87 protein-coding genes and 5 pseudogenes (1 of these 92 running past the window's edge) are annotated in these 115,343 nt (G+C 44.8%); 74 read left to right on the forward strand and 18 right to left on the reverse strand.

Annotated elements, in window-relative coordinates; translation table 11 throughout:
* From KI350_RS12230 to KI350_RS12270, 9 genes are all read left to right on the forward strand, one after another.
* Positions 1-3,866, forward strand: a 3,866-nt coding sequence (locus KI350_RS12230; protein ID WP_212930488.1) for a non-ribosomal peptide synthetase, incomplete at its 5' end; no start/stop codon positions are given.
* A 22-nt stretch (positions 3,867-3,888) separates the two neighbouring features.
* Positions 3,889-14,679, forward strand: a complete 10,791-nt coding sequence (locus KI350_RS12235; protein ID WP_145685768.1) for a non-ribosomal peptide synthetase — start codon at positions 3,889-3,891, stop codon at positions 14,677-14,679.
* Positions 14,680-14,696: 17 nt separating this feature from the next.
* The gene (locus tag KI350_RS12240; protein ID WP_212930489.1) at positions 14,697-18,500 is read left to right on the forward strand and encodes a non-ribosomal peptide synthetase; all 3,804 of its coding nucleotides are present in this window, start codon (positions 14,697-14,699) and stop codon (positions 18,498-18,500) included.
* Between the two features lie 237 nt (positions 18,501-18,737).
* Positions 18,738-20,078, forward strand: coding sequence for an acetyl-CoA carboxylase biotin carboxylase subunit (locus tag KI350_RS12245; protein ID WP_059231150.1), 1,341 nt, complete (start codon positions 18,738-18,740; stop codon positions 20,076-20,078).
* A gap of 17 nt (positions 20,079-20,095) precedes the next feature.
* On the forward strand, positions 20,096-20,308 hold the full coding sequence (locus tag KI350_RS12250) for an acetyl-CoA carboxylase biotin carboxyl carrier protein subunit (RefSeq protein ID WP_003182452.1): 213 nt from the start codon (positions 20,096-20,098) through the stop codon (positions 20,306-20,308).
* Between the two features lie 17 nt (positions 20,309-20,325).
* Complete coding sequence (locus tag KI350_RS12255) at positions 20,326-21,237, forward strand: hydroxymethylglutaryl-CoA lyase (RefSeq protein WP_059231148.1); 912 nt, start codon at positions 20,326-20,328, stop codon at positions 21,235-21,237.
* Positions 21,238-21,258: 21 nt separating this feature from the next.
* On the forward strand, positions 21,259-22,041 hold the full coding sequence (locus tag KI350_RS12260) for an enoyl-CoA hydratase (RefSeq protein WP_059231146.1): 783 nt from the start codon (positions 21,259-21,261) through the stop codon (positions 22,039-22,041).
* A 20-nt stretch (positions 22,042-22,061) separates the two neighbouring features.
* Positions 22,062-23,591: an acyl-CoA carboxylase subunit beta gene (locus KI350_RS12265; RefSeq protein WP_059231144.1), complete on the forward strand. Its 1,530-nt coding sequence runs from the start codon at positions 22,062-22,064 to the stop codon at positions 23,589-23,591.
* A 30-nt stretch (positions 23,592-23,621) separates the two neighbouring features.
* Positions 23,622-25,574: an AMP-binding protein gene (locus KI350_RS12270; RefSeq protein ID WP_212930490.1), complete on the forward strand. Its 1,953-nt coding sequence runs from the start codon at positions 23,622-23,624 to the stop codon at positions 25,572-25,574.
* Between the two features lie 70 nt (positions 25,575-25,644).
* On the opposite strand, the gene KI350_RS12275 is transcribed toward KI350_RS12270, so the two are convergent.
* Positions 25,645-25,869 carry a hypothetical protein gene (locus KI350_RS12275; protein ID WP_020451692.1) on the reverse strand — a complete coding sequence of 75 codons (225 nt, stop codon included), beginning with the start codon at positions 25,867-25,869 and terminating at the stop codon, positions 25,645-25,647.
* Between the two features lie 93 nt (positions 25,870-25,962).
* Between KI350_RS12275 and KI350_RS12280 the strand changes: the two genes are divergently transcribed.
* From KI350_RS12280 to KI350_RS12340, 13 genes are all read left to right on the forward strand, one after another.
* On the forward strand, positions 25,963-26,193 hold the full coding sequence (locus KI350_RS12280) for an excisionase family DNA-binding protein (protein WP_025810773.1): 231 nt from the start codon (positions 25,963-25,965) through the stop codon (positions 26,191-26,193).
* A gap of 398 nt (positions 26,194-26,591) precedes the next feature.
* Positions 26,592-27,026, forward strand: coding sequence for a helical membrane plugin domain-containing protein (locus tag KI350_RS12285; protein ID WP_003182438.1), 435 nt, complete (start codon positions 26,592-26,594; stop codon positions 27,024-27,026).
* A 36-nt stretch (positions 27,027-27,062) separates the two neighbouring features.
* Positions 27,063-28,241, forward strand: a complete 1,179-nt coding sequence (locus KI350_RS12290) for an NAD(P)/FAD-dependent oxidoreductase (protein WP_059231133.1) — start codon at positions 27,063-27,065, stop codon at positions 28,239-28,241.
* Positions 28,242-28,427: 186 nt separating this feature from the next.
* Positions 28,428-29,033, forward strand: coding sequence for a TetR/AcrR family transcriptional regulator (locus KI350_RS12295; RefSeq protein ID WP_212930491.1), 606 nt, complete (start codon positions 28,428-28,430; stop codon positions 29,031-29,033).
* Positions 29,026-29,880: an ABC transporter ATP-binding protein gene (locus KI350_RS12300; RefSeq protein WP_059231128.1), complete on the forward strand. Its 855-nt coding sequence runs from the start codon at positions 29,026-29,028 to the stop codon at positions 29,878-29,880. Before KI350_RS12295 ends, KI350_RS12300 begins: the two co-directional genes overlap by 8 nt.
* The gene (locus KI350_RS12305) at positions 29,877-30,587 is read left to right on the forward strand and encodes a fluoroquinolone export ABC transporter permease subunit (protein ID WP_059231126.1); all 711 of its coding nucleotides are present in this window, start codon (positions 29,877-29,879) and stop codon (positions 30,585-30,587) included. Before KI350_RS12300 ends, KI350_RS12305 begins: the two co-directional genes overlap by 4 nt.
* Positions 30,584-31,300 carry an ABC transporter permease gene (locus tag KI350_RS12310; protein ID WP_059231124.1) on the forward strand — a complete coding sequence of 239 codons (717 nt, stop codon included), beginning with the start codon at positions 30,584-30,586 and terminating at the stop codon, positions 31,298-31,300. Before KI350_RS12305 ends, KI350_RS12310 begins: the two co-directional genes overlap by 4 nt.
* Positions 31,301-31,362: 62 nt before the next feature.
* The gene (gene dacB, locus KI350_RS12315) at positions 31,363-32,835 is read left to right on the forward strand and encodes a D-alanyl-D-alanine carboxypeptidase/D-alanyl-D-alanine endopeptidase (protein ID WP_059231122.1); all 1,473 of its coding nucleotides are present in this window, start codon (positions 31,363-31,365) and stop codon (positions 32,833-32,835) included.
* A gap of 320 nt (positions 32,836-33,155) precedes the next feature.
* Positions 33,156-35,381 carry a formate C-acetyltransferase gene (pflB, locus tag KI350_RS12320; RefSeq protein WP_020451683.1) on the forward strand — a complete coding sequence of 742 codons (2,226 nt, stop codon included), beginning with the start codon at positions 33,156-33,158 and terminating at the stop codon, positions 35,379-35,381.
* Between the two features lie 60 nt (positions 35,382-35,441).
* On the forward strand, positions 35,442-36,200 hold the full coding sequence (gene pflA / locus KI350_RS12325) for a pyruvate formate-lyase-activating protein (RefSeq protein WP_212930492.1): 759 nt from the start codon (positions 35,442-35,444) through the stop codon (positions 36,198-36,200).
* Between the two features lie 155 nt (positions 36,201-36,355).
* The gene (locus KI350_RS12330; RefSeq protein ID WP_059231156.1) at positions 36,356-37,558 is read left to right on the forward strand and encodes a DHH family phosphoesterase; all 1,203 of its coding nucleotides are present in this window, start codon (positions 36,356-36,358) and stop codon (positions 37,556-37,558) included.
* A gap of 91 nt (positions 37,559-37,649) precedes the next feature.
* Positions 37,650-38,843, forward strand: a complete 1,194-nt coding sequence (locus KI350_RS12335; RefSeq protein ID WP_374706241.1) for a glycoside hydrolase family 10-like protein — start codon at positions 37,650-37,652, stop codon at positions 38,841-38,843.
* A gap of 140 nt (positions 38,844-38,983) precedes the next feature.
* Entirely contained in the window at positions 38,984-39,841 is an 858-nt protein-coding gene (locus tag KI350_RS12340; RefSeq protein ID WP_020451679.1) for a RhaT/GlcU family sugar-proton symporter, read from the forward strand.
* Positions 39,842-39,864: 23 nt separating this feature from the next.
* Here KI350_RS12340 and KI350_RS12345 read toward each other — a convergent pair whose 3' ends face one another.
* The gene (locus KI350_RS12345; RefSeq protein ID WP_023857522.1) at positions 39,865-40,590 is read right to left on the reverse strand and encodes an endonuclease/exonuclease/phosphatase family protein; all 726 of its coding nucleotides are present in this window, start codon (positions 40,588-40,590) and stop codon (positions 39,865-39,867) included.
* Between the two features lie 123 nt (positions 40,591-40,713).
* On the opposite strand from KI350_RS12345, the gene KI350_RS12350 reads away from it, so the two are divergent.
* From KI350_RS12350 to arsC, 4 genes are all read left to right on the forward strand, one after another.
* A complete protein-coding gene (locus KI350_RS12350; protein WP_020451677.1) occupies positions 40,714-41,307 on the forward strand; it encodes a YdeI/OmpD-associated family protein in 594 nt (197 codons plus the stop codon).
* A gap of 207 nt (positions 41,308-41,514) precedes the next feature.
* Positions 41,515-41,862, forward strand: coding sequence for an ArsR/SmtB family transcription factor (locus tag KI350_RS12355; protein ID WP_059231118.1), 348 nt, complete (start codon positions 41,515-41,517; stop codon positions 41,860-41,862).
* 122 nt (positions 41,863-41,984) lie between these two features.
* Positions 41,985-43,280, forward strand: coding sequence for an arsenical efflux pump membrane protein ArsB (locus tag KI350_RS12360; RefSeq protein WP_059231117.1), 1,296 nt, complete (start codon positions 41,985-41,987; stop codon positions 43,278-43,280).
* Positions 43,281-43,302: 22 nt separating this feature from the next.
* Positions 43,303-43,722: an arsenate reductase (thioredoxin) gene (arsC, locus tag KI350_RS12365; RefSeq protein ID WP_023857526.1), complete on the forward strand. Its 420-nt coding sequence runs from the start codon at positions 43,303-43,305 to the stop codon at positions 43,720-43,722.
* A gap of 186 nt (positions 43,723-43,908) precedes the next feature.
* Here arsC and KI350_RS12370 read toward each other — a convergent pair whose 3' ends face one another.
* On the reverse strand, positions 43,909-44,919 hold the full coding sequence (locus tag KI350_RS12370; protein WP_020451673.1) for a LacI family DNA-binding transcriptional regulator: 1,011 nt from the start codon (positions 44,917-44,919) through the stop codon (positions 43,909-43,911).
* A 455-nt stretch (positions 44,920-45,374) separates the two neighbouring features.
* Here KI350_RS12370 and KI350_RS12375 point away from each other — a divergent pair, with 455 nt between their 5' ends.
* The 11 genes and pseudogenes from KI350_RS12375 to KI350_RS12425 all read left to right on the forward strand — a co-directional run bounded on the left by KI350_RS12375 (position 45,375) and on the right by KI350_RS12425 (position 56,871).
* Positions 45,375-46,385 (forward strand): TRAP transporter substrate-binding protein, encoded by a 1,011-nt coding sequence (locus tag KI350_RS12375; RefSeq protein ID WP_020451672.1) that lies wholly within the window; start codon positions 45,375-45,377, stop codon positions 46,383-46,385.
* A 46-nt stretch (positions 46,386-46,431) separates the two neighbouring features.
* Positions 46,432-46,947, forward strand: coding sequence for a TRAP transporter small permease (locus KI350_RS12380; RefSeq protein WP_020451671.1), 516 nt, complete (start codon positions 46,432-46,434; stop codon positions 46,945-46,947).
* A gap of 39 nt (positions 46,948-46,986) precedes the next feature.
* Positions 46,987-47,241, forward strand: a pseudogene (locus KI350_RS12385) (TRAP transporter large permease subunit); the annotation flags it as partial.
* A pseudogene (locus KI350_RS12390) lies at positions 47,229-49,337 on the forward strand (glycoside hydrolase family 31 protein); the annotation flags it as partial. The pseudogenes KI350_RS12385 and KI350_RS12390, both read left to right, overlap by 13 nt.
* A gap of 223 nt (positions 49,338-49,560) precedes the next feature.
* The gene (gene uxuA / locus KI350_RS12395; protein WP_020451668.1) at positions 49,561-50,631 is read left to right on the forward strand and encodes a mannonate dehydratase; all 1,071 of its coding nucleotides are present in this window, start codon (positions 49,561-49,563) and stop codon (positions 50,629-50,631) included.
* A 37-nt stretch (positions 50,632-50,668) separates the two neighbouring features.
* On the forward strand, positions 50,669-51,520 hold the full coding sequence (locus KI350_RS12400; protein ID WP_020451667.1) for an SDR family oxidoreductase: 852 nt from the start codon (positions 50,669-50,671) through the stop codon (positions 51,518-51,520).
* Positions 51,521-51,815: 295 nt separating this feature from the next.
* The gene (locus KI350_RS12405; RefSeq protein WP_020451666.1) at positions 51,816-52,190 is read left to right on the forward strand and encodes a GntR family transcriptional regulator; all 375 of its coding nucleotides are present in this window, start codon (positions 51,816-51,818) and stop codon (positions 52,188-52,190) included.
* An 11-nt stretch (positions 52,191-52,201) separates the two neighbouring features.
* Positions 52,202-53,071: an ABC transporter ATP-binding protein gene (locus KI350_RS12410; RefSeq protein ID WP_197197202.1), complete on the forward strand. Its 870-nt coding sequence runs from the start codon at positions 52,202-52,204 to the stop codon at positions 53,069-53,071.
* Positions 53,055-53,711: an ABC-2 transporter permease gene (locus KI350_RS12415; protein ID WP_020451664.1), complete on the forward strand. Its 657-nt coding sequence runs from the start codon at positions 53,055-53,057 to the stop codon at positions 53,709-53,711. Before KI350_RS12410 ends, KI350_RS12415 begins: the two co-directional genes overlap by 17 nt.
* Positions 53,712-53,982: 271 nt before the next feature.
* Positions 53,983-55,926 (forward strand): mannose transport/utilization transcriptional regulator ManR, encoded by a 1,944-nt coding sequence (manR, locus tag KI350_RS12420; protein WP_212930493.1) that lies wholly within the window; start codon positions 53,983-53,985, stop codon positions 55,924-55,926.
* A 768-nt stretch (positions 55,927-56,694) separates the two neighbouring features.
* Positions 56,695-56,871 (forward strand): hypothetical protein, encoded by a 177-nt coding sequence (locus tag KI350_RS12425; protein ID WP_039072748.1) that lies wholly within the window; start codon positions 56,695-56,697, stop codon positions 56,869-56,871.
* A gap of 189 nt (positions 56,872-57,060) precedes the next feature.
* On the opposite strand, the gene KI350_RS12430 is transcribed toward KI350_RS12425, so the two are convergent.
* Positions 57,061-57,375: a YfzA family protein gene (locus KI350_RS12430; RefSeq protein ID WP_039072747.1), complete on the reverse strand. Its 315-nt coding sequence runs from the start codon at positions 57,373-57,375 to the stop codon at positions 57,061-57,063.
* 538 nt (positions 57,376-57,913) lie between these two features.
* Here KI350_RS12430 and KI350_RS12435 point away from each other — a divergent pair.
* The 7 genes from KI350_RS12435 (at position 57,914) to KI350_RS12465 (ending at position 67,315) form a co-directional block, all read left to right on the forward strand.
* Complete coding sequence (locus KI350_RS12435) at positions 57,914-59,857, forward strand: PTS fructose transporter subunit IIABC (protein ID WP_020451660.1); 1,944 nt, start codon at positions 57,914-57,916, stop codon at positions 59,855-59,857.
* Positions 59,858-59,872: 15 nt separating this feature from the next.
* Entirely contained in the window at positions 59,873-60,832 is a 960-nt protein-coding gene (gene manA / locus KI350_RS12440) for a mannose-6-phosphate isomerase, class I (RefSeq protein WP_025810011.1), read from the forward strand.
* Between the two features lie 448 nt (positions 60,833-61,280).
* Positions 61,281-62,996 carry an acyl-CoA dehydrogenase family protein gene (locus KI350_RS12445; RefSeq protein WP_020451658.1) on the forward strand — a complete coding sequence of 572 codons (1,716 nt, stop codon included), beginning with the start codon at positions 61,281-61,283 and terminating at the stop codon, positions 62,994-62,996.
* Positions 62,997-63,011: 15 nt separating this feature from the next.
* Positions 63,012-63,899 carry an NAD(P)-dependent oxidoreductase gene (locus KI350_RS12450; RefSeq protein WP_020451657.1) on the forward strand — a complete coding sequence of 296 codons (888 nt, stop codon included), beginning with the start codon at positions 63,012-63,014 and terminating at the stop codon, positions 63,897-63,899.
* A gap of 18 nt (positions 63,900-63,917) precedes the next feature.
* A complete protein-coding gene (locus KI350_RS12455; protein ID WP_020451656.1) occupies positions 63,918-65,372 on the forward strand; it encodes a CoA-acylating methylmalonate-semialdehyde dehydrogenase in 1,455 nt (484 codons plus the stop codon).
* An 80-nt stretch (positions 65,373-65,452) separates the two neighbouring features.
* Positions 65,453-66,238 (forward strand): enoyl-CoA hydratase-related protein, encoded by a 786-nt coding sequence (locus tag KI350_RS12460; RefSeq protein ID WP_020451655.1) that lies wholly within the window; start codon positions 65,453-65,455, stop codon positions 66,236-66,238.
* 15 nt (positions 66,239-66,253) lie between these two features.
* Entirely contained in the window at positions 66,254-67,315 is a 1,062-nt protein-coding gene (locus tag KI350_RS12465) for an enoyl-CoA hydratase/isomerase family protein (RefSeq protein WP_020451654.1), read from the forward strand.
* 101 nt (positions 67,316-67,416) lie between these two features.
* Here KI350_RS12465 and KI350_RS23390 read toward each other — a convergent pair.
* Positions 67,417-67,632, reverse strand: a pseudogene (locus KI350_RS23390) (Tn3 family transposase); the annotation flags it as partial.
* A gap of 351 nt (positions 67,633-67,983) precedes the next feature.
* On the opposite strand from KI350_RS23390, the pseudogene KI350_RS12470 reads away from it, so the two are divergent.
* From KI350_RS12470 to KI350_RS12535, 14 genes and pseudogenes are all read left to right on the forward strand, one after another.
* Positions 67,984-69,227 (forward strand): annotated as a pseudogene (locus tag KI350_RS12470) (MFS transporter).
* A 14-nt stretch (positions 69,228-69,241) separates the two neighbouring features.
* Entirely contained in the window at positions 69,242-70,507 is a 1,266-nt protein-coding gene (locus KI350_RS12475; RefSeq protein WP_025810008.1) for an ATP-grasp domain-containing protein, read from the forward strand.
* Positions 70,508-70,717: 210 nt separating this feature from the next.
* Positions 70,718-71,818: an MBL fold metallo-hydrolase gene (locus KI350_RS12480; protein ID WP_025810006.1), complete on the forward strand. Its 1,101-nt coding sequence runs from the start codon at positions 70,718-70,720 to the stop codon at positions 71,816-71,818.
* A gap of 182 nt (positions 71,819-72,000) precedes the next feature.
* Positions 72,001-72,900: pseudogene (locus KI350_RS12485) on the forward strand (NAD(P)-dependent alcohol dehydrogenase); the annotation flags it as partial.
* Positions 72,901-73,428: 528 nt separating this feature from the next.
* Complete coding sequence (gene brnQ, locus KI350_RS12490; RefSeq protein ID WP_116758569.1) at positions 73,429-74,745, forward strand: branched-chain amino acid transport system II carrier protein; 1,317 nt, start codon at positions 73,429-73,431, stop codon at positions 74,743-74,745.
* Positions 74,746-74,882: 137 nt separating this feature from the next.
* Positions 74,883-76,289 carry a right-handed parallel beta-helix repeat-containing protein gene (locus KI350_RS12495; RefSeq protein ID WP_020451649.1) on the forward strand — a complete coding sequence of 469 codons (1,407 nt, stop codon included), beginning with the start codon at positions 74,883-74,885 and terminating at the stop codon, positions 76,287-76,289.
* A 253-nt stretch (positions 76,290-76,542) separates the two neighbouring features.
* Positions 76,543-76,944, forward strand: coding sequence for an Rrf2 family transcriptional regulator (locus KI350_RS12500; RefSeq protein WP_025810002.1), 402 nt, complete (start codon positions 76,543-76,545; stop codon positions 76,942-76,944).
* Positions 76,945-77,048: 104 nt separating this feature from the next.
* On the forward strand, positions 77,049-77,939 hold the full coding sequence (locus tag KI350_RS12505) for a class I SAM-dependent methyltransferase (RefSeq protein WP_025810000.1): 891 nt from the start codon (positions 77,049-77,051) through the stop codon (positions 77,937-77,939).
* 48 nt (positions 77,940-77,987) lie between these two features.
* Positions 77,988-78,905, forward strand: a complete 918-nt coding sequence (locus KI350_RS12510; protein WP_025809998.1) for an NAD(P)/FAD-dependent oxidoreductase — start codon at positions 77,988-77,990, stop codon at positions 78,903-78,905.
* A gap of 932 nt (positions 78,906-79,837) precedes the next feature.
* Positions 79,838-80,908: an SAVED domain-containing protein gene (locus KI350_RS12515; protein WP_025809996.1), complete on the forward strand. Its 1,071-nt coding sequence runs from the start codon at positions 79,838-79,840 to the stop codon at positions 80,906-80,908.
* A gap of 16 nt (positions 80,909-80,924) precedes the next feature.
* Complete coding sequence (locus tag KI350_RS12520; RefSeq protein WP_025809994.1) at positions 80,925-82,193, forward strand: nucleotidyltransferase; 1,269 nt, start codon at positions 80,925-80,927, stop codon at positions 82,191-82,193.
* Between the two features lie 21 nt (positions 82,194-82,214).
* Entirely contained in the window at positions 82,215-82,454 is a 240-nt protein-coding gene (locus tag KI350_RS12525; protein ID WP_033155030.1) for a hypothetical protein, read from the forward strand.
* 524 nt (positions 82,455-82,978) lie between these two features.
* Complete coding sequence (locus KI350_RS12530; protein ID WP_025809990.1) at positions 82,979-83,428, forward strand: hypothetical protein; 450 nt, start codon at positions 82,979-82,981, stop codon at positions 83,426-83,428.
* 24 nt (positions 83,429-83,452) lie between these two features.
* Positions 83,453-83,845, forward strand: a complete 393-nt coding sequence (locus KI350_RS12535) for a hypothetical protein (RefSeq protein WP_025809988.1) — start codon at positions 83,453-83,455, stop codon at positions 83,843-83,845.
* Positions 83,846-83,945: 100 nt separating this feature from the next.
* Here KI350_RS12535 and KI350_RS12540 read toward each other — a convergent pair whose 3' ends face one another.
* From KI350_RS12540 to KI350_RS12555, 4 genes are all read right to left on the reverse strand, one after another.
* Complete coding sequence (locus KI350_RS12540; protein WP_095290647.1) at positions 83,946-84,452, reverse strand: GNAT family N-acetyltransferase; 507 nt, start codon at positions 84,450-84,452, stop codon at positions 83,946-83,948.
* Between the two features lie 26 nt (positions 84,453-84,478).
* A complete protein-coding gene (locus KI350_RS12545) occupies positions 84,479-84,736 on the reverse strand; it encodes a YnfE family protein (protein WP_023857562.1) in 258 nt (85 codons plus the stop codon).
* 98 nt (positions 84,737-84,834) lie between these two features.
* Positions 84,835-86,382, reverse strand: coding sequence for a cellulase family glycosylhydrolase (locus KI350_RS12550; protein WP_095290761.1), 1,548 nt, complete (start codon positions 86,380-86,382; stop codon positions 84,835-84,837).
* Between the two features lie 425 nt (positions 86,383-86,807).
* On the reverse strand, positions 86,808-87,179 hold the full coding sequence (locus tag KI350_RS12555; RefSeq protein WP_020451642.1) for a DUF1360 domain-containing protein: 372 nt from the start codon (positions 87,177-87,179) through the stop codon (positions 86,808-86,810).
* A gap of 165 nt (positions 87,180-87,344) precedes the next feature.
* Here KI350_RS12555 and ric point away from each other — a divergent pair, with 165 nt between their 5' ends.
* Positions 87,345-88,058, forward strand: a complete 714-nt coding sequence (gene ric, locus KI350_RS12560) for an iron-sulfur cluster repair di-iron protein (protein ID WP_075213281.1) — start codon at positions 87,345-87,347, stop codon at positions 88,056-88,058.
* A gap of 44 nt (positions 88,059-88,102) precedes the next feature.
* On the opposite strand, the gene KI350_RS12565 is transcribed toward ric, so the two are convergent.
* The 3 genes from KI350_RS12565 to KI350_RS12575 all read right to left on the reverse strand — a co-directional run bounded on the left by KI350_RS12565 (position 88,103) and on the right by KI350_RS12575 (position 91,564).
* On the reverse strand, positions 88,103-90,457 hold the full coding sequence (locus tag KI350_RS12565; RefSeq protein WP_020451640.1) for a nitric-oxide reductase large subunit: 2,355 nt from the start codon (positions 90,455-90,457) through the stop codon (positions 88,103-88,105).
* 155 nt (positions 90,458-90,612) lie between these two features.
* On the reverse strand, positions 90,613-91,281 hold the full coding sequence (locus KI350_RS12570; RefSeq protein ID WP_023857565.1) for a Crp/Fnr family transcriptional regulator: 669 nt from the start codon (positions 91,279-91,281) through the stop codon (positions 90,613-90,615).
* Positions 91,282-91,324: 43 nt separating this feature from the next.
* Positions 91,325-91,564 (reverse strand): DUF2164 domain-containing protein, encoded by a 240-nt coding sequence (locus KI350_RS12575; protein WP_020451638.1) that lies wholly within the window; start codon positions 91,562-91,564, stop codon positions 91,325-91,327.
* Between the two features lie 220 nt (positions 91,565-91,784).
* On the opposite strand from KI350_RS12575, the gene KI350_RS12580 reads away from it, so the two are divergent.
* The gene (locus KI350_RS12580) at positions 91,785-92,969 is read left to right on the forward strand and encodes a nitrate/nitrite transporter (RefSeq protein WP_020451637.1); all 1,185 of its coding nucleotides are present in this window, start codon (positions 91,785-91,787) and stop codon (positions 92,967-92,969) included.
* A gap of 147 nt (positions 92,970-93,116) precedes the next feature.
* Positions 93,117-93,830: a fumarate/nitrate reduction transcriptional regulator Fnr gene (locus KI350_RS12585; RefSeq protein ID WP_212930494.1), complete on the forward strand. Its 714-nt coding sequence runs from the start codon at positions 93,117-93,119 to the stop codon at positions 93,828-93,830.
* 45 nt (positions 93,831-93,875) lie between these two features.
* Here the strand turns inward: KI350_RS12585 and KI350_RS12590 are convergent, their stop codons facing one another.
* Complete coding sequence (locus KI350_RS12590; RefSeq protein WP_023857566.1) at positions 93,876-94,598, reverse strand: YwiC-like family protein; 723 nt, start codon at positions 94,596-94,598, stop codon at positions 93,876-93,878.
* A gap of 149 nt (positions 94,599-94,747) precedes the next feature.
* Here KI350_RS12590 and KI350_RS12595 point away from each other — a divergent pair, with 149 nt between their 5' ends.
* The 9 genes from KI350_RS12595 (at position 94,748) to KI350_RS12635 (ending at position 105,019) form a co-directional block, all read left to right on the forward strand.
* Entirely contained in the window at positions 94,748-95,215 is a 468-nt protein-coding gene (locus tag KI350_RS12595) for a cyclic nucleotide-binding domain-containing protein (protein WP_020451634.1), read from the forward strand.
* Positions 95,216-95,327: 112 nt separating this feature from the next.
* Positions 95,328-96,431 carry a TIGR04053 family radical SAM/SPASM domain-containing protein gene (locus KI350_RS12600; RefSeq protein WP_106070752.1) on the forward strand — a complete coding sequence of 368 codons (1,104 nt, stop codon included), beginning with the start codon at positions 95,328-95,330 and terminating at the stop codon, positions 96,429-96,431.
* 106 nt (positions 96,432-96,537) lie between these two features.
* Complete coding sequence (locus KI350_RS12605; RefSeq protein ID WP_229030011.1) at positions 96,538-96,762, forward strand: DUF1858 domain-containing protein; 225 nt, start codon at positions 96,538-96,540, stop codon at positions 96,760-96,762.
* On the forward strand, positions 96,759-98,000 hold the full coding sequence (locus KI350_RS12610; protein ID WP_020451631.1) for a DUF438 domain-containing protein: 1,242 nt from the start codon (positions 96,759-96,761) through the stop codon (positions 97,998-98,000). The genes KI350_RS12605 and KI350_RS12610 overlap by 4 nt, the downstream gene beginning before the upstream one ends.
* Positions 98,001-98,173: 173 nt before the next feature.
* Complete coding sequence (locus KI350_RS12615; RefSeq protein ID WP_023857571.1) at positions 98,174-101,860, forward strand: nitrate reductase subunit alpha; 3,687 nt, start codon at positions 98,174-98,176, stop codon at positions 101,858-101,860.
* Positions 101,850-103,319 (forward strand): nitrate reductase subunit beta, encoded by a 1,470-nt coding sequence (gene narH / locus KI350_RS12620; protein ID WP_020451629.1) that lies wholly within the window; start codon positions 101,850-101,852, stop codon positions 103,317-103,319. The genes KI350_RS12615 and narH overlap by 11 nt, the downstream gene beginning before the upstream one ends.
* A 17-nt stretch (positions 103,320-103,336) precedes the next feature.
* Positions 103,337-103,879 carry a nitrate reductase molybdenum cofactor assembly chaperone gene (narJ, locus tag KI350_RS12625; RefSeq protein ID WP_020451628.1) on the forward strand — a complete coding sequence of 181 codons (543 nt, stop codon included), beginning with the start codon at positions 103,337-103,339 and terminating at the stop codon, positions 103,877-103,879.
* Positions 103,876-104,562 carry a respiratory nitrate reductase subunit gamma gene (narI, locus tag KI350_RS12630; RefSeq protein WP_020451627.1) on the forward strand — a complete coding sequence of 229 codons (687 nt, stop codon included), beginning with the start codon at positions 103,876-103,878 and terminating at the stop codon, positions 104,560-104,562. Before narJ ends, narI begins: the two co-directional genes overlap by 4 nt.
* A 112-nt stretch (positions 104,563-104,674) precedes the next feature.
* Complete coding sequence (locus KI350_RS12635) at positions 104,675-105,019, forward strand: hypothetical protein (protein ID WP_020451626.1); 345 nt, start codon at positions 104,675-104,677, stop codon at positions 105,017-105,019.
* A 45-nt stretch (positions 105,020-105,064) separates the two neighbouring features.
* On the opposite strand, the gene KI350_RS12640 is transcribed toward KI350_RS12635, so the two are convergent.
* A complete protein-coding gene (locus KI350_RS12640) occupies positions 105,065-106,477 on the reverse strand; it encodes an alanine/glycine:cation symporter family protein (protein ID WP_023857575.1) in 1,413 nt (470 codons plus the stop codon).
* 327 nt (positions 106,478-106,804) lie between these two features.
* On the opposite strand from KI350_RS12640, the gene KI350_RS12645 reads away from it, so the two are divergent.
* From KI350_RS12645 to KI350_RS12650, 3 genes are all read left to right on the forward strand, one after another.
* Entirely contained in the window at positions 106,805-107,149 is a 345-nt protein-coding gene (locus tag KI350_RS12645) for a hypothetical protein (protein WP_020451623.1), read from the forward strand.
* Positions 107,150-107,177: 28 nt separating this feature from the next.
* The gene (locus tag KI350_RS23215; RefSeq protein WP_020451622.1) at positions 107,178-107,303 is read left to right on the forward strand and encodes a hypothetical protein; all 126 of its coding nucleotides are present in this window, start codon (positions 107,178-107,180) and stop codon (positions 107,301-107,303) included.
* Between the two features lie 309 nt (positions 107,304-107,612).
* A complete protein-coding gene (locus KI350_RS12650) occupies positions 107,613-108,395 on the forward strand; it encodes a (S)-acetoin forming diacetyl reductase (RefSeq protein ID WP_020451621.1) in 783 nt (260 codons plus the stop codon).
* A 224-nt stretch (positions 108,396-108,619) separates the two neighbouring features.
* Here the strand turns inward: KI350_RS12650 and KI350_RS12655 are convergent, their stop codons facing one another.
* The 4 genes from KI350_RS12655 to KI350_RS12670 form a co-directional block, all read right to left on the reverse strand.
* Complete coding sequence (locus KI350_RS12655; protein ID WP_095290635.1) at positions 108,620-110,026, reverse strand: sugar porter family MFS transporter; 1,407 nt, start codon at positions 110,024-110,026, stop codon at positions 108,620-108,622.
* Positions 110,027-110,307: 281 nt separating this feature from the next.
* Positions 110,308-111,732, reverse strand: coding sequence for an L-arabinose isomerase (gene araA, locus KI350_RS12660; protein WP_039072738.1), 1,425 nt, complete (start codon positions 111,730-111,732; stop codon positions 110,308-110,310).
* Positions 111,733-111,775: 43 nt separating this feature from the next.
* Positions 111,776-112,471: an L-ribulose-5-phosphate 4-epimerase gene (locus KI350_RS12665; protein ID WP_039072737.1), complete on the reverse strand. Its 696-nt coding sequence runs from the start codon at positions 112,469-112,471 to the stop codon at positions 111,776-111,778.
* A 24-nt stretch (positions 112,472-112,495) separates the two neighbouring features.
* Positions 112,496-114,103 carry a xylulokinase gene (locus KI350_RS12670; RefSeq protein ID WP_075213280.1) on the reverse strand — a complete coding sequence of 536 codons (1,608 nt, stop codon included), beginning with the start codon at positions 114,101-114,103 and terminating at the stop codon, positions 112,496-112,498.
* A gap of 351 nt (positions 114,104-114,454) precedes the next feature.
* Between KI350_RS12670 and KI350_RS12675 the strand changes: the two genes are divergently transcribed.
* Positions 114,455-115,343 carry the 5' portion of a GntR family transcriptional regulator gene (locus KI350_RS12675; protein ID WP_079289404.1) on the forward strand. The gene runs 203 nt beyond the window's last position, so only the first 889 of its 1,092 coding nucleotides appear in the window; it begins with the start codon at positions 114,455-114,457; its stop codon lies beyond the right edge, outside the window.

Raw genomic sequence — 115,343 nt, forward strand, 5'->3', positions numbered from 1 at the left:
TTGCGGGTGATACAGTGTCCCGCACGCTTGATGCGAAAACAACAGCCGGCCTTTACAAGATCGCCCGCGACAACGGCTGCACCCTGTATATGGTTCTTCTCGCCGCGTACAGCACGCTTCTTGCCCGTCTCAGCGGACAGGAGGATATCATCATCGGTTCGCCGATCGCCGGAAGGCCGCACAAAGACTTAGAACCTGTCATCGGCATGTTTGTCAACACATTGGCGATCAGAACGCATCCGGCAGAAAACAAATGTTTCAGCGATTTTTTAAGGGAGGTCCGCGAAACGGCGCTTGAAGCGTTCGAACATCAGGATTATCCGTTTGAGGAGCTTGTCGACCGGCTCGATGTCGTCCGTGATATGAGCCGCAATCCGCTGTTTGACGTTATGTTCGCTCTGCAAAATATGGAGCGGGAATCACTGACTCTGCATGACTTGCATTTGACGACTATAGCTCATGACGCCCATAAAGTCTCTAAGTTTGATATGACTCTTTATGCAGCTGAAGAAGATCAAGAGACAATCCGTTTTGTTGTTGAATTCAATACAGACATCTATCAAAAACAAACGATCAAGAAATGGCTTTCCTACTATATTCATATTCTCCATCATGTGATCGAACATCAGAACATTCATCTCGGAGATATCCATGTATTAGATGAACATGAGACAAGCTCATTCATTCACACATTTAATCAGACAAAACAAGACTACCCGAAACACGAAACGATCAGCCGTTTATTTGAATATCAAGCAGCCAAAACACCTCACGCCCCGGCCGTTATATATGACAGGCAAACCTTGACTTACCGTGAACTAAACGAACGCGCCAACAGAATAGCCGCTGCGCTTCGAGCAAATGGCGTCGGTTCAGAAAGTGTTGTCGCACTATTAACAAGTCGCACCCCTGAACTTGCGGTCGGAATTCTAGGTATTTTAAAAGCCGGCGGAGCCTATCTTCCCGTCACTGAAGACATGCCGACAGAACGGCTGGAATGGATGTTGTCTGACAGCAATGCTGTGATGCTCCTCCAATCAGATCGATTAGAATCTCATATGGCAGGAAAACGGTTATTCATAGAAGACATCCAGCTTGAGGCCGGCATTTCAGCAAACAATCCCGAACAGCAGGGCGGTCCTGATTCTCTCGCTTATATCATGTATACATCCGGATCAACCGGCACGCCAAAAGGCGTAATGGTTGAACAGCGCGGCGTCGTCCGTCTCGTAAAAAACAGCGATATGGCATTTTCACCTGAAGACAGGATTTTATTGACAGCGTCATTGGGATTTGACGCGATGACATATGAAGTATTTGGACCGCTATTAAACGGCGCTTGTTTATACATCAGTGACAAGGAAACTTATTTAGATTCCGATCGGCTCAAGACATTCATACAGCAGAACGGCATCACGACTTTATGGCTGACATCATCCTTATTTAATCAATTATCAGAACAAAATGAACGAACATTTTCCGACCTGTCCAGATTGATTCTCGGCGGAGAAGCCCTGTCGCCAAACCATGTCAATCGCGTTCGCAACGCGGCGCCGAATCTCGCGCTATGGAATGGCTACGGCCCAACGGAAAACACAACATTCTCAACGTGCTTCCGGATTGAACACGAGTATAAGCATTCTATTCCGATCGGCCGCCCAATCGCTAATTCAACCGCTTATATTGTCAACAGCCGCGGGAGATTGCAGCCCATGGGTGTCATCGGAGAATTATGCGTTGGCGGAGACGGGCTAGCCAGAGGCTACTTCGGGAGACCTGAACTGACGAAAGAAAAATTTGTGCCAAATCCCTTCACACCTGGTGAACGAATGTACCGGACCGGTGATTTGGCCCGCTGGCTGAAGGATGGGTCGATTGAATATATCGGCCGGATGGATGATCAAGTAAAAATTCGCGGCTACAGGATTGAGCTGGGAGAAATTGAAGCAGCATTGCGGCAGATTGACGGTGTCAAAGAAGCCGCCGTCATCGTGCGAACCGGTCCCTCAGGACATAAAGAACTCCTTGCCTATATGAGTCTGCAAGCGGAAATGAATATCGAGAAAGTCAGATCCCTTCTTTCTCAGCAATTGCCCGGGTTTATGATCCCGGCGCATTTGGTTGAGCTTGCCGCCTTGCCTCTGACACAAAACGGAAAGCTCGACAGAAGAGCGCTGCCTGAGCCGGAGACCACAGCAATCAACACAGCATACGCCCCTCCGCGCAACCAGCTGGAGGAACGGCTTGCCGTGATCTGGCAAGAGGTGCTCGGCGTTGAAAAAGTCGGGATTGAGGATTCGTTTTTTGAACTGGGAGGCGATTCGATTAAAGCCCTCCAAGTATCTGCGCGCCTTGGACGGTTTGACTTGAAAATCACGGCAGGCGACTTATTCCGCCATCCAACTATTAAAGAAGCCGCGCCTCTCATCCGCAAGACTGAGAGAAATATAGATCAGCGGCCGATTGAAGGAGAAGTACCTTGGACGCCCGTTCAGCGCTGGTTCCTCGCACAGCATATCGAAAAGAGGCAGCATTTCAACCAATCTGTCATGCTTCATAGCTCAGAAGGATTTCAGGAACAGCCGCTTCGAACAGCTTTACAGCATCTTGTCATCCATCATGATGCCCTCCGCATGACAATCATCGATGACGGCGGCCAGCTGCAGCAATTTAACAGGGGAATTCATGGAGAACTTTACAGCCTGAACATAAGAGACCTTTCTAAAACGGCACAATGGGAGAAGCTGATTGAAGACGAAGTCGCTGATTTGCAGCGCAGTATCCATTTGCAAACAGGCCCACTGCTAAAAGCAGGCTTGTTCAACACAATGTCGGGAACTTATTTATTTCTCACCATTCATCATTTGGTCGTCGACGGGGTCTCATGGCGGATTTTGCTTGAGGATTTATCGGCAGCATACAGTCAGGCGGCCACAGGACAACCGGTTCAGCTTCCGCGGAAAACGGACTCATACCAATATTTCGCAAACCGGCTTGCCGAATACGCAGAGAGCAGCAAGGTCATTCGCGAACAATCGTATTGGCGCACTGTTGAAAAAGAAAAAGCCGCTTTACTTTCTTGTGAAAAACCGCATAGCGCTGCGGACAACATTCGGAAAACGGAAAGCTTTACCCTTTCCGAAGAAGACACACACGTTTTAATCCACAAGGTTAACAACGCCTACAACACAGACACCCAGGATATTCTGCTGACGGCAGCATCATTAGCCCTGTGTGATTGGATGGGAGAGAGGAAACTGCGGATCGCGATGGAAGGACATGGGAGAGATCACACCCTTCCTGAATTGGATATCAGCCGGACAGTCGGCTGGTTTACCACAATATATCCTGTGTTGATTGATTTACATGCAGTCGAAGGCGAGTTGGGGCTGGCAGTGAAAACAGTCAAAGATACACTCGGCAGAATACCGGACAAAGGAATGGGATACGGAATTTTGAAATATTTAACATCCTCTGAAAACAAAACAATCCAGTTCAGCAAAGCGCCTGAAATCGGTTTTAATTATTTAGGGCAATTCAATGATACAGAACGCCAACAAAAGTTCAGCTTTTCGGGGCTTGCAAGCGGGAAAGACATTACACCTACATGGCAGCGTGAGCAAACGCTGGAAATGAGCGCCATGGTAAGGCAAAATCAGCTGCATTTCAATTTGAGCTATCCGCCAAGCCGGTTCCATAAAACAACAATGAAACAGCTGCTGCACATGGTGAAACATAATTTGCACCAAATCATCAAACATTGCGCACATAAACAAGAAACAGAGAAAACGGTCAGCGATTTTAGCAGCCAATCGTTAACAGCGGAAGATTTGGACAATATTGCGAGCTTTGTCGAGGAACTGTAGGAACAGGAGGCAGGGAAAAAATATGACAAAAAAACATGAGATTCAGGATATTTATCCGCTTTCTTATATGCAGGAAGGCATGCTATTTCACACCCTTCTTAACAAGGACACACAGGCATACGTCGAACAAGCCTCATTTTCAATGACAGGAAAGGTTGACACAGACATTTTTCAGAAAAGCATCACTGCTCTGTGCGCCCGGCACGATATTTTCAGAACGATTTTTATCAGTCAAAATGTATCCGTTCCGCAGCAGGTCGTCTTAAAAGAACGGACGATCACCGTTGAAGAAAAAGATCTGACTCATTTGGATCGATCCGGCCAGCTTAGATTGATCGATGACGTCAAAAAAACAGACAGAGCCAAAGGATTTCATTTGCAAAAAGATGGATTGATGCGCGTCATTCTTTTTAAAACAGGGGAACGCGAATTTACATGCATATGGAGCTTCCATCACATCATTATGGACGGCTGGTGCCTCGGGATTGTCCTGAAGGAGTTTTTCCATATATACGCTTCCCATTTGCACCAAACACCATTAAAGCTTGAGCCTGCTGTGCCTTACAGAACTTATATTCAATGGCTGATGGAGCAGGACAAAGAAGCCGCCGCCCGGTACTGGGAGGGTTATCTTGAAGGATATGACCAACAGAGCCGGCTGCCGCAGCAAAAAAAAGCGGGCGCCAAAAGCAGACAAGAAGAAGTCACCTTTTCCCTTTCTAAAACAGTTACGGATAAGCTGAAAGAGCTGGCCGCAAAGGAAGAAGTCACATTGAGCACCATTTTTCACACGCTTTGGGGAATGTTGCTGCAAGCTTATAACCAGACGGATGATGCGGTTTTCGGTTCGGTTATTTCCGGCAGGCCGGCTGAAATTGCAGGGATAGAGCGGATGATCGGCCTTTTCATTAACACGGTACCGGTGCGTGTTACCGGTACAAAAGTGCCTTTTGTGAAACTGATTAAACAAGTGCAAAAAGATGCGCTCAATGGGCAGCCGTACAGCTACCACCCGCTCTATGAGATACAGGCGGAATCCACCGTCAAACAAGGCTTAATCGACCATATTCTTGTTTTTGAAAATTATCCTGTTGAAAAAGAAATCGCACTGCTGAACAGTGGACAAGATGCAGAGGATCTGTTTCGCATTCATGATTTCAACATGGAAGACGAGACCAACTACAGCTTTTATCTCATGGTGGCACCAGGTGAAAACATTCATCTCAAAATGAGATTTGATTCCGGCATTCATGAACGTTCTTTCATCGAAAGCGTTAAAGGCCATTTGCAGCATATCATCGCACAAGTGCTGGAAAATCCGAATTTGACCCCGGAGGAATTGACGATCACAACACATCAGGAACAAAAAGACCTGCTCAGCACGTTGAAAATAGAGACTAAACAGCGTGAATATGAAACGATCCAGTCGATGTTCGAACGTCAGGCGGCACAATTCCCTGATGAAAAAGCAATTCACTATGAAGGGCAGTCGATCACTTATAAAGAGCTGAATGAAATGGCCAACAAACTTGCACGCCTTCTCCGAAAACGGGATGTCAAACGCCAGGAGCCGGTCGCGATCATGGTCGAACGTTCTCCCGCATTAGCGGCGGGAGTACTCGGCATTTTAAAAGCGGGCGCGGCATTTGTTCCGATTGACCTGAGCCATCCTGCCGAACGCATTCGCTATTGCATAGAAAACAGCGGCTGTCAGCACATAGTATCACAGCATCATGTGGCGGCTTTAGCAAAGTCAGCCGCAACAAAACGATCTGTGACATTCATAGAAGAAGCAGATGCGGAAAGCGACGGAAGCAATGTCGAGACGGTAAACACTGCGGAAGATTTGCTTTACATCATGTATACATCTGGAACAACGGGGAAGCCGAAGGGAGTTTTATTTGAACATCGAAATATGGCCAATTTGCTTCATGACCAATTTGAAAACTCACGTATTGATTTCAAAACAAATGTGCTCCAGTATGCATCTTGTGCGTTTGACGTCTGCTATCAAGAATTGTTTACAACTTTGCTTAGCGGCGGCACGCTTTGCATCGCGCCTGAATCAATCAAGCGCGACCCAGCTCAGTTGTTTTTGTTGATCAATACACAGCGAACAGAAGTCGTCTTTTTCCCGACGGCTTTTGTGAAGATGCTTTTTAATGAGGAACACTATGCGAACCACTATCCAAACTGTGTGAAGCATGTCATCACTGCGGGGGAGCAATTGACGGTCTCGCATATTTTTAAGGCATTGCTCAAGCGGCACGGCATACACTTGCATAATCATTACGGCCCGGCGGAAACCCATGTCGTCTCGACATGCACCATTCATCCTGAGGACGACATCCCGGGTTCTCCGCCGATCGGAAAACCGATCAGCCATAACGCCATGTATATCCTTGACAAATACAAACGACTTCAGCCCTGCGGTGTAGCAGGAGAGCTTTATATATCAGGCGCGAGCGTCGGGAGAGGATATGTCAATAATCCAATCTTGACAAAACAGAAATTTTTGCCCGATCCATTCAGAGCGGGAGCCGTCATGTATCGAACAGGAGATATAGCAAGGCTTCGTGCAGACGGACAAATGGACTATATCGGCCGGACGGATGATCAAGTGAAAATCAGGGGCTACCGGGTCGAACCTAAGGAAATAGAGGTGACATTGGCAAATCATCCTGCTGTTAAGGAAGCGGTTGTCCTGGTTCAAAAAGACAGTGAAGGGGAACATGAATTGTGCGCATACTACAGCACACGGAAACCGATCGACCCTTCTGCATTGCGTCATGATTTGGCCGACGCCATCCCTGACTACATGATGCCAGTAAAATGGACTGCTGTGCCAGCGATTCCGCTTACAGCAAATGGAAAAGTCGATAAAAGCGCCCTCCCAGAACCGACATCATCCGCATCGCATCAGTCATACGCCGCACCTCGCAATTTGAACGAGCTCAGGCTTTCACAGCTTTGGGAAGGTCTACTGAAAAGGGGGCCGGTCGGCATCCGCGACAACTTTTTTGAACTGGGCGGCCATTCTTTAAAAGCAACATCGCTCATCTCTCGCATCGCCAAAGAATGGAACGTTCAGATTCCGTTAAGTGATGTCTTTGCCCATCCGACCGTAGAAGGGTTGGCAGCAGTCATCAGTGAAGCGGAAGAAAACCCGTTTGCTTCGATTCAGCAAATAGAGAAGAAGGAGACATATCTGGTTTCTTCCGCACAAAAACGGATGTATGTTCTGCACCAGCTTGATGGCGGAGGAGTCAGCTACAACATTCCGGCCGTTTTGGAGCTGACAGGCGAGCTCGATCAACAGAGAGTGGAAGCTGTATTTCGCGAACTGATCCGCCGGCATGAACCCCTTAGGACATCATTCGAAGCAGGAGACGACGGCGAGCCGGTGCAGCGGATTCATGAAAAGGTGCCGTTTGCTTTTTCAAACGAATCTTCATCTGAATCATTTATCCGGCCGTTTGATCTTGGAAAGGCTCCGCTTTTCAGGGCGGGCTTAGCGACCATTGAAAAAGGACGATATCTGCTTTTAGTGGACATGCACCATATTATTTCAGACGGTGTCTCCATCCAATTGCTCATGCAGGAATTCAGCGAGCTGTATAAAGGACTTGAACTGGCTCCGTTGCGCATTCAATACAAAGACTATGCAGCATGGCAAGAAACATTCAAAACAAGCGACATATACAAACGGCAAGAATCGTATTGGCTCAAACAACTGGCCGGTGAGCTGCCAGTGCTCGAATTGCCGACGGACAAACCGCGGCCCCCGGCAAAAAGCTTTGCAGGTGACAGGGTTACGTTCGAGATCAGTCAGGAGCTTACATCACGTTTACAACAGCTCGCAGGAGAAAACAGATGCACACTGTATATGACGCTTCTTGGCATATACACCGTTTTATTATCACGGCTAAGCGGGCAGGAAGAGATCATTGTCGGTTCGCCGATCGCGGGCAGACCGCATGCTGACCTGGAATCCGTGCTCGGAATGTTTGTGAACACATTGGCTTTTCGAACACGTCCGGTGAGCGGAATATCTTTCAAACAATATTTACAGGACATTCGAGAAACAGCGCTAGAAGCCTATGAACACCAGGACTATCCGTTAGAGGAGCTGGTTGACCGCCTCGGCGTTCAGCGGGAGATGAGCCGAAATCCGCTCTTTGATACAACGTTTGCACTGCAAAATATGGAGCGGCAACAATTGTCGATGGAGGGGCTTGAGCTTCGGCAGAAAGATATCAGCCACCCGATTTCTAAATTCGACCTGTCACTGTACATGGCCGAAAGCGGCGGACAAATATATTGTCAGTTTGAATACAGTACAGATTTGTTTGAACGGAAAACGATTCAAAAATGGGCCGATTTTTTTAAAACGTTGGCTAAAAACGCTGCACAGCATCCGGAGCTGGAACTGGACCATTTGTCAATCCTTTCGAAAAAGGAAGAAAGCGCACTTCTGCAAAACCTCAGCCCGATGCAAAAAATGGATTTCCCACTGGATCAGCCGCTTCATCATCAGCTCGAGCAGCAGGCAGAAAAGACGCCTGATCGTCCGGCCGTTTTGGCGGATGGCGTCTCTATCTCCTACAGAGAACTGAATGAACGGGCCAATCAAATTGCATGGAAGCTAATTGGCCTCGGTATTCAACAGGAAGATGTGATTGCCGTGATGGGGAGACGTTCACCAGATATGCTGATTGGAATTTATGGCATTTTAAAAGCGGGAGCTGCTTACGTGCCGATCGACCCTGACTATCCTGAAGAACGAATCCGTTTTTTAATGAAGGACAGCGGCGCAAAGACCTTGCTTGCAGAATCTAATCCATCGATGTTTGAAGGAACCATTTTGCCGCTAGATGGCGGGCGCGGGAATCACGGAGAAGCGGCAGTCAATCCGAATCTCCCGGTACCGCCCGATGCCTTGGCCTATATCATCTATACATCCGGCTCAACGGGACGCCCAAAAGGCGTCATGGTGGAACACAGGTCCGTGGTCAATTTTTTATACTCACTGCAAACCCGCTACTCACTTAACGACTCGGACATCATTCTGCATAAAACGTCTTACTCGTTTGATGCTTCAATATGGGAGCTGTTCTGGTGGCCATTCGCCGGGGCTTCTGTTTATCTGCTTCCTCAAGGAGGGGAAAAAGATCCTGAAATCATCTTAAAAGCGCTGGAGGAAAAGGAAGTTACAGCCGCCCATTTTGTCCCTTCTATGCTTCACTCATTCTTGGAATATATGAATCATAGAAAAAAACCGGCCGACATCAGACATTTAAAAAGAGTCTTTGCAGGCGGCGAGCAGCTGGGGGCGCACCTCGTCTCCCGTTTTCATGAGCTTCTGCCGAGGGTGGAATTGACAAATTCCTACGGACCGACGGAAGCGACGGTAGAAGCGGCATACTTTGATGTCCCTAAAAGGAAAACACTTGACCATGTCCCGATCGGCCGATCAGGACACAATATGAGACTCTATATTTTAAATAAAAAACGGCAGCTTCTGCCGTTCGGCTGTCGAGGGGAACTGTATATCGCAGGCGCGGGCGTCGCAAGGGGCTACTTGAACCGTCCGGAGCTGACAGAAGAACGGTTTCTCGATGACCCCTTTTATTCAGGGGAACGCATGTATCAAACGGGCGATCTGGCGAGATGGCTCCCGGACGGCACCGTTGAATGGCTGGGCCGCATGGACGGTCAAGTGAAAATCCGCGGCTACCGGATCGAACCGGGGGAAGTCGAAGCGGCGCTTCGCCAGATCGACGGCGTGCGGGAAGCGGCGGTTATCGCCCGGACAGAAGGGGAGGAAACCGAGCTTTGCGCCTATATTGAAGGTCAGGATCAACAAACTGTAAGGACAGAGCTGGGCAAACGCCTGCCGGCCTACATGATGCCTTCATCCTTCATCGAGATGAAAGAGTGGCCTGTCACTCCGAGCGGAAAGCTTGACCGCAAGGCGCTGCCCGCTCCCGACAGAGCGCCTGAACGACGCGCTTACACCGCGCCGCAAACCATCACGGAAATGAAGCTCGCCAAGCTTTGGGAAGAGGTGCTGAAATACGGCCCTGCCGGCATTCGCGACCACTTTTTCGAACAAGGCGGCCACTCGCTGAAAGCGACAGCGCTCGTCTCCCGCATCGCCAAAGCGTTTGGCGTGCAGGTGCCGCTGAAGGAGATTTTCGCCAAGCCGACACTGGAAGAGCTCGCAGTCGTGATTCAGGAATTGGATGAAAGCCCGCATGCGGCGATTGAACCGGCGGACAAACAGGACACCTATCCGGTGTCCTCGGCGCAAAAGCGGATGTATGTGCTTCAGCAGCTGGAAGACGGCGGTGTCGGCTACAATATGCCGGCGGCGCTTAAGCTGACAGGACCGCTCGACCGCGCCCGGCTTGATGAAGTATTCAGGCAGCTGATCCGCCGCCACGAATCGCTCAGGACGTCGTTTGAAACCGGGGCAGACGGCGAGCCTGTTCAACGCATTCATGATGATGTCCCGTTTCAGCTGATGGAATTGGCCGCGGCTGAAGACTTTGTCCGTCCGTTCCGGCTTCAAGAAGCGCCGCTTTTCCGCGCCACTCTAGTGAAGGAGGCGGAGGAGAGCCACCTGTTGTTGGTGGACATGCATCACATCATTTCCGACGGGGTGTCTGTCGGCACCTTAATCCGCGAATTCAGCGAACTGTACGCCAACCGGACGCTTCACCCGCTGCGGATTCAATATAAAGACTACGCTGTCTGGCAACAGGCATTCAAACAAGGAGAGGCGTACAACAGACAGGAAGCTTATTGGCTGAAGCAGCTCGACGGAGAGCTGCCGGTGCTGGAGCTTCCAGCCGACAACGCCCGCCCGGCGGTGCGAAGCTTTGCCGGAGATCATGTGTCCTTTTCACTTGATGCGGACACTTCATTCGGCCTTTACAAGATCGCCCGCGACAACGGATGCACCCTGTATATGGTTCTTCTCGCCGCGTACAGCACGCTTCTTGCCCGGCTCAGCGGACAGGAGGATATCATCATCGGTTCGCCGATCGCCGGAAGGCCGCACAAAGACTTAGAACCTGTCATCGGCATGTTTGTCAACACATTGGCGATCAGAACACAGCCGGCCGAAAACAAATGTTTCAGCAATTTCTTAAGAGAGGTCCGCGAAACGGCACTTGAGGCATTTGAACATCAGAATTATCCGTTTGAGGAGCTTGTCGACCGGCTTGATGTCGTCCGTGATATGAGCCGCAATCCGTTGTTTGACGCTATGCTTGTCGTACAAAATATGGATCGCCAAGAGCTTTTCCTGGATGGACTGCATATTCAGCCTGCCGATATGCCTCAAACTGGGGCGAAGTTTGATCTGACGCTGCAAGTTTCAGAAGGGGATGAACGCATACACTTTCGGTTTGAATATGCATCATCTTTATTTAAACAAGATACGATCGAACGCTGGGCATCACATTTCACGACAATGCTTCAGCACATTGTCCACGCACCGCAGACAGCGTTGCCTGCCATCAGCATGCTGACAGCTAAAGAACAACAGCTGCTGATGACAAACTTTAACAGGATGCCGGAACAACACGGCCCTAACATAACCGTTCACGAATTATTCGCCCGTCAGGCGGCAAAATCGCCGAGTGCAACTGCACTCATCACTCGGGAAGGGGTGCTCACTTATCAAGAATTAGACGAATGGTCCAACAAAATAGCGAGAACATTGCAAAATCAAGGGATTGGTCCGGATCTCACTGTAGGTATTATGATTCCTAAATCACCAGGCTTGATCGCAGCCGTTCTCGGAACCTGGAAAGCAGGGGGCGCCTATGTCCCAATTGATCTTGGATATCCGGACGAGCGCAAACAATATGTATTAGCCGACAGCGGAGCTAAGCTGCTGATCACCGATAAAAAAGCAATTCATCAAGTACCTGATGGTTTTAAAGGCGAAGTGCTTCTGATTGAAGATGTACAGGAACAGGACACCTCACCTATTCTAACTGCTTCCGGGCCTGATCATTTGGCTTATATCATTTATACATCAGGTACGACGGGCAATCCAAAAGGCGTCATGGTGGAACACAGAGGAGTCGCTTATACAGTTCAGTGGCGCAGTGCTTTTTATGAATTTCATGATCATGATATCGCGCTTCAGCTTTCCTCATTTTCTTTTGACGCATTTGTCACAAGTATGTTTGCGCCGCTTATATCAGGAGTGCAGACCGTTATCCCGGCTGAGGAAGAAGCGAAAGACATTCTCGCTATTAAACAATATCTAGCCGATTACGGCATTACGCATATGAATCTCGTTCCGATTCTATACCGGACACTGCTTGACGTATTGCAGCCGGAAGATGTACAAACACTGCGACTTGTCACATTAGGAGGCGAAGCGATTGAACCGAATTTGCTGGAGCGCAGTTTCTCGCTCAGCCCTGACATAGAGATTTCCAATGAATACGGGCCGACAGAGAGCAGCATCACGGCCACTGCGGCCAGAAGATTGAAACGAGAAGAAAACATCACGATCGGCCGGCCGATCGGCTATACAAATGTTTATATTTTAAAAGGAGATCACTTGCAGCCTATCGGTGTCACCGGAGAACTTTGCATTACAGGACCGGGGCTTGCAAGAGGATATATCAATCTCCCTGAGCAAACGGCAAAAGCTTTCGTTCAAGATCCGTTCCATCCAGATCAGCGCATGTATCGGACGGGGGATTTGGCGAAATGGCTGCCGGACGGCACACTGCAGTATGTCGGCAGGATTGATGAACAAGTCAAAATCAGAGGCTACCGAATCGAGATAAAAGAAGTGGAAGCGGCACTCTCCGGCCTTGCCGTAGTAAAAGAAGCGGCAGTGGTGGATTCTGTTACCGCAGCAGGTCATAAGGAACTGTGCGCTTATATCGTTGTTGAAGACGGCGCAGATTGCGGCATGGTGCGCAAAGCTTTGGCCAAAAAAGTGCCGTCTTACATGGTACCGGCGTTTTTCCAAACGCTTGATGCATTGCCTACCATGCCAAACGGGAAGCTGAATAAGCCCGCACTGGCAAAGATCCCGCACAAGGGAGAGACTAGGCAAACATTTACGGCTCCGGCCACTGATATTGAAAAAGAATTGGCTGCCATCTGGCGCGGGGTGCTCGGTGTGGACAAGATCGGAATTGTTGAATCATTTTTTGAGCTTGGCGGAGATTCCATTAAGGCATTGCAAGTCTCCGCGAGATTGCATCAATCAGGAAAGCAATTGGCCGTAAAAGATATCTTCAGCCATCCGACAATCCAAGAATTGGCGCCATATGTCCGTTTATCACAACAACCGATCAGCCAAGCATCTGTAGAAGGCGAGATGACATGGTCACCGGTGCAAAAATGGTTCCTGTCTCAAGATATAAAAGAAGCCCACCATTTTAATCAGTCGGTTATGCTGCATCGGTCAAATCCGTTAGATGAAGATGCATTGAGGAAAACGCTAAAAGCGATAACCGTCCATCACGATGCACTCAGGCTCATATGCGCCAAAGATGAACAAGGGAACTTGCGCCTGTACAATCGTCCAGCGAACATCGGAGAGGACCAGCTTTACAACTTGCGAATCTTCAATCTGGCCGGCGAACCAAAAGATCATGAACACATTATCAAACACCAAGTTCGTGAGCTGCAAAAAGCAATGGACTTGGAAAACGGGCCGCTGGTGCAAGTCGGGCTTTTCCGCTCAAGCGAAGGAGATGACTTGTTTCTTGCTATCCATCACTTGGCCGTCGACGGCATATCATGGCGGATTATCCTGGAAGACTTGGCATCCGTCTATGAGCAGGCGATTCGCGGAGATGACATAGCACTCCCGCCAAAAACCGCATCATTCCAGACATATACCGAGCAATTAGCCAAGTATGCAGAAAGCCGGCGGTTATTACAGCAAGCAGACTATTGGCGCGCCATCGAACAACATGAAACAGTTGCACTGCCAAAAGATCAGACACATATCGACAAAACCGCTTTGAAAAAACGTAACACCGTATCATTTACTTTAGCTCAACAAGAAACAGACGCGATTCTAAAAGATGTGCACAATGCTTACAATACGGATACCCAAGACCTGCTATTGGCGTCAGCGGTACTCGCTATATGGCAATGGGTGCCGCAAAAGGCGCTAAAAATCGCGCTTGAAGGGCATGGCCGTCAATCTGAGGCGGCACATCACGATATCAGCCGAACTGTAGGGTGGTTTACTTCCATATATCCAGTATTGCTTCAACTTGAACCCAATACATGGGATGACCATCATGAAGAATATATGATCCGCGCATTAAAAATAACAAAAGACACGTTAAGGCGGATACCTGATAAAGGATTTGGATACGGTGTTCTCAAATATATGACACCGCCTGAAAAAGCAAAGATCAAATTCGGCAAAGCACCTGATATCACCTTTAACTATTTAGGACAATTTGAAATCGGAAACCGTGCGCAAACCGAAACAGAACAGCTTGATGCATTTACATTTTCTCCTTTGGGGGGCGGCGAAGATATCACCGGCACTTGGAAGCGTGAACAGTCGCTGGATATCAGCGCACTCGTAGCCGAAGGCAAACTGACCGTTAACATGACATATGAAACAGGGCGTTTTCAAAAAAAAACCATTGAGCGGCTTTCCCAAGATTGTCAGTACTATCTCAGAAAGCTGATGAACCATTGCCTCGGCAAAACTGAAACAGAAAAGACCGTCAGCGACTTTGATGATCGCGAGCTGACCGAGGAAGCTTTTAAAAATATAACCGACTTACTCGGATTTCATTAAACGAGCGGAGGGAAACAATGGATCATACACAAAAAATCCAAAACATTTATCCTTTAAGCCACATGCAGGAAGGAATGCTTTTTCATTCTTTCCTGCAAGACGAAGGAACCGCATATATTGAACAGTCCGTCTTCACAATAAGGGGTCAGATCCATTTAGACTGGTTTCAACAAAGTGTCCAATCGATCATTGACCGCCACGATATTTTCAGAACGGTTTTTTTGCCTCATGTTGCCGGGCTGAAAGAACCGCGCCAGGTCGTTTTACGCGATCGATCCTTTCAATTGCATGCTGAAGACTTGACCGAAATGCCGGAGACCGATCAAACCGCATATATCAGCCAGTTTAAAGAGCGGGATCGGCAGAAAGGCTTCAATCTGCAAAAAGATATGCTGATGCGTATTTCTCTGTTCAAAACGGCGCCGGAACAACACGTATGTGTATGGAGCCATCACCACATCTTAATGGACGGCTGGTGTCTCGGGATCGTACTCCAAGAATTTATGCAGTTGTACGAAGCCATCTATACGGGTGAATCTGTGCCTTTAGATCCTGTTCAGCCATACAGCGCATATATTTCCTGGTTGTATGATCAGGACAAAGACAAAGCCAAGGAATATTGGAAGAACTACTTGACAGACTTCAATGCGCCAACAGGTCTTCCAAAAGTGTCTGCAAAACCTGCTGAAAAGGGATATCGGCAGAAAGAGCTGATGTTTTCATTAGACCGAAAGTTGACAGCCAGACTCAAAACAATCGCCAAACAGCATGGAGCCACACTCGCCACTCTCATACAAACCGTGTGGGGCTTAATGCTTCAGCGCTATAACCGGACAGATGATGTCGTGTTCGGCTCTGTCGTTTCCGGCCGTCCTTCCGTGATTCCGGGTGTTGAGAAGATCATCGGTTTATTTATCAATACTGTGCCGGTTCGAATCAAGACCGAGAGCGAAAATGAAACCTTTTCAGAGCTGCTTCGCCGCTCCCAAAAAGAAAGGCTCGCTCAAGACATGTTCAACTTTTATCCATTGGCTGACATTCAGTCGCAAATCACTTTCAAACAGCATGCGATTGACCATATTTTCGTTTTTGAAAACTACCCTTTGCAGCAAATGCAAGACTCGGCAAACCGCGCCGAATCACCGCTTCAGATCGAAAATGTAAAAGTGTCGGAGCAATCAGGCTACAACTTCAACCTCATGATTGCCCCGGATGATGAACTTGTCATCAAGTTCATCTACAATGCAAACGTTTATGATGAATCATGGATTGACTGTGTGAGGGGCCACCTGCTGGAAGCTTTGCGAAGAGCGGCGGAGGACACCGATATCCCCGCCTCCAGGCTGCCGATGATCGCGCCTGACGAAAAAGCCCGGATCATCGGGGCATTCAACGATACAAAAACAGATTACGATACGAACAAAACAATCACTGACTTGTTTTCCAATCAAGTAGAGAAAACGCCGGAGCATATCGCACTACATGCCGGCGGCTTGACGATGACATACCGAGAGCTGGATCAAACATCCACTGCATGGGCCCGCATCTTCCAAGAACAAGGCTTAAAGAAAAACGGAATTGCCGGCATTTTAGCAGAGCATTCACCTGAATTCATCATCGGAGTTCTTGCCGTTTTGAAAGCAGGCGGCGCCTATCTCCCGCTCGATGCCGAACTGCCGCCTGAACGGATCAGCTGCATGCTGAAAGAAAGCGGGGCGGACGTATTGGCCGTTCAGAAAGGACTCAAGACGAACATTGATTTTCCGAAAAAAGTGTTGATATCCAAGGAAGCGAAATTGGCACCTGTCAGCGATATAAACATAAATACGTGTCCGGATGATCTGGCTTATATCATGTATACATCAGGTTCGACAGGCAAACCAAAGGGCGTAATGATTTCGCACCGCAATGTCGTATCACTGATCTCAAACAGCAATTACACATCAGCCGATACAAATGACCGATTGATCTTAACCGGTTCACTCGGCTTTGACGCCATCACATTTGAAATATTCGGAGCGCTCCTGAAAGGAGCATGTCTTCATGTGATTGACCGCTCGACGATGTTGACTCCTGCCCGTTTTGGCAGCTATTTGCTTCACCATGATATCACAGTGCTGTTTTTAACAACGGCTCTCTTTAACCAGCTGGCACAAGCCCAGCCGGACATGTTTTCAGGGCTCTCCACTTTATATGTCGGCGGGGAAGCTTTGACGCCTGCACTGATGAATACGGTCAGACATCGGTGCCCAAACCTGAAGCTTTATAACATATATGGTCCGACGGAAAATACAACATTCTCTACATTTTATGAAGTCAAGCAAGATTTTTCACAAGCGATTCCCATCGGAAAACCGATCAGCAATTCAAATGCCTTTATTGTTGACGAGAGCGGTCAGCTCGCGCCGATCGGCGTGCCTGGCGAACTTTGCGTCGGCGGTGATGGGGTTGCAAAAGGATATTTGCACAGACCTGATTTGACGAGTGAAGCATTTGTAGAGCATCCGTTTCAACCAGGTGAAAAAATGTACAAAACCGGCGATCTGGCGCGCTGGCTGCCAGACGGCAACTTAGAATATATCAGCCGGATGGACCGGCAAATCAAAATTCGCGGCAAACGAACAGAACCGGCTGAAATAGAAGCGCGGCTCATCGAGATTGAAGGCGTTCAAGAAGCGGCTGTCATCATTGAAGAAAAAAACGAAGAAGCGTTCCTTATCGCATACTATGTAAGCGATGATCAAACAGAGGAAAAAACGATCCGTTCATTACTATCAAGGCAGCTTCCCGACTATATGATTCCTGATGATTGGGTTAAACTGGACCGCATGCCTCTTTCGGCAAACGGCAAAATCGACCGCCGCGCGCTGCCTGCACCTGAGCAAAAAACGGCTTTGAAACAGATCGTGCCGCCAAGAAACTGGGTCGAAAAAGAACTGATTGACATATGGAAACCTATCCTTGGCGTGAAGGAGCTCGGTATAGAAGATGACTTTTTTGAACTTGGCGGTCATTCGCTAAAGGCTCTTCAAGTCATTCACCAGCTGAAAAACAGCCAGGGGATCGATATTCCGATTGAATTATTATTCGAGAATCCGACAATTGAACAATTGGCCGAACAGCTGTTTTCACATGAGCTGCGCGCCTCGGCCGTACAGCATGTCAGCAGACTGAATCCGCCGACCGGAGTGAACCTTTTCTGCTTTCCTCCCATTTCGGGCTTCGGGATATTTTATAAAGATCTCGCTGCCAAGCTAAACGGCATAGCGACCGTGTACGGATTTAACTTTATTGAAGAAGACAGCCGTATGGAACAATACGTGAACAACATCATCCAAAAACAGCCTCGGGGCCCTTATATCCTGCTGGGATATTCAGCGGGAGGCAACACGGCTTTTGAGATTGTCAAAGAAATGGAAAATCGCGGTTTGGAGGTCAGCGATCTCATTATTGTCGATGCGTATCAAAAGAAACAAGCATTGCCGCCACAGCCAAGCAGCACCTCGGCAGAACATGTTCCCGCTCACCTCAGGGAAGCAGTCATCAAAAAGACGGCAAACTATCAAAAATATTGGGCACAATTAATCAATGGCGGCCAAATCAACGCAAACATCCACTTTATTGAAGCCGGCATTCAGACGGATCAAATTGACAGATTCATATTGCAAAAATGGGCCGACGCCACAACAAGAAACTATCAAGAGTATAAAGGAGCCGGGCCGCATCAGGATATGTTCGAAACCGACTTTCTGTCAAAAAACGCCGAGATCATTCAACATATCCTCACAAACAGCGGCAAACATGCAGAGCATTCCCGGTAAAAGCCGTCCAAACACAACAGGCCTGAGCCAAAACATTGAGAGTTCTAAAGCGATTTCTTCAGCTTTAGGACTTTTTTCTTTCAAATCATCATAAGCTGTAAAGAACAGACAAGACCCGGCTGAACCTATGGCAGGAAACAGGATAAGCTACTTCACTTTCGAATTCGCACAATGAATAAATGAAGACGCTTTCAAATTTCATTTCAGACACTTTTGAATATGAAAGGGGGCATTTTTTTGTTTCAAAAATTGCTTATCGCCAATCGCGGCGAAATCGCACTTCGGATCATTCGAACTTGTAAACGGCTCGGGATTCAGACAGCTGCCGTCTACTCTGAAGCGGATGCTGAGTCCCTGCATGTTAAAGCTGCAGATGAAGCCTGGCTGATCGGCAAACCGCGGGTCAGTGAAAGCTATTTAAATATCGAAAAAATCATCGAAACCGCTAAAAAAGCGGGGGTCTGTGCCATCCACCCGGGATACGGCCTGCTTTCCGAGAACAGCCGTTTTGCCGAAAGATGCCTGCAGGAAAATATCACGTTTATCGGTCCGCCGCCTGATGTGATTGCCAAAATGGGAAGCAAAATTGAAGCGAGACAAGCGATGGAACAAGCCGGGATTCCCGTCGTTCCCGGCGTGACAAAAAGCTTGGCCGGTCTGAATGAAGCCAAGGCTCTTGCCGAATCCATCGGCTATCCCGTGATGCTCAAGGCTTCTCTTGGAGGCGGAGGCATCGGAATGCAGCTGATCCGTAATGAAAGCGAATTAGCAAAAGCATATGAAGGCAGCCAAAAACGAGCCGCCGATTTTTTCGGAGACGGGGCTATGTACATCGAGAAATATATCGAAGATGCAAGACATATCGAGATTCAGATTTTAACAGACGAATACGGAAATGCCGTCTATCTTTGGGAACGGGACTGTTCGATTCAGAGACGCCAGCAAAAAATCATCGAAGAAGCACCTGCTCCGTTATTCGATGAAAACATGCGCGCGAAGCTCGGTGAAGCGGCCGTGAAAGCCGCGCTGTCGATCGGCTATGCCAACGCCGGGACAATCGAGTTTTTAGTAGACAGCAAGAATCATTTTTATTTTCTCGAAATGAATACCCGCCTGCAGGTCGAACACCCGGTGACAGAAGAAATTACAGGGCTCGACATTGTCGAAGAACAGCTCAATATCGCAGCAGGCAAAGCGCTTCCGTATAAGCAAAAAGACATTCGGCGGGACGGACATGCGATCGAAGTCAGAATCTGTGCCGAAGATCCGAAAACATTTTTCCCTTCGCCGGGACGGATCACGGACCTTAAGCTGCCTGAGCACCCGAATGTCCGTCATGAATGCGCAGCAGCCCCAGGTATGAACATTACTCCGTATTACGATCCGATGATCGCCAAGATGATCGTCAAAGGAAATAGCAGAGATGAAGCTATCCGCACATTGGCCGAAGCGCTCTCACAATATCAAGTGAAAGGCATTAAAACAAACATTCCGCTGCTTGAAGACATCGTACGTTCTGACGAATTCCGAAAAGGCGGGGTCCAAACCGATTTTATCAGTCGCTATCAGTCAAAATGAAATCAAGGAGGCGTGCCATGAATACTGTTGTCACCAATATGGCGGGAAACGTGTGGAAAATATTAGTGAAGGCAGGAGACAAAATCGAAAAGGGGCAGGAAGTCGCCATTTTAGAATCGATGAAAATGGAGATTCCGATTGTCGCCGAAACGGCCGGCACCGTCAAAACCGTCAGAAAAAACGAAGGTGATTTTGCCGATGAAGGGGACGTCTTATTGGAGCTTCAATAAGGTCTGGAGGATGGCAAATGAACGTACCGAAGAAAATTTTCATTAAAGAAGTCGGGCCGCGCGACGGTCTGCAAAATGAAGAAACCGCACTCTCGACTGCCGATAAAATCACCTGGATCGACATGCTTTCCCAAACAGGGCTTTCATATATCGAAATCACTTCATTCGTCCATCCTAAGTGGATTCCTGCACTGTCTGATGCCCTTGACGTCGCCAAAGGCATTAACCGGAAGCCGGGCGTCACCTACGCAGCCCTTATTCCGAACCGAAAAGGGCTGGAACGGTCTCTCGAAGGAGGGATCGATGAAGCTTCTGTTTTTATGTCGGCAAGCGAGACACACAACCGGAAAAATATTAACAAATCGATCGGAGAAACGCTTCCCGTCTTACAGGAAGTCACCGGGGCAGCGAAACAAGCAGGTCTCACCGCCAGAGCCTACCTGTCCACCGTATTTGGCTGTCCTTATGAGCATTACGTTCCATTGGAGCAAATCATACGCATCTCTGAAGCGCTTTTCGACATGGGGATCGACGAGCTTTCTCTCGGAGATACGATCGGCGCAGCAAATCCCGTACAAGTTCAAAAGGTGCTTGACGTACTTTTAAAACGCTTTCCGAAAGAGAATATCGCCCTTCATTTTCATGATACGAGAGGAATGGCGCTCGCCAACATGATCGCAGCGATGGATATGGGAATCACCGTATTTGACGCATCATGCGGCGGGCTGGGCGGCTGTCCTTATGCACCGGGAGCCACGGGAAATGCGGCAACTGATGATTTGATTTACATGTGCGCCCAGATGGGCGTCGAAACCGGAGTTGATCTCAGTAAGCTGCTTTCAGCTGCCAAATGGATCGAAGACAAAACCGGAAGAGAGCTGCCAAGCCGAAATTTGCAGGCGGCGAAATCAAAGAATTGCTTTTCATAGATTGAGGAGGAGGAAGACCGAATGGAGTCCAATGTTCTTTATTCCATCAACGAGCAGGCGGTCGCCGTGTTGACGTTGAACAGACCGCAGGCTGCAAATGCCCTCTCGCTCGGACTTCTCGACGACCTTCAGCATATCCTTCGCGATATCCGTTCAAACCGGGCCGTCCGCTGTGTCATTATCACGGGAAAAGGGGACAGGACGTTTTGTGCAGGTGCTGATTTAAAGGAAAGAGCCCGCATGAGCCGCACAGAAGTGAAGCAGGCCGTTTCCATGATTCAACAAGTGGTCAGCGAGACGGAAAAACTGCCGCAGCCCGTCATCGCTTCATTAAACGGAAGCGCTTTGGGAGGGGGGCTGGAGCTTGCATTGGCGTGCGACATCAGGATCGCGGCCGAACATATTGAACTCGGCCTCCCCGAAACAACGCTTGCGATCATTCCCGGGGCAGGGGGAACACAGCGGCTGCCCCGCTTAATCGGCAGGGGAAAGGCGAAAGAAATGATCTATACCGGCTGCCGCATCAGCGCCGAAGAAGCGCAAAAGATCAGCTTAGTTGAACATGTCGTTCCGCTTCAAAAGTTAAAGGAAACGGCCGAAAGTATCGCAGCGAACATCGCGGCGAATGGACCGATTGCCGTCAGACAGGCGAAGTTCGCCATCAATCAAGGGCTTGAGACAGATATCGAAACTGGACTCGCGATTGAACAAAAAGCTTATGAACTGACGATTCCGACGAAAGACAGAACAGAAGGGCTGAAAGCTTTTACAGAAAAGCGGAAGCCGTATTATACGGGAGAATAAAACGAACGGGGGGACAGCCGATGCCGGCCGAAAAGGAATTGTATGAACGCGTCCGCCGGATTCAGGAAGGCGGAGCGCAAAAATACCATGAAGCCAATGAGAAAAAAGGGAAATTATTTGTCAGAGACCGATTAAAGCTGCTGCTTGATGGAGGCCTCGACCTTGAGGACGCGTTTTTTGCCAATTGCATGGCTGACGGGCTTCCGGCAGACGGAGTCGTTACGGGAATCGGAAAAATCGGCGGCCGAACCGTTTGCGTCATGGCTAATGATTCAACGGTTAAAGCAGGATCATGGGGAGCGAGAACCGTCGAAAAAATCATCCGCATTCAAGAAACAGCCGAAAAGCTGAATTGTCCGCTTCTTTATTTGGTCGATTCGGCAGGCGCAAGGATTACGGATCAAGTTGACATGTTTCCGGGGCGAAGAGGAGCAGGGCGGATTTTTTATCAGCAAGTCAAATTATCCGGGCGCATCCCGCAAATCTGTCTTTTGTTCGGGCCTTCAGCGGCAGGCGGCGCCTACATACCGGCTTTTTGCGATATCGTCATCATGGTCGAAGGCAATGCCTCGATGTATTTAGGCTCACCGCGCATGGCAGAAATGGTGATCGGCGAAAAAGTGTCGCTTGAAGAAATGGGCGGAGCGCGAATGCACTGTTCTGTTTCAGGCTGCGGAGACATTCTTGCCGAAACGGAAGAAGATGCGATCAAGTCGGCGCGCCAATATCTTTCCTACTTTCCGCCGAACTACACCGAGAAAGCGCCTGTCATTGAAGCGAAACCCGCCCGTCCGTTTGACCGGCCGTTGGAGGAGATCATTCCGAAAAACCAAAACGCACCGTTTCAAATGATGGATTTAATCGATCGGATCATTGATGAAGCGTCTTTTTATGAGATCAAAAAATTGTTCGCACCAGAGCTGATCACCGGCTTGGCAAGGATTCACGGGCAGCCTGTCGGCATCATCGCCAACCAGCCTCGGGTCAAAGGCGGTGTATTGTTTCACGATTCGGCAGACAAAGCTGCAAAGTTTATCAATTTGTGTGATGCCTATCATATCCCGCTGCTGTTTCTGGCTGATATCCCCGGCTTTATGATCGGAACGAAAGTCGAGAGGGCGGGTATTATCAGACACGGTGCGAAAATGATTTCAGCGATGGCCGAAGCAACCGTGCCGAAAATATCCGTCATCGTCAGGAAAGCTTATGGCGCAGGCTTGTATGCGATGGCTGGGCCGGCCTTTGAGCCTGACTGCTGTCTGGCGCTGCCTACGGCTCAGATTGCCGTGATGGGTCCTGAAGCAGCGGTAAATGCAGTTTATGCCAAAAAAATCGCGGAATTGCCTGAAGAGGAGCGGTCCGCCTTCATTGCCGAAAAACGGGAAGAATACCAAAAAGACATCGACATTTACCGGCTTGCTTCAGAAATGATTGTCGACGGGATCATTCCGGCCGATTCGCTGCGTACGGAACTCATCAAACGGCTGAATGCATATATGACCAAATCCATGATATTTACGGAACGGAAGCATCCTGTTTATCCCGTCTAAAGGCCAATGAAACGAAAAGGGGGAAACGGTATGGCCGAAAAAGCGGTTTGGCAGCCTGATCCGGAATTTGTAAAAACGACCAGGCTGTTTCAATGGATGACAGCTCTCGGTTTTTCCGACTATGATGATTTTTTGAAAGCAAGTACAGACGATATCGCCTGGTTCTGGGAAGAGGCCGAAAAAGCGCTCGGCATCAGCTGGTACAAGCGGTACAGCCAAACATTGAATCTCGATAAAGGCATAAAATGGCCGAAATGGTTTTCCGGCGGACGCTTAAATGCCGTTTGCAGCGCCGTGGAAAAATGGTCCCGACAGCCTGATACGGCCGGCAGGACGGCCCTCATCTGGGAAAGCGAAGACGGAAAAACAGAACGGATCACCTATTCTTCTTTACATCAAAAAGTCGCCCGTGCGGCGGCAGGCTTTAAAAAACAAGGCATATCAAAAGGGGATGTCATTGCGATATACATGCCGATGATCCCGCAAACGGTCATCGCCATGCTCGCCGCCGCTAAAATCGGCGCGGTTTTCTCACCGGTTTTTTCAGGGTACGGCGCCCATGCGGCAGCCGCGAGACTCAGCGCTGCCGGAGCAAAAATTCTTGTCACAGCAGATGCCTTTTTGCGAAGGGGAAAGAAGGTCTGTATGAAGAAAGAAGCTGACAAAGCAGCAGACCTTGCCCCCACTGTCCAAAAAGTTGTCGTCTGCCGGCTTCACGATGGCGAACAAGATTGGAATCATAAGAGAGATATAGACTGGAATGAATTGATGAAAAGCGATCCTCTCCAGATGACAGAAGAAATGGACAGTTCAGATCCGCTCATGCTGCTTTACACATCTGGCACGACAGGACAGCCGAAGGGAGCGGTTCATACCCACGCCGGTTTTCCGCTGAAAGCTGCATTTGATGCGGGCTTCGGGATGGATGTCAAACAAGGGGACACGTTTTTCTGGTTTACAGACATGGGCTGGATGATGGGACCGTTTTTAATATTCGGGGGCCTCATCAACGGAGCGGCTGTTTTGCTGTATGACGGAGCACCGGACTTCCCGGCCCCGGATCGGCTGTGGGAGCTTGTCAGCAGACACCAGGTGTCGCATCTCGGCGTCTCTCCGACGCTCATTCGCTCACTGATGCAGCACGGCGAAAATTTTCTTCTTCAATGCGACCTGAGCAGTCTGAAGGCAATCGGCTCAACGGGAGAACCTTGGAATTATGAACCGTGGATATGGCTGTTCCGCCATGCTGGAAAAGAGCGGATTCCTATTTTTAATTATTCAGGAGGAACGGAAATTTCAGGCGGCATTTTGGGCAATGTGCTCCTGCGGCCGATCACGCCGATGACGTTTAATTCGCCTCTGCCTGGCATGGCGGCCAATGTCTTCAACGAAAAAGGGGAGGAAGTCGTCAATGAAGTCGGGGAGCTTGTCCTGACAAAGCCGTGGGTCGGCATGACGAATGGTTTTTGGAAGGAGCCGTCCAGATATGAAAAAGCATATTGGAGCCGCTGGACTGACGTCTGGGTGCACGGCGATTGGGCAAAACGTGATGAAAACGGCTACTGGACGATCAGCGGACGTTCTGATGATGTGATCAATACTGCTGGGAAAAGGATCGGGCCCGCCGAAATAGAGTCCGTACTGGTCGGCCATCCAGCGGTGGCGGAAGCAGGCGTTATCGGCGTTCCGGATCAGCTCAAAGGTCAGGCTGCCGTCTGCTTTGTCGTCCTCACACAGTCGGAAAAGCCGTCGGAAAAACTAAAAGATGATTTGCTGAACCTCGCCTCTGACGCGATCGGTAAAGCGATCAAGCCAAAAGCGGTTTACTTTGTCAGCGGTCTGCCGAAGACGAGAAATGCAAAAGTGATGAGACGGCTGATCAGAGCTGCCTATTTGAACGAGCCGGCAGGCGATTTGTCAACATTGGAAAATCGTCAAACATACGATGAAATTGCCGGCCTTTCAGCGCAAAAAAATCTGTAGTATACTGGATAAGGCTTGGAGACAAAGAAGAAGGACACGTCCTTCCTCTTTTTATTTTAAGACCAAAAACTCACATTCTGACGATAACCGAACCTCCGCCGGCCGCGCAGACGCGGTTTTGCTGCTCTTCAATTGAACGCAGCAGCTGATTGTTGCATTCCATGAGTTTGATCAGCAATTCCATTTGATCTTCGAGATTTTTCAGCCTTTGATTCATCTGCTGAGAAGATTGGCCGGTGTGCATGTGCGGGGCTGAAGGCGGATAAGACGTTTCAGAATTCCATTTTGAATACATAGAAATAGGCCTCCATCATCTAAACTGATATATCTTATCGTATGATCCTAAAATCGCAACGTTCGCCTAAATCAAAACGAGAGGAACTAAAACATGTACTTGACGATAAAGGAAACCGCAGAATATTTAACGCTTTCAGAAGCACATGTTGAACAGCTTGTGAGAGAAAAGAAAATTCGCACCGTCTTCGACGGACAGCAGCATTTAATCAACAAAGATCAATTCAATACCCATATGGAACAGATGGAAAAGTATAAAGAGTGGGCGGAATCCGTTCTGAACGAACCCATCCCCGAAGATCCGGATGTTAAAGATGAAGATTAACCGAGATAACGATAATTTCATTATGTAAACTAGATGCGTTTCTGGGAAATATTCGCACGACTCTATCATGACGTGTGAATGGGACGTTTCGTAAAAAAAGACACAATATAGGAAATGAAAGGGATGAAAGAAGCCCTATATATAAAGTTTTCTATGATTTTATTTCATTTCCGAAACAATCACGTTCATTTTTTGTTCAAAAAGTGTTATCATTTAGTAGTAAAAAATACAGCGTGTTTTGAGATTGCGGGTTTTCGGGAATTCCAGACTGAAAACAGCAAAACAAACACAAAAGGGGAGAACCTTTTTGCGGACTTGTTTGTGCACAAATTCACAAACTGTGAAAAAGGGGTTCCTTCAAAAAACAGCACATCGCTTATTGAAAAGGAGAATTGGTTATGCCGGAAACAATCGATCAAACAGCTGATCAAACAAACGAATCTGTAAGCCAAAGCCAACGCGATCTTATCGATCAACTGCTAAAACCTGAAGTACAGGAGTCTTTGACTGTTTTAGTCGACCAGCTTCCAAAGCTGACAGAACTGGTCAACATTTTGACAAAGTCTTACGATTTCGCACAATCCGTTGCAACTGATGAAGTATTAAAAAATGATACGGTCGGTGCCATTACAGAAATTCTTGAGCCTGTCAAAGATACGGCAAAAGAAATCGCGGCTACCGCCATTGAAGCAAAAGACCGCGCTGACGAAAGCAATGAAGTCATCGGACTTTTCGGTTTGCTGAAAATGCTTAAAGATCCGCAGGCCCAAAAGCTGTTCCGCTTTGTTCAAAGCTACCTGCAAATCATGTCAGAACGCGAAAAACAAAAATAATCACTATACATTCAGAATAAGGACGGAGGATTCACGATGTCAAAACATATCGTCATTTTAGGCGCTGGTTACGGCGGATTACTGTCTGCTTTAACAGTTCGCAAACACTACACAAAAGAAGAAGCAAAAGTCACAGTGGTTAACCAATACCCGACACATCAAATCATCACAGAACTGCACCGTCTTGCTGCGGGCAACGTGTCAGAACAGGCCATTGCGATGCCGCTTGCAAAGCTTTTCAAAGGAAAAGACATCGATCTTAAAATTGCCAAAGTCAACTCTTTCTCAGTTGACAAAAAAGAAGTCGCTCTTTCTGACGGCTCTACCCTGACGTATGACGCGCTTGTCGTCGGTCTTGGTTCTGTCACTGCTTACTTCGGCATTCCGGGACTTGCAGAAAACAGCATGGTGCTCAAATCTGCAAACGATGCAAACAAAATCTTCAAGCATGTTGAAGAGCGCGTGCGCGAATACGCGAAAACGAAAAACGAAGCGGATGCTACGATCTTAATCGGCGGCGGCGGACTAACAGGCGTCGAGCTTGTCGGTGAACTCGCCGATATCATGCCGAACCTTGCGAGAAGCTACGGTGTCGATCCGAAAGAAATCAAGCTGAAGCTTGTTGAAGCCGGTCCGAAAATCCTGCCGGTTCTTCCGGATGAGCTGATCGAACGTGCGACAAAGAGCCTTGAAAAACGCGGCGTTGAATTCTTGACAGGACTGCCTGTCACAAATGTAGAAGGAAACGTTGTTGATTTGAAAGACGGGCAAAAAATCGTCACAAATACATTTGTCTGGACCGGCGGTGTTCAAGGCAATCCGCTGATCGGCGAGTCAGGTCTTGAAGTGAACCGCGGACGCGCAACTGTAAACGATTTCCTTCAATCCACATCACATGAAGACGTATTTGTTGCAGGAGACAGCGCCGTTGTCTTCGGTCCGGATGGCCGTCCGTACCCTCCGACAGCTCAAATCGCTTGGCAAATGGGCGAGCTGATCGGCTACAACCTGTATGCATACTTAGAAAACAAATCAATGGAAACGTTCAGCCCTGTCAACTCAGGCACGCTTGCAAGCCTTGGCCGCAAAGATGCAGTTGCCGTTATCGGCGCGAACAGTACATCTCTTAAAGGCCTGCCTGCTTCATTGATGAAAGAAGCGAGCAACGTCCGTTATCTGACTCATATTAAAGGTCTGTTCAGCCTTGCTTATTAATGGAAATGAAGCGCTACTTATAGTTTAAACTATAAGTGGTGCTTTTTTTTGCTTTAAATTTGACGGGCAAATGAAAATATTGTGGTAAATTTGAACCAAAATGCATTGACAAAAAGACGGTCTCATCGCATTATATGAATATAAAATAAAAATATTCACATGTTTATAAATCAAGGAGAGACTGACATGCCGAAATTTACCGAAAAAGAAAAGGAAGCGATACGCTCAGCTTTAGTGCAAAGCGGAAGAGAGCTTTTTGCGCAGCTTGGATTGAAAAAAACGAGCGTTGGTGAGCTAACAGCCTCGGCCGGAATTGCCCAAGGCTCATTTTATACATTTTTCGACTCGAAAGAGGAGCTTTATTTTGAGATTTTGCAGCAGGAAGAAAGTAAGATCCGCGCCCAGCTTGAGGCATCATTTTCTGAAAGCGGGGAAACATTTGCACAGTTTTTGCGTGAAGCATTGGCGGTGGTGGAAGATAACCCGTACATTCGCCAAGTTTACGATGACAACTTACTCGAGACACTCTTCCGCAAACTCCCCGAAGAAAAGCTGCAGGCGCATTTCGACAGCGACGAAGATTTTTTCAAGCCTTTAATTGAAATGGGCCAGGAAAAAGGTTGGCTTGTCAGAAAAAAACCGGAGACGATCGTCAGCGTGATTCGCGCCATTGTTCTTTTATCCTTTCAAAAAACAAACATTGGGGAAGACCGCTACGACGAAACGATGGATTTGCTTATCGAATTGATCGGACAGGGGCTTTCGGCCAAGGAGGATGCAGCTCATGATTGAAGTCAGCGGGCTTCGCTTCACATACCCCGGACAAAAAACGCCCGTATTGAAAGGAATCGACTTTTCGATTCAAAAGGGTGAAATTTTTGGATTTCTCGGCCCTTCCGGCGCCGGAAAAAGCACGATTCAAAAAATCTTAATCGGTATTTTAAAGCAATATGAAGGCCGGGTTTCTGTTATGGGAAAAGAATTGAGTCAAGCCGACAGCTCCTTTTATGAGAAAATCGGCGTCGCCTTTGAATTTCCGAATTTTTATCAACGATTAACTGCGCTGGAAAACTTAAATTTGTTCCGTTCATTGTATGCATCTGAAACCGAGGAGCCGGAAACGCTGCTCGCTTTAACGGGTCTTGAAGAGTACGGCCGGACAAAGGTATCCGCTTACTCAAAAGGCATGAAAATGAGGCTGAATTTTTTGAGAGCCCTGATCAATCAGCCTGATTTTTTATTTCTAGACGAACCGACCTCGGGGCTCGATCCCGTACATGCCAAAACATTAAAACAGCTTATCCTGAACAAAAAGGCGGAAGGGAAGACGATCCTGATCACCACGCACCACATGCAGACAGCTGAAGAAATCTGCGACCGCGTCGCTTTCATCGTTGACGGCAGGGTGGCTTTGATTGATTCTCCGCGCGCCTTGAAAGTGCAAAAAGGAAAAAGGCACGTAAAAGTGGAATACCGCAGCCGCAGGCAGCTGGAAACCGCTCAATTCGACCTTGATCAGATCGGCAGCAGCCCGGAATTTTTGAACTTGATCAAGGAGCACCCTGTGGAAACCATCCATTCCCAAGAAGCGTCGCTTGAAGACATCTTTATCGATGTGACGGGGAGGCGTTTAAGTTGAGGATCTTGTCAGCGATTTCCCATGATATCAAACTTCAGTTCAAGCACGGATTTTATTATGCCTATTTGCTGATCAGCGCGGTGTATATCGCCGTGCTGCAGTTTCTTCCGGCTGATTACAGGGAGGCGGCCAACATTGCCTTGACATTTTCAGATCCGAGCTTCCTGGGGTTTTTCTTCATCGGGGGTCTTGTTTTACTGGAGAAAGGGCAAAACATCCATGACAGCCTGTTTGTCACGCCGCTAAGTGCGAGTGAGTATATTCTTTCCAAAACGGCGTCCTTGTCCGTTTTGTCTCTCGGTTCGAGCATGTTCATCCACAGCAGCGTGTTCGGCTATGGAACAAATTCCGGTTTGTTCGCTTGCGGCGTGCTGCTCACTTCATTTTTCTTCACGATGATCGGCTTAGGTTTGGCGGTCAGGTGCGAAACCTTAAACGGATTTTTCTTTTTGTCTTCTTTGAGCACCTTTGTGTTCGTTCTGCCTTTGTTTGAAACAGCGGGTATTTGGAGCAGCCCGCTGTTTTACGCTCTGCCGTCAAAGGCCTCATTAATGCTGTTAGGTTCCGCGTTTACCGGCCTTCAGCAGTGGGAGCTCATCTACGCGATTTCCACTCTTTTGTTGTGGAACGGAGCCGCGTATTTCTGGGCGAGGCATTCACTGCAAACGTTCATCACATTAAAGCTTGGCGGAGGTGATACGCGATGATGAAAATCATTCAGCTGATACGCGGAGATATGAAACAGATCAGGCGTGATTCAATGCTCGCTTTTTACGGTCTGGCGCCTTTTCTGCTCATCGTTGTGACGGCAGCAGGCATTCCTTTGTCAGCGGAACTGACGGCCTTCAATATCACCCCATACCGTCATTTGATCATGAGCTTTGCCATGCTTTTCCCCCCCCTGATTCTCGGCATCATGTCGGGGTTTATCCTGCTTGATGAGCGCGACGAAAATATGATTCAGTATTTTGCCGTGACGCCCTTGTCGAAGCGCGGATATGTCATGATCCGCCTCATCCTGCCGATGGCGCTCACTTTTTGCTACAGCATTTTGCTGTTTGCATCCGGCGGTTTAGTGGCGCCCGGCTCTGTGTACCTTTTGTTCGTCCTGATTATGGTGACGCTTCAAGCCCCGATTTACACGCTGCTTTTAGCCGCTTATGCTTCGAACAAAGTGGAAGGGCTTGCTTTAATGAAAGGGTTCAGCCTGCTCACTCTTATGCCGGCCGCGGTTTATTTTATTCCTTTGCCGTGGCAGCTTTTCGGCGTTTTCACACCGACCTACTGGACAGCGAAAACGTACTTGGCAGGAACTTCTCACGAAGGGCTTGTTCTCGTTTTCGGGTTCAGCGGAGTTGTGCTGCATGTCATGATACTGCTGCTTTTATACCGGAGGTTTTTGGTGAAAACCGACCAATAGGAGTATATCCCGCCGCGTTTTGCAATAAAGTATTAAAACATCAGCGGGAGGCGGGATATTCTATGAAGAAAAATATGAAGCTTTGTCTGTGTATGATCATGATTTTTGTTTTGACGTTGGCCGGCAGCATAGACGGCTTGGCCGCCGGGGAAAAAGGCGGCGGCCTCAAAGAGCAAATCGATCAGCTGTTAAAGACCGAACCTGATTTAAAAGGTGCGCTCGCAGGCATCAGCGTCAGATCCGCAGAAAGCGGGAAAATGATATACGGCCATATGAGTGATACACGGATGAGGCCGGCATCCAATCTGAAGCTTTTAACGGCAGCAGCTGCCTTTTCCGTCCTGGGCGGGGACTATACCTTTCCTACAGAGGTGATGACAGACGGCGCGCGAGCCGCGAGCACACTCAAAGGCAGCCTTTATATCAAAGGAAAAGGCGATCCGACGCTTTTGAAAGCGGATTTTCAGCAAATGGCCGAAGCACTCCGAAAACAAGGGATCACAGTCATCCGGGGAGACTTGGTCGGCGATGATTCCTGGTATGATGATGTTCGCTACTCTCAAGACCTTTCCTGGACCGATGAAGACGCATACTACGGAGCACAGATCTCGGCTTTAACGGCTTCGCCAAATGAAGACTATGATGCCGGAACAGTCATCATTGACGTGAATCCTGACGGCAAAACCGGAAAAAAACCGGCTGTATCGCTCACCCCGCAAACGAACCATGTCAAAATCGAAAACAATGCCAAAACCGTTGCCGCAGACGGAAAAAAAGATATTACGATTAAAAGGAAACACGGCGGAAATACCATCCAAATCAAAGGGACGATTCCACAAGGCGCTTCAAGGGTCAGACAATGGGTTGCGGTTTGGGAGCCGTCAAAATATGCACTCGATTTATTTAAACAGGCTTTACAGCAACAAGGTATTCAAATCCTGGGAGAGACTAAAACCGGCAAAGTACCAAAAAAAGCGCGCCGCATCACCTCACATCACTCCATGCCGCTTTCAGAGCTGATGATCCCCTTTATGAAGCTCAGCAACAACGGCCATGGCGAAACACTGATCAAGGAAATGGGAAGGACCGCGGGTCGTGAAGGAAGCTGGGATCAAGGTCTGGAAGTGTTAAATAAAGAACTGCAGGGATTTGGAATGGACACAGAAAAGCTCGTTCTCAGAGACGGCTCAGGCATCTCGCATATCAATTTGATTTCTGCCGACCAGATCACAAAGCTATTGTATTCCGTTCAAGAGGAGAAATGGTTTCCGTCGTTTGCCCGTTCACTCCCGGTTGCGGGAGAAAGCGACAGAATGGTTGGCGGCACATTAAGAAACCGGCTGAAAGACCCGGCTCTAAAAGGCAGAGTCAGAGCGAAAACAGGTTCTCTTTCAACCGTCAGTACATTGTCGGGCTATATCGATACTGCAAGCGGCAAGACATTGATTTTCTCCATTCTTCTCAATCAGCTCGCGGATGATGAGAAAGGAAAGGATATTGAAGACAAAATCGTTCAAATATTAGCTTCTTCATGACGTCTCCCATTGCGACAGGCAATGGGTTTTCTTTATTTCATGTTTTGCTGCCGGCCGATTTTGATTTTCTAACCCAACTCTTTTTTGTATAACAGTTTCCCTCTATTTTGATTTTATTATAATACAGAATCAACAAAAGAAAATGGCTTCAAACAGCGGCAGAAATGAGAAAACACGTGATGTTCAAAGAACTTTCTCAAATTTGTTAACTATTTCACATAAATATGTGATTTTTATCACATTCAAACCTGTTATATTGAACATAAGATATATATGCAACAACTGTTATATCATTTCAACTTGAAAAGAGGGGGATTTAAATGGAACAATGGAAAGGTTTCACCACAAACGTTTGGCAAAAAGAAGTCAATGTCCGCGATTTTATTCTCTCGAACTTTGAGCCATATCAAGGTGACGAATCGTTTCTCGAACCTCCGACGGAAGCTACATCGGCATTATGGGATCACGTAATGGACTTGACAAAAAAAGAGCGTGAAAACGGAGGCGTCCTCGATATGGATACAGAGATCGTCTCAACGATTACCTCGCACGGTCCCGGCTATTTGGACAAAGACTTGGAAAAAGTCGTCGGCGTTCAAACCGATGAGCCGTTTAAACGGTCGCTTCAGCCTTTCGGCGGCATTCGCATGGCGAAACAAGCATGTGAATCCTATGGTTTTGAATTGAATGAAGAAGTGGAAAGAATCTTTACCGATTACCGCAAAACCCATAACCAAGGCGTGTTTGACGCGTATACGGACGAAATGAAACTCGCCCGAAAGGTCGGAATCATTACCGGACTGCCTGATGCTTACGGGCGCGGGCGCATCATCGGCGATTACCGGAGAGTGGCGCTTTACGGCGTGGACTTCCTGATCGATGAAAAGAAAAAAGATGCGGCCGGCACCTCTCGCGTGATGTCTGAAGAAAACATCCGCCTTCGTGAAGAATTGTCAGAACAAATCCGGGCATTGAATGAACTTAAAGCACTTGCAGCAAGTTATGGCTTTGACATTTCCGAGCCTGCGGCGAATGCAAGAGAAGCATTTCAATGGCTGTATTTTGCCTATTTGGCTGCCATTAAAGAGCAAAATGGAGCAGCAATGAGCCTTGGCCGCGTGTCCACGTTCCTTGATATATACATCGAAAGAGATTTGAAAACGGGCGCATTAACAGAACAGGAGGCCCAAGAGCTTGTCGACCATTTTGTCATGAAGCTGCGCTTGGTCAAATTTGCACGCACACCTGACTACAATGAGCTGTTCAGCGGCGATCCGACGTGGGTGACAGAATCAATCGGCGGAATAGCGCACGACGGACGCGCACTCGTCACGAAAAACTCGTTCCGTTTCCTGCATACGCTTGACAATTTAGGTCCGGCGCCGGAACCAAATTTAACCGTCCTTTGGTCTGTCAGGCTGCCGCAAAAGTTTAAAAACTACTGTGCCAAAATGTCGATTAAAACGAGCTCGATTCAATACGAAAATGACGATATTATGCGTCCTGAATACGGGGATGACTACGGCATCGCCTGCTGTGTATCGGCAATGGCAATCGGCAAACAAATGCAGTTCTTCGGAGCACGCGCTAACTTGGCGAAAGCGCTTTTATATGCGATTAATGGCGGAAAAGACGAAAAGCATAAAATGCAAGTCGGTCCGGAAATGCCTCCGGTTGCTTCCGATGTGCTGGACTATGACGAGGTCATGCATAAATTCGATCAGACGATGGAATGGCTTGCAGGCTTGTACATCAATACGCTCAATGTCATTCACTACATGCATGATAAATATTGCTATGAAAGAATTGAAATGGCGCTGCACGACACGGACATTTTGCGGACGATGGCCACCGGGATCGCCGGCTTGAGCGTTGTGGCCGATTCGTTAAGCGCTATCAAATATGCCAAAGTCAATGTTGTCCGCGATGAAAACGGCATTGCCGTCGATTTTGAAACAGAAGGCGACTTTCCTAAGTACGGAAATAATGATGACCGCGTCGACGCGATCGCCGTTGACATTGTCAAGCGCTTTATGAAAAAACTGCGCAAGCACCAGACATATCGCCAGTCTGTTCATACCATGTCAATTTTAACGATCACGTCAAACGTCGTTTACGGCAAGAAAACCGGAAATACGCCGGATGGACGCCGGGCGGGAGAACCGTTTGCTCCAGGCGCGAATCCGATGCACGGCCGCGATACTAAAGGAACGCTTGCATCGCTGTCTTCAGTGGCAAAGCTGCCTTACAGCTATGCGCTCGACGGCATATCCAACACCTTTTCGATCGTCCCGAAAGCGCTTGGCAAAGACGAAGAGAGCCGCGCCGTCAATTTATCAAGCATCCTTGACGGTTACGCCGCAAAAACAGGGCATCACTTAAATGTAAACGTATTTAACAGAGAAACATTGCTCGACGCCATGGAACATCCGGAGGAATATCCGCAGTTAACGATTCGCGTCTCAGGCTATGCGGTCAACTTTATTAAGCTGACGAAAGAACAGCAGTTAGACGTTATCAGCCGTACCTTCCATGAATCGATGTAACGAGCATAAAGCGGAGCGCGGCCGAGGCGCTCCGCCCCATAAAAAGAGGTGATCTTCATCATGGATGGAAATATTCATTCGATCGAAACACTCGGCACCGTTGACGGTCCGGGCATCAGATATGTCGTCTTCACACAAGGCTGCCTGATGCGCTGTCAATTTTGCCATAATGCTGATACATGGGAAATCGGAACCGGAAAACAAATGACGGTTTCCGAAATCGTTCAGGATGTCCAGCAATATCTCCCGTTTATTCAATCATCAGGCGGAGGCATCACCGTTAGCGGAGGCGAGCCGCTTTTACAACTGCCATTTTTAATCGAGCTGTTCAAAGCCTGTAAAAGCCATGGCATACACACGGCGCTCGATTCGTCCGGCGGATGCTATTCGGCGGCGCCGGCATTTCAAGAGCAGATCAAAGAGCTGATCCAGTATACAGACCTTGTTTTGCTTGATCTCAAGCATATCAACAGGAAAAAACATATCAACCTGACAGGAATGCCGAATGACCACATATTGGATTTTGCCCGGTTTCTCGCTGATCATCAAGTCCCCGTCTGGATCCGCCATGTACTGGTTCCGGGGATCTCTGATATCGATGACGATTTAGCAGCCCTCGGCACGTTTATCGGCACGCTGGCGAACGTTCAGAAGGTGGAGGTTCTTCCTTATCACAAACTCGGCGTCTACAAGTGGGAAGCGCTTGGCCTGGATTATCCATTAAAAGGGGTTGAACCGCCAAGTGCCGCCAGGGCCGAAAACGCATACAGACTACTCACCGCCCACTTGCAAGGCGGAGCCATGCTGCAAGAAACATAAACCCTTTTAACCGGACAGACTTTTTCCAACAAAAAGCTGTCCTTTTTGTCTTACCGCACAACCGTATAAAAAATCCCTTTTTTTACAATAGTAAGATGAGAAAGATGCGCCTGCTGCGGCAGGCCGACAATAAAACAGCAAGGTGGGCGGGAAGCATGTATCATTTGTATTCTCACAACGACTTGGACGGAGTCGGCTGCGGAATTCTCGCAAAGGTGGCCTTTGGCGAACGGGTCGAGGTCCGCTACAATTCGGTCACCGGACTTGATATGCAAGTCGGACGTTTTCTGGAACGGACAAAAGGAAAAGAAAAACAGCATGAAGGCCTGTTTATTACGGACTTGTCCGTTCATCAAGAAAATGAAGAAAGGCTGGACCAATATGCTGAAGCGGGCGGAAAGGTCAAACTCATCGACCACCACAAAACTGCGCTTCATTTGAATGAACGCTCTTGGGGCATGGTAAAAGTTCAATATGAGGACGGCAGGCTCGCTTCAGCGACTTCTCTTTTTTATGAATACTTAATAGACAACGGCCATATTCAAGAGACAAAAGCGATGGATCAGTTTGTCGAACTCGTACGCCTCTATGATACATGGGAATGGGAACAGACGGACGCGCTCGAAGCAAGGCGCCTGAATGACCTGTTTTTTATGGTCTCCATTGACGAATTTGAGGAAAAAATGGTCCGGCGCCTTAAAGAAAGCGACGCGTTTTCATTTGATGAATTCGAAGAAAAAATCTTGGATATGGAAGAAGAAAAAATTGAACGGTATATCCGCAGGAAACGGCGGGAAATCGTTCAGACCTTCATCAATGCACACTGCGTCGGCATCGTGCATGCGGAATCCTATCATTCCGAAGTAGGGAACGAACTCGGAAAAACGTATCCGCACCTTGACTATATCGCCATCTTAAATATGGGCGGCAAAAAAGTGAGCCTTCGCACCATCCATGATGAAACAGATGTATCAGAAATCGCCGGCACGTTCGGCGGAGGCGGCCATGCCAAGGCAGCGGGGTGCCCGCTGACAGATGAAGCATTCAAGCTGTATGTGACTGAACCGTTTCCGCTGGAGCCCTTGAGAGCGGATGCCTTTAAAAACGTCTATAATGTAAAAGAGTCGGACAACGGCAGCCTTTATATCAACAGGGACGAAGACCAGTTTTTTCTCTTTCCTGGAGAACACGGCTGGAACATTCAATTAAACGGCGTGACTCAGCATGAGACATTTACTTCATTCGAAGAGGCAGAACGGTTTATTAAAAGAAATTATGCTGCATGGCTCGCAAGGGATGAAGCATTTGTCCAATATTTGATGCAGCAGGTCAAACAGGCGATCCAAACGACAGGCTAAAGACTTCGACAGTCTAGGCCTGTTTTTTTATATACAAAAAAGAACAGCCGGCATATAATAACAGAAAGTTCCGATTTTTCCAAAAGGGGAGATGTTCATGAAAGAAAAGAACACAAGCTGCGAAACAAAAGAATTTCGGGCCGTGTGGATCGCCACCGTCACAAACATTGACTGGCCTTCGAAAAAAGGGCTGACAATCGAAGAGCAAAAAACAGAATATGTGAAGCTTTTGGATGCTGTGACAGCCATGGGGATGAACGCAGTTGTCGTTCAAATTAAGCCGGCGGCGGATGCGTTTTATCCTTCCGCATACGGGCCGTGGTCGGAATACTTAACAGGCGTTCAAGGAAAAGACCCCGGCTACGATCCGCTGTCATTTTTGCTCGAAGAAACCCACCGGAGAAAGCTTGAATTTCATGCATGGTTCAACCCTTATCGGATCACGATGAATCATACGGATTTGAACAGGCTCTCACAGGATCACCCGGCTAGAATGCACCCCGATTGGGTCGTTGCCTACGGCAGACAGCTGTATTACAATCCCGGCATTCCTGAGGCACAGGAATTCATTGTCCAAGGCATAGCAGAGGTCGTCAAGAATTACCAAGTCGACGCCGTTCATATGGATGACTATTTTTATCCGTATAAAATTGCGGGCCTCGAATTTCCCGACTTGAGCACGTATGAACAATATGGAAAGGACCGTTTTTCAAATATTGAAGATTGGCGGAGGGACAACGTCAACCAGCTTGTCAAACAGATCAACGCCGCCGTCAAAAAAGAAAGAGCATCGGTCAAATTTGGAATCAGCCCCTTTGGTGTATGGCGCAATATAGCAGATGATCCGACGGGATCGAATACAGCCGCCGGAATGACAAACTATGACGACCTTTATGCTGACACGAGGGAATGGATCAGGCAGGGATACATCGATTACATCGCCCCGCAAATCTACTGGAGCATCGGCTTTGCCCCGGCTTCCTACGACATTTTAGTAGACTGGTGGAAAAATGAAGTCAGCCAACGCCCCGTTCATTTATACATCGGACAAGCAGCCTATAAAATCAATCAAAACTCAGATCCTGCCTGGTCAGACCCTGAAGAATATCCGCGACAGATCGCCTTAAACCGCGACTCAATGGTGATGGGAAGCATCCATTTCAGCCTGAAAGATTTAAACCGGAACCCGCTCGGCATAAAAGACAGGCTGATCCAGGACTTGTACAAAAAACCGGCAGCTATTCCCGGTATGCCTTGGCTTGACAGCGTAAACAGCAAACAGTGAAAACTGATATTTTAGTGATACGGCCGCCGGTAACAGTACCAATCCATTTTGACAATGTTCAAAATGGATTTTTTGTGTTAAAAATCGCATGAATAGAGCACCTTAATAGATAAAAACAAGGAAAGAAAGGTTTACATCAAATGGACATTTTCTTAGCGATTTTACCAGCGATTTTCTGGGGAAGCATTGTGCTCTTTAATGTAAAGCTTGGGGGCGGACCGTACAGCCAGGTGCTCGGTACGACATTCGGCGCTTTAATTTTTTCAATCGGAATCTACTTCGTCGTCCAGCCTGAATTATCCCCCCGTATATTTGCCGTCGGCGTCGTCTCCGGACTATTTTGGGCGCTCGGTCAGACCAATCAGCTGAAAAGCATCAAGTTGATCGGCGTGTCTAAAACGATGCCGATCTCAACGGGACTTCAGCTTGTATCCACTTCTTTGTTCGGCGTGCTTGTTTTTCGCGAGTGGGCGACGACAATCTCGATTGTTCTCGGGATTCTGGCGTTGATTTTCATCATCGTGGGAATCGTGCTGACATCGCTGGAAGACCGCAGCCAAAAATCGGAGGAAAAAACCGGCGACATGAAAAAGGGAATCGTGATTTTGCTGATTTCCACATTCGGCTATCTCGTGTATGTCGTCGTCGTACGGCTTTTCGATGTCAGTGGCTGGGCGGCTCTTTTTCCTCAGGCTATCGGCATGGTAGCCGGCGGCTTGATCTTGACATTCAGGCATAAGCCGTTTAATTTTTACGTCATCAAAAATATCATTCCGGGTTTAATCTGGGCAGCCGGAAACATGTTTTTATTCATTTCCCAGCCGCGGGTCGGCGTAGCGACCAGTTTTTCGCTATCGCAGATGGGAATCGTCATCTCAACGCTCGGCGGCATTATTTTGCTCGGCGAAAAGAAAACGAAGCGGCAGCTGATCGGTATCGCCATCGGCATTATATTAATCGTCGCAGCCGGCGTTTTGCTGGGCATTGCAAAAGCTTAAAGGACGGCTTCTCAAGCCGTCCTTTAATATGTGACAATGCCCTTAAGCGGCAGGTGGTCGGAAGCGTTCGGATCAACGGCGACAACTTCAGCCACTGACACATGAAAAGACCGGCTGAGGAAGATGTAGTCCAAGCGTCGTCTCGGGCGGTGCGAAGGGTGGGTGAACCCCTGTCCGTATTGTCTTTCATCCCACAGGTCGGCCAGTTTTTCCGCGACCTTTTTCCACCCCCGTGAATGAGGTTTCATATTAAAGTCTCCCATGACGATCACAGGCAGATCACTCTCTTGAACCCTCTCGATTAAAAAATCCGTCTGCTTGCCGTGAAGCCACGGATTCAGGCTCAAATGCGTAACAAAAACGCGAAGGAGCCGATCACCGATCCGGACATCAGCCTCAAGAAGAGACCTTCCTTCGATCAGCCCTTTGACAAAGTTGAATGAATGATGCCGTTCTTTCACAATCGGAAAACGCGTTAAGAGAGCGTTCCCGTATTGCCTGTTCACTGAAGAATCACCGGAACTCAATGAAAGGGAGGGGCAGTACGCATAGTGCATGTTCAATTGTTCTGCTAACGAGCCGATTTGGTCTTCGTAATCGCTTCTATTGGAGAAATGCTGATCTACTTCATTAAGGCCGACGATGTCGCAGCCGCTCTCGGCGATCACACCGGCTGTTCTCTCTAAATCAACGCGACGGTCCCTTCCTTTTCCATGATGGATATTAAATGTCATGATGCCAAATTTCATAATCAACCCGCCTCTTCTTTAAGCTAAGCATATTGTACCTCCGGAACGATTAAAATATTTCTGCTGTCGGCGGAGCGAGATTAGGTTAAAATGACATTATGATATAAAGAGGAGTGTTCCTTGATGACAAATAGCAGAACGAATCCAAAGGTTGATGAATTTTTAAGCAAAGCCGAGAAGTGGAAGGGAGAGTTTGAGAAGCTGCGTCAAATCGTTCTTGACTGTGAGCTGAACGAAGATTTCAAGTGGAAGCATCCTTGCTATACGTTCGAGAATAAAAACATCGTATTAATCCATGGATTTAAAGAATATTGTGCGCTCTTGTTTCATAAAGGCGCCTTGTTAAAGGACCCCAACGGGATTCTCATCCAGCAGACGGAGAATGTACAAGCCGCGCGGCAGATTCGATTCACCAATGTACAAGAAATAGCTGAAATGGAAACCATCTTGAAAGCTTACATCAATGAAGCGATTGAAGTGGAAAAAGCCGGTCTTGAAGTAGAGTTTAAAAAGGCTGCGGAATATACGATTCCAGAAGAGCTTCAAAAAAAATTCGCTGAAATCCCAGCTTTAAAAACGGCGTTTGAAGAATTGACGCCGGGACGGCAAAGAGCATATATTCTTTATTTTTCTAAACCAAAACAATCCAAAACCCGAGAATCGAGGATTGAAAAATATACAAAGCAAATTCTTGATGGAAAGGGATTGAATGACTAGTCTATTTCGCAACTACCGTTTTCATGAGAGAGGCGAATCATAACCATATGGCCGAAGAAGCGGTGAATTGATTAGTGAAGGGCCGCTCAATTTTTCGAATGGCACGAGATCCATACCTTGATGATCACCGCTTGATTATATAAAAAGACATTTATATAATGGAGGCAATATACCGGCTGCAAAGCGCCTGAGATTGGAGGGAATGTCATGACCGTACAAACGAAGCTTGATTCGAAAAGCACGGTGAGCTGCATGAAGATATTGAGCGATTCTACCCGGCTCTTGATCCTGAAACTGCTTCAGGAGAAACCTTATTGCGTCTGCCAGCTTGTCGATATGTTTGAAACAAGCCAGCCCGCCATCAGCCAGCATTTACGAAAGCTGAAAAGTGCAAATATGATCAAGGAAGAAAGAAGGGAGCAATGGCGCTTTTATTCGCTTCATGACAACTTTCCGGAACGCGAATTGGTCCTTGCCATTCTCAATCAGATCGATGAACACGATGAGGTTCTTCAAACCGTTAAAAGAAAAGAAAGACCCGTTTCGTGCCAATAAAAAAGCAGAGGGAGGACGGTTCCCTCTTTTTCATTTCACTTTTTATATAAGCATTGACTTATATAACGATTTTTTTATAAGATGTGTCCGGAGAGGAAACCTATGAAGGAGGCGTACACGCGATGACGACAGTCTTAGCCATTTTGATTTTTCTGCTGACCCTCACGCTTGTCATTTGGCAGCCGAAAAATCTATCCATCGGCTGGTCGGCCTGCGGAGGTGCGGTGCTGGCTTTAATTGCCGGGGTCGTCAATTTTCAGGATGTATTAGATGTGACGGGAATCGTATGGAATGCGACTTTGGCTTTTGTCGCGATCATCATCATCTCCCTGATTCTTGATGAAATCGGATTTTTCGAGTGGGCCGCCCTGCACATGGCCAAGGCAGCGAAAGGAAACGGCATTCGGATGTTCGTCTATGTCTCCCTGCTCGGAGCCATAGTAGCCGCGCTGTTTGCCAATGACGGAGCTGCTTTAATTTTGACGCCGATTGTGCTTGCCATGGTACGCGCGTTACATTTTCAAGAAAAGCTCGTTTTTCCTTTTATTATCGCAAGCGGATTTATCGCGGATACAACATCGCTGCCGCTTGTTGTCAGCAACCTTGTCAATATTGTCTCAGCAGACTTTTTCAACATCGGATTTATCGAATATGCAACAAGAATGATTGTTCCAAACCTGTTTTCGCTTATTGCAAGCATCATCGTGCTTTTTTTGTTTTTCAAAAAAAGCATTCCGCGGCATTATGACATGACAAATGTAAAACAGCCGGCGGAAGCGATTAGAGACAGGAAAATATTCCGCTTGTCATGGCTCATATTAGCCGTTCTGTTGGCCGGTTACTTTATCAGCGAGCTGTTCTCGATCCCTGTCTCGATCATCGCAGGCGTGATCGCCGTCACTTTCTTAATTACAGCGAAAAACAGCCCCGCGGTACAAACGAAGAAAGTGCTGAAGGGAGCGCCTTGGGCGATCGTTTTCTTCTCAATCGGGATGTATGTCGTGGTATATGGTTTAAGAAATGCCGGCTTAACAGATATTCTCTCACAGGTCATCCAGACCGTCAGTGATCAAGGGCTGTTTGCCGGAACAATCGGAATGGGCTTTATTGCAGCCACCCTGTCTTCATTCATGAATAATATGCCGACGGTGATGATTGATGCGCTTGCGATTCACAATACCGACACACACGGGATTCTCAGAGAAGCGCTGATTTACGCCAATGTCATCGGCTCTGATCTCGGTCCGAAAATCACGCCGATCGGCTCCCTGGCGACGCTTTTGTGGCTTCACGTCCTTTCACTGAAAGGCGTAAAGATTTCTTGGGGAACCTATTTTAAAACAGGTGTCATTTTGACCATTCCAACCCTGTTCATCACGCTTGCCGGACTTTATGTGTGGCTGCTGATTATCCACTAAACATGATAGGAGACGATGACCAATGTCAAAAAAGACCATCTATTTTTTATGCACAGGCAACTCCTGCCGCAGCCAAATGGCTGAAGGCTGGGCGAAGAAACACCTCGGAGACGAGTGGAACGTCTACAGTGCAGGGATTGAAGCGCACGGTTTAAACCCGAACGCGGTCAAAGCCATGCGAGAAGCAGGCATCGATATTTCTGAGCAGACGTCCGATATCATTGATCCCGATATCTTACACAACGCAGACCTCGTCATTACGCTATGCGGGGACGCGGCTGATAAATGCCCGATGACACCGCCGCACGTCAAGCGCGAGCATTGGGGTTTTGACGATCCCGCCAAAGCAGAAGGGACAGAAGAAGAAAAATGGGCATTCTTTCAGCGTGTACGCGATGAAATTGGAGAGCGGGTCAAGCGTTTTGCGGAGACAGGCGAATAAATACAAAGCTCAGGTATTGTTACTTGAGCTTTGTATTTTTTAGAAACATATAAAAAACACGTCTGGAATGCATGCGGCCGTTCATGTGAAAATATAGAAATCAATGCACCCGAGGAATGCGGTCACTAAAAACCCCCAGGCCGGGGATTTTTCACTTTAAAAAGAAAAGGTGACCTGACTTAAATGTTACTTGTTTTCTTTACCTAAAACTGCTGGAGAAGCGCATGACATTCTAATGTTTAATTCAGGGTCCATTTTTTGAGTTAATGGTATTGAGCCCGGCTCACGAATAAGAGACAGCAGAGAATCAACCATTTTGTGAGCCAATTGATCGATTGGAACCCCGACGCTCGTCAGCGGGGTTTCAAGGCTTGCCATTTGAGGAATATTATCATAAGAAATTAAAGATAGGTCTTCCGGTATACGGAGCTGTTGTTCTTTTACGGCTCGTAAAATCCCTACACTGATATCGTAGCTTCCGCTAATGATTGCTGTAGGTTTTTTGGTTTGTTGTAATAGTTTTTTCGCAGCAGTGTAACCGTTATACCAGCTTAAACCATTAGTATTTAAAATACTATTTCGACTTAATTTCAAACCGGCTTCCATCATCACCTCTTCAAACCCTTTGCTTTTTTCAATCTGACGCTTGTCGGCAGGGGAGAGGTCGCCGACGTAGCTAATGTTTTTGTGGCCGAGTTGATACAGATACGTAACGGCTTTGTAAATTGCTTTTTTATGATTAACATCGATAATAGGATGTGTATGTTCACCCGACACTCCATAAGATAAGATAGGAATCGTTAATCCAGCATCATCACTAAGCTGAGTTTCGCCGCCTTCTTCAAAAAACATGATCCCATCCACGCGAAAACTCTTGAACAATTCTACTGCCTCTTTAGCTTTGTTAACAGACAAAATCATTGAATAGCTGTTCTTTTCGACCACTTCATTTATTTTTGTAACAAGTGCCGATAAAGCGATTCTTTCAATTGTAGGCCAGACAAGACCGATCGTTTGACTTTTTTTAGATGCCAAGCTTCTCGCTGCAAAATTCGGAGTATACCCTAATTGTTCGGCAACTTGCAAGACCTTTTTCTTTGTATCCGGTTTTACAAGAGGGCTGTTTCTTAAAGCCTTTGAGACTGTTGAATAGCTTACTCCGGCAGCATGGGCGATGTCTTTGATGGTTACAGTCATTTTGGATCCTCCAAAAAATCTTTAAAAATATAATATTGCAAATTTTTCGAAATAATTTTATGATAATAAATAACAACGTTGTTATTATAAATGATACATCATAAAATAACAATCATATACATCTGCCGAAGGAAATAACAACGTTGTTAAAAGAACTTTTCGGATGATGAAGCAGCGTTTATTTTTAACAACGTTGTTAAACTTATCATAAAGGAGGGGGAAGTGTGAGAAAAATGATCATCTAATGTCTCGCACAGAACATAATCGGAAACGGAATTCAGGGGATAAACCGAAACATACAATGCAAAAATTCTGCTTATTCGTTCACTATTCGAGCGAAATTGTAAACGCTATCAAAAAATATCGCTGTGAATGTATGACGATGAAAGAAAACATGAATCGCTATCAATCTTTGGTTAGAAAGCAACAGTCATGAGATTCAAGGAGGGTAGTTCATGAGAAAAATGCTATCCGTGTTTTTTGTATGCGCTTTAATCTTTGGAATGCTTACGGGGTGTAAAAGCAGCGATGTACTAGGCACCGATAAAACCGTAACATTACGGCTCGCTCACAACCATAATGAGGAGCACCCCGTCCACAAGTCTTTACTCAAATTTTCAAAAGACGTAGAAAAGAAAACCAATGGCACTGTTAAAGTGCAATTGTATCCAAATGCTCAGCTCGGTTCAGAGCGTGAAGTGATTGAATTGACGCAAACCGGGGCTGTCGATTTGGCTAAAGTAAGTGCAAGCGCTTTAGAAAGTTTTTCAGAGGTCTACTCCATCTTCAGCCTGCCTTATTTATTTGACAGCAAACAGCATTTCTATGAAGCCATGGACAGTGATATTGCAAAAGAAATGTATGATGCAACGAAAAACATAGGGTTTATTGGATTAACCTACTATGATGCCGGTTCACGGAACTTTTACACAAAGAACAAACCGATTATGCATCCAAATAACCTTAAAGGTTTAAAAGTTCGCGTGCAGCCGAGTGCTACAGCGATTCGAATGGTGGAACTCATGGGTGGAGCACCTACTCCAATGGCTTATGGAGAAGTATATACAGCATTGCAGTCAAGTGTAATCGATGGCACCGAAAACAACGAAATGGCTTTAACAAGCAACAATCACGGGGAAGTGGCAAAAGAATATTCGTACTCAGAACATGCGATCGTTCCGGATATTTTAATCATGAATTTGGACAAAAAGGATCAATTAAGCGAAGAGCAGCAGAATGCGGTGATCGAAGCGGCGAAAGAATCTACTGAGTATCACAAAATCGTATGGGCTGAAGAAACTGAAAATGCGGTTAAGAAAGCAAAGGAAATGGGAGTGAAGTTCCACAAACCAGACAAGACTCCATTCCGAAATGCGGTAAACCCGCTTCATGATGAGTTTGCCAAAAAAGAATTGATCGGAAAATACTATAAAGAAATTCGTGCGAAAGCTAAAAAAGTAAAATAACTCTGGATGAGCGAATCGAATATTTTTCGATAAGGGAGGGATGTATATGCTCACTTTAAAAAAAGCGGTGGATAAAACGATTGAATGTTTGACTTGCACACTAATGGCAGTCATGGTTTTTGTTGCGATATGGCAAGTATTTACGCGATATGTACTGAATTCTCCTAGTACGTTTTCAGAAGAATTTTTACGCTATTCATTGATATGGATTTCTATGTTGGGCGGTGCCTATGCATTTTGGAAAAAAAAGCACTTGGCAATTGAATTTATCGTTCGAAAACTTCCAATAAAAGCAGCTGTTTTCCTTCATACTTTCATTCAGATTCTCTTGATTGCTTTTGCTCTGATTGTAATGGTGATGGGAGGATCAAAAGCAGTGATCACCACAATGGGGCAATCTTCAGCAGCATTAGGGATACCGGTTGGATTTGTTTATCTATCACTTCCTGCTGCAGGCATACTCATCATTGGATACAGCTTGGCCGGTTTATATGAATCTTTACATGAATTCAATTCAAAACAAAAGTCAGGTGATGATGTAAAAAAAGCAGAAAAGATGTGACTAAGGCTTTTTGAAAACTAAAAAAAGAGGTGAAATGATATGACCATAGCAGCAGGTCTCATTTTATCGGCAGTATTCTTCATATTATTGTTTCTCGGCGTTCCGATTTCCGTAAGTATTGCGGCGGCGTCCATTGTAACAATGCTTACCATTTTTCCTTTTGATGTTGCCATTTTCACTTCGGCGCAAAAAATGGTAACTGGAATCGACAGCTTTTCTTTATTAGCGGTACCGTTCTTCATTTTATCAGGCATTATTATGAATAATGGCGGTATTGCAATGTTCATGTTCAATTGAACGGTTTTAAGATCAGCTGGTTTTATCACAGTGGTTCTGAATGGATCAATGTTGCAAACGATCGGCAAACACAAGGGTATAATTTTGAAGGGGCTTTTGGAAAGGGCGTATACCATTATTTACAACGCGATTTCCAGGAACAATATTTTGGATTTGGCGAGAAAACGGGAAACATCGATAAACACGGGAAACGCTACCGGATGTTAAATATCGATGCGATGGGGTATGACGCAGAGCGGTCAGATCCGCTATACAAACATATCCCATTTTATATTACACGCCATAAGAAAACAGGCATCTCCTATGGAATTTTCTATGATAATCTATCAGCTTCCATTTTTGATATGGGTTCAGAGCTTGATAACTATCATGGACTGTACCGCTATTATCAGGCCGAAAAAGGGGATTTAGACTACTACTTCATAGCCGGTCCGAAAATAAAAGATGTAGTCGAAACATTCTCTTGGCTGACAGGCAAAACGATCTTGCCGCCAAAATGGAGCCTGGGCTATTCAGGCTCTACGATGAGCTATACCGATGCTCCAAATGCACAAGAACAATTAAAAAATTTCGTTCATCTTTGTGAAGAACATGATATGTTATGCGATTCGTTTCAGTTATCGTCAGGATACACATCTATCGGTGACAAACGTTATGTCTTTAACTGGGATGAGAGCAAAATTCCTGCTCCAAAAGAGATGGTGCAACAATTCCATGAGAAGGGCGTGCGTTTATGCGCCAACATTAAACCGTGTTTGCTAAAGGATCATCCGTACTTTGATGAACTAAAAGAAAAAGAAATGTTTATCGTAAACAGAGAAACACAAAAACCGGAAATGGCTCAATTTTGGGATGATATCGGGGCTTATTTAGACTTCACGAATCACCAAACGTTCGACTGGTGGAAGGCTCAAGTGACAGAAAAGCTGTTGGAATACGGGATTGATTCAACCTGGAACGACAATAACGAGTTTGAAATATGGAGTCAAAACGCCAAGTGTCACGGCTTCGGCAAAGAAGTGGAATTTGAATTGATCCGCGCGCTTCACCCGCTTTTGATGATGAAAGCGTCTTTCGAGGCGCAGCTAGAACACAACCCGGAATTACGCCCGTATCTGATCTCAAGATCCGGCTGTCCCGGCATGCACCGTTATGCACAAACTTGGACCGGTGACAACCGAACAAGCTGGAAAACATTAAAATTTAATATTCAAACTGGCATCGGTTTAAGTTTATCAGGCATTTACAATTTCGGCCATGATGTCGGGGGATTTTCTGGACCGGCCCCTGAACCGGAGCTATTCGTAAGATGGGTGCAAAACGGCATCATGCATCCGAGATTTACCATTCATTCGTGGAACGATGACGGGACAGTTAATGAACCATGGATGTTTCCTGAAACAATCGATGAAATCCGTGAACTCATTAAGTTTAGACATAAGATCATCCCTTACATTTACACCGCGCTGTATGAGGCGCACGAACATTATCAGCCGATCATTCGACCGACATTTTATGATTTTGAACATGATGAGAAAACATTTGAAGAAAACGATGAATTTATACTTGGTGAATCTTTGCTGGTTGCATCTGTCGTCAAAAAAGGAATGACGGAGCGGGAGGTGTATTTACCGAACCATGAAAAAGGCTGGTACGATTTCCATACGGGAACTTGGTATGAAGGAGGAAAGACAGTCGTTCTGCCGGCACCATTACATTATACTCCGCTATTAGCGAAAGCGGGAGCGATCGTTCCGGTAAATGATGCAAAAGTGACATTCCAAACAAAGAACCAAGATGAAAGAGGATTTTTGTTATTTCCATTCAAAGGAAAAGGAAAATCAACTTATCGTTTGTATGAAGATGATGGGTTAACAAATGAATATACTTATACATTTGCCTTTATTCATGTCGATATGGAAACAACAGAAGACGGGATCAAACTTTCAATACAAAAGGAAGGAACATACGAGTTACCGTATGATCAACTCACTTTTCACGTACCAAATGGAGAAAAGAGAAAACTGATCGTAAATGGCACAGAGCTGGAAAGCAAGAACGGAGAGTTTTCTTACAGTTTGCCGTGTGGTTAAAAGATGAAGGCCACATGATGATAATGTTTTCCATTACTCGAGGCAAGAATCTTTGTCCGCGGTTACATCCCGGCAAGCTACATGAATAATTATCACGAAAATTATGTAAGGGAATACTAATCAGCAAATTCTGTTTTAGAAAATCGGTCCAATATATTGTTATTGTCATGCGAAATTATGGCATCGAATGTTAAATAAAAAGAGGGAAGAGGATGGGAGAACCATGCAAATGACGTTTCGATGGTACGGAGACAGCGACCCGGTCACATTAGAGTATATTCGCCAAATTCCCGGCGTTACTGGAATTGTTTCGGCCATTTATGATATTCCTGTAGGGGAAGCATGGCCTTATGAGAAAATTGTAGAGTTAAAAGAAAAAATTGAAAATCATGGTCTATCGTTAAGTGTCATTGAAAGTGTACCTGTCCATGAAGATATTAAATTAGGTCTTCCGACAAGAGATCAATATATTGAAAACTATAAAACGACGATACGCAACTTGGCAAAAGCGGGAGTTAAAATCGTTTGTTACAATTTCATGCCTGTATTTGACTGGACTCGTTCTTCTTTAGACTATGCACTAGAAGACGGTTCTACAGCATTAATTTATGAAGAAGAAAAAGTTAGACAAATGAATCCATTACATGGTGAACTAAAACTTCCCGGTTGGGACACAAGCTATGAAGATGGACAGCTAAAGAATCTTTTTCAACAATATCAGCACATGACGGAAGAGGATTTATGGGAAAATCTTTCGTATTTTATTAAAGCGGTTATACCGGCGGCAGAAAATGAACAAGTCAAAATGGCGATTCACCCGGATGATCCGCCATGGCCTATCTTTGGACTGCCTCGAATCATAACGAACAAAGAGAATTTGGAGCGATTGATTAATCTCTATGACAGCTCCTTTAACGGTTTGTGTTTATGCAGCGGGTCACTGGGTGTGAATTCAACAAATGATATTCCGGAATTGATTCGTTATTTCGGAAAAAAAGGAAAAGTCAACTTTGTGCACCTGAGAAACATTAAGATCATCGGAGAAAAGTCATTTCAAGAATCCTCCCACCGTTCAGAAGACGGTTCTTTAGATATGTATGAAATCGTAAGAGCATTAAGAGATATAGATTTTGCCGGACCAGCCAGACCGGATCATGGAAGAATGATTTGGGGAGAGGCCGGTAAACCGGGTTATGGTTTATATGACCGTGCGCTGGGTGCAGTGTATTTAAATGGAATGTGGGAAACATTGACGAAAGAAAAGAAGCGGATAGCCTTTGAATGCAATAAATGAACAAGCACTAACTAAAATGCAGAGACGAGGGATGAATGTGCAGATTCCTTTTCATGTCAACTTGAAAGATAAGGTGGCTGTAGTGACAGGTGGAGGCGGCATTTTATGCAGCTGTTTCGCTAAAGCAATAGCTCAATGCGGTGCAAAAGTAGCAGTAGTCAGCCGAAGAGCTGAATCGGCAGACAGAGTAGCGAAAGAGATCCAAGAAAACGGAGGCGAAGCACTTGCCGTTACAGCAAACGTCCTTGATAAACAAAGCCTTGAACAAGCGAAACAACTCATTAACAGAACATTCGGCAGATGCAATATCCTAATTAACGGTGCAGGCGGCAACCATCCAAAGGGAACAACAGATAAAGAATATTTATATAAAAAGGACTTGAATACTAAAGAATTGACTACGTTTTTTGATTTAGAAATAGAGGGTGTAAGGTCTGTATTTGATGTAAACTTTCTTGGCACACTGTTAACCACTCAAGTATTTGCAAAAGACATGGCTGATCACGACGGAAATGTGATCGTTAACATCTCATCCATGAACGCCTATACGCCGCTGACGAAAATTCCCGCCTACAGCGGTGCAAAAGCGGCCGTCAGTAACTTTACCCAATGGCTTGCTGTGCATATGTCAAAAGTCGGAATTCGGGTCAATGCCATTGCCCCAGGCTTTTTTCTTACCGCCCAAAATAGGAGCCTATTGCTCAATGAAGACGGAACGTATACGGAGCGAGCACAAAAAATTATCAACCAGACGCCGTTGGATAGATTTGGAGTTCCGGAAGATCTAATCGGAACGTTATTATGGTTGGTAAGCGATAAAGCCTCGCGATTTGTCACTGGAACCATCATACCGGTCGATGGAGGATTCTCCGCCTATTCTGGAGTATAACTAAGAGGATTTGCTCCAAAAAGCTGATTTTCAACACTGAAAAAATCCCAATTTCTCTGTGCCACATTGAGAAATTGGGATTTATTAATTCAATTTTTCCTTTTTACAGGCAAGAAGATAAACAATTGTATGATCTGCTTCCTTATTTCATCAATATTACCGAATCACTACCGCCGTGCAGGAAGCAGGAGGTTTTCCGCTGCTAATATGTATTGTTTTGTTATTGTTTGACAAAGGTGTTATAACTGTTTATATTGTATATATACAGTTATAACGAATAGAGGGATGTCATGCATTGAATATCATCATTTCAAATTCATCGGATGAACCGATTTATTTGCAGATCGTCAACCAATTAAAAGATCAAATCGTCAAGGGAGAACTCTCGGAATCAGAGGCGCTCCCATCGATCAGAAACCTGGCCAAAGAGCTTAAAATCAGCGTAATTACAACAAAAAGAGCCTACGACGAGCTGGAGAGAGAAGGGTTTATCGTCACAGTTGCAGGAAAGGGCTCGTATGTCGCAGCCATCAACAAAGACGTGCTTCGAGAAACAAAAGTCAAATTGATCGAAGAACACATAGCAGAAGCCGTCACTGAAGCGAAACAAATCGGCTTTACATACGAGGAACTCCAAGAGATGCTCAAACTGGTTTATGAGGAGTGGTAAAAGTGACCAGCATACTGGAATTAAAAAATGTATCAAAACATTATCAAGATTTCTCTTTAAAAAACATCAATTTCTCGCTTGAAAAAGGATATATTATGGGTTTTATCGGCCCGAACGGAGCCGGAAAAAGCACAACCATCAAGCTGATCATGAACCTGATCAAAAAAGACGAAGGGGACATCAGCATTTTCGGTCTCGACAATGAAAAGCACAATATCGAAATCAAGCAGAGGATCGGCTTTGTTTACGATGAAAATCATTTTTACGAAGAACTGACGCCGAACGAAATGAAAGGAATCATCAGACCGTTTTACAAAAAGTGGGATGAGGCTGTTTTTCAGCGGTACGCAAAAGACTTCCAGCTCCCTTTAAACAGGCAGATCAAAAACTTGTCAAAAGGGATGAAGATGAAATTCTCACTGGCGGTCGCGCTTTCCCATCATGCCGAATTATTGATTATGGATGAACCGACATCAGGACTTGATCCTCTTGTCAGATCGGAGCTCCTCGACGTGCTGCAAACATTGCTGCAGGATGAAAACAAGTCGATTTTCTTTTCGACGCATATTACCTCTGACTTAGAAAAAGTAGCGGACTATATCACTTTCATTCATAACGGCCGGCTCGTACTGAGCAAAACAAAAGATGAGCTGTTGGAGGAGTACTGCATTGTAAAAGGAGACCTCGATACGCTGCATAAAGGAAACGAAGACGCCTTAATCGGCATCAAGAAAAACAACTATGGCTTCGAAGCGCTCTCCAAAGATAAGCGGGGAGTCGTTCAGCATTTCGGGGATTCCGTCATGATCGAAAAACCGACTTTGGAGGATATTTTGGTATTTTCAACCGGCAGGAGTGATCAACATGTATCATCTTATTAAAAAGGATATTTTAATGCAGAAAAGGGCAATGAAACTATCGCTGTTATTGATGATATTTTTCACTTTTACATTGTCGCAGCTTGAGCTTGTCGGATATACAGTGGCGGTTTTGGCTGTCACATATCAGCTGGCATTAGGCGCAAGCTCCTTAGAAGACAAAAACAACAGTGATAAAATCCTGATCAGCTTGCCCATTAAAAGAAACATCATCGTCTTATCAAAATATGTATCGGTTTATGTCTATGCGGCTTATGCCATTCTCTTCTATTCTTTGATCAATGCTATCGGACATATGCTGCACTTGCCGCTTGATTTCCCATTGACACTTTCAGGCGTCATGGGTGCTGTTGTGGCTGTTACTTTATTTAGCTCGATCTCATTTCCGCTGCTTTTTAAGTACGGCTATTTGAAGTCCAAAATGGCGAACATTATCATATTTTTCGTCATTATATTTGGAGGGACGGCCTTATTTAAATTTATAAATGCGGGGGAAAACCTTGCACTAAGCCAAAAATTAACGGCTTTTCTGAGCGAAATGTCAAATGCGGGCACATTCATCCTTTTGGTTGGCGTACTGCTCGTGATGATCTCTGTTTCATATGCGATATCGCTCAGCTTTTATAATAAAAGAGAATTTTAGTTTAAGGATCAGCGGGAGGAACTCCGCTGATCCTTTTTTCGTTGCTCAGAACCGTACGGCTGTTTTACTTTCCTCCCACTATCATCTATTATAAAAAATTCCTATAAAAGAAAAATTCTCGTGTTGATAAAAGCATTTTTTCCGGAAGTTTCGGTAAAAAACGAAACTTTTGGCCCTTTTATTTCACTGTATAATGTAAACGGTTACGTTTGTAGTATACTTATACTATCATTTCTTTTTAGGGAAGGATAGAAAAACAGGTGAGAGAGATATGAATACAAGGCAAAAAGACATTCTGAATCTGTTGTTATCTGAACCTGAAGACTATTTAGTCGTACAAGATTTCGCAGACAGGGTAAAGTGTTCTGAAAAAACGATCAGAAATGATCTGAAAACGATTGAAGATTATCTCAATCAGCATTCTGATGCTCAATTGATTCGCAAACCGGGACTGGGCGTTTATTTGAATATTGAAGATCATGAAAGGGTCCGTTTAAGCCGGCAGTTATATACCGAACATCACGCCGCACAGCAGCAATCCGATGAAGAAAGGATGTTGCAAATCGCTTATCAGTTATTAATGAATCCAAAGCCGGTTTCTGCAAAAGAAATGGCTGCCGAGCACTTCTTGAATAAGTCTTCCATCAAAAGGGATTTGAATCAAATCGAAGTTTGGCTCCAGCGGTTTGGCCTCACTCTGGTGTCCAAGCAGCGCCTCGGTTTAAAGATCGAAGGGAGTGAAAAAAATAAAAGAAAAGCGCTGGCGCGCATCTCGGAGTTGATTGACAACCCGGAGTTTACAAGCCGATTTATTAAAAGTCAATTTTTAAGTCATGAAGTGGAATTTGTTAAAAGCGAAATCAGATCATTGCAAAAGCGACATTCTTTATATTTCACTGATGAAACGTTCGAAAATTTACTGTTGCATACACTGCTGATGATTCGCCGCATCAAAATGAAACAGCCGATTACTATTTCTCCAGGGGAAATAGATGCAGTCAAAAAGAAAAAAGAATTTCAGTGGACGTTTGCTTGTTTAAAACGGCTGGAAGCGGTTTTTGCGATCCGCTTTCCTGAAGAAGAGGCCGTCTATTTAACATTGCATATATTAGGCGGCAAAGTCCGTTACCCATTTGGGAAAGAAGGGGAGAGCGGACTGGAAAACCCTTTGCTTCCAAAGGTTGTCGAATATTTAATCCATCGTGTCTCAGAGTTGAAAATGATGAATTTCCGCGAGGACCGGGTTTTGATCAATGGATTGAAAGTTCACCTTAATACCGTTTTAAATCGGCTGAGCTATGACCTTTCCGTATCAAATCCGATGCTCAACGATATCAAAAAAATGTACCCTTATCTGTTTCATATTGTCATTGATGCTCTTGAAGACATCAACCAAACGTTTTCACTTTCGATTCCCGAGGAAGAAGCCGCCTATCTGACATTGCATTTCCAAGCGGCGATCGAGCGCTCCAGCTATGGAAAAGACAAGCATAAAAAAGCGATCATTGTCTGTCATATGGGCATCGGGATGTCACAGCTGCTGCGGACAAAAATCGAACGGAAATTCCACCAAATTGCCGTGATGGACTGCATCGCAAAAGCTGATTTGGCGGACTATACTGCACGACATGAAGATATCGATCTTGTCATATCAACGGTCAGCCTGGAGGATTTATCAATTCCCCATATCGTTGTATCTCCGCTGCTCGAGTCGGCCGATGAGAAAAAGCTCGGCGCTTTTATGGATCAGCTCGGTGAATCGTCCCGGCAAACACAAAAAACGTTTAAAGTGCTGAATGACACGACTCCTTTCCTCGTCTTCCTGCAGCAAGAATCAGAACACCGCTACAAGCTGATTGAACAGCTGGCGATGGCTTTATACGAGAAAGGCTATGTAGAAAAAGAATATGCTGTACAGGCAGTCATGAGAGAAAAAATGTCGGCGACAAACATCGGAGCGGGCATCGCCATTCCTCACGCGAACGCCAAATTGATTAAACAATCAGCCATTGCGATCGCCACATTAAAAGAGCCGCTTGACTGGGGCTCTGAAAAAGTATCGCTCGTCTTTATGCTGGCTGTCAAACACGAGGATCAAAACATGACAAAACAATTGTTTCAAGAGCTGTCCAGCTTAAGCGAGCAGCCGGCTTTCATCCAAAAGCTGACGAAAGAAACAAATGTGATGAAATTTTTATCTTATTTGGATTATTAAAGGCGGGGTTCTGACCTTCATCAACATTCAAGAAAAGATCGATATACAGACAACAGAATGGGATAGGTGAGCAGTTTTGCTTTATCCTATTCTTTTTTTATTGCAAGCCCAACAACAAAGGGTTATGTTGTCCATAAAATTAGATTTTTCAATGTGTAATTAAAATATATTCTTTGGAGAAAGGCTTTATTAAAGTATCAACTTTGTTTTTAGTTAGAGGGAAGAACTTCATTTTCGCTTAACATCTTCAATGCGATTCTATGTTTTTTGTTAAATTGCTGCGGATGTTTTTTGATTTAACTGTTTTATTTGGGCTCTCCGGGCTTCAACTTTTCTGTTCTTACGTAGTACTTCTTGAGAAACTTTCCAGCATCTTTTCCAGTTACAATGGGGCTGCCTCTCATTTCCGCATCCGTATAGTTACCTCTTTATGAAGAGAGTATCAATAACGTTCCTACAATTTAAGAATTTTAACTATGAGATAAGTATTTTAAAAGAGAAATGAGCATATGAATTGAATGTTTTTCAAAATGAATGAATAGTTCTGATCTTTATAAAAAACACAAACCATTACATCGGGAAAATTTACTCAAATTTTGGACTTTTTATGTAAAACGAAAAGGCAACGTGTTAGAGTTAGGCATAATGAGAAATTTTAAAGCCGATAATTACTATAAAGTTATTTATTTTCCAATAATATAAAAATTTATTATTCCAGGGTTGCATCAAATATGCACCTAGAATCAATTGCTTAATGGGGGGAACTTGATGTACAACAAGAAAAATGTTTTTGATATTGTGATGTACATTATTTTCTGTCTGATCAGTCTTTATTTAGTATCAAAAACTGATTTTGGCACTGGAGTATTAGTGTTTATTGCAATTTTATACCTCGCTGTAATTGCTTATAAAGTTAAGCAATTATTTAGTAATTCTAATTCGTAAGGTGTAACACGAGGAGGATATTAGTGAACAAGGACTAGCACGCCTGCACGTATAGATTTACCCAATAGCTAATGTTGCCGAAATCGCTTTGCCTCTGTTTAGAGACAAAGTGATTTTCAATTTCACTCAAAAGCAAAACCCCTCTCAAATTTATTCATTTTAATCAACCATATTTATTTTTAATCACGGTTATTTAGAGTTATTACTATAGTGTCTAGGCGAAAATACGTTTTTTAATGCACTTATTATTCCTGGCACAAGAAAGAAGACGCCAAAAAAGACAGTAAGTAAATTTAATTGTGGTGTTTCATAAAAAGTAAACCATTCTTTAAAAATTGACGATTCCGTAATTCTCCCAAATAGTGTTCCATCAATCTCTCTATAATTAGGTATCCATCCTGTTGTTTCAAATGTAATAAAAATTATCTGTGACAATAAAAATACACCAATTTGAGAAACCCAATATTTTTTAAAAAATGGAACCCTTTTTTGCTTTTCAGCCAACGAATATTCCTCCCCGCATTAGATGCCATTTTATATTGATATACGGAAAATTAAAGAATAAGTTTCAATATTTAATTCTCTCGACATGATAGGAGGAAATACTTTCTTTTTTACATTTCACTCAAAAGCAAAACCCCTCAAGAAAGGGATCTTGGTTTTTGAATAAAAGAGTGATTTTACATAAATATTTGATTCGAAGATCATAGTTTTTCATTGTAGTGGAAACATCTTCGTGTTCAGCAGGGATTTGCTGACAAGTTCAACCTTGATTTTCTTGATTTCGAGATATCCTTCATTAAAAAGGAATGTCCTCACTTTACACCTCTTCGAAAAATTTCAGTCCCCAATTGTTGCAATACGGCACATTTTCACAATCAGTCCCAAGTGTTACAAGTCGCCCCTTATTGCAGTCCGGTTTTTTTAAAAAAGCCGGTTTTTCCGGAACATGCGGTAAAAAACAACGCTTTTACACGCATGTTTTTATTATAAAGTAATGACAAGAGCTGCTCACTACTTTAGTTTCAGAAGGAGGATTCGCATGAAACTGTTAGCGATTACATCATGTCCAAACGGAATTGCCCACACGTATATGGCTGCGGAAAATTTGCAAAAAGCGGCCGATCGAATGGGCGTTCAAATGAAAGTCGAAACACAAGGCGGCATCGGGGTGGAAAATGAGCTGACCGAGCAGGAAATCCGCGAGGCAGACGCGATTATCATAGCCGCAGACCGCTCGGTCAACAAAGACCGTTTTATCGGGAAAAAACTTCTGGCTGTCGGTGTTCAGGAAGGCATCCGAAAACCGGAAGAATTAATACAAAAAGCGATCAACGGCGATATACCTGTCTATCGTTCGGCTGCGAAAACGGAAGCCTCCGCTCAAACTGAGAAAAAGCAAAATCCGATTTACCGGCATTTAATGAACGGTGTATCGTTTATGGTTCCTTTCATTGTCGTCGGCGGATTATTGATTGCGGTCGCACTGACGCTTGGAGGTGAAAAAACGCCGAAAGGGTTAGTGATTCCTGATGAATCTTTTTGGAAAACGATTGAGCAAATCGGGGCTGCCTCATTCTCATTCATGATCCCGATTTTAGCCGGTTATATTGCCTACAGCATCGCCGATAAACCGGGGCTTGTGCCGGGAATGATCGGCGGATACATCGCAGCGACGGGAAGCTTTTACGGCAGCGTAAGCGGTGCGGGGTTCCTCGGCGGCATTATCGCGGGCTTTTTAGCCGGATATGCGGCGCTGGCCATCAAAAAATTAAAAGTGCCAAAAGCCATTCAGCCGATCATGCCGATCATCATCATACCGGTGGTTTCCTCGCTTATTGTCGGCTTGGCGTTCGTATTGCTGATCGGCGCGCCTGTCGCGCAAATCTTTGAATCATTGACAGTTTGGCTGGCTGGTATGCAGGGCTCTAGTTCGATTCTTCTGGCATTAATTTTAGGGGCGATGATTTCGTTTGATATGGGCGGTCCCGTCAATAAAGTGGCATTCCTGTTTGGTTCAGCCATGATCGGTGAAGGAAACTATGAAATTATGGGTCCGATCGCCGTCGCCATTTGTATTCCTCCGATCGGGCTTGGCATCGCAACGTTTTTAGGAAAAAGAAAATTTCAGGCGCAAGAAAGAGAAATGGGAAAAGCAGCATTTACAATGGGGTTATTCGGCATTACTGAAGGTGCCATACCGTTTGCTGCACAGGACCCGCTTCGCGTCATCCCAAGTATTATGGCGGGTTCAATGACTGGTTCCGTGATCGCCATGATCGGTAATGTAGGGGACAGAGTCGCCCACGGCGGACCGATTGTAGCAGTGCTTGGCGCTGTCGATCATGTGTTGATGTTCTTCATCGCCGTTATTGCCGGATCCCTGGTCACCGCTCTTTTGGTCAATGTACTCAAAAAAGAGGTCGCAGCCGCTCCCGCAGGGGTAAGTGAAACTGTTGCAGATCATGACATTCCGCAGCCGAACATCGAAATAAAAACAGAAAGCAAAAAATCCGAAATACCGGAAATTAAAAAGCTCACAGACATCATCGATACAGATTTGATCGAACCTCATTTATCAGGGGATACGAGAAACGACATTATCGATGAAATGATTCAAAAATTGTCCCGTAAAGGCGCACTGCATTCGGAAAGCGAATTTAAACAAGCGATCATGAACCGCGAACTAGAGGGGACAACGGCGATCGGCATGAACATCGCGATCCCGCACGGGAAGTCTGACGCCGTCAAGAAGCCGAGTGTAGCATTCGGCATCAAACGTTCAGGCGTGGACTGGAAGAGTCTTGACGGAACTGACGCCAAACTGATCTTTATGATCGCCGTCCCGAAAGAAAGCGGGGGAAACGAGCATCTGAAGCTTCTGCAAATGCTCTCCCGAAAACTGATGGATGACACCTACAGGGACAAGCTTCTCTCTGCTCAAACAAAAGAAGAAGCATACAAACTTCTGGATGAAATCATCTAAAAAAGGAGGATGCCTATCATGACTGAACCATTATTTTTCGAGCCTGTTTTTAAAGAAAGAATATGGGGCGGCACGGCTTTAGCCTCTTTCGGCTACGAGATTCCATCCGAACAAACGGGGGAGTGCTGGGCTTTCGCCGCCCATCAAAATGGGCAAAGCGTCGTGAAAAACGGCATGTATAAGGGGCTCACACTCAGCGAATTATGGAATGAACACCGCCATTTATTCGGACATATAAAGGGAGACCGCTTTCCTCTTCTGACAAAAATTTTGGACGCCGACCAAGACCTATCCGTACAAGTGCATCCAAACGATGAATATGCAAAACTGCACGAAAACGGGGAGCTTGGAAAAACGGAATGCTGGTATATCATTGATTGCAAAGAAGATGCGGAGATCATTTACGGCCACCATGCCAAAACGCGGGAAGAACTGGTCTCAATGATCGAACACGGGAAATGGAACGAACTTTTGCGCCGCGTCAAAGTGAAGCCGGGAGATTTCTTCTATGTGCCGAGCGGAACCGTCCATGCGATCGGAAAAGGCATTTTGATTTTGGAGACGCAGCAGAATTCAGACACAACCTACAGACTATATGATTATGACAGAAAAGATGCTGAAGGAAACCTGCGCGAGCTCCATTTGCAAAAAAGCATAGAAGTGATCGACGTCCCGTCTTCGCCTGGCCGCGAAGACGTTCAATATGAAACATCGGGTGATGTCAAGACTGCCGCACTGATTGAGTGTCCTTATTTCTCAGTAGCAAAATGGGATGTAAAAGGATCAGCCTGTTTCAAACAGGATAAACCGTTTCTTCTTGTCAGCGTCATAGAAGGGGAAGGTCAAATCAACGCGTCTTGCGGCAACGACTTTTCTTTTAAAAAAGGAGATCACATGCTGCTGCCTGCGGGCTTTGGAGAATTTACAATCGCCGGCCGTGCAGAATGTATCGTCTCAAGCCTGTCAAATGAATAAGCCATCAACGGTACACTTTCTAAACAGACCATCAAAACGATGGTCTGTTTTATTTTTTCAAAAAAAGAATGCCGGCTTGCCAAAACGCGGAAAATGCATATTCCCAAGCTTTCACAAGTAAAATAGAGTAAACCAAAAAAACATTTGGAAATCTTCCAATTATTTGATAAGCTGATATTAAAAGCTTCATAACTTACACATCAGCTGCATTGCCCGGAGCTTTTCGCGGAACAGCTGCTTCATGAAACAAAAAAGCGGGGCTGTGTTCCGGCGACAGGCAGAAGAAAAGCCTGCTAAATGACCGAAACAACCGTGCCCTTCATAATTGGTTGGTCCTTATCTGGATGAGAAAAGGAGACGATGATTCGTATCAAGTAAAATGTAAGCGGATTCATCGTCTTTTTATCTCAGTTTATCACTCTTTTTAGCGGAAGCGAGGAGGAAAGCAATGGGGAAAGCAAAAATTCGATGGAATGAACCCTTGATTTCTCAACACGAATCGGCTGCTGAAGGATTTACGCCGGAAGATTTCACAGAGGAAGATCAACTGATTTCAAAAACGACAGAATCATTTGTCAAAAATGAAGTCATGCCCCTTCTTGAATCGATCGATCAGCAGGATCACGAAAGCGTGAAAAAATTGTTTCAAAAAGCGGGAGAGCTCGGATTGCTCAGTATCGAAGTTCCTGAGGAATACGGCGGCCTTTCACTCAGCAAGAAGCTTTCCGGGTTAGTAGCAGAGAAAATGGGAGCCGGCGGATCGTTCAGCGTCTCCTTTAATATTCATGCGGGCGTCGGGACATTGCCGTATATTTATTATGGAACAGAAGAACAAAAACGAAAATACCTTCCGAAACTGGCATCGGGCGAATGGATCGGAGCATATGCTCTGACAGAGCCGGGCGCAGGCTCAGATGCTTTAAACGCAAAAACGACGGCCGTCTTGAATGGGGAAGGAACAGCCTGGGTTTTAAACGGGGAAAAACAGTGGATTACGAACGCGCAAGTAGCTGATGTATATGTTGTCTTTGCAAAAACGGCGGAAGGCATGACAGCATTTATCGTCGAACGTTCGTTTAAAGGCGTTTCCATCGGACCTGAAGAGAAGAAGATGGGAATCAAAGGGTCTTCGACGGCAACCTTAATCCTCGAAGAAGTCGAGGTGCCAAACGATAATGTTTTGGGTCATGTCGGGAAAGGTCATCACGTCGCTTTGAACATTTTAAACATGGCCCGCTTAAAGCTCGCGTTTTCGAACATTGGAATGGCAAAGCAAGCATTGAACCTTGCCGTTAGCTACGCCAAACAGCGCAAACAATTTAACAAGCCGATCATCGGTTTTTCAATGATTCAAGAAAAGATTGCCGACATGGCAATTTCGATTTTCGGCGCCGAAAGCGCTGCTTACAGAACGGCAGACTGCCTGGACCATGTTTTAAATTCGGCTGAGCCATTAGACGACAGACTGAGAAAACTCACAAACTATGCATCCGAATGCGCGATCAATAAAGTTCACTGCTCCGAAATACTCGACCGAAATGCAGACGAGGCGGTACAGATTCATGGCGGCTACGGATACATGCAGGAGTACGAAGTCGAACGTTTGTACCGGGACGCGAGGATCAGCCGGATTTTCGAAGGGACAAACGAGATTAACCGTTTGACGATCGCCAAACTGATGATGAAAGAAGTGAAGCAAAACGGCATCTCAGAGCCGGAAGCTCAATTAAGCAGCGGGGAAAACCGAAACCGGCGGTTTATTCAGCTGTCCAACAGGCTTTTCGGCAAAACATTAAAAGCGCTTAAACGCTCCCGCGTGAACATTCAAAAGGAGCAGGAATACGCGCGGATTCTCGCCGACATGCAAAAAGAACTCTATGTGATGGAATCCACCGCCCTCCGGACCGAAAAGGCAACCAAAAGATACGGAAGCGAAAAAGCACGGTTGAAAGAAATGATGACGAACGTTATTTGTGAAGAAGGCTTCCGCAAAATCGAAGAGATGGCGGTAACCGCCTTATCAGGCATAGAATCTGATGAAGCTGAAAGAAAGCTCGAATTGGAAGAGGTTCACAGCCTTACTTTGCCCCTTTTCAGCAATCTGTTTGCTCAAAAACGCGAAATCGCAGAGAAAATAGCCGCTCATGAAAAATATACGGTGTGATCGGAGGGAAACCGTTTGAAAAAAATCGGGTTTATCGGTTTGGGCAACATGGGTCTGCCCATGTCGAAAAATTTGCTTCAGGAGAACTTTGCGGTATATGGAACGGACCTTAACAAAGAAGCTGAATTGGCCTTGCATCATGCAGGGGGAACGATCGGGATTTCAGTTGAAAAGATGGTAAAAGAGTGTGACGCCATCCTGACAAGCCTTCCTTCATCAAAAGCTGCAGAGGAGGTTTTTCTGGGGAAAAAGGGGCTCGTACACCTGGCTGAACCAGGCGTCCTTCTGATTGATACAAGCACGGTCGCTCCTGAACTGAATATCCGGATTGCAGAGGAAGCGAAAAGCAAAGGAATTGATTTTCTTGCGGCGCCGGTCAGCGGCGGTGTAATCGGAGCGGTCAACCGGACGCTTACCTTTATGGTCGGGGGGCCGAAGTCTGTTTTTGATAAAGCATTGCCTATTTTCAACGTATTGGGCGAGAATATTTTTCATGTGAACGAAAACATCGACAGCGGAACGAATACGAAGCTGATCAACAACCTCTTAATCGGTTTTTATACAGCCGGCGTCAGTGAAGCCTTGCATCTTGCCAAAAACAGCAATCTCGATCTCGAAAAATTGTTTGAGATGCTGAACGTCAGCTATGGGCAGAGCCGAATCTATGAGCGCAACTATAAAAGTTTCATAGCGAATGAAAACTATGAACCTGGCTTTTCTTTGAAGCTGCTGCTGAAAGACCTTGGCTTTGCACTGGATTTGGCTGAGAAAAATGAGGTTGAACTGCCGGTAAGCAAGATTCTCTTCGGCATCTATGAAGAAGCCGATCAGAACGGATATGGCGACAAAGATATGTCTGTTTTATACAAAAAAATAAGCGAACAGAAGACAACTTATCGGTAAGGAGAGGTGAGAAAGTACATGATCACAACGAATGCCAAGAAAATTATGAACCATATCGACGGGGAGTGGGTGAATTCCTCAGGTACGGAAGCTGAAGAAGTCGTCAATCCTGCAAACGGAAACGTCATCGCTTATGCGCCCCTATCTGTGAGAGCGGATGTAGATCATGCCGTGCAGGCTGCCAAACACGCTTATCAGACCTGGTCACTTGTGCCTGTCCCCAATCGGGCGAGACTTTTATATAAATATTTGCAGCTTCTTCAAGAGCAAAAAGAACAATTGGCAGACATCATTACGACGGAAAACGGCAAAACGTTAAAAGACGCCCGAGGCGAAGTGCAGCGCGGAATCGAAGTTGTTGAGCTTGCAACAGCCACACCTACTTTAATGATGGGAGAATCCCTGCCCGCGATAGCAGGGGGCATCGACGGATCGATTTGGCGCTATCCTTTGGGGGTCGTCGCCGGTATTACGCCGTTTAACTTTCCAATGATGGTTCCTCTGTGGATGTTTCCGCTCGCCATTGCTTGCGGAAACACGTTCGTCCTGAAACCTTCGGAACGCACTCCTATTCTTGCCGGAAAGCTTGTCGAGCTGTTTTATGAAGCAGGGTTTCCGAAAGGTGTGCTGAACCTCGTTCATGGAGGAAAGGATGTTGTAAACGGAATATTGGAGAACGATGATATTAAAGCCGTCTCCTTCGTCGGTTCAGAACCGGTCGCAAAATATGTGTATCAAACGGGCACAGCCAACGGGAAGCGCGTTCAGGCGCTGGCCGGCGCTAAAAACCATGCGATTGTGATGCCGGATTGTCATCTTGAAAAATCGGTTCAAGGCATCATCGGGGCGGCATTCGGAAGCAGCGGAGAACGCTGTATGGCCTGCTCCGTCGCGGCGGTCGTTGATGACATCGCCGATGACTTCATGGAAATGCTCGTGTCTGAAACACGGAAGCTGAAGACAGGGGATGGCAGATCAGAGGATCACTTTGTCGGCCCGCTGATCCGCGAAGTTCATAAAGAACGCGTTCTTGACTATATCGACAGCGGTATAAAAGAGGGAGCCGCACTCGCCGTGGACGGACGCAATCCGGATGTTCAGGAAGGATATTTTGTGGGAGCCACGATTTTCGATCATGTAACACCGGAGATGAAAATCTGGCAGGACGAAATCTTTGCGCCGGTCTTGAGCGTCGTCCGCGTACAAGACCTTGATGAGGGGATCGAGCTCGCCAATCAATCCAAGTTTGCCAACGGCGCTGTCATTTACACGTCGAGCGGGAAAAGCGCCCAGCAGTTCCGCGACAAAATCGATGCCGGAATGATCGGCGTCAATGTCAACGTACCAGCTCCGATGGCATTCTTCTCCTTCGCAGGGAACAAGGCCTCTTTCTATGGAGACCTTGGGACAAACGGAAAAGATGGCGTCCAGTTTTACACGCGCAAAAAGGTCGTCACCGAACGCTGGTTCTAATTCTTAACATAAGGCTCCCTCTCATGCGCAACAGATTTTTTCAGAGGGGCCTTTTCTATTTCAACAGGGAGGGATCCATATTGAACTTGAAATATGCCACACTTAAAACCGAACATAGCATCACGACCGTCACGTTGAACAATCCGCCGGCAAATACACTCTCTTCTTCCTGTATCGCCGAATTGCGCTCTCTTTTTCGGGAATTGGCCCGCGACGAGGAGACAAAAGCGATCATCGTCACAGGAGAAGGACGATTTTTTGTGGCGGGAGCGGATATAAAAGAATTCGTTTCAAAACTCGGGGACCAAAAACAAGGGCTGGCACTCGCACAAGGGGGCCAGGCGCTCTGTGATGAAATCGAAGCTTCCAATAAGCCCGTCATTGCGGCGATAAACGGACCGGCTCTTGGCGGAGGCCTGGAACTCGCAATGAGCTGCCACTTCAGAATCGTATCAGACGATGCAACACTCGGCCTTCCCGAATTAAAGCTCGGCTTGATTCCCGCATTTGGAGGTACACAGCGGCTTCGCAATATAACGGATACAGCGACAGCACTCGATCTCATCCTGACGGGCCGAACGCTTTCAGCTCAAGAAGCGGTAGAGCTGAAAATTGCGCAGATGGCGGTAAAGGGGGAGGAACTGATGAAGACGGCAGAAGGGGTCGCGTCGTCTTTTATCGAAGGAAAAAGCATGACCAGCGTGAGACGCGCCGTCGAATGTGTCGTACAGGGCGCCTCTGAAAGCATGGAACAGGCACTGGAGAGAGAGCGAAACAGATTCGCCGAGCTGTTTGTCACTTCAGATGCCAAAGAAGGAATTCACGCATTTGTCGAAAAGCGCAAACCAAACTTTCATCATTCATAAAAGGAGTGGATCCAGATGTCCGATGATGTGCTGTTTTCCCTTAATCAAAACGGCGCCGCAGCGATTGTTTTGAATCGCCCGAAAGCGCTCAACTCCCTCACATACGACATGGTCCGTCTGATTGGTGAAAAATTAAACGAGTGGGAGACAGATCAAAACGTTTCTGTTGTATTCATCAAAGGTGCAGGACCAAAAGGACTGTGTGCCGGAGGGGATATTAAGGCACTCTATGAAGCACGTTCGTCAAAACAGGCCCTGCAAGAAGCCGAGCGCTTTTTTGAAACAGAGTACGAAGTCGATATGGCAGTCCATCGATTTCCGAAACCGATCATCGCCTGCTTGGATGGGATCGTCATGGGGGGAGGCGTCGGCCTGACATACGGGGCCAGCCACCGGATTGTCACGGAGAGGACAAAATGGGCGATGCCTGAAATGAATATCGGTTTCTTTCCGGATGTCGGGGCAGCCTATTTTTTAAACAGAGCTCCGGGACACATAGGAAGATATCTTGGATTAACGGCATCTGTCATCCATGCGGCAGACGTGCTGTATATCAATGGGGCAGACGCCTACATGGAGAGCGGCGCTTTAGAACGATTGATCCAAACAGTGGAACAAACAGATTGGCGCCTTGTAAACGTTGAAGAAAAGCTCAATCAGCTGATCGGCGAATCGAAAACGAAGCCCTCCCAAGAAAGCACGCTCGCCCGTGATCAGCAAGCGATTGACCGGCATTTTAAGTATGATAAGCTCGAAGAGATCCTTCAATCGCTCGAAAGCGAAGGAAGCACTTTTAGCTCGAATGTGAAAAAAACGATGCTTTCAAAAGCGCCATTTTCATTGAAAATCACATTGAAACAGCTGGCGGACGGACGTCAAAAAACATTGGAAGAATGCTTTGCCACGGATCTTGTGCTGGCGAAGAACTTTTTGAAGCACGACGATTTCTTCGAAGGCGTCCGGTCCGTCCTGATCGACCGTGATCAATCGCCGAACTACAAGTACCGGCACGTTTCAGATGTAACCTATGAAGCGGTGGACCGGTTTTTCCAACCTTCTGAATCTGTCCGATTTTAAAAGCTGGAGCTGACGATTAACGTCAGCTCTTTTTTTGTAAACCTCCCACGGTTTCTATCTGGGGGCCACCAACAATATGCTAAGGTACCATCGGCTTTAATTCATTGATTAAGAGGGCTGAGTGAACCTAAGCTTGCTATATTCTTCATATCAAAGGTGTATACTCCAAGAAAATTAATATGTTCCCATCCCAATTCCCCTCGTTTCCCAAAAATAAGGCGCTCGCAAGGCCATTCATGGTCTCACCTTTTTTCACTGATACGACGACGTAAGGATTCATTTGATATGTAATCCAAAATTAGAATTGTATTTTTCAATTCCTCCACGTGATTCTCATAATCCACACTAATCTCAACGATAAATGTTTCCTGTTCAATGATATGGTTTTATAAATTCGTTGATTATTGATGCTGTACATTCATTAGGATCATTGGAGAGTACCTCAGCTTTTTAAAAAACTGAGGTCATTTGTTTCAATATAATTACACCTGTAGTTGAACATCAAAACAAAAACTACAATTTTGATATCTTGCTTTTACATTCGCAAACGCGTACGAGGGTCATCATAGGAGATATACTATGGATGGAGGTTACGCCCAAAACAATGCTGAATAAGGGAACTGGCGTATAACAAGGTTTCGAATAATATGAATTAATAGGGGGTTATTATGAAAAATAAAATACATTTTAATTTTTACAAGCTTTGGCTAGGACAGTCTGTAAGTTTGTTAGGTACCCAGTTTACAATAGTAGCTTTGCCTCTTTTTGCATTAGAGGTGCTACAAACAAGTGAGGCAAATGCTGCCATGCTTCGTGGGATTATATTCATACCCTACCTAATTTTCGGATTAGTAGCTGGTGCTTTGATAGACATCCTTCACAGAAAAAATATTTTGCTAATTTGTAGTATATGTCAAGGCGTTTTATTTTTAGCAGTATTCATACTGACTGTAACAAATATAATAACGTTCCCTTTATTGGTGTTTCTCATGTTTTTGAATGGAGTATTTACTACGTTTTACAACATTGCAATTCCCTCTTTCTTGCCTGAAATATTAACAGATAAAGACAACTTAAAAAAAGGAAATGCACTACTAGCTCTTTCAGAGTCTCTCTCTATAGTAATTGGTCCTATGCTAGCAGGAATCGTTATTACTCAGTTGGATTAACAGGCTCTTTCACTGTTGACGCAGTAACGTATTTTGTTTGTTTTGTGTTTGTATTATTTATTTCAAAGTTTAAACCGCATACAGAGGGCTCTTTAAAAAACGCAAATATAAAATCCGTATACAAAGACATATATGAAGGTTTGATATATTTTAAAAAACACCCTGTATTAGAACCAATTGTAAGCTGTGGCGCTGTTTACGGTTTTTTTAAATACATACTAAATAGTATTTTAGTAATATTCCTTTATAAGGTAATGGGTCTATCTGAACTTGAAATAGGCTTTGTTGTAGGTTCAGCAGCGGTGGGATTTTTAATAGGCAATACATTACTCATGAAAAAAAGTCAACAAATTAATAATACAAAAATGCTTATTTATAGCGCTACTGTATCAGTTATCGGTCTGGCCTTTATACCGATAATGGGATATTTGGGAACCGTTTACGGTATAGTAGCTGCAAGTATCATACATGGCATGGGAGAAGGTGTATTTGGCCCTTACTCTGCAACCATACGACAACTTGCTTCACCAAGTCACATGCTAGGCAGAGTAAATGCTGTACAGCGTACGCTTAATTGGGGAGCTTGGGCATTAGGAAGTTTTGCTAGTGCATTTTTAGTTTCTATATTCGGGCTTCAAACTACGTTATTTATAGGGGGCTTCGGAACAACATTGTGTTTAATGATGTTGTTAAGGCGAGGCGTATCAAAAGGAACCGAAATTGAATATACGAGTTCATTATAGAGGAGATGATTATGATGTATAAGATATCAAAAGGAATCGACATAGAAAATACACCACACATTTTATTTATAGGGGGATGGACAAAACCTATACAAGATGCTTTAGATAGGGGGTATACTGTTTCGTATATAGGGTCTTACACTAAACACATATACTTTGATGGAACTATTTTAGAAAAGTGTTTCTATAAAAAAGAAATAGACACAACAAATATACCCTTGTCTGTATACTATGCTGAAGAATTGTACAAAGAGAAACCATTTGAGGTGGTAGTATCTTTCAACGAAGCAGCCTTAGATACGGCTTGCATAATTGCAAAGATTTTTAATGTTAAAGGACCTTCTTACAATGCTAATATGATAACCCGCAATAAGGACATGATGCGTGAAATTCTAGCAGGCAAAGACTTTTCGATAGATTCGACAGTTTGCAATAACATAAAAGACATTGATGAATTTTTGAACAAAAAAGGCAGCATTATAATAAAGCCTCCGATTGGTGCAGGTGGTATAGGAGTGTCTAAGCTAGACACGGGAGATAACGTAGAGGTATTTATTAAAGATAATGGTATTCAACTACCTGTTTTAGTGGAAGAGTACGTTGAAGGTGACGTAGTTTATACGGTCGAAACCGTTTCTTATAACAAAAAACACTCTATACTAGCTATATCAGCTGAAATATTTAAAGAAGATACGTTTATAATAAACTATACTATTATGCCGGCACCTATAGATGAATCCCAAAAAAAATTAATTATGGAGAAAGTAATGCTATTTTTGGAGGACATGCAACTGGAAGACGGCATTACTCATACAGAGGTAAAGTTAGACAAACAAAAAAAGCCAATAATCATAGAGTCTCAAGTTAGGATAGGTGGCGGAAACATATGGAAAATGGTGGAACTAACAACCGGCATATCTCAATTTGGATACTATTATGATGCGTTAGCTACCAAGACTATAGATGAATTTAGATGTGTACCTTCAAAATGTCAAGCTATGTCTTTAAGCTTGATTCCAAAACCAGGTTGCATAAAAGAAATCAAATACAATGAGCTAGCTAACATTTCCGAGGTCGTATTAATTGATCTATTTGTAAAAGAGGGTGACACCATATCACCTATTGTTGACAGTACAGGGCGCAAAGGAAGTATATTATTTACAGCTAAGGATATAGAACATATGTATGAAGTTGCTTATGAAATATGTGACAATATAACATTTGTTTATCAGGACTTGTCAGAATGGAAACCTTCATTTAAAAAGAAATGTGGCACATGACTTGTCTATGTCAAGGTGCCTCAAAAAAGAACTCTTCAAATTCGAAGGGTTCTTTAAATTTTTATTCGCTGTTTGGTTATGCACGGTATTCAGCTACGATGGTATTATCTCAAACAGTACAGCGTTACACTGGCGATGATGCAAGTATAATCGGTAGAATAAGAAGCAGCAAGAGATCATCCTAAAAAGGAAGGAACAATGAAAAAAATCATGATGTTTTTATTCATTTTTATCATCGTATTTTGCGCGGCTGTTTTGTTATTCATCAAGTTACACCCTGTGTTTGGGGGAAATCCAAGCACAGAACAAAAAAAGCTGTATCAAAACTTTGACAATTATGCAGATGGCAAATTTGTCAATCAGACTCCGGAAAAGATGGATATGGGCGGAATCTCCGGCGTTTTCTCGATGATGAGAGACGCTGTTTCCGGCGGCAAGGAACGCAACCCTTCCGGTCAAATCCCTGTTTCTAAGATCGATTGGAGCACAGTTAAAGATAACGAAGACAGCTTAACATGGTTTGGACATTCCGCTTTTTTACTGAGCATCGACCGCAAAAAAATACTCGTAGATCCTATGCTGGGTTCAATCGCTTCACCCGTATCATTTATCGGAAGCAGACGCTACAGCGAAGACATCCTGCATATGGTCGATGATATGCCGCCGATTGACGCCGTCTTGATCACACATGATCATTATGATCACTTAGATTATCCATCCATCTTAAAGCTGAAGGAAAAGGCCGGTCATTTCTTCGTTCCCCACGGAGTCAGCGCACACTTGATACGGTGGGGAGTTGAGAAAGAAAAAATCACAGAGCTCAATTGGTGGGATGAAACGGAGTTTCAAGGTTTGACGATATCCTTGACACCGTCCAAACACTTTTCGGGTAGAGGATTGTTGAATCGAAACACGACCCTGTGGGGCGGCTGGTTTATCCTCGGAAAGCATACGCGTTTTTATACGAGCGGTGACGGGGGATATGATGAACATTTTAAGGAAATCGGCAAAAAATACGGCCCTTTTGATATCACCTTAATGGAGGGCGGTCAATATGACAGACGCTGGTCCGGAATTCATATGACACCTGAACAATCTGTACAGGCCCACAAAGATGTAAAAGGAAAGAACATGATGTTGATTCACTGGGGCGCGTTCACCCTCGCCTATCATGGCTGGAAAGAGCCGATTGAACGTGCTTTGAAAGAAGCTGAGAAAAAAGGCGCCAACATGGTTGCTCCCGCGATTGGTGAAACAATCCTGTTAAACGGCCAATACTCGCTTCCCGAGTCCTTTTGGTGGGATATGTAAACAGGCCGTTTATCCGTATACAAGTCACACCCTTTGCAACTCTAAAAAAAGCCGTTTCCAGCGCAGGCTGGAGACGGCTTTTATCAGGAGAAATTTTACAAAAACCCTTGCGTTAAAGTGGACTTTAACGATTATTCTGTAGATGCAGCTTATTCGCAGCCTTAATCGAAAAAAGCAAGGAGAGTTATGATGAATGGGGAGGCGGAATCTTTCCAATGGTTCCGGGACATGAAATCGCCGGCGTTGTCAAAGCAGTAGGACCAGACGTTAAAAAATTTGCTGTCGGCGACCGCGTCGGGGTCGGCTGCTTCGTCGACTCCTGCGGCGAATGTGAGTACTGTCGGAGCGGAGAGGAGCAATTTTGTACGAAAGGCGTGATCCAAACGTATAACTGTTTAGACTACGATGGTCATCCGACATACGGCGGTTACAGCCAGTACATCGTGGTCAAAGAAGATTTCGTTGTCCGCATTCCGGACAGTCTGAACTTGGATGCTGCCAGCCCGCTCTTATGCGCGGGCATTACCACGTACTCTCCTTTGAAGCATTGGAACGCAGGTCCCGGCAAGAAAATTGCCGTTGTTGGAATGGGGGGACTCGGCCATGTCGCCATCCAATTCGCGCATGCCATGGGGGCAGAAGTAACGGTCCTGAGCCGCTCTTTGAATAAACAAGAAGAAGCCTTGCGTTTTGGCGCAGACCATTATGTTGCAACTAGTGATCCTGCTGTATTTATTGAACTGGCCGGCCGTTTTGACCTCATTTTAAACACGGTGTCAGCCAATCTCGACGTTGATGCCTATTTATCGCTTCTTCGTGTAGATGGAACACTTGTTAACGTCGGTGCGCCGGCAGAACCGGATCAGTACAGTGTGTTTTCCTTAATTATGGGCCGCCGCAGCATTGCAGGTTCGCTAGTCGGCGGCATTCGCGAGACACAAGAGATGCTTGATTTCGCTGCTGAACACGGCATCGCTCCGCAAATTGAAGTCATCGGAGCGGACCAAGTAGATGAAGCGTATGAGCGCGTACTTCGCAGCGATGTGCGTTATCGATTCGTGATTGATATCTCCACTTTGTAAATCATATGTAATACAGAGAGGCCAGTCATTTTATTTGACTGGCCTTTTTTGGCATGATCCGGCAATTTCAGCAGATTGGATGGACATACAGCTTCATTCTATATGTCTCGCTTGGAAATTGGCGGGCTTGGGTCTCTGAAAAAGAGCAGTTTGCGACAAGGGAGTTAGAGCTGAGACGTTCTGCCATCAATTAGATTTTCTCACAGCTCTCATGATGACATATACGATGCCGAATACTATTAATACTGAAATGATTGCAGGCCCTAATGGCATTTCACAACCTCCCACATGTGAATTTCCTTTCCGTTATTATTTTTACATGTTGTAACAAACTTGTAAATCCATTTCAAAGTAAAAGCATATACAGACGAAACCTTTGACAATACAAGCAACAGCTACTATAGTAGGATAGTACTTTTATTTAATATTTACTGATAATTCAGGACATTCATTTATGAAATTTTTATCGTGCTACACTGCTGACTACTAAAACGCACTAATAGCTTAACCCGAATCGGAGGACTCATGATGGCAAAAAAAATTCCTTTTTCATTTATCCTAATCATAGGACTAATGCTGTTTGCATTATTTTTCGGTGCAGGAAATCTCATTTTCCCGCCTATGCTTGGTCAGATGGCCGGAGAGAATGTATGGACAGCCAATGCAGGATTCTTAGTGACCGGAGTCGGATTGCCATTACTCGCCATTACCGCATTCGTTTTTTCAGGAAAAAATGATTTGCAGTCTCTGGCCAGTCGTGTGCATCCATTGTTCGGCATTGTATTTACGACGGTTCTCTATTTAGCAATCGGCCCTTTTTTCGCGATTCCCAGATCCGGTAATGTATCGTTTGAAATAGGGGTTAAACCTTTTTTATCTCATGATGCAAGCCCTGTTGCCTTAATCATATTTACCGTATTATTTTTCACGGTGGCCTGCTTGCTGTCTCTGAATCCAACTAAAATTATTGATGTTATCGGAAAATTTTTAACTCCTATTAAATTAACATTTATCGGATTACTCGTCGTTACGGCAATTATTCATCCAATCGGAAGCTTTCAAGCTCCGTCTGCAGGATATGCATCACACGTGTTTTTTAAAGGGTTCAAAGAAGGTTACTTTACACTTGATGCCCTTGTCGCTTTTGTATTTGGAATCATCATTGTGAACGCCATGAAAGAGAAGGGAGCGGTCTCCAAAAAACAGCTCATGATCGTTTGTGCAAAATCGACGGCGATTGCAGCAGCGCTCCTGGCTCTGATCTATTCAGCGCTTTCATACATGGGGGCTTCCAGCGTTGAAAAACTGGGTCTATTAGAAAATGGAGCCGAGGTTTTAGCGAAGGTTTCATCCTATTATTTCGGACCATATGGTTCCGTTTTTTTGGGCTTAATGATCACGGTGGCATGTCTGACAACAAGTGTGGGACTCATCACAGCATGCTCTTCGTTTTTCCACGGCTTGTTTCCAAACATCTCCTACAAAAAAATTGCTGTCATTCTATCAATGTTCAGCACCCTTGTAGCAAATATAGGATTAACACAGCTGATTAACGTTTCAATGCCGGTTTTAACAACTTTGTATCCCATTGCGATTTCTTTAATATTCTTAACATTTTTACATCCCTTATTTAAAGGGAAGAGGGAAGTGTATCAAGGCAGTCTGATAATGACCTTTATCATCAGCTTGTTTGACGGCCTGAATGCTGCCGGACTCAAAATTGCAGCTATGAATCAATTTTTCAATCAGTTTCTCCCGATGTATGACATCGGATTAGGATGGGTGCTTCCGGCGATTCTAGGAGGAATAGGCGGCTATATTATTCATAGACTGCGGAAGTGCTGAATAAACTCATAAACATGGAGGCAACCCTTTGATCACAGGGTTGCCTTTTTCTTTCAAATGTTTGCGATGGTTTTCCATAAATGGATATTCTATAATGGTGTTAGTTTATCCATTTTGAAAAGAAAAGAGAGCTGAGTATGAGAAAATGGTATTTTATTTTATCAGCATGTATTTTAGTTTCTGTTATCATCGCTTTTGCTTACGATAAGACCGGAGCAAAAGAAGCAGAACCGGCTAACAGCTTGTATGTTTCCCCCGATGGAAATGATCAAAATGAAGGAACGAAAGAAAAGCCGTTTCGAACTCTGGGACATGCAGCAAAAAAAGCTGTCCCTGGCACAACTGTTATGATTCGGGAAGGCACGTATCATGAAACGCTTGATGTGAAGGAGAGCGGGTCGGCTGAAAAGCCTATCACATTTCAAAACTATGAGAATGAAAAAGTCGTCATCAGCGGAGAATCTATTCAGGACGCTGAATATGAAACACCGCTCATTCAGATTCACAATCAACAGTACATCACAATCAGCGGCCTTACGATTCAAGACCTTTCCGTTTCATCGGAAGAAGCAACCGCCATGGGAATTTATGTTTCAGGCTCCAGCAGTCATATTACCATTAAAAACAATCACGTCCGGGATATAAAAACAACAGCGGATGACGGCAATGCCCACGGGATTGCCGTCTATGGCTCCGGCAGCATGAAAGACATTAAGATCGAGGACAATACGGTTGAAAAGCTGACACTCGGAGCGAGTGAAGCGGTTGTGCTGAACGGAAACATTGACGGTTTCACGGTGAGAGGCAATGTGGTTCGCGACAATAACAACATTGGAATTGATCTGATCGGTTATGAAGGAACGGCCGCTCAAAACGATTTTGTGCGCAACGGTATCGTAGAAAACAACACGGTTTACAATAACTCCACTTACGGAAATCCCGCCTATGGGGATGATTACTCTGCGGGCGGAATTTATGTTGACGGAGGACAAAGCATTGACATTAAGAAAAACACGGTCTACGGCAACGATATCGGGATAGAAGCAACGTCTGAACACAAAGGGAAATATGCTGATGATATTCAAATAACCGACAACAAAGTGTATGAGAATGCGTACACGGGCATTTCTATCGGCGGATACGACCAAAAGCGGGGAGGCACCAGCCATTCTGTTATTGCGCACAATATTGTTTACCGCAATGATACAAAGGGGCTGGACGGCGGACAGCTTTTGCTCCAGTATGACACAAAAACCAATAAAATTGAAAAGAACATCATCACAGCAAGCGATTCGCGAATATTTATCGCAAACGATTTTACGAAAAATGAAGGAAATAAAGTAAATCATAACGTGTACCACAAGGAAGCCGGCAAAGACAGTATGTGGATTTGGAAACAGAATGAATACGACTCGTTTTCGTCGTATCAAAATGCAACAAATCAAGATCAAGACTCGATTTATGCCGATCCGATGTATCGCGACGAGACGTCTTATGACTTTACATTAGAGCCAGCTTCACCGGCTTGGTCTGTGATTGAGTAAAGTGCGAAACACCGAACATGCTAAAAGAATTCCCCGTACCCCAAAGCTGCTTTCACAGCGTAGCTTTGGGGATTTTTCAAACTGCAAAATTAATCGATGGATTGCCTTCTGAATACAGCAAAAAGAGCGGATGGATGAATGTTAGAAAGATACCCGTAGAAACGTGGAAAAGAGTATGAAAAACTTGACATTGCCTAAATATAAAAGCTATCATGGATAAGTAAAGTCTATGATTGAGGTGAAAAACTGCGCTATGAAGTATTCGAAAGCGACGAACTATGCCCTTCACACCATGCTCTTTCTTGCAGCAGGCGCCCCAAATACATTTGTCGGTGTACAGCAGTTGGCAGAACGGCAAGAGGTATCACCCACGTATTTATCGAAAATTTTAACGAAACTGGCCAAGGCGGGAATGATTGAATCCGCTTCAGGCGCCAATGGCGGATATAGGCTAAAGCGGAATTGGGAAGACATTTCGTTTCTTGATATTATTCACGCCATTGAAGGTACAGCCTCCTTGTTCGATTGCAACTTGAACCATGGATCAGAATGTATGATTCAGAAGGTGATGGTATCTGCAGAAGAGGAAATGGAAAATTATTTGAGACAACAAAAAATATCTGACCTTGCCAAAAAAATAACTGTTGAGTTGTGAACCGCAGTTATTTTTTTAAGACTATTAAAGATATAAAGTATCTTTAAAGTCTATTAAGCCTTAATCATTGATTTTACAGCAAAAAATGAAAGGAGTTATGGATCTTGATAAACGAATTTTTTAAAGAAACCGTTTGGAAAGAAGCTTGGAAGGAAGATCAGCAGACAGCGGTTAACAAAATGAAAAAAGCCGGAATGGATCAAGTACACCATTTTGACCTTAGAGCAAAGTCATTCAATGAGCAAGCGTTTAACGAAGAAGGGAGGAAACGGACAAAACGGATTATGAAATGGCTGGAAGGGCAGGGGGTGACATTTAAAGATACCTCTATTTTAGATATTGGAGCAGCCTCGGGCGGATTTACAGTGCCATTTGCAGAGAGAGGGGCCGAAGTTACCGCCGTGGAGCCTAGTCTTCCTTTAGTCGAGCTGATGAAAGAAAATATAACAGGAATAACAAACGGGAAGGTTAAGATTGTAGCTGAGCCTTTCGAAGACATAGATATTCAAGCAAAGGGATGGGGAAATGCTTTTGATTTTGTATTTGTCTCCATGTGCCCGGCTATTGCTGATTGGGAGAGCGTAAAGAAGGTGCTGAGCTGCGCACGGCAGTTTTGCTATATCAGTCTGTCAGCCGGCTCTCGGGAGCACAGTCTTCTGAATGAGATTTGGCCGCTGGTTTCAGATCAGCCCCTTAAAAATGAACATTCGGAGATGGCCTATTTGCTCCATTTATTGTTTTTAAAAGGTTATTCCTATGAATCACTCGTAACCCGGGAAATGAAAACGAGGGAGGTATCCAGGGAAACGGCGCTTAATGAGGTTATGGACTGGTTGAGAATGTTTGGTTTGCCTGCGGACGATCGCAACCGGAAAATCACAGCCGCTTATTTGGAACGGACTTATCCAAACGATAAAGTGGAAATCCGACAGGGCGGCCGTTTTGGAAAAGTTCTGATCCGATTACAGAATCAGAACATGTACATGAATTCATGACGACACAGAAATTATAGATATTAAAGATCTATGGAGGTTCTTAAATACATGAAAAAACAACTTCTTGATGTAGCGATTATTGGCGGAGGTCCAGCAGGGTTGAATGCCGCCCTTGTTCTTGGGCGTGCAAGGAAAAATGTGGCGGTGATCGATGCAGGCTGCCCACGCAACGCCGTGACTCGCAAAGCTCACGGATTTCTTACCCGCGACGGAATAAGCCCCAGTGAATTTCGGCAAATTGCAAAGGAACAGATCAGTGCATATCCCTCCGTGTCTTTTATAGCGGATAAAGCTGTATCGATTACAAAAACCGGCGGTCATTTTCAAATGACAACTGCGCAAGGAAACACTTTTGCAAGCAAGAAGGTGCTGTTTGCCGTCGGAATGAAGGATCAGCCGCTAGATATTCCAGGGCTGGCAGAGGTTTATGGGAAGAGCGCCTTCGTCTGCCCGTACTGTGATGGCTGGGAATTAAGGGATCAGCCTCTAGTGATCATTACCAAGGGGGACGAGGCCATGCACTTCGCCTCTCTCATATCCGGATGGACGAACCGTTTTACGATCTGCACGAACGGCCCCCATCAACTGACGGACGAGCAGTGCGAGGAGCTCAGCCGGCATCGCGTCCCTGTATTCGAAGCGCCGATTCGATGCATCGACTCAGACGACGGGATCGTGCAACAAGTCGTTCTCGAAGACGGGATGACAATTCCATGTAAGGGGATCTTTTTTAAAACGGAACTTGTGACAGGATCGGATTTACCGCGAGACATAGGGTGCGACATCACAGAATCGGGAACGGTCGTCGTTGATAACTTTGGAAAAACGAATATACCGGGCATCTATAGTGCAGGCGATGCAGCTACGAAATTGCATCAAGCCGTTGTCGCCGCCTCGATGGGTGCTATGGCCGCCGTGGCCATAAACAATGAACTGAATTTGGAGGCTTGGGAGCAAAACGGATGAAAACTTTCTGATACTCAAATGTCCAAAAGTAAGGAAGTGTTTTTTTTGAAATTCGCCTCCTTCATGGTGACAGTGTCTCAGATAAAAAGTTAAGAAAGAGCTTGAAAAGATGATTGATTATGCACAACATTTAAATATAACAGACTGAATTTTCCCATTCTGAATTCGTTCTAACGTATTTTAAAATTGAAGCTAGTAAATTAGATTCATTTTCTTGGGGAAACAGGTTTAATTCACCAATCGATTTTTGTTAAAGTGGTATAATATTTTCAGAATAAGACTTCAGGAAGGGGTTGATGAATGAAAATCTTTGAGTCTAAAAACCTTAATAGCTGCAATGAAGGAACGTTCAAAAGAATACCAAAGCACCAGATAACAGTTTGTCAATCTAAAAAAGCATTTCGTAAGTGAAAATTGGGGAAGTGCAGACAACAGTAAAGCTTTTTACAGAAATCAAGCCGGTATTGTTGATGATTGACTTGATCTCATCGATAGACATATTCAGTTTCTAAATAGAATTTTAGATGCAGATGCCGATACCAAACTTGATGGGAATACCTTTTATCGAAATGGACTTTATTGATCATCACCTTGACAATGCCTATGAAAACTCCAAGGCAATGGCTTCTCACCATAAAAAGATTTGAAGACTATCTCCAAAGTAAACATGAAAAACCGGCTATTGATACGATAGGTAAAGGGAAAGGTTCTTTCCCTCCTCATAGCCAACCGAAGCAGTGAGGCTCACCGACTTAAGAATGGTGTGAAAACTACCTTTAAAAAGATCAGGCCGATGCACGCCGGATAAGAGCAGGAAGAACATGTAAATCGTCCATGTATAAAAAATTGATAGCCGCCAACAGCACATTTGTAGGAGAAATCACCGACTATTATGATTATTAGAGGACAACTGCAGAAGAGGTGGGGATGTATTGATATGTGTTAGCATTGTAGCAATATTAATTGCTGCTTTTGGTTTTATCATTCTTATATTTAAAAAGAATAATAGACAGTTAGAAAATGGATTTGCAATAAATTTTATAAGTACAGGTTTAGCATTAATAGTAGATTCCTTTGGGAAATTCAGTGATAAGCTCTTTGCGTTCATAACCGAGAGCAAACTTTCAAATAATTATGTGCAACTCTTCACTGGTGCCATTTTGATTGCAATAGGGTTCTGGATGAAAAGGTATATAAAGAATAAGATTAGCATTTTGAATTTGCTTGGGGTGAAGGAAAGAAGGATTGAGGAACACAAAGACGATATTGGACTCAATCCATTTGAATTTAAAGAACATGAAATTGATCTTAGCTTATTTGCCAAAAAGGAAATGAGGCAAGAAAGGTTCGATGATGTAACAGAACTCATGAAGTATAAAATTGAATGCTTTCGTTCAGAAAATAAAGATTTAGTCAAAGGCTATACCGGAACAGCACCAATTCCACTTACTCTTTATGCAGGGTATTGTTATAAGGGTGGACCGACCACTGAGTTCTATGAATACAATCGTTTTGAAGGGAAATATAAAAAATTGAAAAAAGCAAAACGATGGTATGGGAAAAATAGAAAGTTTCCTCCGTTGAAATTAATACAGACATTAGATGAGTTAGATTTACAAGGGCATGATGAAGTTGTTTTAGGGGTTAGTTTGACCACGCCTATTACAGCAGAACAAGTTAAACAGTTTAAAACACCTTTTATTCATCTTTCCGTGGATGAACCCAGACAAAATGTGATTGAATACCTAGAACAACTAAATGAATATATCAAAATAATTTTTGATATCATAATGAAAATTGGACAACATTCAAGTATTAAACGTATTCACTTAGTTATCTCAAGCCAAAGTTGTTTAGTTTTTGAGTTAGGAAAACAATTAACAACTGAAACTTACATGAAAGAAATAATAAATTACCATTTTGTAAATAACGCTAATCCTAATTATGTATGGGGTATAGCTTTCAACAACAAAGGAACCGTGTTTGTACAATGTCGAGACTAGAAAGGGGGAATAGTTTGTGTTTGATTTAGAAACAAAGTTTAACGAATTTTACAAAAACAAAGTGAGCCTTTTCGATGAGGATATTTCTGAACTTAGGAAGAAGAAGAGATTAAATCTTGATAGGCTAAGAGACGGACTTAAAGAATACAATGAAGAAAATGAAACTGATTATAAATTGGTTGATGATATTGAACAAGGCAGCGTTGCAATGAGAACTGTAATTCAATTAGATGAAAATGAATATGACATAGATGTTGCAATAGTATTCGATAAAGATAATATTCCGGAAAGCACCCAAAAAGTAAAGACAATCATTGAGGATGCACTCCAAAGAAAGTGTACACAATTTAAAGCTGCTCCTGAAGCAAAAACAAATGCCGTACGCTTAGACTATGCCTCGGGATATCATATTGATTTTGCTATTTACAGAAGAATGGAAAATCAACTGGGTGAATTTGAATTTGAACACTGTGGCAGTGAGTGGAGAGAGCGAGACCCTAGAGCAATAAATAAATGGTTTAATACAGAAAATGATTGCTCAGATAAAAATATACGTAAAGTTATCAGGCTTCTAAAGGCATTTTGTAAACAGAATTCAGGGTGGTTAATGCCTGGTGGATTGATTTTAACAATATTAGTAGCAGAGAAAATTAGGGTTGAAGATAGGTTTGATAAGACATTCTATGAAACTGTTAAAGCTATTAAGGAGCGTTTAGATACAAATAAAGAAGTCTGCAACCCAACGCTCAATGGTAATCATTCCATACTATACAAGAAGAAGGATCATCAGAAAATAAAAAATCTCCATACTAGATTGGAAATTAGACTAAAAAAGCTAGATGTATTATTTGAAAATGATTGTGATGAAGCAAAAGCAATGGCTGCTTGGAAAGAATTTTTTGGGCATTCATTTTGGGGAGAAGATATTCAAAAATCAGCATTTGTTCAGGAATTTTCACTTGAATCTAAAAATGAGAGATTATTAAACCTGAATGCTGATGTTTTGATAAACAATAAAGTAAAAATTCCACTTTCTGATTATAAAGGGAAGTTACCGAAAGGATGTAAAATATTCTTCTCGGCAAGTCCTTTGGTAAAGTATAGCCATATAGAGTGGGTGGTTAATAATACTGGAGATGAAGCTATTAATGATACTTATCATAAAAAAACAGGTAGAGCAGTGGAAGAAAATACATTGTATAGAGGCAGGCATACTATGACTTGTAAGGTATATGAAGGTACTAGATTAATAGCTCAAAAGGTGATTCCAGTTAATATAAAATAACCGAGGATTTTTGAAAAAGCCATGAGATATGTACAAGAACTCCTTGACTTTGAAGACTTAGTGCTTAAAGAAGATGAGGAAGTGCTTTTGAAAAGAAGGTTTCATGGAGAAATCACAGAAGAAGAATATATGCAAAAAACGCTTGAATTCGCGAGATCGAGAGAAACAGCCTTTCTGCAACAGAGGCAGGAAATGAGTGTTTATATACCGCGAAAGTCGATTAACATTGAAAGGCGCTCTCATGCAAACTATCGAAGGTGACCCCAGAGGGCTGCAGGACAGAGGTTGCCTTTGACAGTTTGAGAGTGCAGAGGCTCGTTGTTAACGAACCGAGGAAGAAAAAACAAGGACGACGTTCAGATAGTCGGACGGATGAGGCAGCTGTCGGCTGTTAGATTCGTTCGGCTCGAGGAATTGGGACAGATATTTTTTCGCGAAAATGTGGTTACGGAATTGTATTACCCTGATGTGCGATGATACCTTTTTCCTTAAAATTCATGTAAGGTCATCTTTATTTGAATATAACTTTTCCATTATTCTAAAAACTCATCAACTTTTAAATTCTGTTTCTAAGATAGTATGTTAAATACTAAGAAGCACTTCATTCTCTAATTTCCTCTTTTGTAGTGAGTAAACGGTGTTAATAAACTGATTCGAAACTTATGTAACTTTGTTAGTTGATTTTAGAAGGAATTAAAGAGGTCTGACTGAAATTTCAATCAAGGCTGAAAAGAATAGGATGTCTGGAGAAAAGCACATTACTAAGTCAAAAGGAGAGATTAATTTTGAGTGAAGGCAGAAGGGAAGATATAAAACAAACAGGGAAGGAACTAGCTCTTGATACTTTTTTAAGTGTTAGTAGTGACACAGCTGCAGATATTGCAAAGGCGTCCATACCAAGCATGACAGGAGACATTCTTGTTGATGCAGCAAGTTCACTCGTTCCTGGGATTTCAGGCGCAGTTCAAAGTTATAAACGTGCCCGTTTTGAAAGAAACATCAAAACATTCACAGAAGAGCTACATACTAAAATAGAGGATATCCGATTAAATCTAGAGTTAAAGACATCTGTACAAAAAGAACAGATTGATAAGTTATTTCAATATGTGCTTGATTACGTTATAGACGAACAACAGGAAGAAAAAATCCAATATATGGTGAAAGAATTCGTAAATATTACGGAACATGATCATGTGTCGAATGACTTTGTCCTAACCTATTACGACGTCTTATAAGAACTTAGAATGGTGGATATTTCTGTGCTTAGACTTATGTATGTTTTTCGATATGCAGTTGATCAAGAATCAAAAGAAACGTTCCATGAAATTATGGACAGACATGGTATAAGCTATGAGCAATATGAAGCTGTACGTAGAAACCTACTTAGGATTGGAGTGTTAACAACCAGAACGGACCTAAAGATAACGGACGATCTTAAAGAGATTTCAAAGACATTTAAAGAACTATACTCCTTCTTAGACAAGTTAGCAAATCCGAAGTTTAAACGTTCATTGCCAAAATTAAAAGAGCCAAAATTTCAATCAAAAGAAAATTTTGAGATCTTCAAGTTTGGACGAGATTTTGTAGAATTTTTCTTGGAATTAGAACAACCGGTTAGTGAAGAGGTTCGCTACTCAAGCATTGTTTATTAATCTAGTTTACATAATATATATTCTCGGAAGTTAAGGATTGAAAAGAAATTCCGTCTCAATCTCAAAGTATACTCAAGTTAGTGAGACAGAATAAAAAATTTTATCGATAAACTGAATATACGGCAATTTCTTTTCCCCATTTATGTATCGTTTTTTCTAAAGTCATGCCGATTCGTTCGGCAACTTTTCTGGACGGCAGATTTTTCGCATCAGGTAAAGATACGATTTTTTTCAGGTGAAATGCCTCAAATCCATACTGTTTGCATGCTGATGCTGCTTCGGTTGCATAGCCGTTTTTCCAGACGCTCCGTTTAAACAAATAGCCGATTTCCATTTCGCCCGATCCTTCGACTTCCTGTGGCACGATGCCGCATTGACCTAGAAATTCGCCTGTTTGTTTATGTTCGGCAACCCACAGGCCGGTTCCGTGTTTTTCATAGTTTTCAAGTGTCCAGTCGATCCATTGCAATGTCTGTTTTTCATTCTTTGTCGATGGATAATATTCCATGGCTGTCGGGTCAGAAAAGATTTCGAGCAGGTTTTCGGCGTCATCACGCCTCATTTTTCGCAAAATCATCCGGTCTGTCTTCATGATCGTATCTTTCATGGTTCTTCTCCCCCTTATTTTATTGATTATGAAGACGTTAATTCCCGATAAACCGTTTCTAATTCTTCCATTGTCAGATCTCCGTATGCGCATTTAATCACGGCATCTGCGAATTCATCATAGTCGTCATCTGTTGAAAAACCTTGCTGGAGCGTTTTGGCGTAAAGCTCGATTTGTTTTTTTCGCTTTTCAATGTCTTCCTCTTTGCCTGCGTAATCAGGTCCATTGATCGTGTCGTAGTTTTCCTTGACAAGCATCATGTATTGCTGCAATGTTTCATTCATACATCCATCTCCTTTCATGTTTACAAAAATATTCCTCATTCCTTCCATTATAATATATACGAAAACGGACACCAAATTCGGTGTCCGTTAAAGTGCCGTTATTTAGGTTCAGCGCCCCAAATCAGTTTTCCATTCTCATACAACGTGATTTTTTTCGTATTTTTAAATGTGTTTGAACCTGAAGAAAATGAATAGTCGCCGATTTGGGCATAATTGCTCCAGTTGTCATTGTGAAGACGGATCTGGATTTCGCCTGTACTTGCACCCGGCGCTAATGTACCGTTTTTAAATCCTACTTCAAGATACGTGTCTGCTCCGTTTACCGCTTTTTTTAATTGGACGAATTTGTGCGTGAGTTTGCTGCAGCCGATTTGGGCATAGTCGCAGTCAAAATTTTGTCCTTTGTGATTCGTTTTATACCAATAGCGGACAGTGATTCGATTTAAAGACACGGTTTTTTTGCTGTTGTTTTTAATGTTGAGCTGAGGGCGGATTTGGTTGCCGTTTACATTGTTGTCCCCCGCTCTGTATTGTACTGCTATCGTGTTGGCTGCAGCGCCGCTGTCTTGACCTGGTTTATCCTGATCCTTTTTCTGGTCTTTTTGATCTGACCCTTTCGAATCCGATCCAGAGTCTCCTGACGAACCGTTTGATCCGCTGCGGATGTTTTCCCTGACGAATTTACCTGATGAGGATAAGTCGGATTGAGACCATCCTCCCTTTTTAGAGGCGCCGGAGTTTAAAGCAGCTGACGACTCTTGTTTGTCGCACAAGCTCCAGTTTACCCAGCTGATTTTTTTGCTGTCTAAATATTTCAGCCACTCCCTGGATTGGTCGAGGTAGACACCGCCGTTTCCGGAAGCATCGCTCGTTCCCCATTCTGTGACGAAAATCGGCGCTCCTTTGCTGAGTGCATAGTCTGCTTTATCCCGCAAAGACTGACCGTGCGTACCCGCATAAAAATGGAGCGCGTACATAACATTGCCGTCTTTCAGCTGATTGTCCGCCGCATCGTTGACATCTTGGCTCCAAGTGCCTGTCCCAACGATCACAATATTTTTCGGAGAATTTTTGCGGATCACGGACAAAATGTCTTCAGCGTAAGGTTTAATGTCACGGTTCCAGTTGACATCGCCGTTCGGCTCGTTGGCAATTTCAAAAATGACGTTTGGCGTCTTGCCGTAAAGCCTTGACATTTCGTTGAAAAACTCTTTTGCTTTCGCTTTGTTTTGGTTTGGATTGCCGTCGCTCAGTATGTGCCAGTCGATGATCACATAGATTCCGAGTTCTTTTGCCGCTTCGACGGCTTCCTTCACTTTGTTTTTAACCGACGGATTGTCAATATAGCCGCCTTCACCCGTATACATAGCCGCGCGGAAGACATTGATGCCCCAGTCGTCTCTCAGCCATTTTAACGAGTCTTTGTTGACATAATCGCCATACCACTGCAGCCCGTGTGAACTGATTCCTTTCAGCTGAACCGCTTTTCCTTTTTGATTGACGAGCTGCGTACCTTTCAAGGTGAGCTGTCCGTTTACAGCAACGGGTGTTTGAGAAGCGGCAGACGCTTTAGGTGCGATGATACCGCTGATGCCGAGTGTTGCTACCATGAAGCAGGCGATGAAGACAGAAATGGAACGTTTCATGTATGACATTCTTTTTCCTCCAATGATGTTATTTTCCAAAAACACTTTCTGGCAGACATTTTCACCCCTTTCTTGGCTTGTAGCACGTTACTGATTGTAAAAAAACTATTCATTGATTGTCTATCAACCATATTTCACGTTTTTTTCGTTTTGAAAATCTATCTATTTCCTCTTTTCGTATGAAATGGGAGGTCTGAATGCTAATGATGAAAAGCTAAAAAAGTATGACCGGGGACTTTGTGCTTCCTTTTTCTCTCAATTCGAAATTTTAAAACCTGATTCTTCTTCAAAATAATGTCTTCCCTCTGCCTAAAATGCGGCAACCGGGAAAAAATTGCTGTAAAAAGTTCACAAAGCGGACATGTTCTCTCTGCTGTTTGTGTCACTTTATTGTCAAAAAAATAAAACCATCCGCTTGGAATGGTTTATTTCTTTAAATCAGAGAAAAAGCTGACAAGTTTTGTTGCGACACCGACAAACGTTTCAAGAATCGCCTGTCCACCTGCGACCGATAAAATTAAAATTAACGGGAATATCGTTTTTGGGACAATCAGATACCCGACAGCAATGATCAAAGCGCACCATATCCCTGCGCACCAATAGCAATTCAGCAAATAGCCGAAGTTTGATTTCGGCACTTTTTTCGTTTCTACATGCCCTTGTTCATCAACCGTCTGCTTTTTCTTCATGAACGGTTTCCGGATAAACTCCGTGATCTTGTCAAAAACAATCAAATGAGTTAGCCGGTAACTGGCGAGAATCAGCATCGTAAATGTAAGCCAGGATAAATGCTCCATTGCAGGCCTCCAACATGAAAAGTTATCTATAGCTATTTCCCGATTTCTTCTGACTTATTGCTTTTTCTGTCATTTTTCCCGAATGTGATGTAGATCACGATTTTCCATCGGTGAACCCGTTACATTTAACCCATAGCATAAAAAACACTTCAGGAGGTTTTACAAATGGAAGCAGTATTTGATCAAAACACAAAAACAGGTGATATTGTTACGCGTTTTCCAAGAGCCAGCCGGTTGCTGAAAGAATATCGCATCGACTTTTGCTGCGGGGGCAACCGCCCGATCGGTGAAGCGATAAAAGAACAGGATTTAAATGAAGAAGAAATTTTAGCAAAAATCAATACATTATATCAAGAGACAAAGGCATTGAACGCAAAAGAGACGAACTGGAGTGAAGCCCCGTATTCACAGCTGATCGACCATGTGATTCATACGCACCATGCTTACCTGTATGAGGTGCTTCCTGAACTATCAGGCTTTGTCACAAAAGTCTACCGGGTTCACGGCATCCATCATCCGGAACTCGCCCAGGTCCATCAATTGTTCCATCAGCTGAAAACTGAACTGGAACACCATCTCTTTCAGGAAGAGGAACTCATTTTCCCGAAAGTGACGGCCTATGAAGAGACGCGATCAATGGACAGCCTGGCAGAAGCGGTTCAGGCGATCGACGTCCTTGAACAAGAGCATGAAGCCGCAGGCAGCATCTTGAAGGAACTGAGAAAAGTGACCAATGACTATACCCTTCCTGAAGGGGCATGCACAACATATACACTGACTTACTTAAAGCTTGATGAATTGGAAACAGATCTTTTTCAGCACATTCACCTGGAAAACAATATTTTGTTCCCGCGGCTTGAAGCGGAAGCCAATCAATAAAATAAAAAGACAGAGGATTTCACTTCCTCTGTCTTTTTGTTTATCTATTCATCTGAAGCAATGTCTTTAACTGGAAGCGCTTCTCCTTCCTGATGCGTCGGTTTGCGGAGATGGAATAATGCTCTGATGCTGAATATGACCAAAATCACGATTCCGGCTAAAAAGATCGTATCCGGCACAGCCCTCCAAGTCAGCAGCGTTTGCACCGTATCCTGCTGTAAAAACTCAGGCGCCCTTGAGCTCCAGTACCCGTCTTCAAACGCTTTTTTCAATTGAAGAAAACCGACCGGCAACAAATTGATAAACACCATTCCGAACAAGCCGATGTTCAGCGACCAGCAGGCTATTTTCAGCCATTTATCATTCCACGCTTCTTTTTTGGCGATATTGCGTAGCGTATACAGCCAGACAGCAATGGCAAACATGCCGTACACGCCCATCATCGCCCCGTGCCCGTGGGCAGGTGTCAGGAACTGGCCGTGCTCAAAATAGCTGACAGCAGGCAGATTGATCAAAAAGCCCAATACCCCTGCACCGACCAGATTCCAGATCGCCGTTGAAATCAAGAACCAGAACGTTGCTTTATACGGGAAATGATGGCCTCCGTCTTTCATCATCTTGTATTGTTCATAAGCTTCCAATACAAGCAGGGTAAGAGGAATCACTTCCAGGCATGAGAAGACGGAACCGAGGCCGATCCAAACTTCGGAAGAACCGTTGTAATAGTAATGATGTCCGATCCCGATGACACCGCTCCCCAGCAGGATCGTCAGTTGAAAATAAAGCGTTCTGACGGTCGATTTTTTCGTAACCAGGTTCATTTGCACGAGCAAAAAGCCGATGACCACGACAGCAAAGACTTCAAAAATCCCTTCCACCCAAAGATGGATAATCCACCACCGCCAAAAATCCGACATTGTAATATTTGTGCCGGGATTAAAGAAAAAGGCTGCACCGTAAAACAGCGGAATGGCGATCGAAGAATAAAACAGCAGATGAATCAAACCGCCTTTATCAGATTCCCGCTTGAGGCCGCTCTTAATGCCTCTGAAAACGATAAACAGCCATATCAGCATGCCGAGTGCGAGAATGACCTGCCAGAAGCGGCCGAGTTCAATATATTCCATTCCTTGGTGGCCGAATAAGAACCAGTTGTTTCCTAAAAGGCCTTTCGCTCCGAGCCATTCGCCGGCCATGCTTCCGCCGACAAGGACGATCAGCGCCCAAAACAGAATATCGACAAGCAGCCCCTGCCTTTTCGGCTCGCGGCCTCCGACAAGCGGCGCTGCATAAATGCCCATACCGAGCCATGAAGTCGCAATCCAGAAGATCGCCAGCTGGAGGTGAAATCCCTTAGATATGCTGAATGGCAACATATCCCTGATCCAATCGATCCCAAAAAAGCTGTCCGGCTCAATATAATAGTGGGCAAGCAAAGCTCCGAACATAGCCTGAACAAAAAACAGCAGCGACACAACGGCGAAATATTTTCCGGTTTTAACCTGTGATGCCGTAAGCGGCTGTTTATCCAGATCAAATACCGGAAACGCCCCTTCCTGGTAAGCCTCTTTCATTCCAAGCTTGTAACGGTAAAACACGAATAAAATAATGCCGACAAATAAAATCAGGATGGTGACGCTTGCGCCGCTCCACCAAACGGCGGCAAATGACATCGTGTTTCCGGCATCTTCATCATACGGCCAGTTGTTCGTGTACGTAATGTCGTCGCCAGGCCTTAATGTACTGGAAAGCCATGCCGTCCAGAAGATAAAATCGGAGATCTGCGTGATTTGGTCTTCGCTGTCAACCCACGCTCTGTCGCGTTTAGGCATGTGGCTTTCTTTAATTAAACCGGGCTCAAGCCCCCAGCCGTCTCCTTTTGTAAAGACATTGCGGTAATGATCACGCACTTGCTGCAATCCATAAACCTGCGCATCTGTCAGCTTCAATGTATCTGACGCGCGATTATAACGGTTTTTTCTCATTTCGCGGATGACTTGATTCCGGATGGTGGACTGCTTTTCATCTGAAAGTTGTTTAAAGCGCTTGCCGTATCGTGCCTCCGCCTTAAAATCCTGCATCCCTTCCGTATAGATTTTCAGGGCTTCGGCCGTGTAATCAGGCCCCATGTAAGATCCGTGCCCCAAAATCGTGCCATAATCCATCAGCGCGTATTTTTGAAATACGGCCTGACCGCCTGAAATGGACGATTTGGTCATGAGCACCTCTCCGTTTGGCCCGGACACTTCAACTGGTCTTGGTGCAAGTCCTTTGAAGATCCAATAGCCTCCCAAAAGCAGCACCGAAAAACTAACGATTAAAGTAAAGACGAGAACAGATTTCAAAAAACCGTTTTTCGATGCTTTTTTAACGGGCACCGTCTTTCTTTGAACTTCCATTGCGGTTCACTCCTTTTTTGATTTTGCATGTCCTAAGATACTGGATATGCAGCACACCGGTTGTGAACCAGATCACTTAAATAATGGCGGATTTGTGAACAAAATAAAAACAGGCTTTCCATCTGTTGTTCAATGGAAAGCCTTCATCTTATCTTTCAATTGCAGCCGTTCAGCCAGTCTGTATCATGTATGAAAATTCCGCTCCTGTCAGCTGTCAGCAGATTTTTCTTTTTCATTTCATTTAATGTACGGTTAATCGTTTCCCTTGACGTTCCGACCATGTTCGCAAAATCCTGATTGGTAATGGGCAGGCTGATGTAGACCCCTTTTTCTTGAGGAATGCCGTGTTCTGCAGCGAGCTTCATTAATACATGCGTCAAGCGGTGCTGGACATCTTTTGAAATAAAACCTTGGATCCGCTCTTGCAAATCGAGAATCTTTTTCCCCATGATTTGCATCACTTTTATTGTCATTTCCGGATATTTCATCAAAAGTTCATTAAAATCAGCGATGCGGATTACGATCAACTCGGTTTCCTGAACGGCTTCGGCTGTTGCCGGGTATGGGGAGCGGTCAAAAAAGCCGACATGGGGAAACATGTCCCCGCTTTGCAGAATCGAAATCACTTGCTCATTGCCGTCTTCATCGATTTTAAAGGCTTTAACAAGACCGGATTTAATGAAGAATACCGCTTCCCTCTCTTCCCCTTCCATAAAAACAAACATTCTCGGCTGATAGGTGCGCTTGACCGCGATTTGCTCGATTTGTTTGAACTCTTCATCATTCAGCCCGCTGAAAATCATAAATTGCTTCAGAAACTCCATTGGTCTTTCAATCCCTTCGGTTTTGCTAAAGGAGAGCGCGTTGTCACAGACGGCGCTCCAGCGCAAAGAGCTCTTCTTCAATCGCCGCTGCCTTCTCTTCCACGACTCTGCGGCTGTCCTTCAGCGCCTGATTATAAAAGTAAGGGCCCAGCTTTTCCTTTACGAATTCAAACATTTGAATCGCCGCGATGTCTCCAACCTCTTCTCCCCTTTCTTCAACATAAAAGCGTTTGATTTCCTCGATGATCGCTTGCTTTTCTTCTTGCGTAAGCTTTATAAACATAAAAGCGGCACTCCTTTTTTTATTTTCATGATAAACGAAAAAGTCCGCAAATGAACCATTTATTTTTTACATCCGTTTACTATCCCTCACTTACCGATATTAAACACGAATCAAACGAATGACCGTGTGACGTAATTCACAATGTTTTTAAAAGACTTTTTGTAAGATAAACATGCTGATTGATTTATTCATTTTTCCCTTTGAAAGGAGCAAAAACGCAATGGTAAATCGTCAAAAAATACAATTACCGCTGCAGTCATTTAGTTTAGTCGCAGGATTTATGGTTTGGGTGTTGATTTCCTCTTTAATGCCCCACATTAAGCAGGACATCGCCCTGACAGACAGTGAGATATCCCTTGTCACGGCCATTCCGGTCATACTCGGCTCGCTTCTGAGGATTCCGCTGGGATACTACACAAACAGATTCGGTGCGAGAATCACGTTCATGATCAGCTTTGTGCTGCTTCTGTTCCCGATTTTTTGGATCAGCACAGCCGATTCGCTGTTCGACTTGATCCTTGGCGGATTCTTCCTCGGCATCGGCGGAGCGGTCTTTTCCATCGGGGTCACATCATTGCCGAAATACTACCCTAAAGAAAAACACGGGTTTGTCAATGGGATCTACGGCGCCGGGAACGTCGGTACAGCGATTACCACGTTTGCCGCTCCTGTCGTAGCAAAGACAGCCGGGTGGGAAAATACGGTGCGGATGTACATCGTGTTAGTCGCCGTATTCGCTTTATTGAACTTTATCCTTGGAGATCGAAAAGAAACAAAAGTGACGGTTTCTGTAACAGAGCAAATGAAGGCAGTCTACCGAAATCAGACATTATGGTTTTTAAGCTTGTTTTACTTCATTACATTCGGATCTTTCGTCGCGTTTACGATTTATCTTCCGAACTTTCTTGTTAATCACTTCGGGCTTGATCCCGTTGATTCAGGGCTTAGAACCGCCGGATTTATCGCTGTCGCAACTTTTCTGAGGCCTGTCGGCGGCTGGCTCGCGGACAAATTCAACCCGCTGAAGCTGTTGATGTATGTATTTGCCGGCTGTACCTTGTCAGGGATTTTATTGGCCTTTTCACCCAGCCTCGGACTTTACGGATTTGGGGTATTAACCGTTGCCGTGTGCGCCGGTCTTGGAAACGGGATCATCTTTAAGCTTGTGCCGCTTTATTTTTCAAATCAGGCCGGCATCGTCAATGGGATTGTATCAGCGATGGGCGGCTTGGGAGGATTCTTCCCGCCACTCATCCTGTCAAGCGTTTTTCAGGCAACCGGCCATTATGCGATCGGATTCATGGCGCTGTCAGAAGCAGCCCTTGCCAGCTTTGTGATCGTGGTCTGGATGTATTTTCAGGAAGTGAGCAAAACATCGACCAAAACGAAGACGAACCATTTATAAACCTTTCCTGCAAAAGGAGCCTTGAGCTGATGTGCTCAGGCTCTTTTTTTGGGACTTTATTCATAAGTTCACAATATTGTTTATATTTAAAAGGTCACTCAGCCTTATTTAACGTTAAAATAAGAACTGCTAAAGGGGTGACGCTCAATGAATATTTCTGTTAGAAAATCAGACACAGATTTGCTCTCAGACGATCTGCATCACTTGCTGGAATCAATCAGTACACGACGAAAAATCAGGCAGGACACATTCCTTTTTCAAGAAGGGATGGATGCGGAGGAACTGTATCTTATTCAGTCGGGACTTGTCCAAATCGGCAAATTGACGTCCGATGGCAAAGAACTGACACTCAGAATGTGCAAAAAAAATGATATTGTCGGGGAGCTTACGCTTTTTACAGAAGATGCGAAATATATGCTGAGCGCAAAGATCCTCTCTGATGGCGAAGTGTTGGTCATCAATAAAGATAAGCTTGAAAAAGAACTCATACAAAACGGTGCACTGACGTTTGAGTTTATGAAATGGATGAGCACGCATTTGCGAAAGATTCAATCGAAAATCCGCGACCTTTTGCTGAATGGTAAAAAAGGCGCGCTCTACTCCACCTTGATCCGTCTCGCAAACAGCTACGGCATCACAAGAAGCGACGGGATTCTCATCAATATTGTGCTGACGAACCAGGATCTGGCGAAATTCTGTGCCGCCGCAAGGGAGAGCATCAACCGCATGCTGAGCGACCTCCGGAAGAACGGTGTCATTTCAATTGAGGACTCGGGAAAAATCGTCATTCATCAGCTCAACTATTTAAAACGCGAAATCGACTGTGAAAACTGCCCGCTCGACATCTGCAATATCGAATGAAAAAACGAAAACAAACAAGGACATGAAGCACAGTGTCCTTGTTTTTTACGTTTGCAGCAGAAAAACGATCAACACGGCCATAAAGAAACAGGCATTCACCAGCTCTGAGATTCCGATTGTCTTAATCGACAGTTTCCTTCCATGTAAAAACCACGCTCTGAAACTGCTCGGCACTACACCAAGCACGGCCCATCCTGCCCCCGCGGCCAGCGAGATGAACGGCAGGAATATGTGGTATCCCCATGAATAAAGTTTAAACCGATTGTTTTTCTTTTCGCGGATCATCGACTTGACATAAAAGGCGCTCCCTGTGAAAAACAAAGCGGACTGGATAAAAACAAACAATGCTTCACCATCAAGCTTCCCCGCTCCCATCCAGAAGCTTGCAAGCCCGCCCGCGCTGAAAACAAGGATTGCAGCAATATCATTTAAAAGCGCCCTGTCGTTGTTTCTTTTCGCATAATAAAGATTGATGAGAAAGAGCGGAAACAGCGGCAGCCCTAGAAAAACGAGCCGCGGCTCCAGCCAGACCGAAATAAGCAGGAAAACGATGGCCGGAATGCCGTAGATGAGAACCCATTTTTGATAGTAAACGATATTTTTCTTCTTCACCATCATCGTAGCCGGAAATGCCGCTAGATATAGAAACAGCCATCCGCAGAACAACGGAATATGCTTTACATCCGCGCCCCCGGCGAACATGCCGAGAACAAACGGGATGACAAGCATCGCCCAGGCGCCGTGCTGCTTCGGTATGAACACTTTCATCACGCATCCTCCCTTCTTTTCTATTACATTATAAAAGTTTCGTCTTTTTTACACAGTGACATTTTGCATACAGGCGTGTGAAATAAATCACTGCGCCCTCCAGCCCGGCGCTTTATACTAAATGCTAATATATAGAAGGAGGATATACCATGGACCGGTTTGACTACTTATTGTTTCTGAAAAATCTTCCTATGTTTCTCGGGGTACCCCTTCCGATCATCAAAAGGCTGCTGAAAAACGGGAAGGTGATCGATATCCAGCCATCTCAGCATTCGCGATCGTTCCTTCATTCGCAATCCGTCTATTTTGTTTTAAAAGGGGAAGTTCATTTTTCTGACAGAAGACTTCCAGAAGAATCCCGAACGATCGCCGAGTGGGAAAAAGGCGATGTTTTCCCTATTGATCAAAAAGGCGAACCTTTCGTATCTCCGTTTATTTCAGTCAACACTGCCGCAGAAACCGCCGTACTTGAAATTCCATTTCATACTTTCAAAAAAATGATGACTTATAACCGCCAATTACAGACGAACTTTCTCATGCTGCTTCAGCAGAATTTGTATTTTTCCTACCAGCTTTTTTTGCGTTACCTCAACTCCTCCGCAGAAGACGACGCGTGAGAAGGGCCTCCCCCTTCTTTCCCTTCCTTTTCTAAATGTGATCTACTTAACTTTTTTTCTTTTTCATTTCCGCTACGATACACATGAATGCAAACGAAAGGACAGATGAAAGATGATACATTGCGATTTCGACAAGTCTCCGTTTATCGTCATTTGGGAGCTGACAAGAGCGTGCGAGCTCAAGTGCCTTCATTGCCGGGCATCGGCTCAAAATAAACGCGATCCGCGGGAGCTCACCCTGAAAGAGGGAAAAGATTTAATTGATCAAATTCATGCGATGGACAATCCCCTCCTCGTGCTGACAGGGGGTGACCCTTTAATGAGAGACGACGCATTCGCCATTATTGAGTATGCCGTCCAAAAAGGGGTTCGCGTCTCCATGACCCCGAGTGCCACGCCGAATGTTACAAGAGAAGCGATTCAATCAGCAAAAGAAATCGGCTTATCCCGATGGGCGTTCAGCTTGGACGGCCCGACCCGAGAGATTCATGATCATTTTCGAGGAACGGACGGTTCCTTTGACCTGACCATGAAGGCCATACGCTACATTCATGAATGCCATCTGCCTCTGCAGATTAATACCGTTATATCCGCTTATAACATCGATTACCTGGATGAAATGGCAAAGCTGATCGAAGAATTGAACTGTGTATTATGGAGTGTATTTTTTCTCGTTCCGACAGGCCGCGCGAAGCGGGAAGATATGATTTCGCCGGTGGACCATGAAAAAGTCTTTCTTTGGCTCAGCCGTTTGGCAAAAGAAGCGCCTTTTGACATCAAAACGACAGCAGCCCAGCACTACCGACGGGTCGTTATTCAACAAAAAATGCGGGAAGCGAAAGACCCCAACATGAAAATCCGCTATGAACACGCATTGCAGAAAGGGAAAATGGATGCGATCGGCGGATTGGGCCGGGCTCCGAAAGGTGTGAACGATGGCAACGGCTTTATGTTTATCTCCCATATCGGCGATGTATATCCAAGCGGACTCCTGCCGTTTAAAGCCGGAAACATCCGCGAACAGCCGCTGGCTGAGATTTATCGCGAATCACCGATCTTTAAGGATTTGCGAAATCCGGACGGATTTAAAGGAAAATGCGGCGTCTGTGAATTCCGCCATGTGTGCGGCGGTTCGCGCTCACGTGCCTATGCTCTGACAGGCGATTATCTGGAAAGCGACCCGAGCTGTATTTATATTCCGAAGGCTTTGCGCTGAAAAATGTGATGTACGTCACATTTTTTTCAGCATACTTGTATTACGGTATAGATGAGAATGATCATCACTATCAAAGGATGTGATCCCTCTGCATAAAAAAATTGATTTGAACGATTCCGTATACGAACTTTGCACATTGCATCCTGAACTAAAAGCCGTGATGAAGGAAGCCGGGTTTAAAAACATAACGAAGCCCGGCATGCTGGAAACAGCCGGGCGTATCGTGACGATTCCGAAAGGCGCGCGAATGATGCAAATCGAATGGCCGCATGTCTTAGACATATTGAAAGCGCACGGATTTGACCCCGTTTGGAAAGGAGAAAAACGATGAGCGAAATGATTAACAACCGGGAAACGCAGCAAGGTCTGCCAGAGGAAAAAAAGCAGCTTCTGAAAGAAATCATCATCGACCTTCATAAAGGAAAACCGCTTGCCGACGTCAAAAAACGGTTTGAAAAGACGTTCGGTTCAGTCAATGCTGAAGAAATCGCTCAGCTGGAACAGGCGTTAATGAAGGAAGAAGGCATTACCCCCGAAGAAATTCAAGAGCTTTGTTCCGTTCACGCCGCTGTGTTTAAAGGATCGATTGAAGACATTCACCGCGCTGACGCCGATAAGCAGCCAGGCCATCCCGTTCATACTTTTATGAAAGAAAATAAAGAAATCGACCTCCTTTTGAACTTTAAAATGCAGCTTCATTTGGAACGTTTTGAAAAAGAAGATCACCGCGACAACATTCTCAAGCTGCTCACAGACTTGAACTTGCTCGCCGATGTCGACAAACATTACAGCAGAAAAGAAAATCTTCTCTTCCCCTATTTAGAAAAGTACGGAATTACTGGGCCCAGCCAAGTGATGTGGGCTGTCGATGATTTTATCCGCAAGAGCATCAAAGAAGTGAAGCGTTTGTTGGAAGAGTATACGCCGGACAAAAAAGATGAAGTCATCCGCGAGCTAACGTTTATCATTCAAGAAGGCACGGAAATGATTTATAAAGAAGAAAATATCCTCTTGCCGATGGCGCTCAGAACGCTGACAGAAGACGAATGGCTGAAAATCGCGGCTGAAAGCGACGAGATCGGATATTGCCTGACTGCTCCGGAAACGGTGTGGAAGCCTGAACGCCATCAGCTCAAAACAACAGAAGAAGCGGCTGACGGATATGTCAGGCTCCCTACGGGTATTCTGTCCGTGGCCCAGCTTGAGCACATGATGAACCATCTTCCGGTCGATATCACCTTCATCGATGAAAACGATGTGGTCCGCTATTTTTCACACGGAAAGGAACGGATTTTCGCAAGGACAAAAGCCGTAATCGGCCGGACCGTCCAAAACTGCCATCCGCCGGCAAGCGTCCACATCGTCAACAAACTTCTTGACGACTTTAAATCAGGCAAAAAAGACGTTGAAGACTTTTGGATCAAATTTAAAGACAAATACGTGTTCATCCGCTATTTTGCCGTACGCGATGAAAACGGCCGCTATATCGGAACTTTGGAATTCACCCAGAACATCGCCCCGATTCAAGAGATTACCGGGGAAAAGAGAATTTTGAACACGAGCGATTGACCCATTCGACAGCCCGCTTCCATGCAGGCTGTTTTTTTGTCCTCCCTCTCCCCCTCCTGAAAATGTGACAAATTTGTGAAAACCCGAAACCATGTGACAAATTTAACAAGGTCCAGCGCCTCCTCCATATATAGTGAGGGTAGCATCACTGACTCAGAAGGAGTGAACCAGCAATGAAAAAAAAGAAACAGAGTCCCATTTTCAGGAGATTAAATTATTTCTCTCCTATTGAACGCCATTCCAATCAACACAGCCAAACCACTTATGAAGACCGGAATTGGGAAGATGTATACAGAAATAGATGGCAGCATGATAAAGTGGTTCGCTCTACCCACGGGGTGAACTGTACAGGCTCCTGCAGCTGGAATATCTACGTCAAAAACGGAATCGTCACATGGGAAGGGCAGCGACTCGATTACCCTTCGACTGGCCCTGATATGCCGGACTTTGAACCGCGCGGCTGTCCGAGGGGAGCGAGCTTTTCCTGGTATATATACAGCCCGCTCCGCGTGAAATATCCGTATGTACGCGGTGTGCTGATCCAGATGTGGCGCGAGGCGCTAAACAGCAGCAAAAATCCGCTGGAAGCATGGAAATCAATTATCGAAAACCCTGAAAAAGCAAAGGCCTATAAACAGGCGCGCGGAAAAGGCGGATTTGTCCGCGCCGAATGGAGCGAAGTCCTGAAGCTGATTTCGGCTTCCCTTCTGTACACCATTGCCAAATACGGTCCTGACCGAAATGTCGGCTTCTCGCCGATTCCAGCCATGTCGATGCTCAGCCACGCAGCAGGGTCACGCTTTATGTCCCTGATCGGCGGGCCGATGCTGAGCTTCTATGACTGGTATGCCGACCTCCCTCCTGCTTCACCGCAAATTTGGGGAGATCAAACCGACGTTCCGGAAAGCAGCGACTGGTACAATTCGGGCTACATCATGACATGGGGTTCTAATGTGCCGCTTACCAGAACGCCTGACGCTCACTTTTTAGCCGAAGCCCGCTATAAAGGGGCAAAAGTGATTTCGATCAGTCCGGACTTTGCCGAGTCCTCAAAGTTTTCCGATGATTGGCTGAGCATCAGACAAGGAACGGACGGCGCACTGGCCATGGCGATGGGCCACGTCATTCTCCAAGACTTTTATGTCAACCAGAAGACGGAGCGTTTTATTGATTATGCAAAACAATATACCGATTTCCCGTTTTTGGTGACTTTGAAAGAGGAAAACGGAACGTTCACAGCAGGCCGCTTCCTCCATGCTAAAGATATCGGGCGTGCGACAGAGCATGATGAGTGGAAGCCTGCCGTTTGGGACGAAGACACAGATGGATTTGCGATTCCGCAGGGCACGATGGGCTCTCGCTGGGACGGCCAAGGAAAATGGAATCTGCGCATGGTTGATGAGGATTCAGAAAAACCGATCACACCTCGGCTTTCCATGCTTGGACACGAAGATATGATCGGCACGGTCAACATTCCTTACTTCTCACATGACGGCAATAAAGTGCTTGAAAGACCGCTTCCGATCAAAAAAATGATTCTGGACGGAGAGGAAGTTTTTGTTTCTACCGTTTTCGACCTGACGCTCGCCAACTATGGCGTCAACCGCGGAATTGACGGGCAGACGCCGGCATCATTTGATGATCCTGAACCGTTTACACCGGCTTGGCAAGAGCCGATTACTGGCATTAAAAGTGAAATGGTGATCAAGATCGCAAGGGAATTCGCGCAAAATGCGATTGACACAGAGGGCCGTTCAATGATCATTGTCGGCGCCGGGATTAACCATTGGTTCAATTCAGACACCATTTACAGAGCTGTGCTGAACCTTGTGCTTCTCGTCGGAGCTCAAGGGGTTAACGGAGGCGGCTGGGCCCACTATGTCGGCCAGGAAAAACTCCGGCCGGCCGAAGGATGGCAGACGATCGCGACGGCCAAAGACTGGGGAGGCCCTGCCAAACTGCAAAACGGAACATCATTTTTCTACTTCGCTACCGACCAGTGGCGCTATGAAGATCAGGAAATCAGCGGGCTTGCTTCCCCTATCGCAAAAACATCGCGCTACAAGCACCACGCCGATTACAATGTGCTGGCGGCAAGACTCGGATGGCTTCCTTCGTATCCGACGTTTGAGAAAAACGGTATTGATCTGTATAAAGAAGCAGAAAAAGCAGGCGCTGAGAACGCTCAGCAAGTCGGAAGCTATATCGCCAGACAGCTTGAGGAGAAAAAGCTCAAGTTTTCAATTGAAGATCCTGACAATGAAAAGAACTTCCCGAGAAATCTATTTGTCTGGAGAGCCAACTTAATCTCGAGCTCCGGCAAAGGTCATGAATATTTTCTGAAGCACTTGCTCGGCACGACTAACGGACTGATGAACGATGATCAGGACAGCGTCCGTCCCGAAGAAATCACATGGCGTGACAAAGCGCCTGAAGGCAAACTCGACTTACTGGTCAATCTCGATTTCCGGATGGCGGGAACAGCCCTTTATTCAGACATCGTGCTCCCTGCGGCCACCTGGTACGAAAAACACGATCTCAGCAGCACGGATATGCATCCGTTCATCCACCCGTTTAACCCGGCAATCAGCGCGCCGTGGGAAGCAAAGTCTGATTGGGATATTTTCAAAGCATTGGCAAAAGCGGTTTCCAATCTGGCTGAAGAAATGGACATGGAACCTGTAAAAGAGGCTGTTGCGACTCCTCTTCTCCATGACACTCCACAGGAAATGGCGCAGCCGCTCGGGAAAATCAAAGATTGGAGCAAAGGCGACTGCCCTGCCGTTCCCGGCAAAACAATGCCGCAAATTCATGTTGTGGAACGGGATTACAAGCAGATTTTCAATAAGATGACATCGCTTGGGCCGAATGTTGTCAAACAGCCGTTTGGTACGAAAGGTATGAACTGGTCTGTTGAAGCGGAATATGATTCCCTCAAAAAAACGCTCGGCGTCGTAAAAGACGACACGATCGCCAAAGGCTGTCCTGACATCAGTGATGCAAGACAGGCTGCGGAAGCGGTATTGACCCTCTCTTCCACTTCAAACGGGAAAGTAGCCGTTAAAGCGTGGGAATCGCTTGAAAAAATAACGAATCTTGAGTTGAAAGACTTAGCTGAAGAACGGGAAGAGGAATGCTTTACATTTGAGCAAATTTCGGCTCAGCCGAAAACGGTGATCACCTCCCCTGCTTTCAGCGGTTCTGAAAAAGGCGGACGGCGCTATTCTCCGTTTACAACGAACGTTGAAAAACTGATTCCGTGGAGAACGCTGACCGGCAGACAGTCTTTTTACCTTGATCATGAAATGATGACCGAATTCGGCGAGAACATGGCGACATTCAAGCCGATCCTGATCCACCGCCCTTTCTTGAACAAGCGTCCGGATCAGGAAGGAAAAGAAATCGTTTTAAACTATTTAACGCCGCATAATAAATGGTCGGTTCACAGCATGTATTTTGATTCCCTGCCGATGCTTACCCTTTTCAGAGGCGGGCCGACAGTCTGGATGAATAAAGACGATGCGGAAGAAACCGACATTCAGGACAACGACTGGATCGAATGCTTCAACCGAAACGGAGTCGTCGTCGCACGGGCCGTGACATCACACCGGATTCCAAAAGGAATGGCCTTTATGCACCATGCCCAAGACCGGCATATCAATGTACCGGGAACAAAGCTGACGAATAACCGCGGTGGAACCCATAACAGTCCGACACGCATCCATGTCAAGCCGACGCAGATGATCGGAGGCTACGGCCAGCTCAGCTACGGATTCAACTACTACGGGCCGACAGGAAATCAGCGCGACCTCAATGTCGTGATCAGAAAATTGAAGGAGGTCGATTGGCTTGAAGATTAAAGCTCAAATCGGAATGGTAATGAACCTTGATAAATGCATCGGCTGCCATACATGCAGCGTCACATGCAAAAACACATGGACAAACCGTTCCGGTGCAGAATATATGTACTTCAACAACGTCGAAACAAAACCGGGCATCGGCTACCCTAAACAATGGGAGGACCAGGATAAATACAGAGGCGGCTGGGAGCTGAAAAAAGGCAAACTTCAGCTCAAATCAGGCGCCAAAACAACGCGGCTCATGAATTTATTCTACAACCCGTACCAGCCGACGATCGATGACTACTATGAACCTTGGAACTATGATTATGAAACGCTGACAAACAGTCCGGAGAAAAAACACCAGCCTGTTGCAAGGCCGAAGTCTTCCATTACGGGAGACTTCATGAACCTTGAATGGGGTCCGAACTGGGAAGACGATCTTGCCGGCGGCCACATTACAGGCCTTCAAGATCCAAACGTCAAAAAAATGGAAGAATCGATCAAGACTGAATTTGAAGACGTCTTTATGATGTATCTGCCAAGGATATGCGAACACTGCATCAATCCTTCCTGCGTCTCCTCCTGTCCGTCGGGAGCGATGTACAAACGCGAAGAAGACGGGATCGTTCTCGTCGATCAAAATGCGTGCCGCTCATGGAGACACTGTGTATCATCATGCCCTTATAAAAAAGTGTATTTCAACTGGCAGACGAACAAGGCGGAAAAATGCACATTGTGCTTCCCTCGTCTTGAAGCAGGACTGCCGACAATCTGCTCTGAGACATGCGTCGGCAGAATCCGCTATCTCGGAGTCATGCTTTATGATGCAGATAAAGTCGAAGAAGCGGCTTCAGCCGAAAATGAAAAAGATCTATATCACTCCCAGCTGGAAATTTTCCTTGATCCGAATGATCCCGCTGTCGCAGAAGAAGCAAAAGCTCAAGGCATTCCGCTGGAGTGGATCGAAGCAGCGCAAAAATCTCCAATCTACAAAATGATCATCGATTGGAAAATCGCTCTGCCGCTGCATCCTGAATACCGGACATTGCCGATGGTATGGTATATTCCGCCGCTCAGTCCGATTATGAATATGTTTGAAGGAAAAGGAACGGCCCAATCAGCTGAAGATATCTTCCCTGCCATTGATGAAATGCGGATTCCGATCGAATATTTGGCCAATTTGCTGACTGCCGGTGATACACACCATATAAGAACGACATTAAAGAAAATGTCTGTGATGCGTATGTACATGCGAGCGACTCAAACGAACAAACAGATCGATTCAGCCCTGATTCAAGATACCGGATTGACTGAAGAGCAGATTGAAGATATGTACCGTCTGCTTGCGATCGCCAAATATGATGACCGCTTTGTCATTCCGCAAACCCATCGCGAAGAAGTCGCGGATCTGTACATGGAACAAGGAAGCTGCGGATTATCGTTTGCCGGAGGACCCGGCTCTTGCCAAAACATATAACACTGGAGGGAAGCTTCATGAATGGAACAGACAAACAAACCGTTTTTGCCGCTCTTTCTCACCTCCTCTCCTACCCTGATGAAGAGTGGAGAAAAGAACGTTCCGAATGGCAGCAGATCATCGGCGAAATCGAACATGAAGCGCTGAAAGGGCATCTGCTTGCCTTTTTGGAAAGCGCGGCTTCCTATTCGTCTGAGGAATTGATCGAAACGTACGTATATACGTTTGATTTCGGCAAAAAAACGAACCTTTATGTCACCTATTTCAACTCCGGTGAACAAAGGGAGCGCGGAATTGAATTGCTGCAGCTGAAAGATCTGTATCAGCAGTCCGGTTTTCAGCCGACAGACAAAGAGCTGCCGGATTATCTGCCGCTCATGCTTGAATTTGCTGCAGTCGCCGATCATGAAAAAGCTGCGGCTGTATTCCAAAAATACGCAGCGAACCTGGAAGAATTAAGATTGCAGCTTTCAGAGAATGAAAGCATCTATACGCCGTTATTAGACGGATTAATGATGATTTTAGAGGAAATTGGTGTTGAAAGGAATGTACAGCCATGATCGAACAAATCCTGTGGGTCATCCTCCCCTATATCGTCATCACCATTTTTATCGGAGGGCATATATACCGCTATCAACATGATCAGTTTGGCTGGACGGCCAAATCAAGCGAAATGCTCGAAAAGAAAAAATTGGCGCTTGGCAGCAGCCTTTTTCACTGGGGAATCTTTTTTGTCATCGGCGGGCATGTGATGGGAATTTTAATTCCGGAAAGCCTTTATCAAGCGCTCGGCGTATCAGAGCATATGTACCATAAAATCGCGATCGGTTTCGGACTGCCCGCGGGCATCGCCGCGCTGTCAGGACTTATCATATTGACCTACCGCAGATTCACGGACAAACGAATTCGAAAAACGAGCTCTGCCGGTGATTTCATCACGCTGGTCGCTTTGTTATTCGTCATGACGACTGGGCTTGCGGCAACCTTCTTGAACATCGATTCAAAAGGATTCGACTATCGGACAACAATCAGCCCGTGGTTTCGCAACATTTTCTTATTCAAGCCTGATGCCGGACTTATGGCGAGCGTGCCCCTCTGGTTTAAGCTTCATATTATGATGGGCTACGTCATTTTCATCGTCTGGCCGTTTACTCGGCTCGTCCACGTATTCAGCATGCCGCTAAAATATTTGACAAGAAGCTATGTTGTTTACCGAAAACGGGCGCCCCGCAAAAGCATTTAAACATTTTCCCTAAAGCCAAAACGGCTTTAGGGATTTTTTTCTCTATAGGCAAGCTACCCTTATTCCCTATCAATCATACGATAAAGCAAACCATCAGAAAGGAGCGTTTTTATTGTATCCATACGATCCTTCACTATATGATCCGTATCGCCAGCAATTTCCGCCGGGGCCGCCTCCAGGAGTTGGAGGACAGCAGCAACAGCAGTTTCTCCCCCCGCCGCCGAGCCAATTTCCGCAAGACACCGGCCCTTCGGTATTTGCCGTTGATCCCGGCGGAATCAGAAGATGCCTGTTCAAATATACATTCATCCGCTTAAGAAACGGCAGCCGCTTTTGGTTCTACCCGGTTTTCGTCGGACGTTATTCGATTGCGGGCTACCGCTGGAGACCGCGTCAATTCCGCTGGGTTTACTTCGGTATTGACTTGAACGAGATTACCTCATTCAGCTGTCAGTAAAAAAACAAGAAAAAGGCGCCCCAAGGACGCCTTTTTTCATATTGTTTATTTCGATTGCAATGTTTCCTTCTCGTCTTCCCAAGCCTCTGTGTTTTTCAGACCTGGAATCGAGCTTGCCTTAAAGACAGGGTTCTTCCCTGTTTTACGCTGATCAGTATAGTCTTTCAGCACTTTCGCGGCAATTCCGGAAAGAAGCAGAATCGCAATCAGGTTAATGATCGCCATTAATCCCATAAATAAATCCGCCATGTCCCACACAAGTTGAAAACCGGATACAGATCCGAAGATGACCATTGCGACAACAGCTGTACGGTAAACGGCAAGCGTCGTCTTGCTCTTTTTAATAAATTCAATATTCGTCTCACCATAATAGTAGTTTCCGACGATTGAGCTGAAAGCGAACAGGAAAATCGCCACTGCGACAAACGCAGGCGCCCAGCTTCCGACATGATGCTGCATGGCTGCTTGTGTAATTTGAATGCCGTCAAGCTCTTTGCCCGGCGTCAGATTGAACAGCAGAATCATAAAGGCTGTCGCACTGCAGATAACCATCGTATCAAAGAATACGCCAAGCGTTTGGATAAAACCTTGCTTCGCCGGGTGAGAGACATTGGCAGTCGCCGCTGCGTTCGGCGCGCTTCCCATTCCGGCTTCGTTTGAAAACAAGCCGCGCTTCGCACCGATAATAATGATGCTGCCGAGCGTACCCCCTGCAATCTGCTCGATCCCGAAAGCATCTTTCACAATCATCGCGAAAACGGCCGGTATTTGAGAAATATTCGTCAGCACGACAAATAAAGCAAGTCCAAGATAAATGACCGCCATAACCGGAACGATCAACTGCGAAACTGTCACAACGCGTTTCAAACCGCCGAAAATGATAAATCCGGTCAATACCGCCAAAACAATTCCGACCGTTGTTTTATCAAGGTTGAAAGCCCCTTCCATCGAACCGACGATCGTATTGGCTTGCACCGCATTAAAGATCAATCCGAATGTAATCGTAATCAAAACGGCAAAGATAATGCCCATCCATCTGGCGCCCAGCGCTTTTTCCATGTAATAAGCTGGGCCCCCTCTGAAATGATCGCCGTCTTTGACCTTGTACACTTGAGCCAGCGTACTCTCCACAAAGCTGGAAGCCATACCGACAAGCGCGACAACCCACATCCAAAAGACCGCTCCAGGTCCTCCTGTTGCAACAGCAAGCGCGACACCGGTCAGGTTACCCGTGCCGACACGCGAAGCGGCGGAAATAAAGAAAGCCTGCAAAGACGAGACGCCTTTTCCTTTCTCCTCCTTTTGTCCGACGATACGAAACATCTCGAAGAAATAGCGGAATTGAACGAATTTCAATTTAAAAGTAAAGAACAGGCCTATTCCTATTAATATATAGACTAAATAAGTCCAAATAAAACCGCTTGGGACATTGATGATTTCGCTTAAAATTTCTTCCATAGCACCCTCCTGAAACAAACGAATTTTGTTTTGATGTTAAGTTTTCTAACATGATAGGATTATATCATAATAATGACACAAGAAAAACTAGATAGAATTTTCTGTCTTTTAAACATAAAGGCTGTTAACATCATTATTACTTTAGTCCCAATGCTCATTATAGCAGAGTATCATCTTTATTCATATATAAAAATGCGCTTTCATTCCAAGTGCGTTGCGAAAAATCTCATATTGTCAATAAATATTTGCCAACTGTCACAAAATAATCATCTTTTCTTATAACATAAAATATGCTAAGATGATGAGATACTAAGGGGATGAGATCAAATGAAAAAGACATTGTTTCTGCAACTGTCCATATTCTTTTTAGTCATTGCGAGCCTTCATTCGTTCTCAATGCCCCAGATGCCGGCAAATCACCATACGCAAAAAGCCGCTGTTTCAGGAGACGAACTCCATGAACTGACAGCCGGCAAATATGGTGAAGAAAAGGCGAAATCATTGTGGAATTCACTCGGCTTCGGAGCTGAATCCATCCTTCTCTTCATCTTAGCTGCGGCTTCCGGCCAGGCGTTCATGATGAACAGGCGGAAAGAGCATCTGAAGGCATTTATGCTCGCGGTGTTCTATCACTCTTCTTATTTCGATAAAGCGCATGTTTTAAAACCATAACCATACGAAAAAAACGGGAGGTTTTAACATGTTATTTATTATAAGAACGGTGATTATTGGACTATTTTCATTAGCAGCAATCAATTTGTTTGTTTTTCAAGGAATTGAATTCATGCACGCGATTACCGACCTTTTCAATCGCCAGGACAGCTGAATTTGAAGCGATTTGAAAAAGCTAGACAATAAAATTCATGAAACAGTTTGATTGGCATGAGTCCGGCACTGCACGGATTCATGCCTTTTCATTTGGTCTTCCTTCGTCTTGTGATTGCAGTAAAAGCGGAACAATCCTATTATACTTAAATACAGCTTTTCCATCTTCTTCAAAAACAATTAAATTTTTTCGAAAAATTTTAAACATTTTTTCAACAACTGCCGGGATTTTATTTCAAATCTACAAATATAAGATATAATGTTTCTGTACCAATTAAATACCAATTACTTATAGAAAGAAGATGTTCATATGAGTAAAGTATCTGGAAAAATTGCTTTTGTTACTGGCGGAGGCCAAGGAATTGGCGAAGCAATCTGCAAACGTTTGGCGGAGGATGGGTTCGCTGTTGCAGTTGCCGATTATAATGTAGAAACTGCAACACAAGTTGCTGAGGACATTAACCAGCATAACGGTAAGGCAATTGCAGTTAAAGTGGATGTTGCTGATCGGGACGATGTTTTTAAAGCAGTCGATGAAACGGTTAAACGCCTCGGCGGTCTTGATGTGGTGATCAATAATGCAGGTCTTGGACCAACCACACCTATTGAAAGCATTACATATGAAGATTATCGGAAAATCTATGATGTTAACGTCGGCGGTACTTATTGGGGAATTCAAGCAGCTGTAAAAGCCTTTAAAGAACTTGGACACGGCGGGAAAATCATTAATGCTTCTTCTCAAGCCGGTCAAGTCGGTAACCCAGGCTTGGCAGTTTACGGCGGAACAAAGTTCGCTGTTCGCGGGATTACGCAAACGGCGGCAAAAGATCTAGCTGAATTAGGCATTACGGTTAACGCCTTTTGTCCGGGTATCGTAAAAACGCCTATGATGATGGGGATTGCACAGCAAACCGCTGATGAAGCAGGCAAGCCATTTGAATGGGGAATGGAACAATTCGCTAAAAATATTGCATTAAAACGCTTATCAGAGCCGGAAGATGTAGCAGCATGCGTTTCTTATCTTGCAGGGCCAGATTCAGATTATATGACCGGCCAGTCTCTTATCATTGATGGCGGAATGGTATTTAATTAATTTTAAAATCATATTCAATATGGAGGGCGGAGTTTTCCGCCTCCATATTGAAATAACAAGCTAGAGCTGATATGTCACGGTTCGTCCAATCACGCCCCGTTTAAAAATTTGGACCAAAGAGCGTCTTCCCTTTTGAAACCCCCTGTTTCAAAATGAACTAGTGCGAAGATTTCCCCTGCGATAAGCGGCACCCAAGATAGCTCCTTTCGATTCCACTCCAAGCCTCATAGGTTTATTTGCGCGCTTTTTCCGCCAATTTGTTTATTTCCTCCATTTTTTTCGATTTCCTCTAAACTGCGACCTCGAGTTTCAGGGACGCGTGTCCGGATAAATACAACTCCAAGTAAACAAATAACACCGAAGATTGCAAACACAGCTTCTTGAGACATCGAAGCGGTCATAATAGGAAATAGCAATCCAACCAAGAAAGAGCCGATCCAGTTAAATGATGAAGCTATTCCAGACGCGCGCCCGCGAATGACCAGAGGGAAAATTTCTCCTACGATGACCCAAGTTAAAGGAGCCCACGTGAATGAATAAAGTGCTACATAGATACTTAAAAAGACAACCATCATCATCGGATTTGCATTAGGAATTAATATATTCAATATTGCCGGCAAAATAAAGGACAGCCCCATAACGGTTCCGCCTACTGTTAATAAAGTACGGCGATTAAATTTATCAGCGATCATGATGAATAGCAATGAACCTAGCACGAGAATAACACCTTGAATAATCGGCCACATCAACGCTGAACTTGCCGCATTCCCTGTTGCTTTTTCTACAATCAAAGGAATGTAATAAAAAATTGCGTTAGCACCCTGGAATTGTTGAAAAGCGGCAACACCCACACCAGCAATTAATAAAAAACGATATTTATTACTTAAGAGTGTAGCCCATGATGCTTTTTGATTTGCCTTTGTTTCCTCTCTGGCAGTTTCTTGTATTTGTGCTATTTCAGAATCAATCTCTCCTTTGTTAGAGCGAATATAGCTCAACACCTTGCGTGCTTCATCAAGTTTATTGTTCTTGATTAAAAAACGAGGTGATTCAGGTAACTTTAACATTCCAACATATAAGATCACAGCAGGTACGGCAGCCAAACCAAGCATCAACCGCCACGCCATTGTTTCCGGCAAATCTTTCAATAGAAAATCGACAATGTAAGAAAGCAACATTCCAGAACAAATCATGGTTTGATTAATTCCTGACAGCCGTCCGCGTAAACGTGCAGGCGCCATTTCCGACATATAGGCCGGGACCAATGCAGAGGCAGCACCAACGGCCAATCCTAATAAAACCCGAGAAACAATTAAAAACAGTACCCCATTATGAGGTGCTATTCCTGACAAAATGGATCCAACAACAAAAATGACAGCGGAAATTAAAATCATTTTGCGACGTCCCAAACGATCAGAAAGTTGTCCGGCCAGGGCGCCTCCAAAAATAGCGCCTAACATGACCGAAGAAGTAATCCAGCCAATAACCCCGGCGTTGTCTTGAAGGTTCCAATCGTGTTGCAGAAAAGGCAAAGCACCCGTCATAACGCCGATATCATAACCGAAAAGAATGCCGGCAAAAGCCCCGAAAAAATAAATGAAGCCACTTGAGATTTTCTTTCCATTAACCATTTAAGTTCCCTCCTCAAGGTTGAAATGATATTGTGTAATCCAGCCACCAAAATTATCGATGGCTTTTTCAGAAATCATTAAAGTGTTTCCAAACTGCAAATACATGCTAGGATATTGGTGGGATTTCTCACTAAACCTCATGGTTTTATTCGCCTATTATTAAACGCTTTCAATTTTTCCGGAACATAACGATAACGCTTACAAAATCATGAATATTTTGATATCTGATATCCCTATTTTTCACCTCCAAGGAAGCAGAGCCTCCTCGGAGGTTAGAGGCATTACTTAATTACTACATATTCCAGGTCAACCAGCTTTGCATAAGTGATCATTTGGTCTGTTGTTAAATTCAATGAAACAACTGTATGGTGACCGCCGCCGTTTTCAAGCCACGCTTTCACTCCATCCTGAAAGTTAGGCTTCACTTCCCAAAGCACCCGTGCCACCGGAAGGTTTGGTGCCGGAACAGTTGGTTCAAATGCAGAAACTTCGTTAATCAACAGTTTGTAATGCGTACCAAAGTCTGCCATCGAAACAACCACACCATCTCCTGCTTTTCCGTCGAACACTAAGCGTGCCGGGTCTTCACGATCACCAATACCTAATGGAGATACGATAATTTTCGGTTTGCTGCTTGCTAAAGATGGGTCAACTTCAAGCATATGTGATTGAAGGATTGATTCTTGACCGGCAGCTAATTCATATGTGTAATCTTCCATAAAGCCGGTTGATTGGTTACGGCTCATCACTTTGAGTAAACGATCGAGCGCTGCAGTTTTCCAATCTCCTTCACCAGCAAAGCCATATCCTTGGGCCATCAAACGTTGGACGGCAAGACCCGGAAGTTGTTTCATCCCATATAAATCTTCAAAGTTAGTTGTGAAGGCATTATAACCACCATCATCCAGGAAACGTTTAATGGCGATTTCATAGCTTGCTTGTACTTTTACGCTCTTCTCCCAATCTTCCTGACTGTAAGTACCATAATCAAATTCATAAAGGTCTGCATATTCAGCAAACAATCGATTAATTTCTTCATCTGTAACCGCATTCACGTATTGAACAAGATCACCAATGCCAAAGTAATCAACTGTCCAGCCAAATTGAATTTGTGCTTCAACCTTATCCCCTTCAGTAACAGCAACGTTACGCATGTTGTCACCAAATCGGGCGACCTTGATGTTGAAGCTTTCGTTATAAGCAACCGCTACGTCCATCCATTCCGCAATTTGCTGTTGCACTTCAGGGCGTTCCCAATAACCTACGACAACTTTATTTTGTTTTTGCAAACGGGCATTGATAAAACCATATTCACGGTCCCCATGAGCAGATTGGTTTAGGTTCATAAAGTCCATGTCAATCGTTGTCCACGGAATACTTTCATTAAATTGTGTCGCTAAATGAAGTAACGGTTTTTGTAATAATTTTGTTCCGCGAATCCACATTTTTGCAGGTGAAAAAGTATGCATCCAAGTGATAACACCGGCAACTTCGTCACGATAGTTCACTTCTTTCATGATGCTTGTGATTTTATCTGCACTAACAGCTAAATCTTGCAATACAAGCGGGTATGGCAATACAGCGCTTTCATTTAATGCATCAGTCACGGCTTGCGCGTGCGCTCTGACTTCTTCAAGCGCTTCTTCCCCATAAAGATGTTGTGAACCTACGACAAACCAGAATTCTTTTTTTCCTTGTGTTAACATCATAACCCTCTTTTCTTAAATGAATAGTTTGATAGAATTGACTTTACTTTTGACCATAATAAGCATTTTTACCGTGTTTTCGTAAATAATGTTTATCTAAAATACATTGTGGTAATTCTTTTGCAAAATGATTTAATTCTCGGGTAAATAAATTCATTTTCGCGACTTCATCCAACACCACACTATTCAATACTGCTGATTTTACATCTTTGCCCCAAGTAAATGGACCATGACCATGAAGTAAGACACCGGGAACAGCTAAAATATCTAACCCGCGCTCTTCAAATGTTTCGATAATGACATTACCTGTTTCTACTTCGTAACCTCGATCAACCTCCTCTTGTGTCAAGTATCGGGCACATGGCACGGAACCATAGAATGTGTCTGCATGAGTGGTCCCCATCGCCGGAACATCAAGGCCTGCTTGAGCCCAGATTGTCGCCCAAGTTGAATGAGTGTGTACAATTCCTCCAATTTCAGGGTAATGCTTATAAAGTACCGCGTGAGTCGCTGTATCTGATGAAGGTCTCAGCTCTCCTTCAACAATATTGCCATCTAAATCAACAACCACCATATCACTAGCTTTCATTGTTTCATAATCAACACCACTAGGTTTGATAACGAATAAACCAGTTTCACGGTCAATGGCACTTGCATTTCCCCATGTGTATTTCACAAGTCCGTATTTAGGCAAGTCCAAATTTGCTTGTAACACTTCTTCTTTCAGTTGTTCTAGCACGTCAACCCCTCCACTTTCCACTCATTAAATCAAATGATCCACAGCGGCCTGCTCAATCATTAAACCTTTTTTGTACCGTTCGATAAATGCTTCAAATCCTTCAACATCTAATTGATCAGGGTAAATTTCTTGCCCGGCATCCTCTTCAAAGACTTTTTTGTCGAGGAAATCTTCTAAGCTTTCTTGTTGATCTTTGTTCATCATGTAAGAAGCAAGAATAGCCATTCCCCACGCACCGCCCTCTCCGGCAGTTGCCATAACTGATACTGGCGTATTCATTGCAGCCGCAACAATTTTTTGTCCGACAAGAGGGGTTTTGAATAAACCGCCGTGAGCTAAAATGCTATCAATATCAATATTTTCCTCTTTGGTCAAAATATCCATTCCGATTTTCAAAGCTGCAAAAGCTGCAAAAAGGTGTGTCCGCATGAAGTTTGCTAAATCGAAACGACTCTCTGGTGAGCGGACAAATAACGGCCGGCCTTTTTCTAGTCCTGTAATATTTTCACCAGAGAAATAACCGTAGCTTAGTAAGCCACCGCCGTCTGAGTCAGCCTCCAAAGCTTTATTCAACACCACTTCGAATAATTTATTCATTTCAACCTTTTGTCCCATTGCCTCAAAAAATTCACGAAACAACCCTAGCCAAGCATTCAAATCGCTTGAGCAGTTATTCGCATGAACCATTCCAACCGGACTGCCGTTTGGCGTTGTTACCAAATCAATTTCTGGATATACTTTCGAAAGTTCTTTCTCTAATACAATCATGGCAAAAACTGAAGTTCCTACTGAGATGTTTCCAGTGCGTTTCCTCACACTATTCGTAGCAACCATTCCTGTTCCAGCATCGCCTTCCGGCGGACAAACCGGAATGCCCGGTTGTAAATTTTTTGACTGATCCAGAATTTTCGCGCCAATTTCGGTTAATTCGCCAGCTTGCTCGCCTGAAATATAAACTTCAGGAAGAATATCCTTTATCCTCCAAGGATATCCTTTGTTCGAAATCAGTTCATCAAACTGCTTGAGCATCGATTCATTGTAATTTTGCGTTGATTCATCAATTGGGAACATGCCCGAAGCATCTCCAATGCCAATTGCTTTATTGCCAGTCAGCAACCAGTGAATGTACCCAGCTAAAGTGGTGATATAATCAATGCGAGGCAAATGTTTCTCTTCATTTAATATCGCTTGATATAAATGAGCAATACTCCACCGTTCAGGGATATTGAATTGAAATTGATCAGTTAATTCTTTTGCTGCAGCACCGGTTGTTGAGTTACGCCAAGTTCGAAACGGAACAAGCAGCTCCCCTGTGTTGTCAAAAGCCATATATCCATGCATCATTGCAGAAAATCCAATAGAACCGATTTTGCGAATGGTGATGCCATAATTTCGTTCAACATCATTCTTCATTTCACTATAAGCTGTTTGCAACCCAGTGATAATATCTACTAAGTTGTACGTCCAAAATCCATCTTCCAAGCGGTTTTCCCACTCATAACTTCCAGATGCGATTGTTTCAAAACTGCTATCAATCAACACTGCTTTAATACGTGTGGATCCGAATTCAATTCCAAGCGATGTTTCCCCTTCAGTTATCGCCTGCTTGATGTTTACTTGATTCGCTTTCACGTTATCCCCCCTCTGATAGCGATTTCAATATTATTCGAAAGAAGGCATTCCCCTTTTCGCTTAACTTAATTACAGACTTAGTATATTTTTTGTACGTACATTTGTCAATCAATAATATAATATGTTCATATAAATATCACAACGATATTTCTATTCTTTTTCTCTTCATGCTTATAATAAAAAGTATTTGTATAACATGAAATTTAAAGAAAAAAATTAGAATTACTTATTCATTTTCACGAAAATAAGGTGAAATCTTTTCATTCATTGAAAGCCATGATAAAATATGTCCACACAAATCATTCAATTAAAAAAATTAGAATGCGAACAACTATGAAAGAAGTGAGTGAAATGAAACCAAAGTATAAGGTCATCATTAATGATATAAAAAGTAAAATCCTTTCAGGAGTTTACAGGGTAGGAGAACAAATTCCTACTGAATCCGCCATACAAGAAGAATACAAAGTCAGCCGGCACACTGTTCGAAAGGCGATTTTAGAGCTGGCGAACGAGGGGTTTTTAAGAAGTGAAAAAGGGTCTGGCACTTATGTAAGTAATCAGTATCAATCAAAACCTGGAGGGAATTCCAATAATAAAATAATCGGTGTAATTACGACCTACATTTCAGATTACATTTTCCCGTCAATTATTCGCGGAATTGAAGGGAGATTGAATGAGGCTAATTATTCGTTACTATTAGCTAGTACAAATAATGATGTCGAACAAGAAAAAAAAGCTTTGGAAATGATGTTGTCATTTGGCGTCGATGGTTTAATTGTTGAACCTACGAAAAGTAATCTATACAATCCCAATATTGCTTACTATTTATCGTTTAAGGAACAGGATATTCCTTTCATCATGATCAATGCTTATTATGAAGAATTAGATGTTCCTTTTCTTTGTCTCGATGATGTGCAGTCCAGCTATCTCGCAACAAAAGAATTAATATCAAAAGGACATACACAAATTGGTCTCATTTCAAAAATGGATGATTTACAAGGAAAGTATCGAATGAAGGGGTATATAAAAGCGCTTGGTGAAGCCAAATTACGATTTCACCCAGAGCATGTGCTTTCGTACAATACAGAGACAAAGCTGGACCTATACACAAACCTGAAGAAGTTTCTTAATGAAAAAAGAGACATGTTGACTGCAATCGTCTGCTACAACGACGAAGTCGGGCTGGAAGTAGCAAATGTATGCAGACAACTTAATATTTCTATCCCGGACAAATTGTCAA

The organism is Bacillus sp. J41TS8, assembly GCF_018333035.1.
Lineage (GTDB): Bacteria > Bacillota > Bacilli > Bacillales > Bacillaceae > Bacillus > Bacillus paralicheniformis.

Excerpts from the sequence above, each read along its gene's own strand:
- ric (WP_075213281.1), top strand. The coding sequence starts at position 87,345 with ATGGAAGCAGTATTTGATCAAAACACAAAAACAGGTGATATTGTTACG.
- KI350_RS12370 (WP_020451673.1), bottom strand. The coding sequence starts at position 44,919 with ATGACTGTAACCATCAAAGACATCGCCCATGCTGCCGGAGTAAGCTAT.
- KI350_RS12330 (WP_059231156.1), top strand. The coding sequence starts at position 36,356 with ATGTATCATTTGTATTCTCACAACGACTTGGACGGAGTCGGCTGCGGA.
- KI350_RS12480 (WP_025810006.1), top strand. The coding sequence starts at position 70,718 with ATGATGTTTTTATTCATTTTTATCATCGTATTTTGCGCGGCTGTTTTG.
- KI350_RS12565 (WP_020451640.1), bottom strand. The coding sequence starts at position 90,457 with ATGGAAGTTCAAAGAAAGACGGTGCCCGTTAAAAAAGCATCGAAAAAC.
- KI350_RS12550 (WP_095290761.1), bottom strand. The coding sequence starts at position 86,382 with ATGAAACGTTCCATTTCTGTCTTCATCGCCTGCTTCATGGTAGCAACA.
- narJ (WP_020451628.1), top strand. The coding sequence starts at position 103,337 with ATGAATGGAACAGACAAACAAACCGTTTTTGCCGCTCTTTCTCACCTC.
- KI350_RS12345 (WP_023857522.1), bottom strand. The coding sequence starts at position 40,590 with ATGAAATTTGGCATCATGACATTTAATATCCATCATGGAAAAGGAAGG.
- KI350_RS12425 (WP_039072748.1), top strand. The coding sequence starts at position 56,695 with ATGTACAACAAGAAAAATGTTTTTGATATTGTGATGTACATTATTTTC.
- KI350_RS12300 (WP_059231128.1), top strand. The coding sequence starts at position 29,026 with ATGATTGAAGTCAGCGGGCTTCGCTTCACATACCCCGGACAAAAAACG.
- manR (WP_212930493.1), top strand. The coding sequence starts at position 53,983 with ATGAATACAAGGCAAAAAGACATTCTGAATCTGTTGTTATCTGAACCT.
- KI350_RS12545 (WP_023857562.1), bottom strand. The coding sequence starts at position 84,736 with ATGAATGAAACATTGCAGCAATACATGATGCTTGTCAAGGAAAACTAC.
- KI350_RS12510 (WP_025809998.1), top strand. The coding sequence starts at position 77,988 with ATGAAAAAACAACTTCTTGATGTAGCGATTATTGGCGGAGGTCCAGCA.
- KI350_RS12610 (WP_020451631.1), top strand. The coding sequence starts at position 96,759 with ATGAGCGAAATGATTAACAACCGGGAAACGCAGCAAGGTCTGCCAGAG.
- KI350_RS12360 (WP_059231117.1), top strand. The coding sequence starts at position 41,985 with ATGACGACAGTCTTAGCCATTTTGATTTTTCTGCTGACCCTCACGCTT.
- arsC (WP_023857526.1), top strand. The coding sequence starts at position 43,303 with ATGTCAAAAAAGACCATCTATTTTTTATGCACAGGCAACTCCTGCCGC.
- araA (WP_039072738.1), bottom strand. The coding sequence starts at position 111,732 with ATGTTAACACAAGGAAAAAAAGAATTCTGGTTTGTCGTAGGTTCACAA.
- KI350_RS12250 (WP_003182452.1), top strand. The coding sequence starts at position 20,096 with ATGAATACTGTTGTCACCAATATGGCGGGAAACGTGTGGAAAATATTA.
- pflA (WP_212930492.1), top strand. The coding sequence starts at position 35,442 with ATGGATGGAAATATTCATTCGATCGAAACACTCGGCACCGTTGACGGT.
- KI350_RS12655 (WP_095290635.1), bottom strand. The coding sequence starts at position 110,026 with ATGGTTAATGGAAAGAAAATCTCAAGTGGCTTCATTTATTTTTTCGGG.
- KI350_RS12590 (WP_023857566.1), bottom strand. The coding sequence starts at position 94,598 with ATGAAAGTGTTCATACCGAAGCAGCACGGCGCCTGGGCGATGCTTGTC.
- KI350_RS12380 (WP_020451671.1), top strand. The coding sequence starts at position 46,432 with ATGCTCACTTTAAAAAAAGCGGTGGATAAAACGATTGAATGTTTGACT.
- brnQ (WP_116758569.1), top strand. The coding sequence starts at position 73,429 with ATGGCAAAAAAAATTCCTTTTTCATTTATCCTAATCATAGGACTAATG.
- KI350_RS12475 (WP_025810008.1), top strand. The coding sequence starts at position 69,242 with ATGTATAAGATATCAAAAGGAATCGACATAGAAAATACACCACACATT.
- KI350_RS12645 (WP_020451623.1), top strand. The coding sequence starts at position 106,805 with ATGAAAAAGACATTGTTTCTGCAACTGTCCATATTCTTTTTAGTCATT.
- KI350_RS12580 (WP_020451637.1), top strand. The coding sequence starts at position 91,785 with ATGGTAAATCGTCAAAAAATACAATTACCGCTGCAGTCATTTAGTTTA.
- KI350_RS12525 (WP_033155030.1), top strand. The coding sequence starts at position 82,215 with ATGAGATATGTACAAGAACTCCTTGACTTTGAAGACTTAGTGCTTAAA.
- KI350_RS12465 (WP_020451654.1), top strand. The coding sequence starts at position 66,254 with ATGTCCGATGATGTGCTGTTTTCCCTTAATCAAAACGGCGCCGCAGCG.
- KI350_RS12260 (WP_059231146.1), top strand. The coding sequence starts at position 21,259 with ATGGAGTCCAATGTTCTTTATTCCATCAACGAGCAGGCGGTCGCCGTG.
- narI (WP_020451627.1), top strand. The coding sequence starts at position 103,876 with ATGATCGAACAAATCCTGTGGGTCATCCTCCCCTATATCGTCATCACC.
- KI350_RS12555 (WP_020451642.1), bottom strand. The coding sequence starts at position 87,179 with ATGGAGCATTTATCCTGGCTTACATTTACGATGCTGATTCTCGCCAGT.
- KI350_RS12240 (WP_212930489.1), top strand. The coding sequence starts at position 14,697 with ATGGATCATACACAAAAAATCCAAAACATTTATCCTTTAAGCCACATG.
- KI350_RS12235 (WP_145685768.1), top strand. The coding sequence starts at position 3,889 with ATGACAAAAAAACATGAGATTCAGGATATTTATCCGCTTTCTTATATG.
- KI350_RS12500 (WP_025810002.1), top strand. The coding sequence starts at position 76,543 with ATGAAGTATTCGAAAGCGACGAACTATGCCCTTCACACCATGCTCTTT.
- KI350_RS12375 (WP_020451672.1), top strand. The coding sequence starts at position 45,375 with ATGAGAAAAATGCTATCCGTGTTTTTTGTATGCGCTTTAATCTTTGGA.
- KI350_RS12310 (WP_059231124.1), top strand. The coding sequence starts at position 30,584 with ATGATGAAAATCATTCAGCTGATACGCGGAGATATGAAACAGATCAGG.
- KI350_RS12570 (WP_023857565.1), bottom strand. The coding sequence starts at position 91,281 with ATGGAGTTTCTGAAGCAATTTATGATTTTCAGCGGGCTGAATGATGAA.
- KI350_RS12585 (WP_212930494.1), top strand. The coding sequence starts at position 93,117 with ATGAATATTTCTGTTAGAAAATCAGACACAGATTTGCTCTCAGACGAT.
- KI350_RS12340 (WP_020451679.1), top strand. The coding sequence starts at position 38,984 with ATGGACATTTTCTTAGCGATTTTACCAGCGATTTTCTGGGGAAGCATT.
- KI350_RS12650 (WP_020451621.1), top strand. The coding sequence starts at position 107,613 with ATGAGTAAAGTATCTGGAAAAATTGCTTTTGTTACTGGCGGAGGCCAA.
- KI350_RS12285 (WP_003182438.1), top strand. The coding sequence starts at position 26,592 with ATGCCGGAAACAATCGATCAAACAGCTGATCAAACAAACGAATCTGTA.
- KI350_RS12615 (WP_023857571.1), top strand. The coding sequence starts at position 98,174 with ATGAAAAAAAAGAAACAGAGTCCCATTTTCAGGAGATTAAATTATTTC.
- uxuA (WP_020451668.1), top strand. The coding sequence starts at position 49,561 with ATGCAAATGACGTTTCGATGGTACGGAGACAGCGACCCGGTCACATTA.
- pflB (WP_020451683.1), top strand. The coding sequence starts at position 33,156 with ATGGAACAATGGAAAGGTTTCACCACAAACGTTTGGCAAAAAGAAGTC.
- KI350_RS12275 (WP_020451692.1), bottom strand. The coding sequence starts at position 25,869 with ATGTATTCAAAATGGAATTCTGAAACGTCTTATCCGCCTTCAGCCCCG.
- KI350_RS12290 (WP_059231133.1), top strand. The coding sequence starts at position 27,063 with ATGTCAAAACATATCGTCATTTTAGGCGCTGGTTACGGCGGATTACTG.
- KI350_RS12355 (WP_059231118.1), top strand. The coding sequence starts at position 41,515 with ATGACCGTACAAACGAAGCTTGATTCGAAAAGCACGGTGAGCTGCATG.
- KI350_RS12295 (WP_212930491.1), top strand. The coding sequence starts at position 28,428 with ATGCCGAAATTTACCGAAAAAGAAAAGGAAGCGATACGCTCAGCTTTA.
- dacB (WP_059231122.1), top strand. The coding sequence starts at position 31,363 with ATGAAGAAAAATATGAAGCTTTGTCTGTGTATGATCATGATTTTTGTT.
- KI350_RS12350 (WP_020451677.1), top strand. The coding sequence starts at position 40,714 with ATGACAAATAGCAGAACGAATCCAAAGGTTGATGAATTTTTAAGCAAA.
- KI350_RS12540 (WP_095290647.1), bottom strand. The coding sequence starts at position 84,452 with ATGAAAGATACGATCATGAAGACAGACCGGATGATTTTGCGAAAAATG.
- KI350_RS12270 (WP_212930490.1), top strand. The coding sequence starts at position 23,622 with ATGGCCGAAAAAGCGGTTTGGCAGCCTGATCCGGAATTTGTAAAAACG.
- KI350_RS12640 (WP_023857575.1), bottom strand. The coding sequence starts at position 106,477 with ATGGAAGAAATTTTAAGCGAAATCATCAATGTCCCAAGCGGTTTTATT.
- KI350_RS12435 (WP_020451660.1), top strand. The coding sequence starts at position 57,914 with ATGAAACTGTTAGCGATTACATCATGTCCAAACGGAATTGCCCACACG.
- KI350_RS12575 (WP_020451638.1), bottom strand. The coding sequence starts at position 91,564 with ATGTTTATAAAGCTTACGCAAGAAGAAAAGCAAGCGATCATCGAGGAA.
- KI350_RS12265 (WP_059231144.1), top strand. The coding sequence starts at position 22,062 with ATGCCGGCCGAAAAGGAATTGTATGAACGCGTCCGCCGGATTCAGGAA.
- KI350_RS12255 (WP_059231148.1), top strand. The coding sequence starts at position 20,326 with ATGAACGTACCGAAGAAAATTTTCATTAAAGAAGTCGGGCCGCGCGAC.
- KI350_RS12280 (WP_025810773.1), top strand. The coding sequence starts at position 25,963 with ATGTACTTGACGATAAAGGAAACCGCAGAATATTTAACGCTTTCAGAA.
- KI350_RS12455 (WP_020451656.1), top strand. The coding sequence starts at position 63,918 with ATGATCACAACGAATGCCAAGAAAATTATGAACCATATCGACGGGGAG.
- KI350_RS12600 (WP_106070752.1), top strand. The coding sequence starts at position 95,328 with ATGATACATTGCGATTTCGACAAGTCTCCGTTTATCGTCATTTGGGAG.
- KI350_RS12415 (WP_020451664.1), top strand. The coding sequence starts at position 53,055 with ATGTATCATCTTATTAAAAAGGATATTTTAATGCAGAAAAGGGCAATG.
- KI350_RS12335 (WP_374706241.1), top strand. The coding sequence starts at position 37,650 with ATGTTCATGAAAGAAAAGAACACAAGCTGCGAAACAAAAGAATTTCGG.
- KI350_RS12595 (WP_020451634.1), top strand. The coding sequence starts at position 94,748 with ATGGACCGGTTTGACTACTTATTGTTTCTGAAAAATCTTCCTATGTTT.
- KI350_RS12445 (WP_020451658.1), top strand. The coding sequence starts at position 61,281 with ATGGGGAAAGCAAAAATTCGATGGAATGAACCCTTGATTTCTCAACAC.
- KI350_RS12495 (WP_020451649.1), top strand. The coding sequence starts at position 74,883 with ATGAGAAAATGGTATTTTATTTTATCAGCATGTATTTTAGTTTCTGTT.
- KI350_RS23215 (WP_020451622.1), top strand. The coding sequence starts at position 107,178 with ATGTTATTTATTATAAGAACGGTGATTATTGGACTATTTTCATTAGCA.